Source organism: Marinobacter sp. tcs-11, assembly GCF_002049515.1.
Lineage (GTDB): Bacteria > Pseudomonadota > Gammaproteobacteria > Pseudomonadales > Oleiphilaceae > Marinobacter > Marinobacter nauticus.
On record NZ_LLYU01000007.1, the window covers coordinates 113,768 to 213,908 of the forward strand.

The window sequence follows — 100,141 nt, forward strand, 5'->3', positions numbered from 1 at the left end:
ACTTCACACAACGGATTGGACGGGGTTTCCAAAAACAGCATCCGGGTGGCGGGGCGAACCTCAGCCTTCCACTCATCGGTGTTCGTCAGGCTCACAAAGCTGGTTTCCACGCCAAACCGGGCCATGTACTTCTGAAACAGTACGTTGGTCGTCCCAAACACACCTCGGGAACAGATCACATGGTCGCCGGACTTCAGCAGAGACATGCAGGTGCTGAGAATGGCAGCCATACCTGAAGCAGTCGCAACACCACGCTCTCCCCCCTCCATGGCAGCAATTCTGGCTTCAAATGCCTGAACCGTCGGGTTGGTAAACCGGGAGTAGATATTACCGGGCTCTTCACCGCCAAAACGGGCAGCCGCCTGGGCCGCGCTACCATAGACGAAGCTGGAGGTCGGGAAGATTGCATCGCTGTGTTCGAGCTGCCCGGTACGAATCTGCCCTGCCCGCACGGCCAGGGTATCGACCGACATGCCTTCCAGGTCCGATTCGGGAATCCAAACGTGTTCTTCTCGGCCGAACGTCATGACAGTCTCCTGGCGTAATTGCGGGTGTCAGTCTTCATCATTGTGCAGGTCAATAATGGCGTTGTCGTCATTCGCGACCTGACTGGTTGAGCGCTTCTCATCCTTGCGAAGATCTTCCAGCCTGGTCAGGTAAGCTTCATCCACGTCGCCGGTAATGTAATCCCCGGTGAACACCGAGCATTCCCAACCGTCGATGTCTTCATTGACATCGTTGACACAGGAAATCAGGTCTTCCAGATCCTGATACACCAACCAGTCAGCTCCGATCAGATCACGTACTTCTTCTACAGTGCGGTCGTGGGCAATCAGCTCGCTGGCCGAGGGCATGTCGATGCCGTACACATTGGGATAGCGCACGGGGGGAGCCGCTGACGCAAAATAGACATTGCGCGCTCCGGCATCACGAGCCATTTGAACAATTTCCTTACAGGTAGTGCCCCGTACGATGGAATCGTCTACCAGCATGACGTTCTTGCCACGGAATTCCAGGTCAATCGGGTTGAGCTTCTGGCGTACCGATTTCTTACGCATTTTCTGGCCGGGCATGATAAAGGTACGGCCAATGTATCGATTCTTGATAAAGCCTTCGCGGTACTTCACGCCCAACTGATGGGCCATTTGCATGGCGGACGTACGACTGGTGTCCGGAATGGGAATGACCACGTCGATATCGTGGTCGGGTCGCTCGCGCAGGACCTTGTCTGCCAGCACCTCGCCCATCCGGAGCCGGGCCTTGTAACAGGAAACGCCGTCCATGATCGAGTCCGGACGGGCAAAATAGACATGCTCGAAAATACACGGATAGAGTTTGGGTGATTCGGCGCACTGTTCTGAATACAGGGTGCCATCGGTTTCAATATAGACGGCCTCGCCCGGAGCAATGTCACGAACGATGCTGAAACCGGCAGCATTAAGGGCGACGCTTTCCGACGCGATCATGTATTCATTCTGGCCCTCTTCATTTTCCCGGACACCGTAGCAGGCGGGCCTGATACCGTTCGGGTCCCGGAAACCGACGATGCCATAACCGGTGATCATGGCGATAACAGCATAGGCACCTTTGCAACGCTTGTGCACTGCGCGCACAGCGGAAAAGATCTCGTCCTTGGTGGGGTTCAGCTTACCCAGCTTCTGCAGTTCGTGGGCGAACACGTTCAGCAGAACTTCAGAATCCGAGTTGGTGTTGATGTGGCGCAGATCGGTTCGGAACAGATCGCTGCTCAGCTCATCGGCATTGGTCAGGTTGCCGTTGTGCGCCAGGGTAATGCCGTAGGGGCTGTTTACATAGAACGGCTGGGCCTCCGCTGAACTTGAGCTACCCGCCGTGGGATAACGCACATGCCCGATGCCCACGTTACCCACCAACCGGCGCATATGGCGAGTATGGAAAACATCCCGCACCAGTCCATTGTCTTTACGTAAAAAGAATCGGTTGTCCTGGAAGGTAACAATACCCGCCGCATCCTGGCCACGGTGCTGAAGAACAGTCAGTGCATCATAAAGAAGCTGATTGACGTTGGAAGTACTGACGATACCGACAATGCCGCACATGGCTGGATATATCTCCGAGTGTTAAAACTGAATGTTAACGGGATGCAGACGCGGGTTCCACGCCTTCAGGTTCTGCGGACGCCTCCGGGGCTGTCTGTGCGCCCTGCTCCGGACCGAGGAAGCGGGCAAATTCGTCGCCGAGCGTGCGCCTGGACCAATCCTCAACTACCGCAAGGCGTTCAATCATGACCGACGTTCTCCACCAGGTATCCTCGGCCAGCGGCGTGTAGCGCGTGAAGGCAATGGCGACAATCACAACCACAACCCCTCTGAGAAGACCAAACCCCATGCCGAGCACCCTGTCCGTTGCTGACAGGCCGGTCGCACGCACCAGGTGGCCGATCATATTGTTGATGATCGCGCCAACGATCAGGGTGCCAAAGAAAAGGATGGCAAACGCTGCAATCAACCGCACCAGCGGTGTTTCCACGGTGGACTCCAGAAGAGATTGCATCTGGGGGTGAAACGTCCGGGCGATGATAAATGCACCAACCCAGGTAACCAGCGACAGCGCTTCACGGACGAAGCCCCGCTTCAGACTGATAAGCGTGGAGACGGCAATGAGGGCAATGATGACCCAGTCTATCCAGATCAGCGCTTCCATGGAAAACCCGGTGGAGAAAACGAAAGGCGGATTCTAACAGGAAACCGGGTGACACCAAACTGCCGAAGCCAGATTAAATCCGGCAACGGCCAGTTATTTGTCGCCGGTGGTGACCAGGCTGTTCAAGCCGAAGGCTTTATCAAGGGCCGCCTTGGCTTTCTGGGCATCGTCTTTGTTGACGAACGGGCCGCTGAATACCCGGGTCAGGGTGCTATCGCCGCGATCAACCTGTTGCAGGTGGGCGCCGTACCCCATGTCGAGAACCTTGTCCCGCAAACGCCGGGCGTTGTCCTGGTTACCAAAACTGCCAAGCTGCACCACCCACGCACCTTCAAGTGAACCCGTAAACTCGGCCTTATCGCCAGGTTCTGCAGCGCCTGTGGAGGCAGCATCTTGTTTTTCGGCTGGCGCCGCAGGCTCCGGCTCAGCGGAGGATTCTGCCGGTACTGGTTCCACCTGTTGGGAATTTGGCTCCGGGGCGGGCTCCTCCTCGGCAACAGCGTTTTCCTCGATGATCCGAAAACCGGCCGCCGGCTCGTCGTTAACGGGCGGCGCGGAACTCCTGGGTGCCTCTGCGCCGACGGTCTTGTTATCCGGATACTGAGATTCAGGCATCTCAACTTCGGGGAACGGAGGTTCCTCGGGAATGGTGATGGGGGTTGACTGTCTTTGGGAATGGGGCTCGTCAAAAATCATCGGCACGAAAATAACCGCGAGTGAAACCAGCACCAGTGCGCCAATGATCCGCTGCTTCAGTCCATCCACCTGAGAGGGCTCCCGTTAACAACCTGTTTGATCACGATACTAACCGGCCACTCGCCAGAACTCAAAGCTTCCCAGGGGCCTATGGACAAACTTTAAGACGCTTCCGAAGCCGGCAGAAGCTCTTCCCTGGCCAGAGCAACCGTGAAGAACGAACCGAACACCACGACCCGATCACCGGACACTGCCTCGCCCATGGCCGCTGCGAGAGCCTCAGACACAGAATCAAAAACGCCGGGCGTTCCCCGAAATGGCACGCTTGCGATACGCTTCATCAGGCTGTCGGAATCAAGCCCTCTGGCAACATTCAGGCCCGCCAGGTACCACTGATCAACGACGGACGACATGGCACCGACCACACCCTCCACATCCTTGTCTCCCAACGCGCCGTACACAGCCAGGATACGCCCGTGGCCATCACCATCACATCGAAGGCTACGGAGGTTGTCAACGAGCCAGGCAGCAGCATGGGGGTTGTGACCAACGTCTATAATGACATCCGGATCGTGATGAATGGTTTCAAACCGGCCTGGAACCCGCACGCTATGTATCGCATGCTGAAGGCTTTCCAGTGAAAGCTCCGGTACGAGTTGCCGGGAGAGCACCGCCGCAGCCGCCACACTCTGGACAGGCAAGGGGCCGGCTGGCAACTCTATCTTCTCGTCGCCAATAGTGAGCACAACCTGTCCGGGAGCACCGGGCGCAAGCGTATAATCGCGGCCGGTGAGCTTCAGCGCCACCTTCTGCGCCGCGGCCTGTTGAAGGACCGAGGATGGAGGATTTGGATCCGCACAAACGGCGGGTATACCCGGCCTGAGGATCCCCGCTTTTTCAAAACCAATGACTTCCCGGTTATCCCCCAGAAAACCAATATGATCGATATCTACTGACGTGATCACCGCGTAGTCCGGGTCCAGCACGTTGACTGCATCCAGGCGACCTCCCAACCCGACTTCCAGCACCCAATTCTCAACGCCGGCGTCTGCAAATGCGACAAAAGCGGCCAGCGTTCCGAATTCAAAATAGGTCAGAGTCACCCCGCGGCGAGCCGCCTCCACCCGCTCGAAGGCGGTCACCAGGGCCGCATCGGAAATCTCCTGGCCACCAATCCGAACCCGCTCGTTATAGCGGAACAGATGGGGGGACATATAAGCCCCGGTGCTCCTGCCGGCTGCCAGCAAAATCGACTCAAGTGCCGTAACCGTGGTGCCTTTGCCATTGGTCCCTGCCACGGTAATGATGCGAGCCTGAGGCTTGCGCGGGAACAACCGCCGCAGAACCACCAGTACCCGGTCCAGGCCGAGATCTATTTCTGTGGGATGAATGGCTTCAAGCCAGTGCAGCCATTCTTGAACAGACGCCCCGAGGGCCGGAGGCCCAACGGGGGCTGAGGAGGATTCAGTGCCCTTCTGGTTCATCAACGTCCGGCTTTTCAGTAACTTCAAATTCGATGGGGGCTTCGGTGCCGGGCTTTTCCTGGGCAGTAAACTTGGCCAACAGATGGGCGATGCGCTCACGCATCTGATGACGATGCAGAATCATATCAATCGCACCATGTTCCAGCAGAAATTCGCTGCGCTGGAAACCTTCCGGCAGTTTCTCGCGCACGGTTTGCTCGATAACCCGTGGGCCCGCGAAACCGATCAGAGCGTAAGGTTCAGCAATATTGAGGTCACCCAGCATAGCGAGGCTGGCCGATACACCACCAAAGACCGGATCGGTCATCACTGAAATGTATGGTATGCCTTCCTGCTTGAGCTTCTCCAACACCGCCGCGGTCTTGGCCATCTGCATTAAAGACAGTATGGCTTCCTGCATGCGGGCACCGCCACTGGCGGAAAAGCAGACCAAGGGAATCCGGTGCTCAAGAGCCACATTCGCTGCCTGGACAAACTTCTCGCCAACCACCTGACCCATCGAACCGCCCAGGAAGTTGAACTCGAACGCGCAGGCAACCAAAGGGACACCCATGGTTGTGCCACGCATGGCAATCAGCGCATCTTTTTCGCCGGTCGCTTTCTGCGCCGCCGCGAGTCGGTCCTTGTAGCGCTTGCTGTCTTTGAACTTCAGCCGATCTGACGGTTCGAGGTGAGCTGCCAGCTCCTCACGCCCGTCTTTGTCCAGAAAGATATCCAGTCGACGACGTGCAGACACCCGCAGATGGTGATTACACTTGGGGCAAACGTCCAGGTTCTTCTCGAGCTCCGGCTTGTACAGGAATGCGCCGCATTTGGGGCATTTCTTCCATAACCCTTCCGGCACTCCGGTACGTTGCCGTGATTCCGAGCGAATCTTGCTCGGCATGATTTTGTCCAGCCAGTTACTCATGCTCTCGTCCTGTCCTTTGATGCCTGGATAATGCCCGCTCAGTGAGCGAGGCTGTCCAGCGCTTCGCGCATCGGGTGCAGCAGATCCGTCAGTGCGTTACGCAAAGCGTCAGGATCTGTCTGATGTCGGGCTATTGTATCGACCAGAACACTGCCAACAATTACACCATCGGATACTCTGCCTACTGCAGCGGCAGTTTCCGCATCCCTGATACCAAAGCCCACACCCACCGGTAACGCCGTGAGCTCGTGCACGTGGGCCACTTTCTTCGCGACTTCATCAACATCAATGGTTGCGGACCCGGTCACGCCCTTGATAGAAACATAGTACACATAGCCGGATGAGTGCTCACTGATCGCCTTGATCCGGTCATCCGTGGTTGTCGGCGCCAAAAGGAAAACCGGATCCAGATGGCGGTCGGCAAACAGCGGTGCTACCTGATCAGCCTCTTCGGGAGGCAGGTCAACCGTCAGAACGCCATCGACACCTGCGTCCGCTGCCACATCTGCAAACGCTTCATAGCCCATGGCCTCCATCGGGTTCAGATAACCCATCAGCACCACCGGGGTATCCGGATCGGTCTTGCGGAACTCCTTGACCATCGCCATCACCTGACGCAGCGACGTACCGTGCTTGAGCGCCCTTTCACAGGCCAGCTGAATCACCGGACCATCAGCCATCGGGTCCGAGAACGGCACGCCCAGCTCGATAATATCAGCACCGGCAGAGACCAGGGTATGCATCAGGCTGACCGTCTGATCCGGATGTGGATCGCCCGCTGTAATATAGGGAATCAGCGCCTTGCGGCCCTGCTCTTTCAATGCTTTCAATACGCCTTCAATTCGGCTCATGCCTGCTCCTGATACCTTCAGATCTCAATGCCATCAAGCTGGGCAATGGTGTGAATATCCTTGTCGCCGCGACCGGAGATGTTGATCACCAGCATTTGGTCCTTGTCCATGGTTGCGGCCAGCTTCACGCCATAAGCCACGGCGTGCGCGGTTTCCAGCGCCGGCATAATCCCTTCCACGCGTGTCAGTTTACGGAAGCCATCCAGGGCCTCGTCATCAGTCACTGACACATAATTGGCTCGACCAATGTCTTTCAACCAGGCATGTTCGGGCCCCACTCCGGGATAGTCCAGACCAGCACTAACGGAATGTGTTCCGGCGATCTGGCCATTCTCATCTTCCATCAGGTAGGTCCGGTTACCATGCAGCACTCCGGGGCGACCGGCACAAAGCGGCGCCGCATGTTGTCCGGTTTCAATCCCCAGACCACCGGCTTCAACACCATAAAGCTCCACGGACTCATCCGCCAGGAACGGATAGAACATACCAATGGCGTTAGAACCGCCACCGACGCAGGCCACCAGTGCGTCCGGCAGTTTACCCACTTTTTCCATGGCCTGTTTACGGATTTCTCGCCCAATCACCGACTGGAAATCACGCACCAGTAAAGGATAGGGATGCGGCCCTGCCACAGTGCCGATGATGTAGAAAGTATCATCCACATTCGCGACCCAGTCGCGCATGGCATCATTCATGGCATCCTTAAGGGTTTTCGTACCGCTCTGAACGGCATGGACGGTCGCGCCCAGCAGTTTCATGCGGTACACGTTCAGGGACTGACGCTTGACGTCTTCTGCCCCCATGAATACGTGACATTCAAGGCCCAGACGGGCACAAACCGTGGCGGTGGCTACACCATGTTGACCGGCGCCAGTTTCTGCAATGATGCGCTTCTTGCCCAGAAAACTGGCCAGCAGGGCCTGGCCAATGGTGTTATTCACCTTATGGGCACCGGTGTGGTTGAGGTCTTCGCGCTTGAGCCAGATTTGTGCGCCACCGGCTTCCCGAGTCAGGCGCTCTGCGAAATACAGCGGGCTGGGACGGCCAACATAATCGGCGAGGTCATTATCAAAAGTCGCCTGGAATTCCGGATCCTCCTTCAACCGAAGGTACTCCTTTTCCAGGGTCATCAGAGAATCCATCAGGGTTTCTGAAACAAACCGTCCACCAAAGGCACCGAAGTGACCTCTCGCATCAGGAAGCGCCTTCAACATTTCTTCAGTCAGTTTTACAGACACGGTGAACCTCTTTGAAAAATTGAGACAATTTGGTGGTGTCTTTCTTACCCTTGCTCTCTTCCACCCCACCGCTGACGTCAACAGCCCAGGGGCGTACCTGCTCAATCGCGCGGGCTACGTTATCAGATGACAACCCACCGGCCAATATCAGGGGCAAGGGCCTGCTTTCAGGAATCAGTGACCAGTTGAACGACTGGCCGGTACCGCCATAGCGGTTTGGATCCCAGGCGTCCACCAACAAACCGGAAGCCTGATGATAATCGGCAAACGCCTGTTCGATCTGTCCGGGCTCACGCACCCTGACGGCCTTGATCCAGCGTCGGCCAAAAGACTGGCAGAACTCCGGACTCTCATCGCCATGGAACTGCAGCAGATCCAGTGGCACAGCATCCAGAACTGCTTCGACATAATCCCGCTCAGGATTCACGAACAGTCCAGTAACCGCCACGAACGCAGGAACCTTGGCGGCCAGGATTCGGGCCTGCTCCAGATCGACCGCTCTAGGGCTCGGCGCATAAAACACCAGACCTATGGCATCGGCGCCACAGGCTACCCCGGCTTCCACATCCTGCGGGCGCGTCAGGCCACATATTTTTACGCGGGCTGTCATGCAGGAGCCTTTCCCTGTTTCGGGTGTATGTGAGTTGGTGTGATCGGCGCGTTGCTGGCCGGGTCAAACCAGGGAGTAACGAACGCCGGTCCACACAATGCCTTGGGAATCCCGAAGGACTCAGGATAACCGACATCCACCAGGTAGAGCCCGTAAGGAGGGGCGGTCACACCGGCAAGTTTGCGATCACGGCGTTCCAGAATATCACCAATCCAGCCTTCAGGCTGCTGACCATTACCAACCGCCATCAAGGCACCGGCAATATTGCGTACCATATGATGAAGAAAGGCGTTGGCCTGCACATCTATTACGATAAACTCTCCGCATCGGGTTACCGAAATCTGCTCCAGAAACCGAACCGGAGTCCGGGACTGGCAACCGGCAGCGCGAAATGAGGAGAAGTCATGCTCGCCGACCAGTGCCTGGGCTGCACAATGCATTCTTTCGGCATCCAACGGACGAAATGTCCAGGACACCTGTCCACGCTGGATCCCCGGGCGCACCGGATGATTGTAGATCACATACCGGTAACGTCGGTAAATCGCGGAAAACCTGGCGTGAAAATCGCCCTGACCGTTCCCTGCCCAGTGCACAGAAATGTCATCAGGTAATGCCGTGTTCATTCCCATGACCCAGGAACGAAGGTTTCGAACCGATGGCGTGTCAAAATGGGCTACCTGAAAACTGGCATGCACGCCGGCGTCGGTGCGGCCTGCACACACCAGGTCGACCGGATGGTCGGCAACGCGGGCCGCGGCCCGGGAAAGTTCTGCCTCCACCGAACGCACGCCACTCTTCTGCAATTGCCAGCCATGAAAGGCCTGACCGTCGTACTCAAAGATGATGGCAACCCGTCCATTACCAATGGCGTTATCTGTGGTGAGAGGCTGAGGCGTGAGGAACAAGTGCTGACCCGATTGCTGTCCACTGAAAAAGCAAAACGCCGGCTCAATGGCCGGCGCTTGCCGCGGTTAGTTGATTATAACGAATCAGGAGAGATTTTTAAGAAGCTCTTGTGCTTCTGCCTTCTGTTCTTCGTTACCCTCAAGAGCAACTTCCTCCAGAATATCCCTGGCACCGTCGCTGTCACCCATTTCGATGTAGGCCCGTGCCAGATCAAGTTTGGTGGCAGCTTCGTCAGTACCGGCGAGGAAGTCAAAGTCATCCTCGTCGTCCAGAGCGCTCTCATCAATATCCAATCCGCTATCACTACGAGTGGAGCTTTCGTCCAGAGAGTCTGACGCCACCGGCACGACTTCGTCCTCCAGCTCTTCAGGAGCCGGTTCGGCCTCAGCAACCTCTTCTGTCTGCTCCGCCAGCTCTTCCGGATTCTGCTGGTCAACGCCCGGCTCATCAGCCTCGGATTCGCTGAGTGCATCTTCCAGCCCAAGCTCATCTTCCAGGGATGGTTCGTCTTCCTGAGGACCAGCAGGTTCTCCGTTATCAGAGAACTCTTCCATCAGCGCGAGATCTTCATCAGATACATCCAGTTCCAGGTCATCCAGATCGGATTCTCCAAGCTCCAGTTCAGAAGGCTCATCGTCCTCGCCGGCAACCTTATCCAGCTCCGCATCAAGCTCGTCCAGGAAGGACTCGTCAAGCGAATCAGACTCCAGGTCCAGATCCGATACCTCGGTGTCTTCCTGCTTAACTGGCTCTTCTTCCGTCGGCTCAAGGTCGTCATCAAGATCGAAGCCCAGCTCAAGATCGTCTTCCTGATCCGAAACGGTACCAGACTGATCCGCCTCAACCGGCTCCGCTTCATCGGTTTCCAAGGAGGGCTCATCTGAACCGGCGAGTGCGTCGTCTTCAAAGGCCGACTCGAAATCCAGACTGAAGTCCTCTTCTTTGGATTCGGAAGTCCCGGTTGCCTCATCCAGACCGGAATCCAGATCAAGTGAAGCGTAATCAGTTTCGGTGGCGGACTCGTCTTCAGACTCCGGTTCTTCACCAATGCCGGACAGATCGTACTCAATCATGTCATCCCGGCCATCGGATTCTTTGCTGACATCGGACTCCAGCTCACCGAACTCGTTTTCATCAGCGGGCTCTGAAGTGGCTTCAAATTCGTCAGCTTTCAGCTCGTCAGAGATATCCCAGTCATCCGAAGCATGCTCGGTGGCCGGCTCTTGCTCTGGCTGACTGCCGAACGAATCCGAGCGCAGTTGGGATTCAAGGTCGTCGATGCTGGGCATCGCTTCAGCTTCAGCAAGGCGCTCCCGGAGGGATTCAGCTTCCTGGATAGCTGCCTCATCATCCAGCGCTTCAACTTCACGGTACTGCTTTTCAAACGCGTCGCGGTCCTGATTGTCCGCATACACAGACAACAGCTTCAGGCGCAGATCAGTACGGCTGGGCTCACGTGAAATGGCGTTCTCGAGCACCTGGGCTGCCTGATCGTGACGACCGTAAGCAACATAGGTTTCTGCTTCGGCAATGGCATCACCGGCTTCCGCTTCTGCCTCATCCTCATCTTCGAGACTGAGGTCGAACGAATCACCGCCTTCGCCTTCATCACTGTTCAACTGGTCGTAGAATTCTTTTTCGCGATTGGCATTGCGTCGTGCCACGAGCAACAACAACAGAAGCAGAAGGATAAGACCACCACCGAGGGCAATCTGATACATCGGATTGTTCAGAATACCGTCAATAATGTTACCCGGAAATGCCTTTTCAGGCGCCGTTACTGGTTGCAGCGGCTTTGGCTGCTGGGTCTGCGGGACGGCCGCGGGCTCGGATTCAGATGGAGATTCCTGCTCGGTAACGGCAGGCTGCTCTGCCACCACCTCATCAGCAGCACCCCCTTCGACATCACCACCAAACGGTTCTTCACCTGCAATATCGGCTTCGTCCGGGACCATGGCGCTATCTTCTTCCGCCATCGGTGTGTCGGCCGTTTCACCTTCAAGGACTTCATCGGCCTGACCACCACCGAACGGATCTTCACCGGTGCCGGCACCCAGATCACCTTCTACTGGTGTTGTCGCCGGTTCAACGTCAGACTCTGTCTCAGCAGTATCGGTCGGAGCTGGAGACTCTTCTTCCGACACCATACCCTGCATATCCGCAAGCTGGCTGTTCTTCAGTTCCAGCAACCGCTGCAGGGTCTCAACCTGGTCCTGTAGATCCTGGACACGGGTATTGAGTTCGTCATTTTCGCGTTTTGCGGCCTCCAGCTCTTCCATCGCAACTGCGGAACCGGCATCAACACCGCCCGGCAGATCGCCGTCACCACCGGCAGAACCACCGTCTTCGGTAGACCGGGATTCCGATTCATCGGCAACCAGCAGGCGCAACTCATCACCCGCTGCCGCCTGAGTAGCACCCTGTCCTGCCGCAGCCTGGGCGGTATCCGTTGCATCAACGGTTCTCGGAGACTGGAATTCCTGGTTCTGCTGTGCAACTACCCGATTGGCTTCAGCGCGGCTACGGCTCCGAATCTGATCCAGAGAGGGAATCCGCAACACCTCACCACGCTTCAGGCGGTTAATATTCCCGCCAATGAACGCGTTAGGATTCTGATCCTGAATCGCGAGCATAACCTGCTGCATGGAAACCGAACCATCCGGACGTACCTGCTGGGCAATGGTCCAGAGTGTGTCGGATGGCCCTGTCGGACCAAACGTATCTGCCTGATAGCCACGCGACACGGAGCCTTCTGCTGCCGCCTGGCGGCGGACAGATTCCTGGCTGCGCGCCGGCTGCTGTCTGGTGGCTGTCGTGGCCGGAGCACTGACTTGCTCCTCAATACCAGATTCCTCGGCGTAAACCGGAGGATCGACCAGCACGGCATATTCCCGCATCAGGCGACCATTGGGCCAGGTCAGCTCGAGGAGGAAATTCAGATACGGCTCGCGTACCGGCGCCCGGGAGGAAACATTGATGGCCAGATTGCCATCCGTCCCGGTAACCACTTCAAACCTTAATTGACTCAGAAACTGGTGGCGGTCCAGGCCGACGCGCTCATAGGCGGCCTCCGGTGCCACATTGACGAACACTTCACCGGGATCAACACCGCGACTCTGATTCAGTGATATTTCTGCATCCAGTGGCTCGTTCAGCCAGGACTGGAGCTCAATTTCTCCAAGTCCAAGCGCCTGAGCCATTCCAGAGCCGAGCCCTCCCGCCAGCGCCAGGGCAACCGCAAGCTTGCGTACCTTCATGCTTATTCCTTTCCAGTCTCCGTTATTCTTTACTGCCGTATCTCAACAGAATCGGACGAGGTTGGATGACTTTCGCCTTGTTATTTCTCGTTTTTATATCGCAATTATACCGTTCGGTTTGGCAAGTATTGTTGATAAAACCCGTTTTATCAATCAATCAGCTGCAATCCTTGCACCGTTTTTTTATCTATCGGGCGGAACTCCTTAGCGCCCTTGAAAATAACAGGGGCGGACGCTGAAATCAGCCTCCGCCCCTGACCGGCTTGCAAAAAACCGGACACAGTTGGCATTAATTACCGCTGTGTAACACTTTTTAACGTTCCTGAAGGATTCGCAGCATCCGACGCAGCGGTTCTGCAGCACCCCACAGCAACTGGTCACCCACCGTGAAAGCGGAAATGTATTCCGGCCCCATGGACAACTTGCGAATTCGACCAATCGGAATGCTCAGTGTGCCAGTGACCTTGGCCGGAGTGAGTTCCTGCATGGTGGCATCGCGATCGTTGGGAATAACTTTCACCCAGTCGTTGGCCTTGGCCAGAATGCCTTCAATTTCGGAAACTGACAGGTCTTTCTTCAGCTTGATGGTCAGCGCCTGACTATGGGAACGCATGGCGCCAATGCGCACGCAGATACCATCGATAGGGATCGGGTTGTCACTCCGACCAAGAATCTTGTTGGTCTCGACGCCCGCTTTCCACTCTTCCTTGCTCATGCCGTTATCGAGCTGCTTGTCGATAAACGGAATCAGACTGCCCGCCAGCGGCACACCGAAATGCTCAGTGGGGAAATCGCCGGAACGCATGGTATCAGTCACCTTGCGATCGATGTCGAGGATGGCGGAAGACGGGTCAGCCAGCTCAGATTTGACGCTCTCATTCAACGCGCCCATCTGGTTCAACAGCTCCCGCATATTCTGGGCACCAGAGCCGGACGCTGCCTGGTACGTCATCGGAGACACCCACTCGATCAGATCCTGCTCCAGCAGGCCGCCCAGGGCCAGCATCATCAGGCTCACGGTGCAGTTACCGCCGATATAATCCTTTACGCCCTTATCCAGGGCCGCATCGATCACGTTACGGTTAACCGGATCCAGCACGATCACAGAGTGATCGACCATACGCAGAGTGGATGCCGCATCAATCCAGTAACCGTCCCAGCCTGCATCACGCAGCTTCTGGTAAACCTCGGTGGTGTAATCGCCGCCCTGACAGGTAACGATCACATCCATCCCCTTGAGGATGTCGATATCGAACGCGTCCTGCAATGGAGGAACGCCGTCTTTGCCTACGTCCGGGGCCGGCTTCCCTGCCTGGGAAGTGGTGAAAAACACCGGATCGATGTCGGCAAAATCATTTTCTTCACGCATGCGCTGCATGAGGACCGAGCCCACCATGCCGCGCCAACCTACAAGTCCAACTCGCTTCATGTGCGACCTTTGAACCTCGTTTTATGCCCGCCCGCTACCGTTATCGCTGGCAGGGACAGGATGGATGATCCCGCAACGGCTGCATCCTGCCGTTGTCGGGTCTCGATTGAGCAAACCAGTGGTGCTTTAAAGCGCGTTCAGAACCGCCTCACCCATGTCGCGAGTGGATACCTTCTGACCGCCTTCCGACATAATGTCGGCGGTACGCAGCCCCTGGTCCAGCACCTTGCTGACCGCCGCCTCGATGGCCTGGGCGGCTTTTTCCTCATTCAGGCTGTAACGCAACATCATTGCAGCACTGAGGATGGTAGCCAGCGGGTTGGCAATGCCCTGCCCGGCAATATCCGGCGCCGAGCCGTGACACGGCTCATACATACCCTGCTTTTCGGAATTCAGTGACGCAGAGGGAAGCATGCCGATAGAACCGGTGAGCATTGCCGCTTCGTCAGAAAGAATATCACCAAACATGTTGCCAGTCACAATCACGTCGAACTGCTTGGGCGCACGGACCAACTGCATGGCTGCGTTATCCACGTACATATGGGAAAGCTCCACATCCGGATATTCCCGCTTCAGGTCTTCCATGATTTCCCGCCACAGCACGGTCACTTCCAGCACGTTGGCCTTGTCAACCGAGCACAGCTTCTTGCCTCGTTGCTGGGCCGCCTCGAAGGCAACCCGGCCAATACGCCGAATCTCGGACTCGGTGTACTGGTAGGTGTTGTAGCCCTGGCGCTCACCGCTTTCCAGCTCACGCACACCACGAGGCTGTCCAAAATAAATACCACCGGTGAGTTCGCGGACGATCAGAATGTCCAGCCCGGAAACCACCTCCGGCTTCAGGGACGAAGCAGACGCCAGCTGCGGATACAGAATGGCCGGACGCAGGTTGGCAAACAGCTCAAGGTTGGAACGCAGCCCCAACAGTCCCTTTTCCGGGCGCTTCGCCATCGGGAGGCTGTCCCACTTTGGCCCCCCTACAGCCCCCAGCAGAATCGCATCGGCCTTACGGGCCTTCTCCAGGGTTTCTTCAGGCAGCGGCGTATCAGTCTCATCAATCGCCGCACCGCCAACGAGGGCAGATTCAAAACTCAGCGCCAGCCCGAACTGGTCGTTCACCTTATGCAGAACCTTCTCCGCTTCTGCCACAATCTCCGGACCAATGCCGTCGCCCGGCAGGAGCAATACATTACGGGACATAATCCAATTCCTTGTTAATCAGTTTGCAGTATTAAACAACCAGGGAGCGGTCTTGCGCCGGGATTCTTCATAAGCGCGAATGGTATCCGCATCTTCCAGGGTCACGCCGATGTCGTCCAGACCGTTCAGCAAACAATGACGGCGGAAATCATCAACATCAAAACTGAACGACTCACCACCGGGTGTCGCCACCGTTTTAGCCTCGAGATCGACCGTCAGCTGATAGCCTTCATTCTCTTCGGTTTCCCGGAACAGCTTATCAACCACTTCTTCATTTAAAACAATAGGTAAAAGGCCATTCTTAAAGCAGTTATTGTAGAATATATCGGCAAAGCTCGGAGCAATAATCACCCGGAAACCGAAATCATCCAGCGCCCAGGGCGCGTGCTCACGGCTGGAACCGCAGCCAAAATTGGTCCGGGCCAGCAACACGCTGGCGTTCCTGTAACGCTCCTGGTTCAACACGAAATCCGGGTTCAGCGGACGGTTGGAACAATCCTGATCCGGCTTGCCTTCATCCAGATAACGCAGCTCATCGAACAGGTTCGGGCCAAAGCCCGTGCGCTTGATGGACTTCAAAAACTGCTTGGGAATAATCATGTCCGTGTCCACATTGGAACGGTCCATGGGGGCAACAATGCCCTGGTGTTGCGTAAATGCTCGCATGGTCTCTCTCCTGTGGCTCAGTTCATCAATTCACGGACATCAACGAAGTGACCAGTCACCGCTGCCGCGGCGGCCATGGCCGGGCTTACCAGGTGAGTACGCCCACCAAAGCCCTGACGACCTTCGAAGTTCCGGTTTGAGGTAGACGCACAATGCTCACCCTGCCCCAGCTTGTCGGCGTTCATGGCCAGACACATGGAACAACCCGGATCACGCCATTCCAGACCCGCCTCGATAAAGATTTTGTCGAGACCTTCCTGCTCCGCCTGGGTTTTGACCAGACCGGAACCCGGAACCACCATCGCCTGCTTGAGGCTGGCCGCGACCTTGCGACCCTTTACCACCGCCGCAGCTTCCCGCAGATCCTCAATTCGGCTGTTGGTGCAGGAACCGATAAACACGCGATCCAGCTTGATATCGGTAATCTTCTGATTCGGCTGAAGGCCCATGTACTTCAACGCGCGGACGATCCCCTCGCGCTTGATGGGATCCTCTTCCTTCGCAGGATCCGGCACCGCGCCCTCTACACCAACCACCATCTCCGGCGACGTGCCCCAGCTCACCTGAGGCTGAATGGCGGAGCCATCAAGCTCAACCACTTTGTCGAACACCGCATCATCGTCGCTGTGGAGCGTGCGCCAATATTCAACCGCCTTGTCCCAGGTCTCACCCCTGGGCGAAAACGGACGACCTTTGACATACTCGATGGTGGTGTCATCCACTGCCACCATACCCACCCGGGCACCGGCTTCGATGGACATATTACAAATGGTCATCCGGCCTTCCATGCTCAAACCACGGATCGCCTCGCCACCAAATTCAATGGCGTAACCGGTACCACCGGCGGTACCAATCTTGCCGATGATCGCCAGAACCACATCCTTGCCGGTAACACCCGCGCCCAGCTTGCCGTTCACCTTTACCAGCATGTTCTTCATCTTCTTCTGGACCAGGCACTGGGTCGCCAGAACATGCTCCACTTCAGACGTGCCGATACCATGAGCCAGACAGCCAAAAGCGCCGTGAGTAGAAGTATGAGAATCACCGCAGACAATGCTCATGCCCGGCAACGTCGCACCCTGCTCCGGCCCAATCACGTGCACGATACCCTGACGCTGATCCTTGATCTTGAACTCGAGAATCCCGAATTCGTCACAGTTCTTGTCCAGCGTCTCCACCTGAGTGCGGGACACCGGATCCACAATGCCGTCGATACCTTTGTCACGATCCGTGGTCGGAACGTTATGATCCGGAGTGGCAATATTGGCATCAATCCGCCAAGGCTTGCGGCCAGCCAGACGAAGGCCCTCAAAGGCCTGAGGTGATGTCACTTCGTGCAACAATTGACGATCAATGTAAATCAACGCGGAACCATCGTCCCGCTGCTTGACCAAATGGTCGTCCCACAATTTGTCGTATAAGGTCTTGCCCGCCATGATTCTCTCTCACTCTCTGGGGGTTTCTGTTTCTGCTTCGAATGATGACATCATACCCCTGCGCCACGAATAACCTCAATTCATGTTTTTTATGCTTTGCATTCCAAACAGGAATCAACAATAGTAGAGCCATACTTCGGCGCAGGTCACGAACGGGCGGGTAAGGCTTTTCAAAACACGCCTACAAGCACATCCCTGTGGGCTCGTTTCGGGCCGTCCTTGGCCCTCAACGGTTTTGAAAAGCCTTACCCGCCCGTTCGCTCCCCCAACATGAGTCGGGAAGTCCTGAAACCTGCACCCAAGTATGAGGAGCAGATTCAGGAACCCCCTCCCAAAAATGTCGGAGGCCATGGATGGCCGGAGAGAAGCGCACACGGACGTGCTTGTAGCGGTTTTTGGGAGGGGGTTCCTGAATCTGATCCCTGCACCAACGTGGAATCCACCCATCAATTGGAGCAGCAACTATGGACGCAAACTCCCTGAAAGCATTCCTGACAATCGTCGACCAGGGTTCCTTCTCAGAAGCCGCTGAAACCCTGCACCTGACACAGCCAGCCATCAGCAAACGCCTGGCCGCCCTGGAAACCCAACTGGACACCCGACTGATCGACCGCAGTAACCGGGAAATCCGCCTGACCGAAGCCGGCACAAGACTCCTCCCCCATGCCCGCAAAATCCTCGACGAAATCCACAACGCCCGCATGGCCCTCACCACCAGCGCCGACAGCATCGGAGGCGAACTCCACGCCATCGCCAGCCACCACATCGGCCTGCACCACCTGCCCAACTGGCTGCGCCGCTACCGCCGGGAATACCCTCAAGTAGATCTGCACCTGCAATTCATGGAATCCGATGCCGCCTACGACCAGATGAACAAACGCAACGCAGAACTGGCCTTTGTGACCCTCAGCGACAGCATGAATCCGGAGTTCTCCATCCTTGCCCAGTGGCCAGACCCAATGGCCTTCGTGGTTGGGAAAGAACACCCTCTCGCAACACTGGCGAGTCCTGAACTTTCTGACCTCGCGCCACACCCGGCGTTGCTACCGGACACCAGCACCGCCACCTACCGGGTGGTCAGCCGTCTGTTTCTGGAAGCCAACCTCACCCTGAGACCCCTGATGCCAACCAACTACCTGGAAACCATCAAAATGATGGTAAGCGTTGGCCTTGGGTGGAGCATTTTGCCGGTTAGCATGCTCGATAACAGCCTGAAAGTGCTTGAAGTGCCCCACCCTGTTACCCGGGTTCTGGGTGCCGTGGCGCTCTCCCGCCGACAACTGGGTAGTGCCGCGCAGGCATTGCTGCAGATAGTAGAAGAGGAAGAAACGCGACCAGAGTCCAGTCAATGATCGTGCTGGAGCTGAGGTGGCGGCTGCAAACCCCGCCAAGTTACGATAATCGCAAGGGCCATTGCGGCGGCACCACCCCAGAACGCCGCGGAGGTACTGAAACCATCCACCAGGAAACCTGATAACCATGCACCGAGCGCCCCGCCGGCGCCAAAGGTCAGGCCACTGTAAAGAGCCTGACCCTGGCCATGATGGTGCTTACCGAAGAAGCCCTGAATGTATTGGACGGATACTGCATGCAATGCGCCGTAAGAAGCCGCATGCAACAGTTGGGCAAAGATCAGCACCGGCAATACCGACGTAAGCTCGGCAATCAGGCCCCAGCGGATCATCGTCAGCACCAGCGCCCCCAGCACCACCTGCCGTACACTAAAACGCCGGGATAGCCTGTGCATAATCAGAAACAGGCCGATCTCCGCGATGACTCCGAGTGACCACAGTAACCCGATGGCCAGTTTGCCGTATCCATGTTGTTCCAGGTGGATACTGAAGAAGGTGTAGTAGGCACCATGTGATACCTGAAGCAGAAAATTCATCGCGAAAAAAGCGATCACAGCCGGATGGGTGACAATTGCTTTGAGGCTACCGACAGGTGCAGATTGCTGCTTGCGCTCGCCACGCTCGGAAGGCACCAGAAATGCCGAGACGGCAATCCCTGCAAATACCGGCAATAACAGCCACGGCAAGTACTGAATCTCCACCAGCTCCAGTAGCCCGCCGACCAGAGCCACTGCGCCGATAAATCCTACAGAGCCCCAAAGACGAACCTTGCCGTACTTGTCCCGATGCTTGCCGAGTACCCGCAGGGTAATGACTTCATACAGCGGCAAAATGGCGTTCCAGAAAAAGGTGAACACCAGCATGACCAGCAACAGACCGTAGAATCCGGGTTCCAGAAACACGCCGGCGAAAAACAGCGAGCCGAAAATAGCACCAAAACGCACCAGGCGGACCCGGTGGCCGGTCCGGTCACCGATGTACCCCCAAACACTGGGTGCCACGATCTTGGTTAGCTGGATGGTCGCCATCAATGTGGCGATCTGGAGATAGGAGTAGCCCTGCCCCTCAAGATAGAGGGACCAATAGGGCAAAAGCCCTCCAAGGAGGGCAAAAAACCAGAAATAGAGGTTCGACAGCCGCCAGTAGATGGTAGCGCCTCCCCTGGATCAGAGCTGGCCGAGGACAGGCGTGGTGACTTCTACATCGCCGTTCTGGCCGCGATGACGCAGGTAATGATCCATCAGGACGATCGCCATCATGGCTTCGGCGATGGGCGTCGCGCGGATACCGACACAGGGGTCGTGCCGACCAGTGGTGATCACCTCTACCTGGTTGCCGTCTACATCAATGCCCTTGCCGGGCAACCGCAAGCTTGATGTTGGCTTAAGGGCAATACTGGCAACAATCGGCTGGCCGGAGGAAATGCCGCCCAAAACACCACCGGCATTGTTGGAAAGGAAGCCTTCTGGCGTCATCTCATCCCGGTGCTCTGTCCCTTTCTGCTCGATGCAATCAAAACCGGCACCAATCTCCACACCCTTGACCGCGTTGATGCTCATCAGGGCGTGAGCAAGATCGGCATCCAGACGATCAAAAATCGGCTCACCAAGACCTGGAGGGACCCCCTCCGCAACCACATTGATGCGGGCGCCAATCGAATCCCCTTCTTTACGCAAAGCATCCATGTAGGCTTCCATCTCGGAGACCTTGTCTGCATCCGGACAAAAGAACGGATTCTGGTGAACCTGCTCCCAATCCAGCTTGTCTGCCTTGATCGGCCCTAACTGGGAAAGATAACCCCGCACTTTGATCCCGAGGCGCTGCTCAAGAAACTTCCGGGCGACGGCGCCGGCAGCAACCCGCATGGCGGTTTCCCTGGCGGAAGAGCGACCACCCCCACGATAATCCCGGGCACCGTACTTGTGGTGATAGGTGTAGTCTGCGTGAGCAGGACGGAACTGGGCAGCAATCTTGGAATAGTCCTTGGAACGCTGGTCGGTGTTTTCGATAATCAGACCAATCGGTGTGCCCGTGGTTTTGCCCTCAAACACACCAGACAGAATCCGAACCTCGTCCGCTTCACGACGCTGGGTCGTATGCCGGGAGGTACCGGGTTTGCGGCGATCCAGATCTCGCTGCATATCTTCTTCCGACAGCTCCAGGCCCGGAGGGCAACCGTCGATAATGCAGCCCAGGGCCGCGCCGTGACTCTCACCAAAGGTGGTGACGGTGAACAGCTTTCCGAATGTATTTCCCGACATAATTCAGCACTTTATACAGGTTTTGTAATTTGAAATCTTAGCTTCTTCGGGCCTGCCATTCACGCAGATCCCGGGCAGTGACCAGGAATACCCCATCACCACCGTTCTCGAATTCCAGCCAGGTTAACGGCAAATCCGGATAGGCATCATCCATGGCACCCCAGGAATTGCCAACCTCCACAATCAGGAGTCCGTCGTCGGTAAGGTAATCGGCAGCCTGGGCAACAATGCGGTGCGCAATGTCCAGCCCGTCGTCTCCGGCGGCCAGACCCAATTCGGGCTCATGGTGATACTCGGCCGGCATGTCTGCCAGATCTTCCGCATCGACATAAGGCGGATTACTGACGATCACGTCGTAGCGGCCTTCAATATTGTCGAAAACATCCGACTGAATCGCGCGCACGCGGCTCTCCAGTCCATGAAGTTCAATATTGGACTCTGCTACGGCTAGGGCATCCGCGGAAATATCAGACAGATCCACTTCCGCCTCATCAAAAACGGTCGCCGCGCCAATACCGATACAGCCGCTGCCGGTACACAAATCCAGAATTCGTTGAACCTGCGTTGAGCCCAACCAGGGCTGGAGGCCGTTCTCCAGCAGTTCGCCGATTGGTGAACGGGGGACCAGAACGCGCTCATCAACGTTGAACGGCATTCCCATAAACCAGGCTTCACCAAGCAGGTAAGCAATCGGAATACGCTCGTTGACCCGACGCTCCACCCGCTCGAGAATCAGTTCCCGCTCTGAACGTGTCAGTCGCGCATCCAGGAACAGATTGTTATTTTCCAGCGGCAGATGCAGGCTGCGCAATACCAGCTGAACGGCCTCATCCCAGACGTTATCAGTGCCATGGCCAAAGTAGATTGGCGAAGCCGCAAAACGGGAAACTGTGAACCGGAGCAGGTCACGGATGGAGTGCAGGTCGTCAACGGGACTGGTCAAAACTTAGCTTCCTGATCTGGCTAATGGTGCGCGGCATTATACGCGCATTGCGGCGCGGGCTGCAGCTCTTGTGGCTCAGAGAGCCAGTGGGCCGGAGCTGCTGCGGCTTTGTTCAAACCGGTCCAGAGCGGCCAACATCCGCTCCCGGCCCAGTTGTATCAGCTCCGGGGCCTTGTGATAGTCGTAGCTTCTGCAGGCATTCTTGGGAATGTTAACCAACAGATCCGGTGGGTAGCCGGCAATCTTGTACTGCACTAACGCGCTTTGCATGGTCTCGATGGTCAGGTTCATTACGTCGAATTTGCCAATGCCCAGCTTGTCCCAGTCAATGGTCTCGTGCTCGTCACGATGCCTGGACCGCCCCGATTCGTCTTCACGCTTTTTCTCGGGTGCTGTTTTCTTTGCCATTTCCCGGCTTATTTTCTGTTCCGGCGACTCGCCCCTTTCCGGTTTTCGGGAACCCAGCGTTTTCAGGGTATCCCAATCAAACCAGCGGGACGCCTTTTCGCGAATGGCATCGACCCATTCCTCCATATCGCTACTGGTTTCTTCCGGAGCAAACGCAGCGTCTGGAATGCGCCTTTGTTGATCATCCTCACCGCTCAGGTTAACGGCCATCACCAGATCTGCATGGGCTGAGATGGTGGGAATAATAGGCAATGGATTGAGCAGTGCGCCATCCACCAGTACCCGGCCGTTGAGCACCAGAGGCGTCACCACGCTGGGTATGGCAATGGAGGCGCGGATAGCCTGGTCCAGCGGGCCTTCCTGAAACCAGATTTCCTTGTGGGCCAGAAGATCTGTTGCTACGGCGGTGTAAGCAATGGGCAGATCCTCAATACGCGTATCGCCCAGAATATCCCGCACCACCGAAAAGACTTTCTCTCCACGAATAGCGCCGACGGAAGTGAAGGTCACATCCAGCAACCGCAAGACATCAAACTGGCCGAGCCCGGTCACCCAGTCCTTGTAGTCTTTCATCTTGCCGGCACCGTACATGCCACCGATCAGGGCGCCCATGGAGCAGCCGGAGATGGCAACAATCTCGTACCCCCGCTCCTGCAGGACTTCAATCGCGCCAATATGGGCGTACCCACGCGCCCCACCGCTCCCAAGGGTCAGCGCAACGGTTTTGCCCTTGCCCGGCAACGGCTCCATGCGTTCGGTGCTGGCCGGCGCTGATGCCGGAGAAATGCCAGAACTGCTCACCACCGACGTGACGCCGTCCTGTGCGGCTGCCGTGCTTCCGGAAGATTCCTTTTCCGGGTTGTCCTTATCTGCCATTTCCTTACCTCTTGATAACCAGCACTTCGACCCGGTTACCCTGCCGGGCCGGGTCATTCATCTGGACGGCCGGCCCAACCGGAACAATGCGTATCTGACTTCCCGATATCCCCGATTTACCCAGCAAGGCAGCCAGGCTTTCCGCCGCAGCGCGGGAACGTTCCAAAGCTGCCTCGAGCGACTCACTCTGTTCGAGATCGGTGAACGAGGCCAGCACCACTTCGGCATCATCGCGAGCCCAGTCATTCAGGGTTCGCCGATCATCCGCTGACCACTCAAAACGAAACGTCAATCCACCGGACCAGGGGATCACCAACGGCCCCTGAATCGGGCCAGCTCCAATGGTATATCCGGGAATGGCCGCACCGAAACCAACATTCAGATGCTCAACCCAGACATACTCCCTCAGGTTACCTCTTGTCACAGTGTAGACAAGGGTCAGCCATTGCTGTCCGTCCTCAGCCGTTGTCGCCGCAACCAGGTAATCCTGGGTGGCGTCCCGCCCCAGCAGTCGGGATTGCTGGAAAATCTGGTTGGCCCAGACATTACTGCGGCCACAGGCGATGCCTGCACACTCAAACAGAATCTTTGCACCACCGGCAGACAGCTGCTGGAAGTAATGGGCCCTCGCAGCCTGACGATTCGCATCCCTGGAGATTTCAAACAGCTGGCCCTGCCCCTGCACCGGCAGACGAGCCATGGTCTCGGAACGGATTTCATCGCGAATTTCCCGAACCGGGCTGAAGAGCACCAGATGGCCAGCAGACTGAATCTCGACGGTGGATTCAAGCGTTGACTGCGGGAACGGAGCTGGCGCTTCTTCCGGCCAGGCCGCCATTGCAGGATTGGTGAGACAAAACAACATGAGGCCGGCCAGCGCACCGACCGTCGAAGAAATACCACGATCAATCATGCAAGAAACCTGTTAATCGTTTCGGCAACGGGAGTGACCTCACCGTCAAGATGACAATGATGCCCACCGGGCACATCGACTGTTTCAAGGTTGGGAACCAGGTCGGCACGGCTGTCGAGCCCGCTGCGGGAAACCAGCAACCCTTCTTCTGCCCTTACGAATAAAGTGGGGGTCTGGATGGCAGACAAAGACGCCCTCACCTGTTCTTCGGTCATCATCAGCGGTGTCGGATGCCGTAATCTGGCATCCGTGCGCCATATGAACCCGCCAGCTTCCGTGCGCATGTTCCTGGGCACCAGCGTTCTTGCCGCCTCGGGACTGAGAGGGCTCAGCCCGCCCTCCCGGATTCGGGCCGCGCTCTGAACGTCCGGATAGACCGCCGGGGCAGCAGAACCGGCCCTGCGTTTCTGTAATGCCCGCCGCAACTGGGGGATCGTCTCACGGGCTGGCCGACTGAGAGCGCCCAGACTGTCAATCATCACCAATCTACGCACCCGTTCGGGGAATGCGGCGGCGTAGAGTGCGCAGACGATCCCGCCCAGAGAATGGCCCACCAGGTCCAGAGGATAACGCTCGCTTTCCGGAAAGTGCCGCTCCACCAGTTCGGAAAGGTCCCCAACGTAGTCCATTAACCAGTAGCTGTAACCCGGCGGCCGGTGGCCCGAGTGTCCGTGCCCGGCCATATCCACCGCATGTACCGTGGTGTTCTCGGCCAACAACGGCGCCAGTCGGGCAAAGGACATGGCGTTGTCGAGCCAGCCGTGCAGAAGGATAGCCGGTGGTCGAGAGCTTTCCTCGCTGGAGTTCGGCCAGGTCAGACCCGAAAGAGTTATGTTATCCAGGGGCCAGTGCATTTCATGGCAACCGGCCTGTGGTTCTGGAACGCTACCGGGTAACGAGGTCTCCGTCATTCGGTAGCGGCCTTACATGGTGTGAGTGGGACGATCGGAACTCAGCGAGCCGGCCAGGTAGGATTCAATCTTGGTGCGGGCAGTTTCGTCATCGCCATTGAACTGGACGCCGATGCCTGCGGCACGGTTTCCCTGAGCGCCCTTGGGGGTAATCCAGATGACCTTGCCAGCAACTGGAATTTTCTCCGGCTCATCCATCAGGTTAAGCAGCAGAAATACCTCATCGCCCAACTGATATTGCTTCTGAGTAGGAATAAACAGGCCTCCCTGACGGATATAGGGCATGTACGCCGCATAGAGAACCGCCTTGTCCTTGATCGTCAGGGTTAGAATACCGCTGCGTGCTCCGAATCCGGGCCCCATATCAAATACCTTTTACGCAAATTTACTGATATTTCGCAATGATAGCAGTTGAACCTGAACAACGCTCACGTTGTCTGCCGCTTCCGGGGCATCAACTCCCGCCAGGCCAGTAGAAGCTGGGTGGCTTCAAGCTCCGGGCTGGCATTATATACGCCCGCGCTCCGGCTTTCCCGAACCCGGTCCAGCAACTGATGAGCGCGCCACGGCGGGTTGGACCTGGCCAGATAGCCCAACATGTCTGCCGCCTCCGGGTCCTGAACCTCGCCCCCGGCACTGCACCGAGCCAGGTCGGCAGCCCAGCTTTCAAACAACCATAATGTATCGTCCAGCCCCAGCGTTTTGAAGCGGCGGGTGGCATCCCCCACCGTCATCTGGCCTTTCATGAACTGCCGAAATGCTTCAAAAGCTTCATCCCTCTGTGGAAGAAACTCACCGGTGGCATACTCCAGCGCCAGCCTGGGGGCGTTCCCCGCCAGCATCAGGCTTTTGGCCAGGGTTTCCGGCAACGGACGGGCTGATTCCTCTAATTCTCTTACCCGGGCAGCCAGCCATCGCCCGGCATCCTCGGTATCCGGTAACGGTATGGTCAGGGCCTGGCAGCGGGATCGTATGGTGGGGAGTACCGGCCGCCCGCTTTCCTGAAGCAGCAACAGGGTCACATCCGGCAAGGGCTCTTCCAGGGTTTTCAGCAGGGCATTGGCGGCGTTTATGTTGAGCTGATCCGCCCGGTCGACAATGGCCACCTTACGGTGCGCAACCTGGGGCGACGCCACGGCAAACGTCGAAAGCGCGCGAATCTGATCCACCTTTACCATCCGGGACTTCTCCGGCGCATACACACGGACATCAGGATGACTGTTCGCCGCAATCAACTGACACTGGCGGCACTGACCACAGGGTACCGGTGCTCCGATGTCGAGTCCGACCGGCTGGTCGCACAATAGCAACCCCGCAACGGCTTCTGCCCAAGCCCTTTTCCCGACACCACGCTCACCTACGACGAGCAGCGCGTGGGGCAACCGATCCTGGGCAAGGCGTTGCTGAACCGTGCTCCAGGCGCGGCCGAGCCAGGGCATGTCCTTCGCAATATCAGTCATGTCGGAGCGTCCGTGAAGCGGGTTCAGGTTTACGGCGCAACTGCCGTTTCATCGTTTTCAATAGCCGGGTAAGCCTGCGCGCTTCGTGCGCGGAAGCTTCCTGAGTTGAGACCGTATAGTAATGGCTGTTTACCGCCCGGGCAAAAAGACGGGCGGACGATTCAACTTCCGGGCGCGCCTCCGACAAGCGTTCTGCCAGTGTCGCCGGGGTTTCACCGGTACGGACTGGCACTCCCACCTGCTCACACAGCCGATGCCAGGCCACAACTACCCGGCCGAAAGCATCCTTGCGGGCGCCCCGGCGAACCGACAGAGCCGAGACAACACCTGCAATGAGCAGTGCAGCACCAACCACACCAGCCGTCAGGTAACCCAGCTCCTTGAGCCCGAAACCACCTGGCAACCGGGACATCAGATCCATCTGGCTCTGGCCCTGGTAACCCACCACCCAACGCTGCCAGTTATAATTGATGCGATCGAGCTGGAGCGACGCCCATTGCAGAACCGCGATATTGCCGTAGCGCTGGGGCGAGGTCAGATCATTTTCGAGGAAAGAGCCCTCATCGGCGACCGCATCCCGCAAGCCGGATTCGATCCGGCTTGGCGCAATGGCAGCTGTCGGATCCACCCTCACCCAGCCCTGACCTTCCAGCCAGACCTCCACCCAGGCGTGGGCATCGTACTGACGGACAATGAGGTAATCCCCACCAGCCCCGGCGTCGCCGCCCTGATAGCCGACCACAATTCGGGCCGGAATCCCGGCTGCCCTGAAAACAAAGGTCGCCGCACCGGCATAGTGAGCACAAAAGCCCCGTTTTTCATCGAACAGCAGCGCGTCAATACCGTCGTCCGGCATGGTGGGGGGGCGCAACGTATAAAAGTAGGCTTGCTCCCGAAAACGCCGGAGCAACGTGTTGACGACCTCGGAATGGGACAGGCCTGCAGACATTTCGCGCGCCAGCTCCCTGGCCCGGGGGTTGCCGGACGAAGGAAGCTGGAGATAGCGCCGCGCTTCTGCCGGGGAAAGGGCCTCAGCCGGCTCTGGCTCAGAGGAAACCTGGGCCAGACGATAACGCACCGGGCTGTCGGCCGGGCGCTGAAACCGGAACAAATCCTCCGGCGTGCTTACCACGTTGCCCGAGACCGCTACCGAATTTTCCAGAGAGAACGCCCAGCGCTCATCTGTCGGCTCCATCAGGATATCGTATTCATTACTTTGCAACGGCCCGACACCACCGTCGTTGTCTACCCTGGCTGGCCGCCGGAAACCGTCGGGGTCGCTCTGGCGCCAGGTTTCATCATCCAGATAGTCGAGAATCAGACCCCGCCAGTAACGCTCCCGATACGGTGGCGACTCGCCCCCGAAGGTTACCCGGAACGCCCTTTCACTACTCTGGGCCAGATTGGAAATGTCGCCTGGTCGCATGGTATCGGAAATCCCACTGCGGGCCTGGCCGGACACCAACGGAACACTCCAGAGCGGCGCCATGCGTGGGAAAAAGACAAACAGAAGGACAACCACTGGCAGCGTTTTCAGTAGCAGCAAACCCAGGCGCTTCCAGCCAGCCCTGAGACTACCGGGTAGATCCGGTGCATTGAGAATCTGGAGGCCCACCATCAGGCACCCAATGGCGGCGAACGTCAGCAATGCCCAGGCAATGTCCTGTTTGAACAGGAAGTTCACGGCCGCAAGGTAAACCTGAATAAAAAACAACACATAGAAATCCCTGGCGGACCGGGTTTCGAGCCATTTCAACCCAACGGCCAACACAAAGAACGAAGCGGCGGTATCCACGGTGAACCGCCCCTGCACTGTGGCCGCATAAACACTAATCAAAGTCACCATGATTCCTGTGCGGAGCAGTCGCCCTGGCAGTTTCACGCGGCCCTTTTGTGCCAACCAGCGCCAGCCCGCCAGCACAGCACAGGCCGCGATGAGCCACCAGGGCAGCCGATCCCATTGGGGAACCAGCAGCAGTGCAAAACTGGCAATCAACCACAAAAGCGCGTTACCGGGGATGGCTTCGATGGATGCCTGTTCTGCCGGTTTTGCGGAGAAAACTCTGGCTATGGTCGATCTCATCCAGACACTCCCGCTTTCGCATTTTCGGCCTGACGGGTACCAAAAGGCTGACCACCGGGATCCCTTGGCGGTTGCTCGCCCCACACCGCTAGCGCGCGCAGGCAACGCTCTCCATGCAGGGAGCCAGTGTCCGGCTCAATGGTATCGCCGGGCAAACTGAGACCGAACCTTGCGTTTTTCTGAACCCGGTCTGCCACCATCCAGGCCAGATAACTCAGCCGCAACTCGGTATCAACACCCGGAAAGGCATGAAAATCCAGCCAGTGCGGACTGCCCTGCTCGCCCTGCCAGTCGGCCACAATCATCTGGCCTGAGCGGGCAAAGCGTTTCCACATGACCCGCTGACTCATATCGCCTTCACGCCAGGGCCGAAGGTCGGCATTGTCCTGGCCGGCCACAGGCGCAGACGACGCGGCCTCGCTACCATCCTGCACGGTTCCGGCAGCATCGGGTGCCGCCAAAGGCCTGGGAAAGGCCACTCCGGCAGACGAAGGACGCAACCAGGACCAGGCCTTTAAAAGCCCGAACGGAAAACGGGTTTCGATACGGATCCGATCCGGACGAAGATAGCCGCGATGGGCAGACGGCACTGGCAGCAACACGTCCCGGGATTCACCCGCCGAAACATGCACGCTCTCAACCGATGAATCCTCAACCGACAGGCTCAGGCCAAGGCCTGGATCCTTACCTGCAGTCACCCGCAGTACAAACGGAATGTCGTCACCCGCCCGACCTTCACCGAGACGGACCAGGGCAACAGAAAGACCGGACAGATTTCTGTGGGTCTGGTGCATGGCTCCCACAAACAAGGCTCCGAGAATAAACGTAAGCAGATAGATAAGGCTGTTCTGGTAATTGATCCCGGTAATCAGCATGACCAACAGCAACAAGCCGTACACCACGCCGGCCGCGGTGGGCAGAATGAAGATGTTCTTCTGACTGAGGGTCTGGCTGTCTGCTCTCGGAATTCGGCGATTGATCCATCGTCGCCAACGGGCGTTTAAAGAATTTCGCATCATGCTCCTGCGACTGGGTTCAGGCCCAAAAGTTCAAGGAATGTGGTTGCAAGTAATCCGGACATAAAACCACAAAAATAATGGTTCCTTAACTATTTACCCTCGAGCACCGGATTCTGATCACACACCAGGCACTTTACGGTTGAAAAACTGTCGGACAAACCGAATACTCAAAAGTAATAGTATGAAGCGTATTGACTGAAGCAGTACACTCAGCAGCGCCTCTTTTGAACCGATTCAGCATGAGGCAATCCCAAATGCGTCGCAAACTGCTTGCAGCCGCAATCACGGCCACCACTCTCACACCGGCCTGGGCCGGCGTGCAAACCATGACCTCCGACGAGATGGTAGAAACCTACGTGGAGGATTCCGCCGTTATTGTTGTCCCGCGCCAACAACAGAAGTCAGAGGCGGATCGGGAAAAGATCATCCGCGCCCTCACCATCTCGCCGGGCGAGCCCGTTCTGAGCGAAGCTGAAGAGGAAGCGTATCGGGAAGCTCTTCAGCGTTATCTGGATGAGGGCAAGAAAGATGCGCTCTCCGATGCCGAAGAGGAGTTCCTGCGCAGAGCCCTGCTGCTTCCGGTCGACGAACTGGCCAGAGCACAGCCACCTGCGGACTTCACCCCGAGGACACTGCCCATTATCTTTGGTCAGCAACCGGAAATTCCGGACGAGCCCTTCACCCAGACGTTCCTGAATGATCAATTGGGCATTGGCTTCGATGGCCAGAATCTGAATTTCAGTATCGGTAATCCCCCGGGCATTGATCAGATCCAGATCCCCGAAGCGATCAACGAAGGCCCCATTACATTGACTCCACGCCCGGGCGGAGGGTTTGACCTTTCCATTCGGGTACCCGATCAATAATTACCCTACCCCTGAAACCAAAAGCGGCGACCAGAAAGGTCGCCGTTTTTTTGTCCGCTGATTCGGTCAGACAAAAAACGCCCCGCAGTGCGGGGCGCTATCACCACGTTAAGGTGTCAGGTCAACTTACTGGTGACCGTATACCTTCATAGTGGTGTTTTGTACCAGCAGGTTGTCTACACGGAAGGAACCGATGGACTCACCGCCGATCTCAACCGCGCCAACACCGATGTCAGCTGCAAACGTCGGGATGCTGATTTCCAGGGCGTCGCCACCGGTGGCAGCAGAGGTGCCCTTGCCTACAGTGATCTGCGCTTGAGCAAACAGAGCCGGCAAGCCGCCAGCTGGACCCTGCTCAAAGAACTGTGAACCGTAAACGGTCAGATCACGCACGTTAACACCCAGGAAGTCCACGTCCATATCCATATCAGTCACGTTGAAGCCAACGTTCATGATCAGGTTGTCAGTGGCGGTATCCACACGGATGTTCAGCAGGCCGAGGTTACCCTCGATACCGATGTTGCTGGCCAGCAAAGTGGAGTCACCGCTGCCGTCAGTGGCGTTCAGAGAGGCAGAACCAACAGCCATGGCAAAGTCAATCGGGTTGCCAGAGATGCTGTGAACATCAATGACCGCGTCACCGTCGGCTTCCACGTCGATGTCGATAACCAGGTCATCCAGCATGCCGGATACGCCAGTTACCGCGCCGTTGGCATCACGCTCAACGGAGCCGCCACCGATGGAGATGTCGTTAACTGCCAGGTAACCTTCGTCAGTGTAGCGGAACTCACCGATGGAAACTTCGGTTTCCAGTTCGATGGTCACACCGGCCTGACCGGTCACGTTACCCATGGTGGTGTCGTCAAGCGCTTTCAGATCAGCTTGAGCGGCAAAAGGAGCTGCAGCAACGGCCGTTGCCAGTGCGATTTTTTTCAGGCCTTTCATAACGTTCTCCTAATTGGAACAGTTTGTTGTTATTTCCATCTCATGCAGACTGTTTGGTGTACTTTTGTATCTGCACGGCTACAGAGTACTGCAGAGGTAACTGAATGTTCCGTGACCACCTTCACGTAATCGATACTTGGATTGTCGGACACGAAAGTATTACTCAGCAGGCTCCCCGTCGACCTTGATGTTGAAAATTCTGTTCTCCATTTCCACAACCACCTGCTCGCCAAAAAACGCTTTACCTTCATCAATGGTGAAAGGCACCAGTTGGGCCAGCGTGGGCCCGAAAATATGCTCCATCTCGACCACCAGTACCCGGTCCGCCTCCGACTCTTTATTGGGATTGGCCGTTGTGTAGAACACTGCCGTCGCGCCGATCTTGCCTTTCTTTACCAGTGCAACGAGCGAACGCCGGAGTACCTCAAGGGCAACATCCGCCGGCATTTCCTCAATCTGCTTGATGCGAATGGTTTTGGTCTTGTCTCCCGTGTCGGTTACCACGGCGAACGGCTTTACCCCGCCAGTCACCACGATCCGGTTTTCAAGGTCATCGACCCCCTTCTGGTACATCCGCTCAAACTGCTCCTGAATCATCTCCTTGATTTCAGTTTCAGACGGCTGCTGGGCATTGGCGTATCCGGGTGCCATGAGCAGGGGAACCAGAAACATCAGGAAGGTCATCAAACGGGATTTTAACTGTGTCATACCTACTCCACTTTCCTCAAAAAGCTCGCGCAACAGGAGCGCACGGCTTTTACATTGTTTTATGCTGGGGGTGCCCTGCTATCTCGGTTAGAATAGCCACCGGCTTTTTCTCCCCGTCCGAACAGGACGCTATTTCATTAGATCAGTGCCGCCGCAAACGCTACAACGCTGTTTTTGTGGCCTGTTTATCATTTCAGCAAGATTCCGGAGGACCCTTGGGCCGGGCAACAACACGGGAACTTACCCGGGCGACCTACCACCAGCTTATGATGCATGCCTGCCGGGCGTCTGATTTCGCCTTTCTGGGTAGCGCAGGCTATGGCTCCGGTCGCGGCACCTTATGTGGTTTCTCGGCCATGGCCGTATGCTCGCAGGAACTGCCTGGTGCCAGTTCGGCCGCCGTTGATACCGCCAGTCTCGCCCGGGAAATGGAAGAGCTTGCCGCACCATTTCAGGTAGAGCGCGGTACCGACCCGTATCATCTCACTGGCGGCTGGATTGGCTATCTGGGGTACGAACTGGGCTACGCCCGGGAACGGCGGCTGGCGCAATTGCACGAGGCCTCCACCGTTCCGTTAATGCACGCCGGGCTCTATCTCTGGACCGCAAGTTTTGAGCGGAATAGCGGTCGCTACTGGCTCTGGATTCACCCGGCATGCCCTGCTTCGATTCAGGATCAGATTGAACAATGGCTGTCGGCCCCGGCAAACCGCCAGATGCGCTGGCACATGAAAGCCCCGTTTGCTCCAGTACAAACGCCAGAAGAATTCAAATCGGGTGTCGAAGCCGTCAAGCGCTACATAGAAGCTGGCGATTGTTATCAGGCCAACCTATCCCAGGCATTCTCTGGCAAATTCTGCGGCTATCCATGGCTCGCCTTCGAGAAGCTCACGGAAGCCAATCCGACGCCCTACAGCGCCTTCCTGAGAGTCGGAGACGACTCGATTCTTTCCATATCGCCAGAGCGGTTTCTGAAAATAGATCAGGGTGTAGTCGAGACCAGCCCCATCAAAGGTACACGCCCCCGGGGCTCCTCGCCGGAATCCGATATCAAATTGGCAAATGAACTTCAGGCATCCGAGAAAGACCGCGCCGAGAACCTGATGATTGTGGACCTGTTGCGGAATGATCTCAGCCTCCATGCTGAGGCCGGAAGCGTGCAGGTTGAGCAGCTGTTTGCCCTTGAATCCTACGCCAATGTCCACCACCTGGTCAGCCATATCAAGGCCAGTTTAAAACCGGGAATCAGCCCACTTCAGGCGTTGTTAGATGCCTTTCCTGGCGGCTCCATCACCGGCGCTCCGAAAATTCGGGCGATGGAAATTATTCGCGAACTGGAACCTCACTGGCGAGGGCCCTATTGTGGTTCTGTCTTCTATTACGGACTTGATGGCCGGCTGGACAGCAACATCGCAATACGAACCCTGCTGTGCGAGTCCAGCGGTACGATTCGTTGTTGGGGGGGCGGAGGCATTGTGGCGGATTCTGACCCGGAGGCCGAGTATCAGGAAACACTCACCAAGGTCAAACCACTGATGGACTTTCTGGAAAAGCTGAAGCTCTGATCTGCACCACAGCCGCACAGCCGCGGCACAGATCAGCGATTCGAAGGATCAGGCGCTGTGAATCGCGCTCGCCTTCAAAAATTCCTGTTTCAGATCGTCAAAATTGTGCACCGCCGGGAACTGCGGGAACTCATCAATAACGTTCTGGGGCGCGTGGAACAGAATGCCCGCCTCTGCCTGGCCGAGCATGGTGGTATCGTTGTAGGAGTCACCAGCGGCAATTACCCGGTAGTTCAACAACTGGAATGCACGCACAGACTGGCGTTTCGGATCCCGCTGACGCAGCAGGTAATTGGTGATCTGACCACTCTCCGCCACTTCCAGTTTGTGGCACAACAACGCCGGATAGCCGAGCTTCTTCATCAGCGGCATGGCGAACTCATAAAAGGTATCCGACAGAATCACCACCTGGAAACGCTCACGCAGCCAGTCGAGGAATTCCCGGGCGCCCGGCAGCGGGTCCAGAGTACCGATGACTTCCTGGATTTCCGGCAGCCCATAGCCGTGCTGGTCCAGAATACGCAGGCGCTGCTTCATCAAGACATCGTAATCAGGGATATCCCGGGTGGTTGCCTTGAGTTCTTCAATGCCGGTTTTTTCTGCAAAGGCGATCCAGATTTCCGGGATGAGTACGCCCTCAAGGTCAAGACATGCGAGTTCCACAACGGTCTCCTGAACGATAAATAAAAAGATGAGGCACCTGCGCCCCGGTTGGTGGGCGTATGATATGAAAAAGCGCGGCCAAATGCATCGTGTATCCGGTGTTGCCCATCTTTGATGGCATAAAGATATAGATCCTCATTCCTTCAGGGCATTAAAGGTTTACTGCTAAGCTAGCCACACAAGTTATTGGTACAGACTGGATGATTATGACTGATATCGACTCTCTCAGGGCCGAACTGGATGGTCAAAGCCCTAGGGCGATCCTGAAAGCCGCCCTCGCCCACTATGGCAACATTGCCATTTCGTTCAGTGGCGCCGAGGACGTCGTGCTGATCGAAATGGCTCACAAACTGACCGACAATCTCAGGGTGTTTACCCTGGATACCGGCCGACTGCACCCGGAAACCTACGAGTTTGTCGATCGGGTGCGAAAACACTACGGCATCGATATTGAAGTCCTGTTCCCGGATGCCAAAGAAGTTCAGGACATGGTCAATCGTAAAGGCCTGTTCAGTTTTTACGAAGAGGGTCATTCGGAATGCTGTGGTATCCGCAAGGTTAACCCGCTGCGCCGCAAGCTTGCCACGCTGGATGCCTGGGTTACAGGCCAGCGTCGGGACCAGAGCCCCGGTACCCGGAATGAAGTGCCGGTGGTCCAGCTGGACACCGCCTTCTCAACTGATGCAAAGCCACTGATAAAATTTAACCCGCTGGCAAACTGGAGTTCCAAAGAAGTCTGGGATTACATCCGCATGTCTGAGGCGCCCTATAACCGTCTACACGAGCAGGGCTTCGTCAGTATTGGTTGCCAGCCTTGCACCCGTCCGGTGCTCCCTGGCCAGCACGAGCGCGAAGGACGCTGGTGGTGGGAAGAAGCCACACACAAGGAATGTGGTCTGCATGCCGGCAACCTGATCGGCAAGTCTGGCTGAACCGCCCGAAGCTGTGCCCACAAAAAAGCCCGCGTCGCCTTAACGGCCCGCGGGCTTTTCATTGGCCCCAACCTCAGTAGGTAGGCAGCTCGATATCCTTGAACAGTTCCTGAATCTCGGAACGGCTGCCCTGGTGAGCCACGGCTTCATCCACCTTTTGCTTGGTGAGATGGGGCGCGAACCGCTCCATGAAGTCATACATATAGCCCCGCAGGAAGGTGCCTTTGCGGAAGCCAATACGGGTGACCGAGGGCCTGAAAAGCTTGCTGGCGTCCAGCGCCACGAGATCGGTATCCACCTTGGGATCGAACGCCATACTGGCAATAATGCCGACCCCCAGCCCCAATCGCACGTAAGTCTTAATGACATCGGCATCAGCTGCAGTGAACACCACTTTCGGGGTCAGCCCCCGTGACTGGAATGCCTCATCCAGCTTGGACCGACCGGTGAACCCGAATACGTAGGTAACCAGCGAGTACTCCGCCAGTTCTTCCAGAGTGAGTTCCTGGCCCTTGGCCAGAGGATGATCCTTGGGAACGATCACGCAGCGATTCCACTTATAGCAGGGCATCATGATCAGGTCGTTGAACAGGTCCATGCCTTCAGTGGCAATGGCAAAATCCACCGCACCGTTGGCGGCCATCTCTGAGATCTGCATCGGCGTGCCCTGATGCATATGCAGGGACACATCCGGGTATTCCTCGATAAAGCCCCGGATCACCGGCGGCAGCGCATAACGCGCCTGGGTGTGGGTGGTCGCGATGCTCAGGTCGCCTTTACGCTGGTTACTGAACTCCTGGGCGATTTTCTTGATGCCTTCGACCCGACGCAGGATCTCCCCTGCCTCCCGGATGATGATCTCGCCGCCGGGAGTAATGCGGGTCAGGTGCTTGCCGCTTCGAGCAAACACCTCAAGCCCCAGCTCGTCTTCGAGCAAACGAATCTGTTTGGAGATGCCCGGTTGTGAAGTGAACAGGCTCTGGGCGGTGGCGGACACATTCAGGTCGTGGTGCGCAACTTCCCAGATATAACGCAGCTGTTGTAATTTCATTAATTCTGTCGCTCCCTGGATTTCCGGCCCTGAGTCAGTGCCTCAGGCTCAACTCGAGAACCCTGGTGGATTCATAACCGAATAATACGCATAAAGGATCAATTTTTCATTCTTTTTTGATATACAAGACAATCTGTATTCAGTGTAGACCAAATCTCTGGTTCCGCTGGCCCGACAATACCTTGCGTCAACACAGCCCTTGACTTGTGTGTGACAAAGCACACAATCGCTAATCAAACATGCCCAGATCCCGGGAAGCCATGCTGCTGACAACCAAATTCCTCCGGCCAACACCCGATTCCAGAGCCGTTCAACGTCAACGGCTGGATACCCTGCTGCAACCGGAATCCGGCAAACGACTGAATCTGGTTATTGCTCCGGCGGGTTATGGCAAGACCACACTGGTCAGCCAGTGGTGCGCCGGCAACAGCATGCCCACCGCCTGGCTCTCACTGGACGAGCAGGACGACAAGCCAAGGCAGTTCTGGCAGTACGTGATTGGCGCCTTCGAGCATGCCGGCATGATCGGACTGGAGGACTGCAAGAAACTGTTGGCCAGGCAGGACGACGACGAACTCACACCCGCCATCACCGGCCTTTTGAATGTTCTCGCGGCAGATGGCAATGCCTGGTCTCTGGTGGTGGATGACTACCACGTTATCAGTAACGACACCCTTCATCGCCAACTCGCGTGGTTTCTGGACTATCTGCCACCCGGTATCCTGGTGACCCTGGCGTCACGAACTGAGCCACCGCTGCCACTGGCCCGCTGGCGAGTCCGCCGCCAGGTCCAGGACATCCACCCCGGTCTGCTGGCGTTTTCCGAAGAGGAATGTCAGGAATTCTTCCGCAGTACGATGGCCATGGAGCTGTCCGAGGACGACATTCGGTCGATATGCCGTAAAACCGAAGGCTGGGTCGCCGCCATGCAGCTTTCAGCATTGGCCGGAAAGAAAGAAGCCGTCGTGCCCGGCCAGGCCATGGGCTCACCGGACAGCCGACTGATTTCCGATTATGTCCTTACAGAAGTGCTTGAGCAGCTTTCCGAAGATCTGACGGACTTCCTGCTGGAAACGGCTTGTTGTCCGCGCTTATGCGCCCCTTTGTGCAATGCCGTCAGGCAACGCCAGGACAGTCAGGAAAAGCTGTCCAGCCTATTGTCCCAGAATCTCTTTCTCATCCCGCTGGACAACAGCAACGAGTGGTTCCGTTACCACGACCTGTTTCGGGAGGCCCTGTTACAGCGAATCCAGAGTGCCGACCCGTCCCGGGCCTCCGAACTTCAGTCCCGTGCCATTGACTGGCTACTGCGCCATGGCCATGTGCAGGAAGGGATTGCCCAGATAGTCCGGCGCAACGATACCGACCATCTGGCGGCGGTTCTCGCGGAACACGGCAACAATCTGATTCATGGCGGCTATCACCTTCCGGTACTGGAATGGCTGGATGCGATCCCTGCCCACAAGATTCAGGACAGCCCGCAACTGCAGATGCTCAGAATCTGGGGCCTGTTTTTCGCAAACCGGGTTGAAAGCCTGGACCCGCTTCTGCTGGAAGTTGAGGACCTGCTGGACCGCCGTGTTGCCGATTCACACCCGGACGCGGAAGGCGCCCTGGCGTTGCACAGCGAGATTTCGCTGGTGAGATCCTACCTGGCCCGCACCCGCAACGATGAGAAAAACGCCTCGGATCTTACCCGACAGGTACTCAAGGACATTGATCAGATCAGCATTCCCCTGAAGTCCGTCACTTATTACGGGTTGGGCCTGGATTATTTCGGCAAGGGCGAACTCAATGATGCCGAGGAGGCTCTGGAGTCTGCCGTTCATTATGGCCAGGTAGAACGCAAAGCCAGTACGGTTCTGTCATCCGGCGGTCTGCTCGCCTGGATTCAATACCACCGTGGCGATACCGATCTTGCTCTTGAGACGACTGGGCGAGTACGACAATGGGTAGACGAACACTATTCCGACCCCAGCCAGCCGAGATTGATCTCCTGCTGGCAAAACAGTGCATTGACAGAAATCTATCGCGAGCGAAACCAGATCAGCACCGCCGACGGATACCTGGCCCCCCTGCTCGATCATGTACGAAAGGGTACCGAACCGGGCCAGCATGTGGTGATCCAGTACGTACGGGGACACCTCGCCTTTACCCGGGGTGACCTGGAAACGGCGGTTGAGGCACTGGAAGATGCCGTGACAACCGGCCGGCGCCGGAGGGAACACATTGTATTCGAGCCCCCGGCCGCTTCCGCGTTGCTGGCAAGGTGCTACCTGAGTTCCGGCCATGCCGAAAAAGCGCGCGCCTGTTTGCAGCCCACCCTGGATCAACCAGCCACCAACCCGCTAAACCGGGAGCAGAACCAGATTGCCCTGGCCCGGGTACAGAATGCACTGGGCGAATATCAGCAGGCTCAGGACACCCTGTCCGCCCTGATACCAGCCGCAGAACGCAACGCGCACAATCGACACCTGGTAGAGATTTTACTGGTGTACGCCGAGGCGCTGGCCCACGAGGGCCGCAATGACGAGTCCGATGCCATGCTGGAGAAAGCACTGGACCGGGCCGAAAACGCAGGCTTTCTGCGCCTGTTTGCGGAAGAGAGCACTGCACTACGGGACATGCTACTGGATTTTCCCAGACTACGAACCCCGGGGCGGTGGAACCGGGAACTGCTCGGGATGCTCAGGGATCTGGCCGCCGGACAGCCTGGCCAGGCGTCTTTTAATGGCTCCCAGGAAGCCAATCACCCCATCGATACTGCCCGCCCGGGGGGCGAGACTGTAAATGTCCTGACAGAACCGTTGAGCCAGCGTGAGCAGGAAGTTCTCGTGCTGATCCACCAGGGGCTTGCCAACAAAGAAATTGCTGAGCGCATGTCCGTTGCCCCGGCTACCGTGAAAGCGCACATCAGGAACCTGTACGGCAAGCTCGGCGTGAGCCGGCGCACCGAGGCGCTGGCGAAAGCAAGGGAGGTGGGGTTGCTGGAGGACGTCGCAAAAACGTGATGAGCATCACATTTGACACCAATTAAGCCTGGTCACTACGCCCTTTGGACGATCCGTTTACGCCCCTTTAAGCCCTATCATTTAACCATGGTGAGGTTAACGCCTTACCTCGAAATCTGAAATTCAGGCCTTCAGACTTCTTGTTCCGCGTTGTTTCGACGCCCGGGTTCGTTAAGAACCCCTTCCATGAGAGCCACCCCTTGCGGGCTGGCTCTTTTTTTATGGGTCAATTTACAGGCATGAGAGAAATCTAGTGTTCAATGATGCGGCGAAACGGCGGGAGTGCATCCAATAGCAACTGCCCGTAGCGTCGAGCCACAATCCTGCGGTCCAGAATGGTCACCCGCCCCGTGTCCTGTTCCGTTCGCAGCAGGCGGCCAACGGCCTGCACCAGTTTGACAGAAGCGTCCGGCACCGTGATTTCCATAAAGGGATTGCCTCCACGTTGGGTCACCCACTCGGCCAGACTGGCTTCAATGGGGTCATCCGGTACCGAAAAGGGCAATCGGGTGATCACCACGTGGTGCAGATAGCGCCCCGGCAGGTCAATGCCCTCTGCAAAACTGGCCACACCAAACAGTACACTGGGCTTACCTTCGTCAACCCGGCTGCAATGCAGCCTGAGCACCTCATTCTTGGCCATATCGTCCTGGGTCAGGATCAGTTCCGGGTACTCAGGCGCCAGCGCATCACGAACCTGCTGCATCTGACGGCGCGACGTAAACAGCACCAGTGTCGCCTTTTCTCCGGCCCAGAGCTCCGGTAAACGCTTGACCAAGGCATCGGCGAAACCATCGTCGGTAGGCATCGCGACCATGGCCGGCACTTCCACCGTCGCCATTTCGGCGTACCGGAAAGAACTGGGCACTACCAGATAACGGCTGGCCTCAGGCAATCCGGCTCGTGAACGAAGGCGATCAAAGCGCCCGAGCGCCGTCAGCGTGGCGCTGGTGAGCACCGCTCCGTAAGCTCTCGACCACAATCTCGAATAAAGCAGGTTATCGGCCAGTACCGGCGAGCTGAACAATGTAATGTCTTCAGCATGGTCCCAGCGCTGGCGCACTGCCCACCTTGCCGCCGGTGGGCCTTTACGGGCAGGAGCTTCGACCACCGGCTCCTCTTCATCACTGACGATGGCGACACCTTCGCTCCAGGCAATCCACAACCGCAGCTGATCTTCCGCCCTCGCATGAAAGGAACCTACTACCGGATACCAGGAATCTGCTGTGTCCCGGTCCAGCTCCGGATCCTTGCGCTCATCGAATGCGCTCTGGAGTTCATCGACCAATGTTCCGAGGTGCCGACACAACCCTGCCGTGGCGATTCGTGTTTCCCCAGCCAGTTCGGCCAGCTTCTCGGGCAAGGCACCATCCGGATACCGCCACTGGGCACTGCGGCGCTCTTCGTTGAATTCCCAGCCGGTATTCTGCTCAACCTCTTCGTACACGCGAGTGAGAGCCAGGTCCAGGTCCCGGCCCGCGGTACTGATCTTTTCAACCGCTTTGGCGGCCTGGGAGCCCGCTGGAAGCCAGGGCTGCATCTTGACCAGCGCCTGGGAAAGCTGTTTCAGCCATTGCCGGGTGGAGTTCAACGGCACCGACGCGGCGAAATGGTTCAGGGCCTTGTCGGGCAGGTGATGGGCTTCATCGAAGATGAACAGCGCGTTCTCCGGCTCCGGAAGAATGGCGCCACCGCCCAGGGCCAGATCCGCCAGCACCAGGTCGTGATTGGCCACCACCACATCGGCATCGTCCAGATCCTTGCGGGCATCAAAGAACGCACAACTGTCAAAGTAGGCGCAGTGCCGGTTGGTGCACTGGCGATGATCAGTCGTCACCTGACGCCAGATTTCATCGGGAATCTGTTCCGGCCAGTGATCCCGGTCGCCGTCCCAGTCCCGGGAACCATAACTGGCAAGCATGTTTTCAAAGGTGGCCCGGCTACGGGCTTCGTCGTCTACCGGCTGATCCAACAGGAACAACGGCATGGTATCGCTGTCACCATGGCCCTCATCGTGCAGCCTCGCTTCCAGTCGCGACATACACAGGTAACGACCACGGCCTTTGGCAAGAGTCCAGCTGAAATCCAGCTTGCTGTGTTTACGCAGGTCCGGCAGATCTTTCAGAACGATTTGATCCTGAAGCGCCACCGTGGCGGTGGAAATCACCAGAGTCTTGCCAAGGGCTTTCGCCACCGGAATGGCGGCGATGAGGTAGGCCAGCGTTTTACCTGTCCCGGTACCAGCCTCCACCACGCAGGTAGCCGGCGGGGAAGTGCGCTGGCCATCGTTGTCGGTGATTTCCCCCATGTACCGGGCAATCTCCGCAATCATCAAGCGCTGGCCATAACGGGCACGGATATCCTTGCCCGCCAGCACATCCCGATAGGCTTGCTGAATTTGCTGTTTAACGTCCTCTGTCAGCGCCATTATCTCGGGCTCACCCAGTCACGCACAGTACCGACACGGAAAAACTGACCGTTCTTGCTGAGCACTACGCCGTCTTCGGTAATACGTTCTACCAGCAGCGACCCAAAACCGTCTCCCGGCTTCAGGTAATGGCCATTGATCATGACACGACTGGCGGAGGGGTCAGATGCAAATATGTGACTGTTAAAGGTCAAATCAGGGACACTCTTCTGAAAAGAAAGGGGTAGTTCCACAAGGTGAGGCACCCTGCCCTGCGGCACCCGTTCCGTCAAGGCAGATTGTGGCGACGACTCACTTTCGGACCGATTCGGAACAATGACGACAGGTTCGTCCCAGGATTGCTGGTTGACGCCGGGCTCATCTGACATGGCATCATCATCTGCCTCAGTGACCACGCCTGTACCTGTTGCCTGAGACAGGTCCTGCCCTCCGGATACCCGGACCGGATCCGCTATTTCAGTCTCTGCAAGCGGCTCAGGCTCAGGCTGAGCCGCCGGCACATCGGGTACCGGTTCGGACTGTTCCTGGGCTACAGCAGGAGCCTCCTTCACCGTCACGATCTTCGCGTTTCGCTCCGGCCAGAACAACCAGGCAAGCACACCCGCGTTCACTAACAAGGCCAGTGCAACCCACACCACGGCCGATACCGGCTTACGTTTGGGGCGGTATACCATCTGTACCGGTTGCCCGAGATCAGGCGCTCTGCCCTGTCGGCGCTCCGCTTCGGATTTTCGGAGCGCATCGAGAATATACGACATACGCTACCCGCTCCTGACCATCACCGACGAAACCAGACGAGGAATATTCTCGGCCAGATCGTTGTTCATCTGGATAATGGTCATGGCGCCTGCAATACCATCCACAGTGAGCCCGCGTTTTTCCTGATACCAGCGCACCTGGTCCGTCATCTCCATACGCTTGACCCGGGCCGCCTCCTGCCCACTGCTGCTCAGACGCTCTGCAAGTTCCATCATCCGGGCACCGATCCATAACTGCTGGCCGGAGTCATCGCCGTAGAAACCATCGCCGGTCATGAACTCAGGAATTCGCCAAAGTACCCTGAAATCACCGTACCAGTATTCCTCAATCTCACGAAACGGCACTTGTTGGCTGCCCACCGGCGTCGCAATCATGGCCAGCTCACCATCCAGCTGTTCCACAACTACCTGACGGGTACGACCACGCTCATCCCTTAACTGAAGGATGGCCGGCCGATTGATAAACTCCAGACTTCTGCGACTGCCCTGGCGTTCAAGGCAGGCCAGCCCTACCGTAGCGGCGTAATCACAGGCGATCGGGTTGGCCGACGGTTCATAATTCTTGCCCCACAGACCAAACAAGGCGCCGAAGGCCTCAGCCAACGACTGGGTGTGCTGGTTAAACACGAACCCCGGCGCTGTTGGCTCCGGCGCCACGATTACCGGCTGGTCAGAATCTGATACCGTTTTCGGCTCAGGCTCTGCCTCCCGTTCAATCACACCTTCAACGGACCGTTCGGCCTTGGGCTCGGCGAGTGCCGGGGTCGGTGAGCCAGGAAATTCAAGCAGCCACAAGGTGCCAATGATGGCCAGTATGACCGAGGCGACAACCAACCATACATGACTGCCCCGGCTTCGGAACGTCCCGCCGGCCGGGGCTATCGCCAGCCCGCCATTGACCTCTTTTGCGGCTTTGCGAATGTGGGTGACGGAGATCAGATGATCTCCCTCCGCATAGGCTCCGAGCAGTGCCCGGTCGCTGATCAGATTGATAAGCCGGGGTACGCCCTGGCTTTCCCGATACAATCTACGGACCGCCCCGGGGGTAAATATATCGCCCCGCATACCGGCAACATTGAGCCGGTACTGCAGATAGGCAGGGAGTTCCTGCCGGTCTATTGCATCCAGGTGGTAGCGTGCCGTGACCCTTTGATTAAGCTGGCGAAGTTCCGGCAGAGCCAGAATCTCCTGCAATTCCGGCTGGCCAAGCAGAACAATCTGCAGCAGTTTCTTTTCCGAGGTTTCCAGGTTGGTCAGCAGGCGCAGCTGTTCGAGCACCTCAGCAGAGAGGTTCTGGGCCTCGTCAATAATCAACACCTTGTGCCGGCCCGCAGCGTGGGCTTTCAACAAATCCTGGTTGATGCTGTCGACAAGGGTTTTGATACTGGCATCAGGTTGGTGCGCTATTTCCAGTTCATCACAAACGGACGACAACAGTTCCCTGGCGGACAGGCGTGGATTCAGGACCAACGCAATATCCACATGTGCCGGCGCGTTTTCTATGAAACAGCGACAAACCGTGGTTTTACCGGTGCCCACCTCGCCAGTGATCACAATGAAACCGCCCTGCCCCTGCACACCGTACATCAGGTGCGCCAGTGCTTCCTTGTGGCGATCGCTGAGGTAGAGATATCGGGGGTCGGGAGCGATTGAAAATGGCGGCTCACGAAAGCCGAAGAAATCGTAGTACATGGTTCCTCAGGGCCTGGCCGGGGTATCACCGCTTACCAGTTTGAGTTCCGCTGCGCGCCGGTTTTGCTGTTTCAGGCGGCGAACGCAACGCTCCAGGGTTTTCGAGATCCGTGCGTGGGAGCGGATCATGGATATCTTGGGCCAGGTCGCCCGCTCACCTTCCAGAATCATCTCACGAACATACTCAGGGTTCGGGTTGGCAAGCATACGCCGAAAATGCCGCAGGGAATAGTTTGGTGCGATGGTCACATCGCCGGAGTATCGCTGGGCCATAATGGTATACATCTGGCCGGATAGCTGCCGCAGGATCTCTGGCCGAACACGCTTTCGCAGGTAATCGAATACGCCTTGCCCGTGGAACTGTATCTCGGATTTCAGCAAGTGGGACGGCAGATTGGTCAGAGACAGTTTTTCATCCTGGCCACGATCAGTCAGAAACGGCACCACGTGAGGGTTGGTCTGGCTGACAATGGTGAAATTTACATCATAAAGGTGCATCAGTCGTTCAATAGGCAGATCGCTCACAACAGAGCCGTCCACAAACTTGAGCCGCGGCATGTAGGGCAGCGAATTACCGTTAAGATCTTTTTTCATCAGCGTTACTGGCGGGAAAATACCCGGTACAGCGGCACTGGCCAGGGCGGCACTCCACACCAACAGGTACGGTGAGGTGTAACCGCACAGCAAGCGGGCTTTCTGATGCGCCTGCACCGGAGACACACTGATATTAATACTGCGCCCGGTGCGCTGGTAGGCTTCCTCAAAGGTATAGTCGCCAATATTCTCCCGCAGGCATCGGCGCAATGTGTCCTGGTCCATCAGACCGGTTCCGCGCATGGCGCTTAACAACCCCCGCCATTTCCATGCTTTCAGGTTATGGCTTTCAGGCACCAGCATTTCAGGAATTTCAGCATCGGTATGAACCCCCAGAATGCCGGCGATAATGGCGCCGATGCTGGAGCCGGCAATCACCTGCGGCAAAAGGCCTTTCTCCCAGAGCGCCTTGATAACCCCAAAATGGAACATGCCCAGGCTGGCGCCCCCACTCAACAGCAAGGTGGGCCGCCCGTAGCTCGTCAGGGTGTCGCGGAAAAACTGCAGTTTGTCATACACCGGGAAGCCAGGAACCGGGTGGTCACACAGGTAATCCAGCGACTCACAGACCTGAGTGATGTATTCTTCAATCAGGTGTTTGGTACCGACGCGGGAGCGGGTGTACAGCGCCGGATTCCCCATGTTGCCAAGGTCGTGATGCAACCCTTCCCTGAGCGCGCGCTTCAGGCGCTCGAAATCATTCTGTTGGCGATACTGCTTGAGATTGGACAGGCGATCATAGATCAGCTCGTAATGGTAAAGATCGGAGGCAAAATCCTCTTTCCATTCAGCATTGCCCTCAAGAAAATCCAGCTCCAGTGCGGCCGCTTTCCACTGTTCATAATTCGTGGCCTGCGCCAGCATTTGTCGGAAACGGGTTATTCTCGGGTCCTTGATCACCTGTCGCCTCCCGGCTTGTACACTCAGAAATCGTCGAGCATCAGATCGTCATCATCACTCGCGAAAGGATCTTCGGTGATCTTACCATCGTTAATCAGGAATTCACGACGCTGCAGGAAGGCATTGCGCATAAACGTGTACCGATCCCCGGAAATGAAATTCTCCGCCGGGATCAGATCTGCCCGCTTGTCCACAATCTGGAGCATTCGCAGGTAATACCATTCGGGGTTCTCGACCGAGTCCCACGCCGAAGGCAGCATGAATCCGTCCGCCGCCATACCCGTGAAATACCGGGGCGTGGACGGCCCTAGCAACGGCAGCATCAGGTAAGGACCGGAATCCACGCCCCAGGTTGCCAGGGTCTGGCCGAAATCCTCCGGCCGCTCGGGCAGCTCGAAGGCGTTGGCAACATCAAAGAAACCACCAAGACCGAAAACCGTGTTGTAAGTAAAACGGCCAACCGCCACAACCGCAGACTCACCCTTCAGCTGCAGAAGGCTGTTGGTGAAGTTACGGATTTCGGTCAGATTATTGAAAAAATTGGTAATCCCCCGGTCCACCAGATCTGGAGTGACAGTGCGATAGCCCTTGGCTACCGGCCGGAGAAACCACCGGTCAATAGCATCATTAAAGGCGAAGACCTTTCGGTTCCAGTTTTCATAGGGATCGCCGGTTTCAACCGGCATAGTCTGTTCACCCGGGGGCTCCTGGAGATTCTGGGCCGTGGCCGGATTAAAGACCGCCAGGGCCGGGAAAACTGCGATGACCATCCAGGATGACCAGCGCCGGGACTTACGCTCTTTCATGTCGCTCTCTTGGGTTGTTTAACCTGTTCAGTTTCGTCAACAATACCGGCGCTTTATTATTATTTTTCAACCTTCCGGAGGAAATCCGATGTCAGTACCGGGAAATCCCGTCAGCTCCCTCACCATGGCACTGCGATGGGGTGATATGGATGCATACGGCCACGCCAATAACACAGTTTACTTTCGTTTCTTTGAAGAAGCCCGGATTGTCTGGCTTGCCTCACTGGAACTCGGTGGTGCCGAAGATGCCACCGGGCCGGTCATTATAAAGACCAGCGCCACATTCCTGAAGGAGCTGACTCACCCCGCCAATGTGGTGGTGGAAACTTACGCGGACAAAGCCGGAAATACCAGCCTGGACACTTACCACTTGTTGAAAGACAAGGATACCGGAGATATCTACGCGGAAGGCTATGCGAAAATCGTCTGGACGGACCGGGCGACACGCAAATCCACCCCGCTGCCAGACACCTTGCGGGCGCTGGCAGCGAGATAAACAGGCTCAGCGGTGGCGAACCACGACGCTGCCAATGGAATAGCCGGCGCCGAATGAGCAGATCACGCCCAGATCGCCGGCTTTCAGATCGTCCTTGTATTTGTGGAACGCGATTATGGAACCAGCGGAACTGGTGTTAGCGTATTCGTCCAGAATCACCGGAGCCTCTTCCACACTGGCATCGCGACCCAGAACCTTACGCGCAATTAACTGGTTCATGTTCAGGTTGGCCTGATGCAGCCACATCCGGGTGAGATTATCCGGGCTGAGGGAAAGGGATGCCAGGTGGCCCTGAATGGTCTCGGCCACCAGGGGCGAGACTTCCTTGAACACCTTCCGCCCTTGCTGGATAAACAGTTTGTCCGCCTTGCCAATGCCGGATTCATCGGCACGATTGAGGAAGCCGAAGTTATTCCGGATGTTGTTGGAAAACTTGGTTTTCAGACGAGTACCCAGAATTTCAAAACCCTGGCCGGCTTTAGTGTCTTCCTCACGCTCAACCAGTATCGCCGTGCAGGCATCACCGAAGATAAAGTGGCTGTCCCGATCCCTGAAATTCAAGTGGCCGGAGCAGATTTCCGGGCTGACCACCAGCACCGAACGTGCTGCACCATTTTCGACCGAGTTGACTGCCGCCTGCAGGCCGAAAGTGGCAGAACTGCACGCCACGTTCATGTCATAGGCAAAGCCTTCAATACCCAGGGCTTCCTGCACTTCAATGGCGATGGCCGGATACGGCCTTTGCAGGTTGGAACAGGCAACAATGACGGCATCGACATCGGCCGCCGTTTTACCCGCCTGGGCCAGGGCTTCCTTGCTCGCGGCCACCGCCATATCGCACTGTACCGACGGTTCATCGTTGCTGCGCTCCGGAATGTAGGGGGTCATCCGGTGGGGATCAAGAATACCATCCCGATCAATAACATGCCGGCGCTTGATACCGGAGGCTTTTTCAATAAAGGCAGAAGACGAGGGTTGCAGGGCAGCGACCTCACCACGGGCAATTTCGTCGGCATGCTCGTTGTTGAACAGCTCCACGTACTGATTGAACGCTTCAACCAGTTCATCATTCTCGATAATGGCGGGCGGCGTATACAGGCCGGTTCCGCTGATGACGGCTTTAATCACAATAACCCCACGTCACAATTATAAAAACGGTTTCTGACATCACGATGTCAGAAATACTAACACAGTCCGGCAGAATTGCCCGTGGGACTATCGTCCAGTGGCCCCGTTATAGTGCATCCGAAAACGTTATATACGGGTCTTTTCCCATTGTTTATCCAGCCGCTTCGCCGAAACCGTCATTACCGTGCCCAGTTGTTGGGCAAAAAACGACACCCGGAACTCCTCCATCATCCAGCGGTAGTTTTCCAGCTCCAGGTCTCGCACGCCCTGGCGCTTCTGTTGCTCCAGTTTCGCGGCATACCGCGCCCATAATGGCTCAATTGTGTGAAGAAATTCCCGCTCACGCCCCATTTCCCGCGCCATTTTTTCCAACCGGATGTCCGCCGCTTCAAAGTAGGTGCCGAACCGTTCCAGCCACTGAGCCGGGGTATTGACCAGGAATCCCGGGTACACCAGATGTTGCAACTGGAATTTGAGGTCGGCCATGCTTGCCGCCAGCGCCAGATTGATCTTGCCCTTGAGCTGTTTCGCGACTTTCTGGTAGCCGTTCATAGCCTGAAACAGACGCTCGTCAGCAGCTTCCAGAGCAGGAATGAAGTCCCCCCGGTGGCGGTCGAACAGCTCTGCGAACGCCTGTTCGGTTCTGGGCAGTTGGTCCGCCAGAAAATGCTGCATAACCGTCGACAACACCAGATCATCCAGCAGTCCCTTTGCCTGGCCGATCGGTGCAAACATCAACGCAGACTGCTTGAACCGAGGCAGCTTTCGTTCAAGATCCGCCAGGGTATTGCCGAACCGGTTCACAATCAGCCGCGCAACGCCGCGACGATGGGTATCCTCTGCGGTGAGCTTGTCCAGACAACGAGAAGCCCGCACCTTATTACCCAGATCTTCCAGAGCCGGGTAAACCGTGACCTGCATACCGCCTTTTTCTGTTTGAACCTGCTCCGGGAAGGTGCCGAATTGCCAGTCGGTGTATTCACCCGCCTGTTTTTTCCCGGGTTCATCTCTCGTCGCCGAGGCCAGCGCTTCTTCGGCCCGGCCCTCCAGTCTGGCCTGGAGCTCATCGGTGTCTCGGCTTTCGGCGATGACCTTGCCTTTATCGCCGGTCACCCTCAGGTTCATCCTCAGGTGGCGGGGCAGCTCCTCCTCCGGCCAGGCATCCGGATCAATCTGGACCCCGGTCATTCGTCGCAGCTGTTCACCCAGTTTGATCGCCAGAGGCTCGTTGCCTGGCTGCAGGTTGGCCAGAGCCGCGTCGACAAAGTCCGGTACCGGCACAAAATTCCGGCGCAACGCTTTCGGCAGCCCCTTGACCAGGGCAATGCATTTTTCCCGAAGCAGCCCCGGCACCAGCCACTCCAGACGCCGGGCGGGGATCTGTCGCAAAGCCATCAAGGGCACGTTGAGGGTGACACCGTCGCGCTCACTGGTGGGTTCAAATTCATAACTCAGAGGGTATTTCACCCCTTCCCATTCCAGGTAGTCGGGGTACTGCTGGGCCGAGGTCTCATCCAGAGGCCTTTGTAGAACGTCGGTCTCTGTCAGCTCCAGCTTCTTCAATTCTTCGGCAGATAATCCTTTCCACCAGGATTCAAAATGTCGGCCACTAACGATATCCGATGGCAGTCTCTGGTCGTAGAAAGCCACCAAAACTTCATCATCCACCAAAAGATCCCGCCGCCGGGTCTTCTTCTCCAGATTCTCGACCGTATCCAGCATTTCGCGGTTACGGGCAATAAACGGCGCCCTCGACTGATAATCCCCCTCAACCAGGGCACGGCGAATAAACAGATTCCGGCACTCGGCGGGGTCTACCTTAGCGTAAGGAATGCGGCGCTTGGGCACCACATCCAGGCCATACAGTGTGACCTTCTCATACCCCATCACCTGCGCACGCTTCTGCTCCCAGTGGGGCTCAAAAAAGTGGTGCTTTACCACGTGGCCGGCCAGCGGCTCCACCCATTCGGGCTGAATGGCCGCCACCATTCGGGCAAACACCTTGCTGGTTTCGACGATCTCGGCCGCCACAATCCACTTGGGTGCCGTCTTGCCGACTTTGGAACCCGGGAAAATCATTACCTTGCGGTTTCGGGTGGCCAGATACTCCCGCTTTTCCACTTTCACCGCCACCTGGCCAAGCAAGCCGGCCAGAATGGCTTTATGCACTGCGTCGTAGTTGGCCGGCTGGCTATTCAATGTCAGCTTCTGCTCCCGGCAGATCAGAGTGAGCTGGCGGTGTATGTCCCGCCACTCACGCATTCGCATCCAGCTCAGGAAGGTTTTCTGGCACAGTTTTTTGAGCTGGTTCTGGGACAATTCCTGGCGCTGCTCTTCGAACCAGTTCCAGATATTCAGCAGGGTGGCGAAATCCGATTCCTTGTCGTTGAACGGTGCGTGAGCCTGGTCGGCCGCCTGCTGCTTGTCCTGTGGGCGTTCCCTGGGGTCCTGAACGCTTAGGCCGGCAATCACAATCAACACTTCCGCCAGACTGCCCTGCTCTGCTGAGGTCACCAGCATCCGGGCTAACCGGGGATCCAGCGGCAATCGGGCCATGGTGCGCCCAAGCCTGGTGACACGCCGTTTGTCATCGACGGCGCTAAGCTCTTCCAGCAGCTTGTAACCATCGTTGACCTGACGACGATCCGGCGCCTCAAGAAACGGAAAATGCCGGATCTCACCCAGTCCGGATGTCGCCATTTGCAGGATAACGGAGGCCAGGTTGGTTCTCAGGATTTCGGGATCGGTGTATTCCGGGCGGTTCAAAAAGTCCGTTTCGTCGTACAGACGGAAACAGATACCCGGCGCCACACGGCCACACCGGCCTGCCCGCTGGTTGGCACTGGCCTGGGAAATCGGTTCAATTGGCAGCCGCTGTATTTTCGAGCGCACACTGTACCGGCTGATGCGCGCAACGCCAGTATCAATCACGTAGCGAATACCGGGCACGGTCAGCGAAGTCTCAGCCACGTTGGTGGACAACACAATCCGCCGTCCCTTGTGACCCTGAAACACCCGGTTCTGTTCCTGGTTGCTCAGGCGGGAATACAACGGCAACACTTCGGTATGACGCAGGTCGGCGTGGCGCAGCACCTTGCTCAGGGCCCGGATCTCGCGCTCGCCTGGCAGAAAAACCAGTACATCGCCCGGAGGCTGCTTTTCCTGGCGTTCATGCTGTTCAATCTCGTCCAATGCCGAGAGAACACCATCGGTCCAGCCCTGATCCCTGTCGTCCTCGTCCCCAACCAGGGGGCGATATCGAATATCTACCGGAAAGGTACGACCGCTGACTTCAATCACCGGCGCTTCGTTGAAAAACTCGCTGAAGCGCTCCACCTCGATCGTGGCCGAGGTGATGATGACTTTCAGATCCGGGCGCTTCGGCAACAGTTGCTTGAGATAGCCGAGCAGAAAATCAATATTCAGGCTGCGCTCGTGGGCCTCATCGATAATCAGCGTGTCATAGCGATCCAGAAAACGGTCATGCTGCACTTCTGCCAGCAGGATGCCGTCGGTCATTACCTTGACCCGGGACGATTCCGAGGTGTTGTCGGTAAACCGCACCTGGTACCCGACCTGCTGCCCTACCGTCTCACCCAGTTCTTCGGCAATCCGGCTGGAAACACTGCGCGCGGCGATACGCCGGGGCTGGGTATGACCAATAAGCCCTCGGATGCCCCGCCCCAGGTTCAGGCAAATCTTCGGAATCTGAGTGGTTTTACCGGATCCGGTCTCACCAGCAATGATCACCACCTGATGGTTGTTGATGGCATCACTGATGTCCTCGACGCGATCGCTGACCGGCAACCCGGCGGGAAAGGTCGCCGGCTTGTGCAATGCCTGACGCTTACGCACCTTGTCGAGCCCCTGATCCAGCCATTGCGCCATCTTTTCCAGGTCCTTGTTACCAGGGTTACCCTTGCAACGGCTTACACGACGAATGATGCGGGCGGCCTCCTGCTGGTTACAGGCGTCCAGCTGGCTCATCATCGCTTTGACAGCGGCCCGGGAATCAACGGGAGTTTCGGAACGAGTGTTGTCAGTCATTAACAGCTGCAGGCTCATCAATGGGTAGGTGGAACGTCAGGGCGAAACAGTCTAACGAAAACCGGAGCCAAGAAACACAAAGACCCCGCCGAAGCAGGGTCTTTGGTTGTTATGCGGGCCTCGCCTGTTACTTGGCGTTGGCCTCGTCCCGCAGCTCACGGCGCAGGATCTTGCCCACGTTGCTCTTTGGCAGTTCATCACGGAACTCAAAGTGCTTGGGTACCTTGTAGGCGGTCAGACGCTCCCGACAGAACTCCTTGAGTTCGTTGGCGGTTACACCTTCTTTGGTGGGCACGACATAAACCTTCACCGCTTCGCCGCTCTTGGCATCGGGGATCCCCACGGCGGCACACTCCACGACTTTCGGGTGTGTGGTTACAACATCTTCGATTTCGTTCGGGAACACGTTGAAACCGGACACGATGATCATGTCCTTTTTACGATCCACAATGCGGATATAGCCGTCTTCCTGGATCAGGGCCACATCGCCGGTTTTCAGGAAACCGTCATCGGTGAACGACTTCTGGGTATCATCGGGACGCTGCCAGTAACCTCGCATCACCTGCGGGCCTTTCACGCACAGTTCGCCCGGCTCGCCGACCGGTGTTTCGTTGCCGTCATCGTCAATGGTTTTAACCACAGTGGACGGAATCGGTAGACCGATGGTGCCGATCTGGATGGCGCTGCGGGGATTGAAGGTAACCACCGGAGAAGTCTCGGTCATGCCGTAGCCTTCGCTGATTTCGCAACCCGTTACACGCTGCCACATTTTCGCGGTATCACTGGTCAGAGCCATACCACCAGAGGCAGTCAGCTTGAGGCCAGAGAAGTCCAGATCCTGGAAGTCCTCGTTGTTGCACAGGGCCACAAACAAGGTATTCAGGCCAATAAAGGCAGAGAACTTCTGCTTCTGCAGCTCTTTAACAAAGCCGGGGATATCACGCGGGTTCGGAATCAGAACGTTATGGGCACCTGCTTCCAGCATAATGCCGCAGTTCAGGGTGAAGGAGTAAATGTGGTACAGCGGCAGCGGTGCAATCACCACTTCCTTGCCCTCTTCCACCTGATCTTCCAGCATTGGCCGGACTTGTGTCAGGTTGGCCACCAGGTTGGCGTGAGTCAGCATGGCACCCTTGGCAACACCAGTGGTGCCGCCGGTGTACTGCAGCACGGCCAGGTCATCCAGCTTGATGTCGACCGGGGTAAACTTTTCGCGGGCACCGGCACTGAGTACCGCCGGCAGCTTATGAGCACCCGGAATGTTGAACGCCGGAACCATCTTCTTGAGGTGCTTCACCGCGGCATTCATCAGGGTACGCTTGATGGGGGAATGCATATCGGCAATCTCGGTCACGATCACGTGCTCGATGCCGGTATGAGGCAACACCTTCTCCGCGTTGTCGGCCATATTGGCCAGAACAACTAGAGCCTTTGCGCCAGAATCGTTAAACTGGTGCTCCATCTCGCGAGTGGTGTACAGGGGGTTGGTGTTCACCACAATCAGACCAGCGCGCATGGCTCCGAACACAACCACCGGATACTGGGTAACGTTCGGCATCTGCACCGCAATGCGGTCGCCCGGTTTCAGGTCAGTTTTGTTCTGCAGCCAGGCCGCGAAGTTGCGGCTCTGAGTATCAAGATCCCGATAAGTCAGGGTAACGCCAACTGCTGTAAACGCAGGCTTGTCTGCAAACTTCTGTACCGCCTGCTCAAAAACATCCACCATGTTCTTGTATTTATTGAGATCGATTTCCCGGGGGATGCCAGCTGGGTATTTGTCTTGATAGAACTGCTCAAAATCCATCACCATCTCCTGTCTGATTGGCGCTGAGGGGTACTACCGGATGGGTTCAGAAGCCCCCTGATTGTAATGTTTTGCCAAGACCGATCGCTCGGGAAAATCAACCCGACGAAAGTATCAGCCTCAAAAAAGTGGGGAGAGAATAGCAGTTTTGTTAACGATGAGGTAGTTTTCAGATCAGCAAACGGTACAACCGTACTCGAACAATGAATCACCGGAGCCTGTGATGAGCGACACCCTGGATACGCTGGAAAACATTACCTACGACGAACTGAACGAAGGCGATTCAGCCACCTTCACACGCACCCTCACCGAAGATGAGCTGGTGCTCTTTGCTGCGGTATCCGGGGACGTAAACCCGGTGCACCTGGATTCGGAGTTTGCCGCAGAATCCATGTTCCGGGAGCGCATCGCTCATGGTATGTGGAGTGGCTCACTGATTTCTGCCGCCCTGGCCACGGTCATGCCCGGCCCCGGCACCATCTACCTGGAACAGAGCCTGTCGTTCAAACGACCGGTCAAGCTGGACGACACACTGACCGTCACCTTGTCGGTGCTTAGCAAGGAACCTAAAAACCGTGTCTCTTTTGGCTGCGATGTGCGCAATCAGAACGGTGATCAGGTGGTTACCGGCGAGGCCAAGGTGATTGCCCCCACCGAAAAGATTTCGTTGCAAAAACCCCGCTTGCCGAAAATCACCATCGAAAGCTGAGTTTCGGCTGGCATTACCCCGGAAGGAAATCGATGGGGAATCGAACCTTCCGGGTCTCCACATTGGCGGCACCAAAATTGAACATCTGTACGCGCAATGCAATGCGCTTTTCCAGCATCGGGTGATCCAGTTCAGAGCCGACCACGTCGCAGGCCGAGACACTGCCGTCCGGCTCAATCACCAGTTCCAGGGTAACCTTACCCTCAAGGGTTGGATCCTGCCTTAACTCCCGCTGGTACAGGGAATAGAGCACACTCTTCTGCGCATCAAACACCTGCCGGATATTGCTCATGGCACGCTCACCCACTGACGGCCGGGCGGGTTCCGGCTGGCTTGCCACCTGAGGCGCGGTTTCCCGGGGAGCGGCTACGTCACTGGTTTCATGCTTAGCCAGTTCGACTTCCCGAACTGGCCCTTCGCGGGTTTCAACACCGCCGCTGCCTTGCAGTACCGAATCATTCGGCGTTTCCGGTGCCAGGCCAACCGCCTGACTGTTACTGACATTCGCGACACGCTGCACCTCAGGTGCCGGAGTATCCACAGACGTCAGAGCGCTGAGCCGGTCTTTCATGGCAAACAGCCCAGAACGTGAGGCGGTTTCCCGAGCCTGCTCGGTCGTCTGCGGCGCTGGCTTCGGCTCCGATTTCGCCACCGTCGGTTCAGGAGGAATCTGTTGCGGCTCCTCAAGCTGCTTCGGTTCCGGCTCCGGCTCTGGCTCTGGCTCTGGCTCTGGCTCTGGCTCAGGTTTGGGCTGTTCAGGCTCTGGTTCAACAACCGGCTCTGGTGACTCAACTGGTTTCGGTGGCTGTACCAGCTTCGCCAGCCTGGGCGGCAACTGCTCAGCCTGTTCACGTTCGGGTTCCGGTACCTGCAAGCCCGGGATAATGAGAGCGGGAATCAGAAACAGCGCCAGCATCAGCCCGGTTATCAGACCGAAGCGGCCCGACTCTGCTCTGTCCCGGGACCAGGGCAGCCGGGACGGTTGCGGCAGTTCCCTGCGATCAGCCATTACGAACCTCCGACTCCACCGCCAGCCGCACCTGCCGGAACTGCTCATCGACACAGGTCTGCATGATCTTTCTCAGCAACCGATAATCGGTATCTTTGGCTGCCATGATTGTGACTTCGAGACCGTTCTCGGGCACCTCAGCCCAGCGGTTCCGTCGGTACGCCAGCTCTTCGGACAAGCCGGCAATACGGGTATCCGTGGCTTCGATGCCGTCCAGGCGCGCCACTTCCCGGCCCTGAACCAGAATCGACTGGCCGACCACCTGTACGGTCAGGTTTTCCACGGCTTCCTGTTTCGCGGTCGAACTGGGCAACGGAACATCCGCGGTGTTCTGCATCACTTTCACATCCGAGGAATTCACCATCAGGAAGAACACCAGGATGGTAAAGATATCCATCAGCGACACCAGATTCAGGCCACCGGCCTTGTGCATCCGCCCATAGTGTCGCTGGCGCAGCCGGGCTCGTCTCGACAACTTCACGCGCCTTCTCCTTTGCCTTCCACCGGTCGCGCGGCCAGATTGCGATCCTCACCGGCATCCATCAGAGACACATCCGGAAAGAGTTCTGCTTCCACGACGCTCGCAGCAACGACCGCCTGGTAAGAGCGCACGGTATCCATAACCGACACCAGAGTCTGGTAGTCCACATCTGGTCCGACTTCCAGTATCACGTCTGTCTTGTCGGGCATTTGGGACTTGATCTGCTGCAACAGTTCACTCAGTCGTGAATAGTCCTGGCCCTGCCCGCTAACCGGCATCACATCGATCAGGCCGCGGTCACTATCCGCTACCTCGATACCCTCCGGTAGCACCGTGACCACCAGCCGGAACGATTCGGCATCCGGCGCCTGGCCGGCTTCCATGCCCGGAAAGTTCAGCTCGATCATCCGGATCTGGCTGAACACCATGCCCAGCAGCAACACCGGTACCAGCACAATCATCAAATTGAGAAAGGCGGTAATGTCGAGGTCTGCCGAGGCCGTCAGCCTGCGATGTCGACGTCTCATGTTCGGCTACTCCTGATCAGATCCTGGAATGCCGGCACAATCAGGCGGCCGCCGCCGGTCGGTTTACGGGCTCAGACACCATATTAAGGAGCTTGACCCCCGCCATTTCAAAACTGTCGACAATCTCGTTGGTGCGGGTCTGCAGTACCGCGTGGAACAGCAGCAGCGGAATGGCCGACATCAGGCCAAAGGCGGTGGTATTCATGGCCACAGAAATGCTTTCCGATAACAGCGATGCCTTCTGCGCCGGGTCTGCGGCAGCGACAGCGGTGAAAGCCGCAATCAAACCAATGATGGTGCCAAGCAAGCCCAGCAGCGTGGCAATGTTGGCCAGGGTGGCGAGGTACTGTGTGCGCTTTTCCAACCGGGGCAACACTTCCATCAGGCCCTCTTCCATGGCGTATTCGATGTCTTCACGCCGGCTGTTATTGATCAACCGGGCAATGCCGGCGCCAAGCACCGAGGCAATTGCGCTGTTTGAGCTGGACGCCGCCTTCATGGCGCGCTGGTAATCGCGTTTTTGCAGGGCGGGCAGAATGCCGCGCTCAAACGCCATCCGGTTTCGACGGCGAACCGCCCCGAGGTACAGGAAACGTTCCAGAGTGATCGCCAACCCCAGCGCAAGTACGATGGCAATCGGGTACATGAAGGGACCACCCTCCTGGAAAAAGCGGATAACGGTATCAAGCATGGTGTAGTTCTCCATCTACTGCGACGTTACGGTTGCGATTCGGCTGTTGCGGCGCCCTGCCCTGCAGACAGCGTTGATTTCAGCACGAGGGGATTCAGGGTTTCGCGGAACTGGCGGTGATTCTCCAGAACCGGTTGAGGCACCGGACGCAAGAGTTCCGGTGCCTGTTGATTGAGCTCGGTTCTCGGGCGCCGGGGCAGGCTCGGCGTTTGCCAGGGCAATATATACAGGATTCTTGGATCGTCTTCGCCGGTGCCGGCAGAGAGCCCTTGCACCCGCAGAACGTTCTGTTGGCTGTGGCCCACGGTACTGGTGCCTTCTGCGGAATAGCCGGTGACCGGGCAAAGCACCAGAACAGACAGCAGGAAACCGCAGCAAGTTAACCTGGGCAGCATCATTCCAGCCTCCGTTCGAGATCTGCGATCCAGCCGGCAACCTGCGAGCCTTCCTCCCCGGCCAGGGTCTGGTATTGCTGGTAATGTTCCAGCGCCTTGTCGAGATCCAGCAGGTAGAGCTCTGATATCACCGCCAGGTTGTAATGCAGTTCCGCAACCTTCGGCGTCACGTTCAGTCCCGTTTCCAGCATTGTGGCGGCTTCTTCGAAGCGCTCCTGCTCTTTCAGGAGCAGTGCCAGATTGTTGCGAACCGTCACGTTGGCAGGATCAGCCGCAACCGCCTGGTGCCAGGCCTCCAGTGCCATCTTATGGTCACCGGCTTCGTAAGCCTGCCGGCCCTGGCGCTCCCACTCTTTTGACTGCTCTGGCTGATACACCGGCGCTACCTTTTCAGGTGCTGGCGCTTTGGAAGCGCAGCCAGCCAGCCCCGCTATAACTAGCAGAAGCAAAAACCGGAAAACCTGCGATGTCCCTTTTAACCTCATCACGATCCTCCCTGATTGGTATCCGTCGTCCAACTCATCCAGCGAAGCTGTCGCTCGTAGCGCCCCGGGTGCATGATTGCCAGGGCCTCCAGACTGCGCTGAATCCACTCATCGAAACCCTCTGCGGGAATACGTTCGTGATTGCGGGCGTGCAGCGCCATTGCCTCTTCCTCAAGTGGAAACGCTTCCTCTTCCAGAAGCATCTGATACTGCATCGCTTCCATTTCGTTCAGCTCTGCGGGTATTTCAGAGGACATGAGGTCAGACGCCAGTGTTCGATAGAGTTCTGCACGGCGATATAGAACCTCCGAACGAACCCCCTCGCCGGCAAAGGACTCCGCCTCCTGCAGGTACACTTGAGCCTGCTGCATGGCGGCCTGTTTTCGTGCAAGTGACTTCTCCAGCGGGTGAGCCAGAGCAATACCCGCAAAACGCTCTGCCGTCTTTGCACCAAAGAACAGTGCCGCATCCGCAGCCCATTGCAGGGTATCGTCGGAATGCCACCGACTGGCTCTTTCCTGAGCCAGTAGTTGTTCCCGCACAGCAACCGCCGAGTCTCCCGATTCGATCAAGCGCTGTCGCATGGTCTGCTGTCGAACGTGTTCGTCGGCGGAATCGGGCGTTGGTGCAACGGCCAGCCAGTTTTTGTAGAGCTGGTTTCTGGAGGCGATGTCACCTTCTGCGTGGAAGATGGCCGCCGCACGCAGCCTGGTCGGCCACGGGTCCGCGAGCGTCTCTGAGCGACTCAGCAGCTCCTCCGCGGCTTTTAATCCCTGGTCAGATTCCTGATAGGCAAGAACCAGCTTTTCACTGGTTTCAGGTGTCAGGTCGTGATTCGGGTAATCCATCCGGAAGCGTTGGAGTTCGTTGATGGCAGACAGCCAGTCGGATGCCCGAAGCAAGGTATTCGCGGCATCGTAGCGGGCCCTGATCGCAATTTCAGAGCCCGGCATCACGCCCTCAACCCGCTGAAAGTGCGCCACGGCGAGGGTTGCGTCGCCGGCACGAGCAGCCTTTTCGCCCTGCTGATAAACGGCGGTCGCGAGTTGCTCCAGGAGATTACGCTTCTGGCTTTCGGCATCAGGGCTGGCTTCGTCAGCCAATAACAACGCCTGACGCCAGGCACGTTCAGCTAACCCAAACTCGTTGTTTTTCTGGCGGATGCGCGCTGTCACCAGCCACGCCGCGTAGCGCTCGGCAACGCCCGCCCGGTCCCAGGTCAGTGTAGAACTGGCGTATTGCAGGGCACGCTCGAATTCGCCCGTGTCGTACCAACGGTTGGCAAGGTCGGCACGGAGCCCCGACAGACGTTCATCCGGACCGAACGCCTCTGCATATCGCTGCTCTTCGTTGCTCAGGACGAGCAGCGTCGCGGTTCTACTCTCCCCCGATGCCTGCTCAAGGTCCTCCCGAACAATCCGGATAGCGGCCCAGGCCGAATCCCGGGAATCCCCGTGGCGATGGTCGTAGGCTGCGGCCCGGAAATTCCTGACGGCTTCAGCCCGATCGCCAGCCAGTAACCGGGCATCGCCTGCGAGATGGAGCAGTTCCCCGGCTTGATCCGAGCGAGGTGCAAGCCGCTCGTAATAATGGGCGGCTTTGGCCCAGGCTTCACTGGCGGTAGCCGTTTGGTTCCGGCTACTGAGGTCTGTACCGGTGGCGTAGTAGTGATCAGCGAGGAAGCGGGTGTATTGCGCCCAAAGCCCCTTCTGCTCAGGAGTCATCGTCTGGAATCGGGCCTCTGCCCCCAAACGCTGGACGTAATCATCCCGCGCCGCCAGAGCTTTTGGGGTATTACCGGCCAGTTGCCAGTAGGACACACTCTGGGCCAGGAAATCCGGGCTCGCTGTGTGGCCCGGAAACTCGGACACAAAAGCGTTGTTGACTGACACCGCCCGTTCATAACGACGTTCCACCGCATGCAGATCCGCAAGCCGGTCGTATAACAGATGCGGCCATGCTGATGACTCACGACCATCCAGCCAGCCGACAAGGGTCCGGGCATCACTCTGGCGGGACGCCATCAAAGCCAGCACCCGGAAGGTGTCCTCCAGCATATCCATGGACTGCGCCGGCGGGTTGGCCAGCGTGGATTGGTCTGGCAATTGCTGATCCAGTACCGCCATGAACGTATCTGCCGCGCGGGTCCAGGCGGGCTCACCCTGTTTAAACTGACTCCAGCCGAGCATGTAGCGGGCTTTGGCGGCGAGCTCCTGATGGCTGTCATGCTCCAGCAACTGCCGGTAACCGGCCTCAGCCTCTGCGTAACGGCCGGCGGAGAAGGCCGCTTCCGCTATGCGAAAACGGGCCTCAGGTACCAGTTCCGAGTTCGGGTAAAGCCCAACAAGCTGTTTCAGTCTTGCGATGGACTGCTCCGGTTGCCCGGTCAGCGCGTGGGCCTTGGCCATCTGGTACAGCAACTCGTCGAGACGCCCGGAAAAGGACCCTTTGGCCAGAATGCTTTCGTAGCTCTCGAGCACTTCCTCATAGATGGCCGCTTCCCGCTCTTCGGAGAACCCGACGTCCTCTCCCGACCTATCACGGATGTTGTTGAGCCGGTTCAGGGCGTCTATCCGCACTTCAGGCTCATCCGAGGACTCAAACAACTTCTGATAACGGCGGGCCACTTCCCGAGGCGATATCGCCGGCAGGGGCCGGCTCTCAAACTTGAGAAACACCGGGCGCATATCCCCCAGGGTTTCACCATCCCGCCCCAACTCCACTCGGAACGATTCCTGCGCAGAAACCGGCGCATGGGCCAATGCCATAACCATTACAAGTGGTGCCGCAAAGGATTTCGGAGCAAAAGGCAGATTCACTGTGCGCCCTCCCCGAGATTTTCCAGAGCCAGATACTCATAGAGGTGTGCGATTTGCTGCTCGGTCTTGTCCAGCGCGTGAGTCATACGCCGGGTCTGTGTTTCGACAAACGCAAGTGCCAGTGCATCCAGTTCCCGTGCGGCCCGCGCCCGGAGACTGAGGGTCTCCCGACGTAAACCGTTGGTCGCGTCTCTCATTGCACGAGCTTCTTCCAGAACCGTTTCCAGTCGCTCAGGCCTATGGACGACCTGCTGATTCAACGCGCTCATGCGGCGGCCGGCTGCTGCCAGAGACTGTTTGAGCTGGCGCAGTTCTGCAGCCTGGGCAGGCGTCGCCGCCTGCTCCACCAACCGATCCAACCTCGTTTCCAGCTCCCTCTGCTGTTGCTCAACAGCCGCGGTTTGTGACGCCGGAGCCCTTGAATCGGCTGATCTCACAAAGCCCTCAAGCGCCTGGATGAAAACTTGCAGGTTGTACTTGCTCGCATCCAGTGTTGCGACCATCTCATCGAGGCGCGCCACCCTCCGCACCGCCGTCTGGGCTCCCGGTTCTTCCATAAAGCGGAGAAGGTATGCCATTCGTGGTTGCGTCAACGTTCGGCTATCAGCCAGAAACCATTGAATGTCATCACTCCGGGCATCCTGAACCAGGGTTTTGTAGGCACCGTCTGCCTTGATCCTCTCGGACAGCTTGCCCAGGGTTACCCGCTCTCCCTCATACGCAGCATTGGCGGCGAGCCAGGATTCTCCCGCCTGGCCCGGATACCCGGAAAGATCGTAACCACGGCCCATGCCAATCCAGGCATCTGAAACGCCGGGGAATGCCAGCGGAAACTTTTTGGCCCGGTGCCAGCTCTGCATGGCAGCCCGGTGATTACCTTTGCGCGACAGCGCAAGCCCGTGAAGGTAGAGGGCCTGAGGTGTGTAATAACTTTCCAGAGAGACCTTCTCCAGAAAATCGATCGCTTTGTCGTAATCGTCGCTACCCAGCGCCAGATATCCGGCCCGGAGATTGAGTTGATCGAGCAGTGCCTGGCTCCGATTCGAGTCGGCGTCTTTGGCAGCCATGGCCATGGCAACCCGGAGTGAAACCAGAGCCCGTGACGAATCGAGATCATCACGGGCGAAATCCGCCGCCAGGTTCATGTAGCCCACGGCCGCCCAGTAGCCGTCCTCCATTCGCGCAAGGTACTGACCGGCCGCGTCGGACTTCCCCTGCATTCTGGCCAGCTCCGCCAGGCCAAGAAGCGCTTTTTGCACCACTTCGCCATAGCCGGCTCGGCGCGCCTGCTGGTACCAGTTCTCCGCACCAGTGAGATCGCCATCTTCCTGTGCCATTTCAGCCAGAGCCAATGCCGCGTCGCCACGGTGAGAAGCACCGTTAAATACCCCCTCAAACCCTGCCCTGGCCTTGTCATCCTGCCCAGAGGCCAGCAACAGTCTGGCCTGGAGATAATCGGCCGATTCACCTTCAAGCTTCGCTGCCAACCCGGAAACCGTTGCAGCTTCACCGGTATCCAGAGCAAAGCGAACCACACCGGTTGCCAACGGGTTGTCCATGGCGTTTGCCACCGGAGCTGCCACACCTGCAAGCATCGCAGCCACGACGCCGAGGCTGTTTCGGAAAAGCAGAGACATGCGCCCATTCATGGCCGGTTATTTCCACTCAACAAATGAAACTTCCGGTTCATAGTCCGGAGCCTTGGCGTTCAGCTTCATCTGCAGGCGCAGAGTGCCAGGCTGCTTCCGGAAGTCGTGGACAATCTCCCGGCGCACGAAACGATTGTTGGCCGCCCGGGCGTTGATCACCGCCTTGAGACTGTGCTTTCCGTCCGCCAGATTGCCAATAAACAGTTGATGCACGCCGCCCTGGCCCAGCGAGTTCCGCTCGTTTTCCGTGTACAGATGAGCGGTAACCGGCTGTTCATTGACGAACAGTTCTACCGAATCCAGCTCCAGGGCCTGTCTGTTCGCCAAAGACAGAAAAACCGCCACCCGGGTATTCACCGGGTGCAGCAGTTTCTGCTCAAGAGCATGAACACTTGCAGTATGCCGGGTAATGTCAGCGTTCAGACGCTCGATCTGCTCATCGAGCGACGATGAATGGGAGGTTGCCGCCATGGCGGCCATGATCATTCCGGATATACACAGCCCCCTGATCCCTGGGGCAATCCGGCACTTTTGTGGTTTTTGTCTGCCGAACATCACTTTCCTGCCTTGCCGGGCCGTGCTGGTGCGCGGCTCAGGTAACATTTCGAAATAAAGAGTAACACCCGCTAACAACCAAGAACGGTATCCATTTCACCAAATGAGCATTTGGCTGGGTATCGGCAACGAAAAAGTGTCGACTAATTTGACAGGAATAAAGGAAACGGAGACTGATCACAACGGACCAACCGGCCCTGTGACGATGCAAGCCATTGATATTAATGCGGTATGCAGGGGCATGGCCCCGGATTTGCTCTACCAGAGTTGGCGGGAGCGCCTTTCAGGCAACCCCCGCTTGAATATGCCGAGCTTTGCCGATGCCCTCAACCGCATCGGCTTTTTTTTATTTACTCAACTGCCTCATGGCCGATTCAAGCCCCTCAATGGTCAGAGGGTACATATGATTATTGACCAATTGCTGGGTAATGCCCAGTGAACCACCCGAACCCCAGTAGCTTTCCGGTAACGGGTTGAGCCACACCACCTTCCGGAAATGCTCGGTCACACGCTGGAACCAGGTGGCACCGGCCTCCTCATTCCAGTGCTCGATAGAGCCACCGGGGTGCGTGATCTCATAGGGTGCCATGGTGGCATCCCCCACAAAGATCACCTTATAGTCCGGCGTATATTTGTGCAGGATATCCCAGGTGCTGAGCGTCTCGTTCATGCGCCGGATATTGTTCTTCCATACGCTTTCATAGATGAAATTGTGGAAGTAGAAATACTCCATGTGCTTGAACTCGAGACGTGCTGCCGAGAACAGCTCTTCACACACCCGAACGTGCGGGTCCATGGAACCGCCCACATCAAAGAAAATCAGCACCTTCACGGCATTGTGCCGCTCGGGAACCATTTTCAGGTCCAGATACCCGGCATTGCGGGCCGTTGAGCGGATGGTATCGTCCATGTCGAGCTGGTCTGCGGCGCCCTGTCGGGCAAATTTACGCAGCCGGCGCAAGGCCACCTTGATGTTGCGGATGCCAAGGGTGATGCTGTCGTCCAGATCACGGAATTCACGCTTTTCCCAGACTTTGACCGCCCGGCCGTGGCGACCTTTGTTCTGGCCGATGCGGAAGCCTTCCGGGTTATAACCGTTGGCACCAAACGGTGAGGTTCCGCCGGTACCAATCCATTTGTTACCACCGGCGTGACGTTCCTTCTGCTCTTCCATGCGTTTCTTGAAGGTTTCGATCAACTCTTCCAGCCCGCCGAGAGACTCAATCTTGGCTTTCTCTTCGTCGGTCAGGTGTTTCTCGAATTCGGCACGCAGCCAATCGTCGGGAATCAGCGCCTCGAGCAGATCATCGAGATTCTCGATGCCTTCGAAATAGGCCTGGAAGGCGCGATCGAACTTGTCAAAGTGCCGTTCATCCTTAACCAGGCACACCCTCGCCAGGTAATAGAACTCCTCCATGTCTGCGAACGCCAGACGCTGCTGAATGGCCTCCAGCAGATCCAGGAATTCCCGCAGACTGGCCGGCACCTTGGCCCGCCGTACTTCGAGGAAAAAATCAATCAACATAAAGCAGAGCTCTTGTCGGTGATCAGTTTCGGCGACGCGCCATGAAAGCCAGCTTCTGCAGCAGATGAACGTCCTGCTCGTTCTTCACCAGAGCACCATAGAGCGGTGGCAGGGCCGAGCTGGAATCTTTTTCCTGCAGAGCCTTGGCAGAGAGCTCATCCGCCATCAGCAACTTGAGCCAGTCGATCAGCTCGGATGTCGACGGTTTTTTCTTGAGCCCCGGCACCTTGCGAACGTCGAAGAATACTTCCAGCGCATCCCGCACCAGCTGCTGCTGGATTCCCGGGAAGTGGACATCCACGATGTTTTTCATGGTGTCGTGATCCGGGAAGCTGATGTAGTGGAAGAAGCAACGGCGCAGGAAGGCATCCGGCAGCTCTTTCTCGTTGTTACTGGTGATCACCACAATCGGGCGCTTCTTCGCTTTTACGAACTCCTGGGTTTCGTAAACAAAGAACTCCATTCGGTCCAGTTCCAGCAGCAGATCGTTCGGGAACTCGATATCCGCCTTGTCGATTTCGTCGATCAGCAGCACCACCTGCTCGTCCGCCTCAAAGGCTTCCCAGAGCTTACCCTTCACAATGTAGTTGCGAATGTCTTTGACCTTCTCGTCCCCGAGTTGGGAATCCCGAAGGCGGGACACCGCATCATATTCGTACAGGCCTTGCTGGGCCTTGGTGGTCGACTTGATGTGCCAGGGAATCAGAGTCATTCCCAGCGCCGCGGCCATTTCCTCCGCCAGCAGGGTTTTACCGGTGCCGGGTTCACCCTTGATCAACAACGGACGCTGCAGCGCGATGGCCGCATTGACTGCCATTTGCAGGTCATCGGTGGCTACGTATTTATCGGTGCCGGTAAACTTCATGTGTCTGATTCCTGTTGGTTACTTTTTCGGATTCTCTTTCTTGTCCACCGGTTTGGGTTTTTCGCCCTCCGGAGACTCTTCATCATAATCGGGCAAATCGTCGAATTCGGAGAGGTCGAAGTCTTCCAGACCAAACTCGTCCTCATCAATGTCGAACTCGGATTCACTGATCTCATCGGCTTCCGACGGATCTGGCTCCGCCTCGGCGCCAACCGTATCGTCTGCCACGGGAATTTCGTCCTCTTCCGGCTCCAGTTCAGCCGATGGCAGCTCTTCCGTTACTTCGGGTACGGCCTCATCCGGAACCTCGTCCGGTTCGCTGTCAGCTTGCGAGAGTTCCGGAATGTCTTCAGGTTCCGGCTCTTCGGCAGACGCCAGCTCTGGTTCTGTTTCCGGGGCAGGTTCAGCGTCCGGTTCCACCGACTCTGCCGCTACCGGAGGTTCTGGCTCCACCACCGGTGGTTCTTCCGATTCTTCAGCCAGGTCCTCCAGGGTTTCACGCTCGGCCGCTGCCGCCTGCTCCTGTTCTGCCCTGGCCTTTTTCTGGCGCCATGCAAACAAACCAAGCCCCACGATAGCAACCAGCAAGGCTGCGCCTGCACCCCAGGCCCAAACCGGAATACCCAGAAGCGTCCCCTTCTCCGGCTCCTGTTCAGCAATCGGCTGTTCGATCGGCGCTTCAGGCTCTGGCTCGACGACCTGCGCTGGTTCTGGTTCCGGCTCAGTTTCCTGCATCGGCGCTTCTACGGGCGGCTCGGCTTCCACTGGCGGCTCCGGTTCCGAAGACTCCGTTCCGCCGTCGAAATCCGGCAGCGACTCCACCTGTTCAGACAGGTCGGGCACCATGGGTTCGGTTACCACCTCCAGCGGTGGCTCTTCCCCGGGCACCGTGAACGTCGTCATCGCACTGAATTTGCGGGAGAAAGTTCCTGCATCCGCAACGACATCGATCTGATATCGCCCAGGCGCGGGCAATCTGGGTACCGTGTCCCGGTAAACGCCGTCTTCCGGCGGCGTATCGGGAGACAATACCTTGGTACCTTTCCGGCCGTCACTGGCGGTTATCGACAGGCTAACGTCCATCACCGAGAGAAAATCAGACCCGGTAATCTTTTCGGCTTCTTCATAAAAGGCCACTTCAATGGCCAGAGGCTGCTCTTCGGTAAACTCGGCGGGAATCGGATTGACGGCCATGCGCAGATCACTGACCACCGTCACGCGGCTCCCCTGGCCGAGGTCGCCAATGATACGCCAGCGGCCCGGGACCGGTTCAGTAACGGTGATCAGATCGTAGCCCGGCTCAGATGCCCAACGAACATTTTCCGGAGCGTTCTCCCGGGTGAAAGGCTCACCACCTGGCTGTGCAAGCGCCAACGGCTCTTCGCCAGAAGCATCCTGACCGGAGAAGATCAGTGCCGTAAACTCACTGATGCCCTCATCGACGGCAAAGCCATCGCCTTCAATGGGCACCTGTTCTTGCGGCACTGCGGTGTTCAGAGCATTGGCAAAGGCCAGGTTCAAGGCCTCGGCGGATTGCGCCAGCTGGAAGCTGCCACCGGTTTCGCGGGCCAGGTTACGCAGAAACCGGACATCCGCCTTCTCAGACAGACCAACCGTGTGGATCGTGGCGCCCTTGTTTTTCAGCGCTGGCAACAAGGAATCGAGAATGCGTTTTTCCTCGGCCTGACTGGCGTCTTCGCCACCAGGCACGTCGACCTTGCCATCGCTGAGGACAATAAGATGGGTGTTCTCGAGGGTACCGCCAGACAGCCAGTCGTTGGCGGCCTTTTCCATTGCCAAACCCAGGTTCGTGTGCAGCGCCACCGAATTGATCTGCTCGGAACGCTCAACAGCAATATCGCGCCAGGCCTGGTCAACCATACCGTAGGGCACCAGCATGTTGACGTACTGCCCGAAAGTCCAGAGACCGGCACTGGCCCCTTCTGGCAGGGTCCGGGCCAGCAGCCGGACCGCTGGGCGGCGGAGATTCTGTGGATCGGTTTCCTTCATGGAGCCGGAAATATCCACCACAATACGCACGTCTGCATTGCCGGGCAGAGACAGTGCCGGGTCCTGCGCAAATACTTGCCAAGAAAACAGCAGCAGAACTGCAGCCACCCAAATGCGTTTAAACCCCTTCATTGAACTGCGCCCTTATCTTTTGTTGTTCTGAGAAACCGTTTACTTGCGTACCAGCCGATACCGAACCAGATCAAGTATCCAGACAAGCAGCATGACGATCGCCGCGATGCTGAAGTTGAACAGTGCGCGCCCGGCGGCATCGGTGTCACCCAGAATCAGCTCATAGCCGGCAAACAGCCAGCCCGGTATCCACCAGCCGGCGACGTCTGGCGATTCAACGGGGGTCAATACCAGCACCACAAGCGCCGACAACAGCAGTGTTCGCAGACCGTAAAAAGGCAAAACCCGGAACAGTGATTTCATCATGTAGAAAAACACGACGAAAGCGACTGCATAGGCCGCCCAGAAAACTCCATAAGCCAGTGACGCGTCCGTATCCATCATTACAGAATCCAGTGAATGATATGTTCTTCCCAATCCTCTTCCGGCACAGAATCCTCCGACACCACGTTACCCCGCACCGAAACACGGGCTTGATGAACGGTTTCAGGATCTCCGCTACGAAGCGGGTGCCAGTCCGGCAGAGGCCTTCCCTCGGCGAGGGTTCGGTACGCACAGGTGTACGGCAACCAGTGGTAGCTGAGAACCGTATCGGCGGTCAGTACCGTGCACCCCGGTACCTTTTTCAATCGTTGCTCATAGACCGTACAGCCACAGGTATCCAGGTCCATGTAACGGCATACAAGGTCGGTGTAATACACCTCCCCCGTGTCCTCATCCTCCAGCTTCTGCAAACAGCACTTACCGCAGCCATCACACAGGGATTCCCATTCCGGCTGCGTCATCTCTGCCAGTCGTTTGCGCTGCCAGAAGGGAATCTGTGCAATCATTTCCGGTGCTGCTCGATCTTGCGCTTGAAGTCGACGATGTAGGTGTCCTGCTCTTCCGGCATCTGCAGGAAAAAGTCCTTTTCCTCAATTGCCGCCAACACTTCCTTTCCGGTTGTGCGCGCGAGCTTCTTGTCTGGCGTCAACAGCAGATCCATCGAGTGGATGGGCGAGCCAAAGATACCTCTCAGCGCCTCCGGTAAATCGTCCCACTTTTGCCCTCGGCGGACAAAGAGATAGGTGTCGCCTTTCTTGCTGCTGCGAAACACCGATACAAATTCCCGTTCAGTCATTGGTTGAGCAGTTCCTCAATATCTTGCTTTACCGGCGCGATAATTTCCTCGCGCCATCCCTCAAAAAACATCTGGCCCGCCAGGGTGCTATCCTGGATCAGTTTCTCAATACGCTTACGTGGCGCCAATATTTCCATTGGAATATCAAAGCGTTCAGCTGCATTGCTAAAGTAACGCTTAACCTTCTTGTAAAGCGCTTGCTGATCCCGGCTCAGCGGTCTGGGGATGAGCTCAAGCCCGGAATTATCGGTAGCACGGGCGGCCTGCACAAGCTCAACCAACTGCTCGCCATAACGTTTAACGAACCCCCCGGGTACGCCCTGAACATCCCTGATCACCGCAGCAGATGATGGCAAACGCTCAGCAATGGCAATCAGCAAGCCATCGTTCAGGACCCTGTTGCGTGGTCGGTCCTGGCGTCGACACTCATGCTCGCGCCAGGCGACCAGTGCCCGGAGAACCGCTTGCTGTTCCCGGTTCAGGGTCCAGCCACCCCGGAGTTTCAGGTAATGCTGCTCCGGGTCTTCCTGGGTAGCGGCCTCGTTGGCAAATCGCCGGGACTCATCCGCCAGGGCGTGTTCCAGGCTACGCTGCCTGAGGTTGGCCAACACCCATCCGTAAAGTGGCTCAAGAAAACGGATGTCGTCCAGAGCGTAGCGTTCCTGGGCCGGCGTCAGTGGCCGTGACACCCAGTCCGAACGGGTGGCGGATTTATCGAGTGCTTCACCGAACAGCGTCTCAACCAGGCGGGCGTAACCTACAGAGAATCCGGCACCGGCCAATGCGGCACCGATCTGCAAATCCAGCACCCCGGCTGGCTCCACATTCAGCCAGTGGCGGAATAACTCCAGATCCTCACTCATGGCATACAGCAGTTTTGGCCGGCTTTCATCGGCCAGCATCGCCCGGAACGATTCCGAAGCCTCAGCCACCTCCGGATCCACCAGCCAGAACTGTCCGCCAGCGCCCAACTGCACCAGGCCAGGAATCGGATAGAAGGTGGACACCCGCTCGAACTCAGTGTCCAGAGCGACCGGCATGCCAGGTTCAAGGCTGTCGAGCCACTGATCCAGCTGCTCGGGTGTCTCCAGCCAGCGAACGGTATCCGGGGCCGGGGGAATGGTTACGGCCGGGTCGGTTTGGGTCATAAACAGAACCTGGGAACTTATTCAGACAGGGGTTTGCGACCCCGGAATGCATGGGTGAGTGTAAAGCCGTCAACATAGCCCAGCTCACCGCCAACCGGAATGCCATGGGCCAGGCGTGTGATCAGGATATTCTGGCCATCAAGGCGATCAGCAATGTAGTGGGCGGTCGCTTCACCTTCGACCGTGGGGTTGGTAGCCAGGATCAATTCGGTTACGCCTTCACGCCGCACCCGATCAAGCAGACGCTCAATCCCGATCTCCTCCGGGCCCACGCCATCGATGGGCGACAGGTGCCCCATCAATACGAAGTAACTGCCTTTGTAATCGCCGGCCTGCTCAATGGCGAGCAGATCTGAAGGGCTTTCAACAACACACAGGGTGCCATTGCGGCGCTCGGGTTTCTCGCAAATCTGGCAAATTTCGGTATCCGAAAAATTCTGGCAGCTGTTGCAACGGCGCACGCCGTCCATCGCGTGATTCAGCGCCGCCGCCAGCCGTGTTCCGCCAGAGCGGCCTCGCTCCAGCAGGTGAAAGGCCATGCGTTGGGCCGTTTTCTGGCCAACACCCGGCAGGCATCGCAGGGACTCCACCAATTCATCAACCAGGGGGCTGAATGCCATGACTACTCCTTAGAAAATCGATGGCAGGCCGGCTCAGAACGGCATCTTGAAACCGGGCGGCATCCCCATGCCAGACATCATGCCGGACATTTTGTCTTTCTGGTTTGCTTCTACCCGGCGAACCGCATCGTTCACGGCGGCAGCCAGCAGGTCTTCCAGAATTTCCTTGTCTTCAGACAGCAGAGACGGATCGATATCCACCTTGCGGACATCGTGCCGGCCGTTCATGGTGACTTTCACCAACCCTGCGCCGGATTCACCGGTGACTTCAGCTTTGGCGATCTCTTCCTGAGCCTTCTGCATCTGCTCCTGCATCTGCTGGGCCTTTTTCATCAGGTCGCCCATATTATTCATCATCTGCTTATCTCCTGGCTGTTTCTGCGGGGCGGATACTTTCTTCGACGACCCGCCCTTCAAATCGTTCCACAATACTCTTGACCAGAGGATCCTGCCGGATGGACTCTTCCGCGGCTTTCTGGCGCGCAGCTCGCTGGCGCTCCTCAAAGGCGGCGGGCGTATGCAACCCCGGCACACCCTGCTCTATCTTCAACTGTGTGGCGTCGCCGAAGCGTGATCTCAAGGCCGCCAGTATTTTTTCTTCGTGGCGAGCATTGAGCAGCCGCGCATGCCCCTCATCCAGAGTCAGCACAACCGCCTGCCCTTCCATTCTCATGGACGAATAGCTGGCCAGGTTTCCAGGCATGCCGGTAATACCCAGCGAGCGGAAATCACGTTCCCAGACAAACCCGTCGGAGGTAACCGGTTGCTCGGGCTCGGCAGGGGCTGGCTCAGGCTCGTTCACCAGGGCCTGGTCAGCATTTTGCTCTGACTGCACCGGATCAGGGGCCAAAACTGGTTCCGGCGCTGACTCTGGCTCGGATATCGCGTTTGCGTCCGGCTCAATACTGGAATCCGATTGCGGGACCGGCTCTTGCCATTCCGGTGATTCGGCCTGAACGCCGTAGTCCTCTGGCTCCCAGGGTGGCGGGTCATCCACCATGGGTGGCTGTGGCTCGGGTTCAGCTACCGGCTCCGGACTGGGAACCGGCTGAGGCGCGGGCTCGGGTTGCGGTGCCGCGGCGACAGCCTGGGTGGGCGTGGTTTGCGAAACCGGGCCAGGCTCAGGTTCTGACTCCGCCGGGCCACTGTTGCTGTTGCCAGAAGCCAGCGCCGGAGGTTCCCGGCGATCGGCACCCGGTCGAAACGCCAGCATGCGCAGCAAGGTCATTTCAAAGCCCATACGGGCATCCGGCGTTACCGACAGATCTTTCCGGCCAATCAACGCGGTCTGGTAAAACAACTGGGCATCTTCGGCACTGAGACGACGGGCCAGTTCCTGTACCTGGGCAGCATCGCCCATGGCGTTGTCGGCACTGCCCGGCACCACCTGCTCCATGGTGACGCGATGAAACAGGGACAGCATATCGGACAGGATGACGCCGTAATCCGGCGCAAAATCCGAGATCCGGTTAATTTCAGACAGCAGGCCGGGGCCATCACGCTCAACCAATGCGTTAACAATGCGCTGGATATCGCGCTGATCGATGGTGCCCAGCATATTGCTGACATCACTGGCAGCCAGGTTCTCGTTGCCGAATGCAATCGCCTGGTCGGTCAGGCTGAGGGCATCCCTCATACTGCCATCGGCCGCCCTCGCCAACAGCCACAGAGCCGGGTCTTCAAACGGGATCTGTTCTTCGGTCAGAACATGCTTCAGGTGGCCAACAATGTGCTCCGGCGTCATCCGCTTGAGATTGAACTGCAAACACCGGGAAAGCACCGTCACCGGCAGCTTCTGGGGATCAGTGGTGGCCAACAGGAACTTGACGTGTTCAGGAGGCTCTTCCAGGGTTTTCAGAAAGGCGTTGAAGGACTGGTTGGTGAGCATGTGCACCTCATCGATGAGGTACACCTTGTAGCGGCCGCGCGTGGGGGCGTACTGCACGTTGTCGGTCAGTTCCCGCATGTCATCTACACCGGTGCGGGAGGCAGCATCGATTTCGATCAGATCAACAAAACGGTTCTCCAGGATCTCCTTGCAGCTGTCGCATTCACCGCAGGGATTCGGCGTTATGCCGGTCTCACAGTTCAGACAGCGGGCCAGCAGGCGGCCAATGGTGGTTTTGCCCACGCCCCGGGTGCCGGTAAACAGATAGGCATGGTGCAGGCGCTGGTGTTCCAGGGCGTGAATAAGCGCCTGTAACACATGTTCCTGCCCCACCATGTCTTCAAAGGTACGGGGGCGCCATTTCCGGGCTAAAACCTGATAGCTCATGATCCATCAACTGCTCTGAAAAATGGGAACAACTCTAGCATGGACAGGCAATGAGAAGAAGCATGCGCTTGCGCAACAAACGGGAGAGGAAACAGGCAAAACAAGAGGCTGGATATGGGGGTGACCCCACCAGCGATCCCCCGGCACACACATCCACCGCTTCGGCTGCTCCCTTCCGGGCCTGACCGGGTTCACGGTTTCATGTTGCGGAGGCACCAATGGGGCCACCATAACGGCGTTTCGGGGCATTTCCCTCGAAAGCGGCGCGCATATTAACAGAAGGGTATAAGGACTACAACGGCAAAGGGACTTCGTCCTGCCGGAACCAACAGGCAATGCTGTACCGGGTGCGATTGGCGGGCAATACCTCGTGGGGCACATCCTCACTCAGAAACAGAGCCGCACGCCCTGCTTCCGGCCGCACCAGACCAACCATCTGATCTTCGTTGTCGGGGCTGAACACCCGCAACTCTCCCCCGTCTTGCAGCTGCCATCCTTCATTCAGATACAGCACCAGGCTGACCACACGGGATGCCCTGCCCCGGAAACTGTCCAGGTGGCGCTTGTAGAAATCGCCAGGCTGGTAGGTGGCATAATGCGCTTCATAGCGCTTCAGCCCAAGAAACAGGCGCTGGTTCAGACCAACCCGCAGGGCATCAAAGAACCGGAACAGCTCCGACTGGGCGGCGGTATAGCCATCAAGCCAGGCGATTTTATCCCGGCGGACGCTGCGATCACGGGTCAGATCGGCACCGCGCCCAATCCCTGCTCTCCCCATGGCTTCGGTACGGTCCAGTATCTCTACCTCGTTACGAAGCGCAGCGATCAGGCCAACGGGCAAATGACCGAGCAGATCCAGCTCAATCCAGGCTTTCTCGCTCAGGCTATCGGCGAGTTCATCCAACCAGCCATCGGAGACCAACAAAGAATCACAGCGGCCAGCTGCCCCGATAATGTCTCCAGCCACCTTGTCCAACTGGCCCGCGGACTGCTCGAGAAGCGGCTCCGGCATCGGCAAGACCGACGCTACCGGATTTTCTGATTCCATGTTCAGACCCTCACAATTTTGACGTATTGTATTCAGAAACTCGCCGCGCGCACGGTTTTAAATTACTCTGAAGCTACGGAGTTTTACCTAAAGGAAGCCGTTTCTGAATATGTCGGACAGCAGTAGCAAGCCGCCAGCAACCGGAGGCCCGGGCAACTGGTCATTTACCCGCTGGAGTACCATCGGGCAACTGGAGGCACTTGAAGTTCATCACCCATTGTTCCAGGCCACGTTGTTTCTACAGGGGGCACACCTCACCCATTTCGCGCCAAAGGATGAACGCAACTGGCTCTGGCTCAGTGAACTCGCCCGTTTTCAACCTGGCCGAGCAATTCGCGGTGGCATTCCCGTGTGCTGGCCCTGGTTTGGAGACCCACTCCGGAACCCGCCGGAAATCCGCAAGCGCATAGCGTCATCCTCAGCCCATGGCTTTGCCCGCACCGCTTTATGGCGGCTGGAAGATGTTCGGGAAAGCGCCCACGAGGTAGAAGTCAGCCTGTCCCTCAGCGCCAACGACGATTTCCAGGAACACTGGGACGGCCACGCCCTGGCCCTGATCACCTTCAGTTTTTCCATTCGCGGTTGCCAGATCGCACTGACAACCACCAATCTTTCGAAAGCGCCGCTGGCGTTCAGCCAGGCCCTTCACACTTACCTGCCCACTGACGACATTCAGCGAACCCGCGTGCTGGGCCTGGGAAACAGCCAGTACATCGACACGCTGAAAGACTGGGACTACGTCTCACAGGAAGGGCCAGTGTATTTCGAAGGTGAAGTGGACCGGATATACGAAACCGGCGAAGCACTGACCGTAGTAACACCTTCCGGCAAGCGAAAGCTTACGTCTGTGGGTAGCGATTCAACCGTGGTCTGGAATCCTGGCCCGGGAAAAGCGCAGCGCCTTTCAGATTTTCCGGACTCTGCCTGGCAGAAAATGCTGTGCGTCGAAACAGCCAATGCAGCATCGGATTATCGGGTATTAAATGAAGGCCAGAGCCACACAATGGGCGTATTCATCGGCCGCGCCTGAGCGGCAACTTCTTTGACACAGGGAGCGGGCATGGGCCTGGCATCGTATCTGAGATCGAAACTGATACCAGCGGAACTGGACGAACAGGTAAACCGCATTCGCAAACCCATCGGCACACTGGGCTACGATCCCTGGGGTTATAACAACGAAGCGGTGAAATACGGCTTTTCCGTTGCCCGGCAAATCTACGAGAAATACTTTCGGGTCAGCGCCTCCGGCGTTGACAACGTGCCGGCAGAGGGCCCGGTGCTGATTATTGCGAACCACTCCGGCCAGTTACCCATCGACGGCCTGCTCATTGGTTACGCCCTCGCCTCACGGGAAAAAAATCCTCGAATTCCCCGCGCCATGATCGAGCGTTTCTTTCCGACGGTGCCGTGGCTTGGCAACCTCCTGAACGAAATCGGCGCCGTGCTCGGAGACCCGGTTAACTGCGCGAAGATGCTCGCCAACAACGAAGCAGTGATTGTGTTTCCGGAAGGCGTGAGAGGCTCCGGCAAGCTCTACCGGGACAGGTATCAACTGAAACGTTTCGGCAACGGTTTTATGCATCTGGCCATGAAGTACAAGGCGCCCATTGTGCCTGTGGGCGTAGTGGGCTGCGAAGAGACCATCCCGGCCATTGCCAACATCAAGCCACTGGCCAATGCCCTGGGCGTACCCTACGTTCCTGTCGCCCTGCCCGTGGTGCTCCCCGCCAAGGTACACCTGAATTTCGGGGAACCCATGTATTTTGATGATACCGAAATCCCTGAAGAACAGGTCACCGAACGGGTAGAGGCTGTGAAAGCCGAGATCAGCCGCCTGATTGACAAGGGACTGAGCGAAAGGAAAAGGCTGTTCTGATGAGCAAGCACCAAAGACCCCGCATTCTGATCACTGGTGCTGCCGGTGCGCTGGCCCAGCAAGTGATCCGCCGCCTGCGAGAAAGCTGTGATCTGGTGGCCGTCGATTTCCGGGAACAGGTTTACCTGGGAGACGACATCCCCAGCTACTGCATCGACTTTAACAAGCGGGTCTTCGAAGACCTGTTCCGACGCTACGAGTTTGATGGCGTGATTCATCTCGGCCGCATCCTCTCCAGCCAACTGACCCGCATGCGCCGCTATAATGCCAATGTGCTGGGCACCCAGAAGCTACTGGACCTCTCCCATAAATACGGCATACGCCGGGTGATTGTGCTCTCCACCTACCACGTCTATGGTGCCGTGGCCTATAACCCGGCGCTGATTGACGAGTCCGCCCCCCTCAAAAGCGCGGGCCTGAGCGCGGACCTGGTGGATTCAGTGGAGCTTGAGAACCTCGCCAACATCTATCTTTGGCGCTACCCGGAACTCAACATAACTATTCTTCGGCCCTGCAACATCGTGGGCCCCGGTGTTCGCAATACCATGAGCACCCTGCTCAGTAGTGAGCGGGCACCCGTATTGGCTGGCTTTTCGCCGATGATGCAGTTCATCCATATCGACGATATGGCAGACGCCATTGTCGCCGCCTGGGCAAAGCCCGTAAAAGGCGTGTTCAATGTCGCGCCGCAAGACTGGGTCGCCTACCAGCACGCCCTGAAGCTCTGCGGTTGCAAAACCATACCCATTCCCTCCATTCCACCGAGCGTGCCGAAGGCCATTGCCCGGGTTCTGAACCTGCGCAGCTTCCCTCCCTACCTTATGGCATTCTTCAAATATCCGGTGGTGATTGACGGTCGCGCCTTCGCCCGGGAATTCGGTTTTGAGCCCAAACGGCCATTGAAAGAGATTTTCCGGTATTATCGCGATAACAAAAAACCGGTGTGAAACTCATCGGTAATTTGAGTATTCAAATAGACGAACGGCCCTTTTCGGCGCTACCCTGTACATATTAAATACAGTACCCGGGCACCGGCAGGCCCGGGATTCCCGGTGTTCAAGGAAAGAGCTAATGTTCAGGGATCTCAGCGTGATCAGTCACGGCGCGGCAGCCGCTGTCTTTGCGGTTCTGGCCGTTCTTGTGGCAACCCGTTATCTTCGCCGCGACATTGATCGTGCTCTGTTCCTTGCCGCCATTGTTACCGCCCTGTGGGCCTCCGTCCTGGTTACCCAAAGCCTCTGGGGATCGCCCGGATTCTTCACCCGCTACCTCCTGGAACTGCTCAGAGACACAGCCTGGTTACTCCTGCTGTTCGCCATGCTTCGCGACGGCTTTCGCCAAGGCCGGTTCACCAGTCAAATAAAGAAGGTATTGGGTGCCGCGACGGCGATACTGATTATCACCTTACTGGCCCTTGGTACACTGGAGTTCGCCCTCCACATCGATCTGGTCAGCGGTAAGACCAAGGTGATTGGCCAGATCGCCCTGTCACTCCTGGGCCTGTCGCTGGTCGAGCAGATCTGGCGAAACTCTACTGTTTTCGGCCGCTCCAGCATGAAGTACCTGTGCATTGGCGTTGCCACCATCTTCGCCTTTGATTTCTTCATGTATGCTGATGCTCTGCTGTTCGGGCAAGTCGCGGATTCGTTCTGGAATGCGCGCGGTTTTGTGAACGCCGCACTCATGCCCCTTTTTGCAATTAACGTGGTTAACACACGCAAACAACCCGTGGACTTCCAGCTGTCCCGTTCGGCCGTATTTCACGCTGGCACACTCATCTTCGCGGGCGGATACCTGTTACTGCTGGCCATCGGCGGTTACTACGTGCGGGCTCTCGGTGGTGAGTGGGGCGAAGCCCTTCAGGTTCTTTTCATCACCGTTTCCCTGGCATTTCTGGTGACACTTCTGCTGTCGAGGCGTATTCGCGGCCGCCTGATGGTCTTCATCAGCCAGAACTTCTTCGACTACAAGTACGACTATCGCGATGAATGGCTCAAGCTCACCAAGGAACTTGCCAACCTGAGCAACGAACCACCCCTGCCCGAGCGAGTAGTGCGCATTCTGGCCGGACTGGTGGAAAGCAATGCCGGCGCGCTCTGGATAAAGGGCGAGCAAAAAGATTTCCACCTGAAAGCCAGCGTGAACATCGCCACACCCAAGGACACCATCATTGACGAAGACTCGGACATGGTGAAGTTCTTTAAAGATCGTGAATGGATCATTGATCTGAGTGAATACCGGGAAGACCCGGTGAGCTACAACCTGCTGGAAATACCGGACTCCATCACCAAGACCCCGGAAGCCTGGCTGGTCATCCCGCTGTATCTTGATAACGAACTCTACGGCATTGCCATGGTCGGCGCGCCTTACGCCAGGGTGGAGCTTAACTGGGAGAACTTCGACCTGATCAAGGTGGTGGCCCGCCAGACCTGTAATCTCATCGCCCAGAACGATGCCCAGAACCGGCTCTCACGGGCCATGCAGTTTGAAGCCGTCAGCAAGGCCAGCGCGTTCATGGTGCATGACCTGAAAACACTGATCGCCCAGTTGTCCCTGCTGGTCAAGAATGCGCCCAAACATCGCAACAACCCAGCCTTTATCGACGACATGATTGCCACCACCGATCATGCGGTCCGTAAAATGTCGAACCTCGTGGATCATATCCGCAAACCATCCTCCGGGGCGGACGAGCAACGTGCTCCCATAGACCTGACCCAACTGGTCCGCGAGCTGATTGAAGACAACAGCCGCCGCAGCCCGGCACCGATGCTACTGGGTGCTCCACCCGCCATCCAGGTATGCGCCGACAAAGAACAGCTGCGCAGCGTGCTGGGCCACCTGATTCGCAACGCCCAGGACGCCACGGCTCCAACCGGGGAAATCACACTGAACCTGAAAACGGCCAAAGGCAGCGTGGTGCTGTTTATCCAGGATACCGGCAGCGGCATGACGGAAGAGTTTATCCGCACCCGGCTTTTCAAACCCTTCGAAAGCACCAAAGGGCTTACCGGTATGGGGATTGGAGCCTATCAGGCCCGGGAATACATACAGGAACTGGGCGGTTCGATTGACGTAACCAGCGAGCCCGGCCTGGGCTCCTGCTTTTCGGTACGTATTCCGCTGGCCAATGCAGCAACCGGCGAATCAGCCGGGAACAAGCCGGAACCGACAGATTCCGGCTTGCAGGAAGGCAGGCAAGCCGTCAATTAACCGACGGAGAAGACTATTTTATTAAGCGAGCATTGCAAAGTGTCAATGTTCAGTTAAGAATCAGAGTCATGGAATCGCGTTCGCCTCATGGGCGTCTATCCGATATGAACACGGAACAAAGGACTGGTTGTTGTTGTGAAGCAGTTATTGATAGTCGAGGATGATCCTGGCCTCCAGAGCCAGATGCGATGGTGCTTCAGTGAAGACATTGAAGTCTCGGTGGCCGCTGACCGGGAGGCAGCGCTAACGGCACTTCGGCGTCTCGAGCCTGAAGTGGTGACGCTGGATCTTGGCTTGCCACCCGACCCCGGCGGCGCCACTGAGGGTTTCGCCCTGCTGGAAGATATCCTTCGCCTGGCGCCCATGACCAAAGTGATCGTGGTGACTGGGCGGGAAGACAAGGAAAACGCCGTCAAGGCCATAGGCATGGGAGCCTGCGACTTCTACCAGAAGCCGCTGGATGCCGACATCCTCACCTTTGTGGTAAATCGGGCATTCCGCCTCGCGGAACTGGAAAAAGAAAACCGCGAACTGTCCTCGCAAGGCAATGGCACCAACATCAAAGGCATTGTTGCCGCCAGCCCCGAAATGCTGGTGATTTGCCGCACGGTTGAAAAGGTTGCGCCTACCGATGTCACCACCCTGATTACCGGCGAAACCGGTACCGGCAAGGAACTCCTGGCCCGGGCCCTGCACGACCTGAGCCATCGCGCCGACAAACCCTTTGCGGCCATCAACTGCGCCGCCATTCCGGAAAACCTGCTGGAGAGCGAACTGTTCGGGTTCGAGAAAGGCTCCTTTACCGGCGCGACCCAATCCAAGAAAGGCAAGATTGAGAGCGCCAACGGCGGCACCCTGTTTCTCGACGAGATTGGCGATATGCCGATGGCACTGCAGGCCAAACTGCTTCGCTTCCTGCAGGAACGAGTGGTCGACCGGGTAGGTTCGGTAAAACCGATTCCCGTTGATGTCCGGGTGGTGTGCGCCACCCACCGGAATGTTCAGGACCTGATTGCCCAGGGCGATTTCCGGGAAGACCTGTATTACCGGATCAGTGAAATCACACTGGATGTGCCTGCCCTGCGTGAACGGGATGGCGACCCACTGGTGATTGCACAATCCCTCCTGAAAACCCTGGGGAAACAAATGGACCGCCCTAACCTCACGTTCTCGGACGATGCGGTTCAGGCCATCAATGCCTACAGCTGGCCAGGCAATGTGCGTGAAATGATCAACAAGGTGAAGCGGGCGATCATCATGGCCGATGGCAAGCGCATCACCGCCGAGGACCTGGTTCTGCCGCTCGAAGGCTGCGACACCGACTTTCAGCTCAACCTGCGCCAGGTACGTGAAGCGGCAGAACGAAAGGCGATTATTCAGGCCCTCACCACCAGTAATTTCAACATGGCTCAGGCATCGCGCCTTCTGGGCGTTACCCGCCCGACGCTATACAACCTGACCGACAAGTACCGGATTGAGACCAACACCGCCCCGAACGAGGCCTGAGACACCCAATGCTGGAACAGAACAAGACCCGACGAAGGAAGGACCAGGGCATGAAGATAAGAACTATTGCGCGTGCATCACTGCTATCCGCTGCCATCGCTTTGGCCGTGACGGGGTGCAACAGCGAACCGGACATGTCTCAGGAAGACATTCAGTACATCAGCCATGTAGACCAGGCACGGTTTTTCCAGCGCCAGGGTGAGCTGAAAGCAAGCACCATCGAGGCCAGAAGCGCCATCGATCTCCAGCCGAATCGCACCGCCCCCTACTTTGTCATCATCCACAACCTGCTTACTGCCGGTGATGCGGCGAACGCTGAACGGCAACTGGACAAACTCCTTGAAAAAACCAACATCGAGGATCTGGGCCAATCGGAACGCAACCAGGCTGCGTTGATCCGGGCTGAAGCCCGTATTCTCCAGGGTAAACACCAGGAAGCCCTGGAATCTCTGGACCAGATTTCATCGCCCTCTCCGGATCAACAGTTGCAGGCAGACAACCTGAAAGGTCGCGCCTGGTTGACCAGCGGCGACTTTGACAAAGCCGAAGAGGCCTACCAGAGCGCGTTCGACAAACACAGCAATAACGTTGTTGCCATGGTCGGCCTGTCCCGGGTTGCCACGGCCAAGGGCGACTTCGACACTGCAAAGGAACGCCTTGAGAAAGCCGTAAAGATTGACGCTGAACACGGAGACGTCTGGCTCTGGAAAGCGCAATTCGCCCATGCCCAGCAACAATGGGCCGAAGCTGAGCAGGCGTACATACGCGCACTGGAAACCATTGGCCAGTTCGACGTTATGACCTTCCGTAAATACCAGACCATTTCGGCCCTGATCACCGTTCTGCGTGAGCAGGGCAAATCGGCGGAGGCATTTGTCTATGAGGAAATCCTTGCCAAGTCCGGTCCGGGTACGATCAAAAGCAACCTGGAAGCCGCGGCCTCAGCCTATAATGATGGCGACCTGAATACCGCCGCCAGGTATCTGCAGGAAGTCCTTAACCAGGTTCCCAACCATCAACAAAGCGCATTGATGCTGGGCGTAATACGTTATCGGCAAGGCCGCCCAGAGGAGGCGGAGAAACTGCTTGCTCCGCTGGCCGATATGGAAAACGCCGATGAAGTACGCAAACTCCTGGCCGCCACCCGCATATCCATGCGCGACCCGGCTGGCGCAAAATCACTGCTGGAAGACCTGGAGGGCAGCGACGCCGATCCACAAACACTTGCACTGGTAGGCATTGCAAGCCTGGCTTCTGGCGATGACCAGAGTGGCCGCCAGCTCCTGGAGAAGTCGCTGGAACTGGCACCGGAGAACCACAACCTGCGTTTGCGCTATGCGGCTTATCTCACTCAAACCCGAGATTTCGCCAATGCCATCAAACAGGCCAGTCAGATTCCGTCGGATGCCACGGAGGCCCTGCAGGCCACAATCCTGACATCCCAGGCCCAGGCGTTGTCTGGCAATTCGCAGGCGGCAACAGACACCCTGGACACCTGGCTTAAAGCCAATCCGGACAGCATGGCTGCCCTGATTGCCCGCGGAAACCTGGCCAGCAGCCTGAACAACACCCAACAGGCGGCCAGCTACTTTGAGCGGGCGCACAAGCAACACCCGGAAGAAGCAGCTCCTCTGGTAGCTCTGGGCAACCTTGCCCGCGAACAGCAGAACACGGAGCAGGCGATTGCCTGGTACCGCCAGGCGGTCGAAACCAACCCGAACAACCTGCCCGCCATTCAGGCCCTTGCCGGTGTGATGAAGCGCGATCAACTGACCAGGCTGATGCAGGAAATCAGCACGCAACATCCTGAGGCAAACGGACCGCGGCTGATCCTTCTGGAATCCGCGCTGATCAACAACGATACGTTGCGAGCCGATGAACTGACCGCCCGGTTGATGGAAAGAGAGCGCGAAGACCAGCCCTCACCGTCTGAACCGCTGGTCGCTGCGGTGTATGAAGGCATTGCCACTCAAATGGCACAGCGCGACAACAGCGAGCGCGCTCTGGAGATCCTGAGCCGCGGACGAGCGCTCTTCCCAGAGAACGAGGCCATCGCCCTAAAAGTGGCTGCCATCGAATTCAGCAATGGCAACGCAACCGCCGCGCGAAGTGCGCTGCAGGATGCCAAGCAGCATCATCCGGACTCCCCCGCGCCCTACCAGGTAGAAGCCAGCTATTACGAAAACCAGGGCGAACATCAGCAAGCTGCTGAGCTTTATCAACTGGCGCTGGCCAAGCGACAAACGGCGGAACTGGCCATCGCCCATGCTCGCGCACTCTCTAACGCCGGCCGATCTCAGAATTCGATAGAAGCACTGCAGGAAGCCAACAAACAATTCCCGAACAATTCGTCAATTCTGCTTACACTGGCGCTTCAAACCCAGCAAGCAGGCCAGACGGATGCGGCCATTGAGCACTACCAGCAGGTTCTGCAACTGGCCCCGGACAACGCCCTGGCGCTGAATAATCTCGCCTGGCTGTATTACGAGGCCGGCAACAGCGAAGCGGCATCACTGGCCAAACGCGCCTACGAACTAGTGCCCCAAAATGCTGCGATTGCAGATACCTACGGCTGGATCCTGTTCGAGGCTGGTGAACACGAGCAAAGCCTGGCTGTACTGGAAAGAGCCCATTCCCTGGCACCGGATTCCCAGGAAATTGCCATGCATCTGGCCGAAGCTTATCGAGCCACCGGCCGCACGGATGCGGCCCAGCAGATCATGGACAAGTTCAGCACAGGCAACAACGGCTAATCATTACTCGCGCTATAACCAAAGAGAGGACATAACGAAACGTTCCTAGCCGCCGGTGGCAGCCCTGACACACTGCAACAATACTTTACATATTGTTTCCAATAGCAAGGAAGGTGGGTTATGGCTGCTATCAAAGTGTTGAGCGTAGGCACCGTGGTGGTTCTGCTCAGCGGCTGTCAGAACTGGCAGTTCAGGGATATTGAGGATTTGCCACCGACAGCCGCGATACCAGAGACGAGCGAACCGGGAAAGGTCGATGTCTGGTATTTTGACGGTATCTCCGGGAACTACGTTCAGGGCATGCTGGACGCAGAGAAATATCCGGATTCGCCCGATGAAATCACTGAACTCACCCAACTACGCCAAGCCACCAGCCGAGCCAATAATTACGGCACACTGATCCGGGGCTTTATCGAGCCCCCCGAAACGGGCGAATACACCTTTTACATCAGTGGCGACGATCAGACACAACTGTGGTTATCTGATTCCCAGAACCCGGACGGTGCGGTTCAGATCGCCTCCACCATGTCCACGCCCCTCGATAATTTCACCCGCTATGCCTCACAAACCTCCGGCGTACAATATCTGGAGGCCGGCAAAAAATATTACTTTGAATTCAGACACAAGGAAGGTGGATGGGACGACCACTTTACCGTTGCCTGGTCCGGCCCCGGCATCTCTCAGCAAGTGATCAGCGGCAGCGCGCTATACAGCTACGCCCAGAAAGCCCCTGACTCGGCCCCCGAGATGACATCCGAAGATGCCTACCATCTGGGCTACCGAATCGGCTACTTTGACGCTGAACAGGGCCTCTCATTCAACAGCCAGTACCCCCCACTTGATGCGGACAGTGATGATCTGTACGACAACTGGGAGATTGTGTACGGGCTGGATCCATCCAATGCCGCCGATGCAAAATCCGATACCGACAATGATCTGCTTACCGCCATGGATGAGTTCTGGGCCAGGACCAATCCCGGCACCGAAGATACTGATAACGACGGGATTCCGGATGGGTACGAATACGCCTATGGCACGGACCCCACCAACCCGGGCGACGCCAATACCGATCTTGACGGTGATGGCTATACCATCCTGCAAGAGTATCAGGCCGGCACCAATCCCACCGATGCCAGCGACTTCCCTGCCCCCCAGGAAGTGTACGCAACCGGATTCGTCGGCCAGTACTTCACAGGCACCGAGTTTGACAGCTTCGTTTACAGTCAGCGGGATGCGACCGTCGACTTCAACTGGAATAGTGGAAGCCCGGCAGCGGAGCTTCCAAAGGACCGGTTCAGCGTGCGTTGGCAGGGATGGTTCACACCCCCCCACAATGAAGGAACCCGGGACTACACCTTCACCACCACCACGGATGATGGTGTTCGGCTTTTCCTCAACGGGTCTACCGTCATTGATCAGTGGAAGAACCAATCCCCCACCAGCTACAACGCCACCGCGAGTCTCGAAGCAGGGACCCCCGTTGCCATCACCATGGAGTACTTTGAGTTCGGCTGGGGTGCCACCGCACAACTGGTGATTACCGACGCCGCCACTGGAGATGCCATATCCACGACCAACACCGTCCAGCATCTGGCATTGGACAGCGAGTTCGCCGAAAGCACCTTGAACGACGGCATCGACGATCTTTACAAACTTCGCTACGGACTCCCCCTGATGCAACCATCAGCGAGCCGGGTGCTTAACGATAGCGGCGTGACGGTTCTTGAGGCTTATCAATCGGGCCTGCACCCGTACACGCTCGAAACCGTATCGGAGCCAGAATCACCGGTCACCAGCCAGCCCGGCGGTACCGGCGATGCCAGCGGCAGTGTGACACTGTCGTGGACGCCTCCGGGCACCAGGGTAGATGGCAGCAGCATTTCTCTCAGCGAAATTGACCGTTACCGGATCAACTACGGACAGGATGCTGCAAACCTGACTCAAACTCTGGAGGTGCCGGCAGGCACAACCTCAACCACGGTTACCGGCCTGGCGCCAGGCACCTGGTACTTTACGATTCAGGTAATTGATATCAATGGATTGAGTAGTGAACCGTCGGACCCGGTGGAGCATCAGGTTAACTGAGACCAAAGTGTTGATGTCGAGTTATTTTACAGCAAAGTCAAGAAGGCAAAAGATAATTCATTATTTTCAATGAGTTAAATGTTGGCACGAAGCCTGCATGCCTATAATTGACGTAACGCAAAGACCACTCACTGGAGGAGTGACTCAAATGAAAAAATTGACTCAAGGCTTGGCAATGGCTGCAGCCGTCGGTTTTGCCGGAGTGGCTCAGGCTGCTTACATTGATGCCGTCGCAAACGGCAATGCACCTGGCGCCGTTCCTGAGCAAAGCGTTCCTGGAGATAACGATTACGCTACGCGAAATGCTGGTACCTGGACTGCCGATGCGCCGTTGTACAGTGTTGGCGATTCCGTGCTGTTCGGCCACAACTTGAAGTCCACCAGTTCAGATCCGTTCAAGCTGACCTTTACCTATCTGGGTAAAGAAGCGAGCGACAACAACCAGTTTTACTGGGGTAACACCTTGGTTTTTGACCAAACTAACAGTCCAAACGACACCTTCAGTACCGTTTTCTACGGTGGCCTGGACAAACTGCTGACATTCAGTTTCAAAAACGGAAACAATGTTGAAGTGCTTAACGACGGAACCAACGGTAGCCAATTAAATATTCCGGGCGAACCCAAATCATCAGTCAACTTCAACCTTTTCCAAGTCCCCAATGAGCAGGATTACTTCCTGATCAGCTTTGATGACGGCTGGACTGGCGACGACAACCACGACGACATGGTCATCGCTGTTCGCGCCACCAAAGTACCTGAGCCCGGCACCCTGGCGCTATTGGGCCTTGGCCTCGCAGGTATTGCAGTGCGCATGAAAGGCCGTAAAAAAGCCTGACATCGAGTTCTATGCTACGCTTTAAAAGCCCTGCACTTGCAGGGCTTTTTCATTTCAGGTCAGGTTCATGGATGTACTGATTGTTTATGCCAATAGCGGCAGGGGGCTCCAGAAAGATGCCAGGATACTGGAAGCAGCCCTGCAACGGCTTGGGCACCAGACCAGGCAGGTTCAACTGCCCCCTACTCCCGTATGGCGTTCCCGCCTTTCAGCCTATCGTTTCAAAGCATTAGAACGACTTTGCCCCAGATTTCTCAGCAAACTCTTCTATCGAACTCAAGTTGCTTTACTCCGGCTGCTCCATACGGGTCAACGGGCAGATCTCGTCATTCACCTCGAAAATATCTGGATATCTCAATTGGCTGCTGGCCGGCACCACTGGCTCATCCCTAACCAGGAATGGTTCATTGAATCGAGAGGTCCCTACCTCAGCTTTACCAACCGTATACTCTGCAAAACACAGCACGCGGTATCGATTTTTTCCGCCTTACATGCAGACACCCAATACCTCGGTTTTACCGGCGGTGAAGTTAGCGCTCAAAACGGTTCAGAAAGGAAAGACTACGGTTTGGCTTTGCATGTAGCTGGCAACAGTCAGTTCAAGGGCACGCAACGTGTTATGGCATGTTGGCAGAGGCACCCTGAATGGCCAGAACTGGTCGTCGTCTCCCAGCATCTGGACACCACCCCCGCCGCCAATATCAGGGTAGAGAAAAATCTCACGAACAATGAACTAAACACACTCTGGGCCCAGGCCGGTTTCGCGGTACTACCTTCTGAGGTGGAGGGTTATGGCCAGGTACTGGCAGAGGCCATGGCTTACGGATGTATTACAATAACAACTGATGCACCGCCCATGAACGAGCTGGTTGGGAAGGACAGAGGCTTTCTGGCACACGTGGAAAGAAAGCTGACGTTTCGACTGGGCACCCGTTACCTTGTCTCAGAGCAAGCTCTGGAGCAGAGTATTCAAGCTGCGATAGACCAGCCACCGGCCACGCTGGCCCACATGTCCCGGCTGGCAATCGAATGGTATTCAACCAATCACGAACAGTTTCTTTCCCGATTAGAGAGCCAGCTCAACGATCTGGTCGCACCACCTCTTGATCAATCTGCTCAAGAATCACCGGAAAGGTAGACTCGATAAACTCAGCAAGCGTTGCAGCCACCTCACAGCCATCGCACGCCACTGCAGAGATGAGTAAAGAGGCATCATCACGGCCACTGAAGAACCCGCCCACCTGAGCAAGCTTCGCGCGCCACTGATCGGTTTCCCACTGCCCCTGAACAAAGTAGCTATACCCCAGATGCACACGTTGTCCCGAAACACGATGTTTCAGGGTGACTCCCTGCACCGGGATATTCAGGCTGTTTTCAACATCAAAGAAGCCTTCCGGAATCCAGAAATCACGGTCATAAAGGCGGTTACTGTACTGGATGAGTTCCGCACGATGCCTTTGATAGTCATAGGTAAACGCGCCCAGATAGTAGGTTGTGCCCAAACCTTGCCCTGCGCGGGCCTGCAAACGGTCAAACAGGGTCTGCGCATACACTCTGTCTGGATTGAGAACGTTGGGGCGCCACCCCTCCAGTGCAGATCCGAAGACCGGGGAATACCTTTCACTTAAATCAATGGCGTACCCTTCGGGTTCAGAAGCAATGTTGCCTCGCTTGTCCGGCAAAGCAACCCAGGTAACCAGCCCCAACAGCGCGACAACCGTTACAGCAACGGTAGCTTTACCTGCGGGTTTGGCGTGATCTTGCTTCTCGTCATTATCCTGGCTGGCAACAACCTGGTCGTCCCGCTTCTCAAGCTGACGAGCCAGAAAATAGAGGGGAACAAGCGTGCCCGCAAACACCCACCAGCCAAAGTTTTCATGATCCTCAATCAGGCTGGACTGCATGTTTGTTTCATACCCCATGTAGATGATGACGAACACCCGGATCCAGTTAGCAAGTAGGGCGAACGCCACCCCCAAACAGAATAACGTGACGCGGGATCGTAACCTCGACAGGTATAACTCGCCATAAATCAGAACCAGCGCCTGTCCCACCAGCAGATACCGTAGTCCAGAGCATCCATGAGCAACCTCAAAGGTTCCGACACCGATGAGGTAAACGAAAACGCCCTCCACCTCAAAATCAATATCGAAAAAACCCAACAGGACCTTATTAACGGCAACGGTAATTACCTGTAGCGTCCAGGCCAGGAAATCCCACACAGGAATGGTCAGAAACAGCAAACCCAGCGGCACAATGAACCAGCGAGCCTGGCGCCACCCCATCAGCGTCGCGCAGGCAGCAAACAAAAGAGGCACCAACGCCAATTGCTGAAGCGCCTGAAGACGAATCAACCCGCCGACCCAATAGGCAAGCAGACAGGCTATCAAAGGAAGAACCCAAACCGGGGCGAAGCCCGGGGCCACCGGATTGGTCTTCGCCTTTCGCCAGATCAGATACAGCGACACGCCGGCTAACAAAAGACCATGGGAGTATGATTCGTCCCACTTTAACCATCGCGTCACGATTCCCTCCAGAGTAGGAAAAGTAACGAACGCCAGCACACATAAGACAAGCAGGAACGGCCACAGACGACTCATCAGACTGATAGACGGCATCCTTTCCATATTCATGACAACACCCGCTCAGAGACGAAAGAAACGATTAATTGAGGACACTAAACGGGGAGGCATGCAACCCCTTGCCCCATAAGCCATTTTAAGAATGGGAGAACGAACATACTCAACGGTGGTAAACAACACCTGCTCCCCTCTGAAGTGCTGTTTGTAGAACGTATTTTTCCCGGACCCGGCCAGCAAGTCGTAACTGACAATGCTCGAATCCTGAAAGGATCGCTCAATGGCATATCCCAAATGGAGCGTGCCCAAGGACAATTTGTTGTGGAAATCCTGCATGAACCCCGCCTGCAGGTTGTATACCCGATTCCCGGCGCGGACATCATAAAGTACAGACACAATCTGATTGTCGGCTCTCAGTACCGACATTCTCGCGGATTGGCTTCCGGAGAGCCGGTTCAGAAGTGCCTCATGGAAGCGAACAGCATTATCGTCAAAGCAGGGCTTTCCCCAACGCTCGCAATGAAAACGATTGAGTAATGCCAGAAACGTCTCCGGGGTCTGCCATTCCTCGAAGGAACCATTCAAGGTACCTTCAAACAACTCTCGCCGATTATAGGCTTTCAGACGAGTATTCTTTCCAAGCCTTGATAACCAGTCCGTAAACTGCCCCTGAGTTGGAATCACCACACCTTCCGACTCGCTCCGAACTACCCGGGAGAGAGCCAGCGTTTGGCTCAGGCCAGATTCGATCATACTCATTGATCTCGCGGAGGCATCCGCAATGATCATCTCATCCCACCGAACCTCGGCGAGATAACTCCCGAGCGCCTGCAGGATGGCCTGTTGCTCACGCCGATCCGCAATGACACCCACATATTCCGTACGCACCGTAGGCCCCAGCTTCCAGGCATTACCTACCACATGCAGCCTTCGAACTTTCCAGCCCAGCGGCGTGCTGACGGCACTCAGGTAAAGCGGAGCCAGGCCAACCAGCGTATCGCCCGGGGCGTATACGCCCAGCAGCAACAGATCGAGATTCAGTCTATCGCCCCAGGTTTCCCACCAGGACGCCTGCCAGGCCCAGCTCATGAACAGCGGGTCGGCATTACTCTGCTCCAGCAGATGATCCCAGCTTTCCTGCAACCCGAAAAACTCTTTCTCAGACAAGCGACGAACGGTATATGTCACATTCGCCTCCCTCGTCTGGAAGTTAGCAGCATTTTTACAGCGAACCGCCAGGGGCCCATCCAGAACGGGTCCTTCGACAATGACCGAAGCAAAGAACGAATGGCCTGGCGACGCTGACCAGACGAGTACTCATATCGCCCTTTCCGAATAAAAAAATAACTTAACCCCCGGCGGGCCTCACCCCGGGTAACCGCTGAAGGAAAGGCTTTCAGAAAACTCTGGACCAGCTGTTCGTTCGCTCGAAACCGGCTCTCTTTGTCAGAGGAAATCTGGTTTTCCATAACCCGGTAATACCCAAGCACCACTGGAACATATAGAAACTGATAGCGGGTAGAAAAACGCAACCAGAGCCCGTAGTCCTCCGCCAACCGATCGGCGCTGTCAAAGCCCCCCATCTCGTCAAAGCAGCGCTTGCGGGTCATAGTTGTGTTCATGCTCACAAAATTATCCCGGAGCAACTGCGGCGTGATACGGCCGGAATAACGAGCCATACGATTCACACCATGTTCGTGCCCTTCCCCGTCTATGGCTATGAAATCACCATAGACGATATCCGCCTCCGGATGTTCCTCAAAGGCCTTCAGACTGGTTTCCAGCTTTGTACTCACCCAGGCATTATCAGAGTCGAGAAAGCAGATAAACTGGCCACGCGCCTCGGCAATTCCGCGATTCCGGGCCACACTCTGCCCCTGGTTCTCCTGCTTAAGATATCGAATGCGGGAGTCCGCCAGATACCGTTCCATCAGCTCGGCGGTGCCGTCCGTGGAACCATCGTCAATAACGATCAATTCGAAATCAGGAACCGATTGAGACAGAACGCTCTCAACCGCAAACGGCAGGTAGTCCGCCCGGTTAAATGTTGGCGTGATGACCGACACCAGAGGATTAGAAGACATGACTGCTTACTTCCCTGTCTTATTCATCATTGTTTTTATTTCAGTGCCACCGCAAGCAGCGCTCGCCAGACGTTGGTTTCTGCCGGCGCATACTTCAGCGCTTTCATGATTTCTTTAACGCCCGCAAACTTTTTACCCACGGCGCCCAGGTAACGCCCCTTCCTGATGTAGAAATGGGCAAATCCCTTATCGAATTCACTCGCACTGAGGGCCTCAGGATACTCTCGGCGAAAGTCGCGAATGATGGCTTCATTGACCCGGAACCGCTGTGTTTTATCCGACGAAATCTGATCTTCCATCACTCGATACCAGGCCCAGTATTCCGGCTCATAGCGAAACTGATACCGGGCGGAAAACCGTAGCCACAAATCATAGTCGTCAGCCACACGTCGTTTTCCGCTCATGCCGCCCATCTCATCAAAGCAGCGGCGCCTTGCCATTGTGGTGTTCATGGCAACACAGTTGTCCCGAATCATCCTCGCGGCAATGCGTCCCGAATAACGCGACATATTCTTGCGGCTGATCTCAGCACCCTGTTCGTTGATAATCACATTATCGCCATATAGCACATCCACTTCCGGATGCTGTTCAAAAACCCTGACTTGTTTCTCCAGCTTATCAAGCGGCCAATAGTTATCCGAATCCAGGAAGCATATGAAGTCGCCGGACGCCTCCGCCAGAGCCACATTTCGGGCCACACTCTGCCCCTGGTTATCCTGCTGGAACAGACGGACGCGTTCATCCTGCAGGTAGGGTTCAAGCAGTTCCACCGTGTTATCCGTTGAACCGTCATCGACGATCAGAAATTCAAAGTTTCCGTACGTCTGCCCCATCACACTCTCAACCGCCTGGAGAATAAACTCCGCACGGTTATAGGTAGGAGTGATAATAGTGATCAAAGGGTCTTTAGCCGACATCCGTCATCGTCCTTGTTAATACGTTCTTCATTCCACGCTTCCCGGGCAGACTGCAGCAGTTCGCCATCAGAATCCCCCCCCATAATGAACCAGCCGCTGGTGCAATCTCCGTTTGACGAAACTCGCTTTGGTGATTCCCACACAAAAAATCGGGGTTGCTCACGGCCTTGATAGAACCCGTGCGCTTTCATGACCTGCTTCAGCTCCAAATCGGACGTCATGGCAGAATAAGAGGCTGCATTCGGCCATTGCCGCAGCATTGCCTCTACAACCGCCGACTTCAGCGCTGCTGAAGCTGCTGGCCCGATGTAATCGACCAGCCGAACCTGTCGGTCATCCGCACGGACAACCCCCAGAGCTTTGAGGGAATCATTCTCGTCCCGTACTTCCAGAAATGAATACTGTGCAAACGGATGCCGCTGATAGCGCCAGTCAAGGTAAGCCCAGTCTCTCACAACAACCTTGTCGTAGCCTTGCGCAACTGCCGCCCACAACTCATCAATCTGTTCTCTGGGTGGCAATTGCTGCAGGAGAGACGCCCGCATGTGTCGGCTCTGCACTGGGCGATTAACCAGTCGAGTGCAAAATTGCAGAAGCATCAAAGCCCAGTCACGAGCGCTACGAGGCTGACGGATTTTACGAAGAAAATGCACCTGGTCGCTGGCACGCCAACCCATCCGCTGCAATACAATGGCGGCGACCGGGCTGATGCCAAACGACATAAGAATAGGAGAGCGTTGTGCCAACTCTACTTTGATCAGCCGGCCTACGCCCTTTCCTCGCTGGCGCTCAGACACCTTGAAGTCGCAGCTCCACATGGCCTGTGTTGGCCGGCCATTCCATAGAATACTTACCGGCACCACCCCGTTGAAGCCGACAACCGAACCGTTCTCCTCCGCCACCACCGGAGCAAAGCCACGATCACGCGCACCAGGATTCTCCTGGAACTGATAACTCCAGATATCACGTTTGAACGCCACATCAGCAAACAGGTTCAGCACCTGCTCCCGATGGCGTTGATCATCATAGGGTTTGATTTCAGCCACCCGTGCGCTCCAGCCATGCCAGAAACATCAGAATGCCCCATAGCTCTGCAGAGTAATCCTCCCGCCCTTTGAGGTGCTCCTGCCAATAGGCATTCACAACTGAGCGGTCCAGATAGTCCTGCTTGTCAAAGACAGACGGTTGCAGCAGCGCCTCCGCCCAAGGGCGCAGTGGGCCCCGTAACCATTGCCCCACGGGCACCGCAAACCCCTGCTTGGGCCTGTCCACCAAGGCCTTTGGCACGTGGCGGTACAAAACGCTACGCAGCACCTGCTTGCCAACACCGCCATTAAGGTTATAGCTCAACGGTAACGACAGCGCGAAGGAAACCACCTTCGGGTCTAACATCGGTATCCTGGTTTCAAGGCTACAGGCCATCGCTGCCCGGTCGACCTTCACCAGAATGTCATCGGGCAGATACCAATTCAGATCTCGCCACATCAACGCTTTCAAGCCGTCGAGGGGAACACCGCGCGGGATTGCCTGGGTCAGACCATATGTGGGTTCCTGAACGCCCCTCCGAAAACACTCGGGCTCATTCCAGAAAGAGACAGACTGCCGATAGAAATCTGACAGATCCGCGGTCGAGGCCAGCGCACGCTCCGCTTTGAGGCGATGACGAATTGCCAGCGTCGACCGACCTCGCTGGGAAGGCACCAGAGCCCGGATCGCCTGAGCCGCCGCCGCCTCTGGTAAGCGGGATAACCAGCGCCGGGCGACACCAGCCGGCTTGCTTCGGCTCCGCCAACGGTTATAAACCGAGGGATACCGAGTGTAGCCACAGAACAACTCATCTCCGCCATCACCTGACAATGCAACCGTGACATGCTTCCGTGTCATCTGGCTGACAAGAAAAGTAGGCAACTGCGAGGAATCCGCGAAAGGCTCGTCGTATAGATCTGGCAACCGCGGCACGAGGTTAAGCGCATCCTCGGGAGTTACGTACAACTCCGTGTGTTCGGTTCCCAGATGACGGGCAACCTCTGCAGCATGCTCTGCCTCATTGAAGCCCGGCTCATCAAAGCCAATACTGAACGTTCTCACGTTCTGGCTTGCACGGGCTTGCATAAGTGCAACCACGGTGGAAGAGTCGATACCGCCGGAGAGAAAAGCACCTAAAGGAACGTCCGATACCATCTGGTCTTCGATCACGTTCCCGAGTAAAGCCTCCAACTGGTCACTGGCAGCCTCAAAGCTTTCCGGCGCCCGGCTCTCTGTAAAGCAATCCTCAAGGCACCAGTAGCGTTGCGGTTCCGGTAACATACCCGGTGAGGATCCATCAAGAGGAAAACGAACCAGCGAGGCAGGCGGTAGTTTTAAAATCCCTTTGTGAATACTGATCGGTGCTGGTATCACGTTGTGCCGGAGCAACAGCGCCAGCGCCCCAGGCTCTACACCGCCTTGCCATGCAGGATGTACCCGAAGCGCCTTTAGCTCCGAACCAAACAACAGAGTGTTGCCTTGCCATCCATAATACAGTGGCTTTTCACCCATTCGGTCTCGGGCCAGAATCAGATCCCGGCTTTTCAGATCCACCAGCGCAAAAGCAAACATTCCCGAAAACTTCGGCAGACTCTCTTCCAACCCCCAACGCTCAATTGCGTGGAGCATCACTTCCGTGTCTGAGTGGCCCCGAAAGGTGCATCCCTCCTTTTCAAGCTCTGCTCGCAGCTGCCGAAAGTTATAGATTTCCCCATTGAAGGCAATAACAAAGCGCCCGCTCGCTGACGCCATCGGCTGCGCACCCGCCGGTGACAGATCCTGAATGGCCAGCCGCCTGTGCACCAGACCAACACCAAGCTCGGCCCTCACCCAAACTCCGGCGTCGTCTGGGCCCCGGTGAATGATAGCCTCACCCATACGTTCCAGCGTCGTTTCGGGCCCTCGACCCACATCCCTGTTTACGAATCCTGCAAAACCGCACATGGATTAGTTCCTTCCTGCAATGCGAGTCAATCGAGCGCTTACGTAGTCTCGCTCTTCCCGATTCAACACCAGCAACCAGAAGGCCGCTAACCAACCCACACTTCCCAATATAGCGCCTAGCAAAATATGACCATACGAGTCGTACACCAGATATTCGCCAAGTCCCAGGATAATCAAAGCCATCAAACCGGCCGGTACAAACGCCGGCAGCACAGACGCCCGGAGATATTGCCTAACCGGCAAACCCAGGTGCCGACAGGTGTACCGAAGATACAGCGGCACAAAAATCAGCCCCGGGACGACGGAGGCAAAGGCAACTCCCTCAAGTCCAAATGGATGGACCAGCACAAGGCTTAGCCCGATATTAAGCAATGCTGCCAATGGCGTAAGGCGAGCGAAAATTCCATGCTTATTAATAGCCGTGAGGTAACGGCTGGCAAAAGGATTTATGAACGGCAATATCGTAAAAAAGACCAGAAACAGGATAAGCCACTTGGCCTTTTCACCAAATTCAGGGCCCAACCAGATCGAGATAAATGGCGCACCAAGCAATAAAGCGCCGGTCCCCATAGCAAATAGAATGCTGACAACGTACCGGGAAGAGATGAGAAAAACCGTTCGAATGGTCTCGTTTTCTGCCTTTGCACTCAAGCCACTGAACAGAGGCATGAAGGCATGAGTTAGAGTCCATCCAAGGCCACGTATGTGCTGAGTCAAATTGGCTGGAATGCTGTAAAAAGGCACCATAGCAGGCCCCATTATCAGCCCGATAACCAAGACATCCGTGGCGTTCTCCACTCGGGTGGCAATTCCCTGAATGAACGACTTGAACCCGAACACAATCAGTTCTCGCAACCGGCTCAACGAGAATGTCCCCATCTGAGCTCGAATAGCCCCATAAGCCGGTCGTGAAAGTATCCACATAAATAAAACGTATTTAATCGTCAAACCAATCGCATTAATGGTCGCGAGAAGCACCAGTCCATTTTCCGGAGTTATAAAATAGTATAAAAGAACAGAACCAAAAACGGAGTTTATAATAGTTATATTGTTCTTTAGGTAATATTTCTGAAACCCTTCCAGATAGCTTTCAGCAACATAACCAGGAAATGAGATCAACAAATAGGCTCCAATAATAACAAGGAACAGCGTGTATTTTTGGTGTGGCTCATCGTTTGGGGCTATACCGCCTGAAAACCAGACGCCCCAGCAGAAAAAGAATACAAATAATAGAACTCCCACAAGCGCCATGAATACAAGAGCCGACATATAAACCGACTGGAGTGCCGTCTCATCTTCCTCTGCAAGATGCCTGGCAGCGAATCGGCTAATTGCGGGACGAAGCCCCAGGTCCAGGATGCCCATATAGCCAATTACGGCACCAATCATCTCCCAAAGCCCGTAGTCGTATTTCCCCAGGTTATGAACGAAAACCGGTGTCATCACGAACGTGATAATCAGCTTTACAAACATTACAAGAACGTTCGATCCGGTATTAACAAGCAGGGTACGAATCATTGATCTACGACCCTACCAATTGATCATAAAGGGCACGCAGTTCTTGGGCTGGTCTAGCTATGCCAAATCGTCTCACTGCGATGGACTGGTAGTCGGCAAACTCTTGCTTGCTGCTCTGTTCAGCCTCCTTCCTAATAAGATCTGCCAACTTCGCATGATCTCCCGGCAGGAATGTCCTGGTAGGACTCCCTGCGACTACCTCGCGCAACCCAATGCAGTCAGAGGATAGAAGCGGAATACCGGCAGACAGGACCTCCATCGCCAATAACCCACAGGCCTCCCAGCGAGACGGCATCACGACCATATCTACCGCCTTAATCATGGAAGGCATATTGTCAGTACCGGGCATTTGGATGAACTGTTCCGAAAGCCCTTTTTCTTCTATGTATTGATAGTCTTCACGTATGTACCCGCCCCAACCAAAAGTAACAACCTTCAGTAAAGGCATGAACTCCGCCGACTTGAGCTCGGCAATTGCATCTACCAATGTACGGAAGCCCTTTTGCCCCATAAATCGACCAAAGAAGCCGACAAGACGCGTATCCTCCCCCTCCCCCAACTGCGCTCTAAGATCCGAAGAGGGCTCGTTGGCGAAATAATCGGTATCCACGCCGTGTAAGATTGGATAAAGCTGCTTAGCGGGCACATTCGGGAAGAATGTCCGAAAGTTTTCTGTAGCATCCTCCGTAACGGTATGGATTGCATCAATTCTCTGGAACAATCGAGCCATGACAAACTTCTTTGCTGAGCCCACGCCCCCGCCGAACTGCGAATCCAAAAACACGTCATGAGCTGTCATCAAATGTCTTCGCTTTAGCCCTGTCCTGGAAACTTCTGTAAGCAACCCTGCTCCGAAACCATGGGAGTGAACTAAATCAGAAGACGTTTTTTTAAGGAGCGCTCTCAACTCTCTAACGAAAGATAATGGTTCTTCAGGCGACTCAATCAACCTGATCCTATTTTTGCCCAAGGACTTATCTAAATAATCGGACAAACCATGATCCGGTGCAAACAAGGTAAACAGACAGTCCTTATAACAATCTTGTCCATATATATACCTGAAAAAGGTTTTTATACCTCCACCAGGCTGCAAAGCAGTCATCAAAACTTCCATATTTAAACCTTTATCAGAAAATTAATAACTTCTATCTCTGATTTTATTTGCCAACCTGAACTTAGAATCATAATGGCAAGAATCGACCGAAGAACTATCATAAGATTTACCAGAAATATTCTTCAACGCCAAATTAGAAAATGCTATAACCAGACCGGCAAACAAATACCAATAGTATTGAGACAAGCCCCAATAATTAATACTATAAACCGCATACATCCAAAATAACGCTATTAGCGCCTTATTTAATCGCGCATAAAAATCAAGACTATTCAAATTAAGCTTTGAGAAACTGGATCTCACAAAAAAAAGCTTTTTTATGATTTTAAAAAGAAAGGCCATGAAAATCAGAAATCCGACCACCCCTAGCTCTATGAGCACTTCTGCATAAAGGTTATGGCTAGCCTGACGAGCGCCCAACTTATGAACTTTCGCCTCAGGTGTTGTGCCCAGACCGTGCCCAAAGACAGGTCTAGTCATTCCCAACTTGAACTCATTAACCATACCTCTAATCCGACCTTCTGCTGACGCACCACCCTCGGCATCCCGATCAATCAGTGATAAGTATCGCTCCTTTTGAACAGGCGTCATTACTGAAAAAGCAAGAATCGCTGCCAAGACCCCGACGGCTATTAATCGAAATTTCTTTTTTGACTCCTTGAAAACAAAGAAAGCAACTACAAGAAGCGCGATAAATCCACCACGGGACATTGTCAATATCAGGGCGTAAAGCAGCATCGGCATTAACAACAAATAGAGTGATTTTGATTTCCAGCCGAGCGGCCAAAGCAAGTAGTGAAGAAATGGGACGGCAGTTGCTATAACAAAACCCAATTCATTAGGATTAATGACATCAGCCGGCGCGCCTGCGAGTCTATTTGCGAACTCTTTGGAACTCAAATAGGTAGAGCTACCCCAGTAACCGCTTGTAATATTGAGATATAGAGGTTCCAGGACCCTAAAAATCTGACACCCAACAAAAACGATTAAAAAAACCCTAAGACGTCTTTCCGTATCAACAAACAACGCAACAAAAAAAAGAAAAACTGAGGCCTTCAGAAAGGTATCGAGATTTACCTTAACAACACTTCCGGGCCATTCTACAAACGGAATTGAAAATATTATGTAGGAAACTAAAACAAAAAAGGCCTTAAAAATGGGATCGCCAATCCTATCTTTAAATTTATCTTTTTGAAAAAACAGAAAAACCAATAGCACCAAAACCGCAATTAATGTCGGCCGAATAACCGCATAGGCAGGAAAACGCGCAGAGAACCTAATAAAAAAATCAATGACAAAATAAATAAAAAAATAGAAGGTAAAGTCACTGACCAATGACTTTGAGAATTTATCCGAAAGGAGCCTTGTAGAACTGTTAATCCTTGAGGTCATGAGAGGAGCTCATTATAAAAATCCAGGTGCTCTTCCACCATCACTCTTTTGCTAAATCGAGCCCCGGATGATACCAAAGCTGCTGCGCCAATCTTATGCCTCAAGTTTTCATCAAGAACTAGCTTCATAAGACTATCGGCCAACTCGTTGGTGTCTCCGCAATTATATAGATATCCGGAAACACCATGCTCTACTGCCTCAGGGTTCCCACCGACTGAACTACAAACCACTGGTAAACCTGAACGCATGTACTCAACAATAGAATTGGAAAAGCCCTCGGACTCAGAACAGAGTATTCCTATGTCGAAAGCCGGTAGGCAATCAGCAACATCTGAACGACGCCCCAAAAAATGGACCCGCTCTCGCACACCCAAAGCTTCAGCCTGTTGGCTCAACTCATTATGGTCGCCATCGCCTATCACAACCAAATGAAGATTGCCTCCTTTCTGGACTACCACCGCCAGAGAAACTAGCGCATCAGAGATTCGCTTCAGTGGACGAATATTCGCTACGATGACACCAAAAACAGCATCAGGATATTGATTACGCAAGAAAAGGACTTCATCAGGAATCGACGCGTCTCCAACCCTTTCCTCATAGCCATTATAAATCACATCTATTCCGTCTTTAGGAATTCTTTCATTTCTGGACACCACATCCTTCACGGCTTGGCTGTTCGCAATTACCGACGATACGGCACGCCGAGAACACCGTAACAGGAAAAGGTATTTTTTCGTGTACCAATAGCCCATATCCCTACGCGATATAACCGTATGAACACCAAACGGTCTAAATACAATCGGGCACATGATAGACGGATCAATAAAAAACGCATGAACGATTTTTCCACCGCTTTTCCGAAACCGCTTTGCTTCTTTCCAGAGCGCTAACCAAGCCGCGGGATTAGTGAGGCCCGAGCGTCCCAAAACCGTGTAGCTACAGGGAAACCCGTTTTCTTTCAGGTAGGCGGACTCCTGAAAGACTAAAAGGTGAGGAGAAAACCTTTTTCTATCAATCCCTTCAACCAACTGATAGAGCTGCCCCTCGGTGCCGGCGTGTGGATTCTTAAAACTGTCGATGACGTACAGAATAGGTACGGGCATATCCTTTGACCCTATGAAAACTGTTCTTAGGGAGGGTCTGATTAACGCCTGATTTATCGCTGAATCGCTTTTCAACTCGAAAAAAAGCCATTCAAGCGCGATTTTGGCGTTATCACCCTCTGTTTTGTTCGATTTTTGCCTATTTCCCGCC

At 56.3% G+C, this 100,141-nt stretch carries 83 protein-coding genes and 1 other RNA gene (1 of these 84 only partly in view); 16 read left to right on the forward strand and 68 right to left on the reverse strand.

All coding sequences use genetic code 11. The features are described from left to right. The 15 genes from ARC85_RS10000 to leuC form a co-directional block, all read right to left on the reverse strand. On the reverse strand, positions 1-527 hold the start of the coding sequence (locus ARC85_RS10000; RefSeq protein ID WP_113880123.1) for an O-succinylhomoserine sulfhydrylase. 697 nt of this gene lie to the left of the window's left edge; the window shows 527 of its 1,224 coding nt (coding positions 1-527); it begins with the start codon at positions 525-527; its stop codon lies beyond the left edge, outside the window. A 27-nt stretch (positions 528-554) separates the two neighbouring features. Continuing rightward, on the reverse strand, positions 555-2,078 hold the full coding sequence (purF, locus tag ARC85_RS10005; RefSeq protein WP_113880124.1) for an amidophosphoribosyltransferase: 1,524 nt from the start codon (positions 2,076-2,078) through the stop codon (positions 555-557). A 34-nt stretch (positions 2,079-2,112) separates the two neighbouring features. Continuing rightward, complete coding sequence (locus tag ARC85_RS10010; protein WP_014421384.1) at positions 2,113-2,682, reverse strand: CvpA family protein; 570 nt, start codon at positions 2,680-2,682, stop codon at positions 2,113-2,115. Positions 2,683-2,775: 93 nt separating this feature from the next. Then, positions 2,776-3,447, reverse strand: coding sequence for an SPOR domain-containing protein (locus ARC85_RS10015; protein WP_014421383.1), 672 nt, complete (start codon positions 3,445-3,447; stop codon positions 2,776-2,778). Between the two features lie 92 nt (positions 3,448-3,539). Beyond that, positions 3,540-4,862 (reverse strand): bifunctional tetrahydrofolate synthase/dihydrofolate synthase, encoded by a 1,323-nt coding sequence (gene folC, locus ARC85_RS10020; RefSeq protein WP_114434045.1) that lies wholly within the window; start codon positions 4,860-4,862, stop codon positions 3,540-3,542. Then, positions 4,843-5,772: an acetyl-CoA carboxylase, carboxyltransferase subunit beta gene (gene accD / locus ARC85_RS10025; protein WP_014421381.1), complete on the reverse strand. Its 930-nt coding sequence runs from the start codon at positions 5,770-5,772 to the stop codon at positions 4,843-4,845. Before accD ends, folC begins: the two co-directional genes overlap by 20 nt. Before the next feature lie 38 nt (positions 5,773-5,810). Further along, positions 5,811-6,623 carry a tryptophan synthase subunit alpha gene (gene trpA, locus ARC85_RS10030; RefSeq protein ID WP_113880126.1) on the reverse strand — a complete coding sequence of 271 codons (813 nt, stop codon included), beginning with the start codon at positions 6,621-6,623 and terminating at the stop codon, positions 5,811-5,813. A 17-nt stretch (positions 6,624-6,640) separates the two neighbouring features. Then, entirely contained in the window at positions 6,641-7,849 is a 1,209-nt protein-coding gene (trpB, locus tag ARC85_RS10035) for a tryptophan synthase subunit beta (protein ID WP_197536003.1), read from the reverse strand. Continuing rightward, complete coding sequence (locus ARC85_RS10040; protein WP_113880127.1) at positions 7,842-8,471, reverse strand: phosphoribosylanthranilate isomerase; 630 nt, start codon at positions 8,469-8,471, stop codon at positions 7,842-7,844. Before ARC85_RS10040 ends, trpB begins: the two co-directional genes overlap by 8 nt. Continuing rightward, the gene (truA, locus tag ARC85_RS10045; RefSeq protein ID WP_113880128.1) at positions 8,468-9,376 is read right to left on the reverse strand and encodes a tRNA pseudouridine(38-40) synthase TruA; all 909 of its coding nucleotides are present in this window, start codon (positions 9,374-9,376) and stop codon (positions 8,468-8,470) included. The genes ARC85_RS10040 and truA overlap by 4 nt, the downstream gene beginning before the upstream one ends. Before the next feature lie 84 nt (positions 9,377-9,460). Then, on the reverse strand, positions 9,461-12,634 hold the full coding sequence (locus ARC85_RS10050) for a FimV/HubP family polar landmark protein (protein WP_113880129.1): 3,174 nt from the start codon (positions 12,632-12,634) through the stop codon (positions 9,461-9,463). A 313-nt stretch (positions 12,635-12,947) separates the two neighbouring features. Next, positions 12,948-14,063: an aspartate-semialdehyde dehydrogenase gene (asd, locus tag ARC85_RS10055; RefSeq protein WP_114434042.1), complete on the reverse strand. Its 1,116-nt coding sequence runs from the start codon at positions 14,061-14,063 to the stop codon at positions 12,948-12,950. Positions 14,064-14,189: 126 nt separating this feature from the next. Further along, a complete protein-coding gene (leuB, locus tag ARC85_RS10060; protein ID WP_114434041.1) occupies positions 14,190-15,263 on the reverse strand; it encodes a 3-isopropylmalate dehydrogenase in 1,074 nt (357 codons plus the stop codon). An 18-nt stretch (positions 15,264-15,281) separates the two neighbouring features. Then, on the reverse strand, positions 15,282-15,929 hold the full coding sequence (leuD, locus tag ARC85_RS10065; protein WP_114434040.1) for a 3-isopropylmalate dehydratase small subunit: 648 nt from the start codon (positions 15,927-15,929) through the stop codon (positions 15,282-15,284). A 17-nt stretch (positions 15,930-15,946) separates the two neighbouring features. Beyond that, on the reverse strand, positions 15,947-17,365 hold the full coding sequence (leuC, locus tag ARC85_RS10070; protein WP_014421371.1) for a 3-isopropylmalate dehydratase large subunit: 1,419 nt from the start codon (positions 17,363-17,365) through the stop codon (positions 15,947-15,949). 464 nt (positions 17,366-17,829) lie between these two features. Between leuC and ARC85_RS10075 the strand changes: the two genes are divergently transcribed. Then, on the forward strand, positions 17,830-18,717 hold the full coding sequence (locus tag ARC85_RS10075) for a LysR family transcriptional regulator (protein ID WP_286714769.1): 888 nt from the start codon (positions 17,830-17,832) through the stop codon (positions 18,715-18,717). On the opposite strand, the gene ARC85_RS10080 is transcribed toward ARC85_RS10075, so the two are convergent. The 10 genes from ARC85_RS10080 to ARC85_RS10125 form a co-directional block, all read right to left on the reverse strand. Next, positions 18,711-19,865: an MFS transporter gene (locus tag ARC85_RS10080; protein ID WP_286714815.1), complete on the reverse strand. Its 1,155-nt coding sequence runs from the start codon at positions 19,863-19,865 to the stop codon at positions 18,711-18,713. The two genes, ARC85_RS10075 and ARC85_RS10080, sit on opposite strands and share 7 nt — an antisense overlap. 18 nt (positions 19,866-19,883) lie before the next feature. Continuing rightward, a complete protein-coding gene (gene aroC / locus ARC85_RS10085; RefSeq protein ID WP_113880133.1) occupies positions 19,884-20,978 on the reverse strand; it encodes a chorismate synthase in 1,095 nt (364 codons plus the stop codon). A gap of 37 nt (positions 20,979-21,015) precedes the next feature. Beyond that, positions 21,016-21,921, reverse strand: coding sequence for a 50S ribosomal protein L3 N(5)-glutamine methyltransferase (gene prmB, locus ARC85_RS10090; protein WP_113880134.1), 906 nt, complete (start codon positions 21,919-21,921; stop codon positions 21,016-21,018). Between the two features lie 75 nt (positions 21,922-21,996). After that, on the reverse strand, positions 21,997-23,205 hold the full coding sequence (locus tag ARC85_RS10095) for a patatin-like phospholipase family protein (protein WP_113880135.1): 1,209 nt from the start codon (positions 23,203-23,205) through the stop codon (positions 21,997-21,999). 4 nt (positions 23,206-23,209) lie between these two features. After that, the gene (locus tag ARC85_RS10100; protein ID WP_113880136.1) at positions 23,210-24,118 is read right to left on the reverse strand and encodes a DUF4892 domain-containing protein; all 909 of its coding nucleotides are present in this window, start codon (positions 24,116-24,118) and stop codon (positions 23,210-23,212) included. Beyond that, positions 24,115-25,029 (reverse strand): alpha/beta fold hydrolase, encoded by a 915-nt coding sequence (locus ARC85_RS10105; protein ID WP_113880137.1) that lies wholly within the window; start codon positions 25,027-25,029, stop codon positions 24,115-24,117. Before ARC85_RS10105 ends, ARC85_RS10100 begins: the two co-directional genes overlap by 4 nt. Before the next feature lie 12 nt (positions 25,030-25,041). Next, positions 25,042-25,392, reverse strand: coding sequence for a PilZ domain-containing protein (locus tag ARC85_RS10110; RefSeq protein WP_008171779.1), 351 nt, complete (start codon positions 25,390-25,392; stop codon positions 25,042-25,044). Between the two features lie 65 nt (positions 25,393-25,457). Beyond that, entirely contained in the window at positions 25,458-26,489 is a 1,032-nt protein-coding gene (gene holB, locus ARC85_RS10115) for a DNA polymerase III subunit delta' (protein WP_113880138.1), read from the reverse strand. Further along, positions 26,482-28,572, reverse strand: a complete 2,091-nt coding sequence (locus tag ARC85_RS10120) for a transglutaminase TgpA family protein (RefSeq protein ID WP_113880139.1) — start codon at positions 28,570-28,572, stop codon at positions 26,482-26,484. Before ARC85_RS10120 ends, holB begins: the two co-directional genes overlap by 8 nt. Beyond that, entirely contained in the window at positions 28,569-29,591 is a 1,023-nt protein-coding gene (locus tag ARC85_RS10125; protein ID WP_153739928.1) for a DUF58 domain-containing protein, read from the reverse strand. The genes ARC85_RS10120 and ARC85_RS10125 overlap by 4 nt, the downstream gene beginning before the upstream one ends. 254 nt (positions 29,592-29,845) lie before the next feature. Here ARC85_RS10125 and ARC85_RS10130 point away from each other — a divergent pair, with 254 nt between their 5' ends. Next, entirely contained in the window at positions 29,846-30,457 is a 612-nt protein-coding gene (locus ARC85_RS10130) for a hypothetical protein (RefSeq protein ID WP_278350646.1), read from the forward strand. Between the two features lie 126 nt (positions 30,458-30,583). On the opposite strand, the gene ARC85_RS10135 is transcribed toward ARC85_RS10130, so the two are convergent. Next, positions 30,584-31,402: a DUF6160 family protein gene (locus ARC85_RS10135; RefSeq protein ID WP_114434031.1), complete on the reverse strand. Its 819-nt coding sequence runs from the start codon at positions 31,400-31,402 to the stop codon at positions 30,584-30,586. Between the two features lie 159 nt (positions 31,403-31,561). Then, a complete protein-coding gene (locus ARC85_RS10140; RefSeq protein ID WP_114434030.1) occupies positions 31,562-32,110 on the reverse strand; it encodes a hypothetical protein in 549 nt (182 codons plus the stop codon). Between the two features lie 215 nt (positions 32,111-32,325). Between ARC85_RS10140 and pabB the strand changes: the two genes are divergently transcribed. Continuing rightward, positions 32,326-33,675 (forward strand): aminodeoxychorismate synthase component I, encoded by a 1,350-nt coding sequence (gene pabB, locus ARC85_RS10145; RefSeq protein ID WP_286714771.1) that lies wholly within the window; start codon positions 32,326-32,328, stop codon positions 33,673-33,675. A 48-nt stretch (positions 33,676-33,723) separates the two neighbouring features. Here pabB and thrH read toward each other — a convergent pair whose 3' ends face one another. Beyond that, positions 33,724-34,338 (reverse strand): bifunctional phosphoserine phosphatase/homoserine phosphotransferase ThrH, encoded by a 615-nt coding sequence (thrH, locus tag ARC85_RS10150; RefSeq protein WP_011785066.1) that lies wholly within the window; start codon positions 34,336-34,338, stop codon positions 33,724-33,726. 206 nt (positions 34,339-34,544) lie between these two features. Here thrH and ARC85_RS10155 point away from each other — a divergent pair, with 206 nt between their 5' ends. Then, positions 34,545-35,270: a phosphoadenylyl-sulfate reductase gene (locus ARC85_RS10155; RefSeq protein ID WP_081496559.1), complete on the forward strand. Its 726-nt coding sequence runs from the start codon at positions 34,545-34,547 to the stop codon at positions 35,268-35,270. Positions 35,271-35,343: 73 nt separating this feature from the next. On the opposite strand, the gene cysB is transcribed toward ARC85_RS10155, so the two are convergent. Then, positions 35,344-36,321, reverse strand: a complete 978-nt coding sequence (gene cysB / locus ARC85_RS10160) for an HTH-type transcriptional regulator CysB (RefSeq protein WP_011785068.1) — start codon at positions 36,319-36,321, stop codon at positions 35,344-35,346. A 260-nt stretch (positions 36,322-36,581) separates the two neighbouring features. Between cysB and ARC85_RS10165 the strand changes: the two genes are divergently transcribed. Then, positions 36,582-39,332: a winged helix-turn-helix domain-containing protein gene (locus ARC85_RS10165; RefSeq protein ID WP_286714816.1), complete on the forward strand. Its 2,751-nt coding sequence runs from the start codon at positions 36,582-36,584 to the stop codon at positions 39,330-39,332. Positions 39,333-39,582: 250 nt separating this feature from the next. On the opposite strand, the gene dinG is transcribed toward ARC85_RS10165, so the two are convergent. From dinG to ARC85_RS10190, 5 genes are read right to left on the reverse strand one after another with little or no spacing between them, the layout of a single operon-like run. Continuing rightward, positions 39,583-41,760, reverse strand: a complete 2,178-nt coding sequence (dinG, locus tag ARC85_RS10170) for an ATP-dependent DNA helicase DinG (RefSeq protein WP_153739934.1) — start codon at positions 41,758-41,760, stop codon at positions 39,583-39,585. Next, positions 41,760-42,518 (reverse strand): general secretion pathway protein GspB, encoded by a 759-nt coding sequence (locus ARC85_RS10175; protein WP_153739935.1) that lies wholly within the window; start codon positions 42,516-42,518, stop codon positions 41,760-41,762. The genes dinG and ARC85_RS10175 overlap by 1 nt, the downstream gene beginning before the upstream one ends. A gap of 3 nt (positions 42,519-42,521) precedes the next feature. Next, complete coding sequence (locus tag ARC85_RS10180; protein WP_286714773.1) at positions 42,522-44,210, reverse strand: ExeA family protein; 1,689 nt, start codon at positions 44,208-44,210, stop codon at positions 42,522-42,524. A 6-nt stretch (positions 44,211-44,216) separates the two neighbouring features. After that, positions 44,217-45,704 carry a DUF3336 domain-containing protein gene (locus ARC85_RS10185; protein ID WP_153739937.1) on the reverse strand — a complete coding sequence of 496 codons (1,488 nt, stop codon included), beginning with the start codon at positions 45,702-45,704 and terminating at the stop codon, positions 44,217-44,219. Positions 45,705-45,727: 23 nt separating this feature from the next. Next, positions 45,728-46,510: an MlaA family lipoprotein gene (locus ARC85_RS10190; RefSeq protein ID WP_022991148.1), complete on the reverse strand. Its 783-nt coding sequence runs from the start codon at positions 46,508-46,510 to the stop codon at positions 45,728-45,730. An 88-nt stretch (positions 46,511-46,598) separates the two neighbouring features. On the opposite strand from ARC85_RS10190, the gene ARC85_RS10195 reads away from it, so the two are divergent. Further along, positions 46,599-47,006, forward strand: coding sequence for an acyl-CoA thioesterase (locus ARC85_RS10195; protein ID WP_014421347.1), 408 nt, complete (start codon positions 46,599-46,601; stop codon positions 47,004-47,006). Positions 47,007-47,012: 6 nt separating this feature from the next. On the opposite strand, the gene ARC85_RS10200 is transcribed toward ARC85_RS10195, so the two are convergent. The 3 genes from ARC85_RS10200 to ARC85_RS10210 all read right to left on the reverse strand — a co-directional run bounded on the left by ARC85_RS10200 (position 47,013) and on the right by ARC85_RS10210 (position 53,985). After that, positions 47,013-48,134, reverse strand: a complete 1,122-nt coding sequence (locus tag ARC85_RS10200) for a beta-ketoacyl-ACP synthase III (RefSeq protein WP_014421346.1) — start codon at positions 48,132-48,134, stop codon at positions 47,013-47,015. 126 nt (positions 48,135-48,260) lie between these two features. Continuing rightward, positions 48,261-52,181, reverse strand: a complete 3,921-nt coding sequence (gene hrpA / locus ARC85_RS10205) for an ATP-dependent RNA helicase HrpA (protein WP_031210533.1) — start codon at positions 52,179-52,181, stop codon at positions 48,261-48,263. A 127-nt stretch (positions 52,182-52,308) separates the two neighbouring features. After that, positions 52,309-53,985 (reverse strand): long-chain fatty acid--CoA ligase, encoded by a 1,677-nt coding sequence (locus tag ARC85_RS10210; protein WP_014421344.1) that lies wholly within the window; start codon positions 53,983-53,985, stop codon positions 52,309-52,311. A gap of 223 nt (positions 53,986-54,208) precedes the next feature. Between ARC85_RS10210 and ARC85_RS10215 the strand changes: the two genes are divergently transcribed. Beyond that, positions 54,209-54,694, forward strand: coding sequence for a MaoC/PaaZ C-terminal domain-containing protein (locus ARC85_RS10215; RefSeq protein WP_023010346.1), 486 nt, complete (start codon positions 54,209-54,211; stop codon positions 54,692-54,694). 13 nt (positions 54,695-54,707) lie between these two features. Here ARC85_RS10215 and ARC85_RS10220 read toward each other — a convergent pair whose 3' ends face one another. The 21 genes from ARC85_RS10220 to ARC85_RS10320 all read right to left on the reverse strand — a co-directional run bounded on the left by ARC85_RS10220 (position 54,708) and on the right by ARC85_RS10320 (position 74,048). After that, positions 54,708-55,703 (reverse strand): AgmX/PglI C-terminal domain-containing protein, encoded by a 996-nt coding sequence (locus ARC85_RS10220; RefSeq protein WP_286714784.1) that lies wholly within the window; start codon positions 55,701-55,703, stop codon positions 54,708-54,710. Beyond that, positions 55,696-56,184: an ExbD/TolR family protein gene (locus ARC85_RS10225; RefSeq protein WP_022991142.1), complete on the reverse strand. Its 489-nt coding sequence runs from the start codon at positions 56,182-56,184 to the stop codon at positions 55,696-55,698. Before ARC85_RS10225 ends, ARC85_RS10220 begins: the two co-directional genes overlap by 8 nt. After that, a complete protein-coding gene (locus ARC85_RS10230) occupies positions 56,181-56,711 on the reverse strand; it encodes an ExbD/TolR family protein (protein ID WP_286714785.1) in 531 nt (176 codons plus the stop codon). Before ARC85_RS10230 ends, ARC85_RS10225 begins: the two co-directional genes overlap by 4 nt. Positions 56,712-56,751: 40 nt before the next feature. Then, positions 56,752-57,402 (reverse strand): MotA/TolQ/ExbB proton channel family protein, encoded by a 651-nt coding sequence (locus ARC85_RS10235; RefSeq protein WP_286714786.1) that lies wholly within the window; start codon positions 57,400-57,402, stop codon positions 56,752-56,754. A gap of 26 nt (positions 57,403-57,428) precedes the next feature. Then, on the reverse strand, positions 57,429-57,800 hold the full coding sequence (locus ARC85_RS10240) for a hypothetical protein (protein ID WP_286714788.1): 372 nt from the start codon (positions 57,798-57,800) through the stop codon (positions 57,429-57,431). Then, positions 57,797-58,246, reverse strand: a complete 450-nt coding sequence (locus ARC85_RS10245; protein ID WP_286714789.1) for a tetratricopeptide repeat protein — start codon at positions 58,244-58,246, stop codon at positions 57,797-57,799. Before ARC85_RS10245 ends, ARC85_RS10240 begins: the two co-directional genes overlap by 4 nt. Positions 58,247-58,281: 35 nt before the next feature. Then, the gene (locus ARC85_RS10250) at positions 58,282-61,101 is read right to left on the reverse strand and encodes a tetratricopeptide repeat protein (RefSeq protein ID WP_286714791.1); all 2,820 of its coding nucleotides are present in this window, start codon (positions 61,099-61,101) and stop codon (positions 58,282-58,284) included. Further along, the gene (locus ARC85_RS10255) at positions 61,098-62,738 is read right to left on the reverse strand and encodes a tetratricopeptide repeat protein (RefSeq protein WP_286714792.1); all 1,641 of its coding nucleotides are present in this window, start codon (positions 62,736-62,738) and stop codon (positions 61,098-61,100) included. The genes ARC85_RS10250 and ARC85_RS10255 overlap by 4 nt, the downstream gene beginning before the upstream one ends. Positions 62,739-62,756: 18 nt before the next feature. Next, positions 62,757-63,230 (reverse strand): AraC family transcriptional regulator, encoded by a 474-nt coding sequence (locus tag ARC85_RS10260; protein ID WP_286714793.1) that lies wholly within the window; start codon positions 63,228-63,230, stop codon positions 62,757-62,759. 421 nt (positions 63,231-63,651) lie between these two features. Then, positions 63,652-64,830 carry a vWA domain-containing protein gene (locus tag ARC85_RS10265; RefSeq protein ID WP_011785089.1) on the reverse strand — a complete coding sequence of 393 codons (1,179 nt, stop codon included), beginning with the start codon at positions 64,828-64,830 and terminating at the stop codon, positions 63,652-63,654. 22 nt (positions 64,831-64,852) lie between these two features. Then, positions 64,853-65,695, reverse strand: a complete 843-nt coding sequence (locus ARC85_RS10270; RefSeq protein WP_286714794.1) for an AAA family ATPase — start codon at positions 65,693-65,695, stop codon at positions 64,853-64,855. Positions 65,696-65,713: 18 nt separating this feature from the next. Further along, positions 65,714-67,837, reverse strand: a complete 2,124-nt coding sequence (locus tag ARC85_RS10275) for a vWA domain-containing protein (RefSeq protein ID WP_286714795.1) — start codon at positions 67,835-67,837, stop codon at positions 65,714-65,716. Between the two features lie 39 nt (positions 67,838-67,876). Beyond that, a complete protein-coding gene (locus ARC85_RS10280) occupies positions 67,877-68,221 on the reverse strand; it encodes a hypothetical protein (protein ID WP_286714796.1) in 345 nt (114 codons plus the stop codon). After that, positions 68,221-68,667 (reverse strand): YcgN family cysteine cluster protein, encoded by a 447-nt coding sequence (locus ARC85_RS10285; RefSeq protein WP_286714797.1) that lies wholly within the window; start codon positions 68,665-68,667, stop codon positions 68,221-68,223. The genes ARC85_RS10280 and ARC85_RS10285 overlap by 1 nt, the downstream gene beginning before the upstream one ends. After that, positions 68,664-68,957 carry a YcgL domain-containing protein gene (locus ARC85_RS10290; protein WP_011785094.1) on the reverse strand — a complete coding sequence of 98 codons (294 nt, stop codon included), beginning with the start codon at positions 68,955-68,957 and terminating at the stop codon, positions 68,664-68,666. The genes ARC85_RS10285 and ARC85_RS10290 overlap by 4 nt, the downstream gene beginning before the upstream one ends. After that, the gene (locus ARC85_RS10295) at positions 68,954-70,105 is read right to left on the reverse strand and encodes a ribonuclease D (RefSeq protein WP_286714798.1); all 1,152 of its coding nucleotides are present in this window, start codon (positions 70,103-70,105) and stop codon (positions 68,954-68,956) included. Before ARC85_RS10295 ends, ARC85_RS10290 begins: the two co-directional genes overlap by 4 nt. A 17-nt stretch (positions 70,106-70,122) precedes the next feature. Beyond that, positions 70,123-70,725, reverse strand: a complete 603-nt coding sequence (recR, locus tag ARC85_RS10300) for a recombination mediator RecR (protein WP_286714799.1) — start codon at positions 70,723-70,725, stop codon at positions 70,123-70,125. 33 nt (positions 70,726-70,758) lie between these two features. Beyond that, positions 70,759-71,082 (reverse strand): YbaB/EbfC family nucleoid-associated protein, encoded by a 324-nt coding sequence (locus ARC85_RS10305; RefSeq protein WP_011785097.1) that lies wholly within the window; start codon positions 71,080-71,082, stop codon positions 70,759-70,761. Positions 71,083-71,086: 4 nt separating this feature from the next. After that, complete coding sequence (gene dnaX, locus ARC85_RS10310; RefSeq protein ID WP_286714800.1) at positions 71,087-73,000, reverse strand: DNA polymerase III subunit gamma/tau; 1,914 nt, start codon at positions 72,998-73,000, stop codon at positions 71,087-71,089. A 124-nt stretch (positions 73,001-73,124) separates the two neighbouring features. Further along, positions 73,125-73,221, reverse strand: an RNA gene (gene ffs / locus ARC85_RS10315) — signal recognition particle sRNA small type. Positions 73,222-73,292: 71 nt separating this feature from the next. After that, positions 73,293-74,048, reverse strand: a complete 756-nt coding sequence (locus tag ARC85_RS10320; RefSeq protein ID WP_023010073.1) for a 2OG-Fe(II) oxygenase — start codon at positions 74,046-74,048, stop codon at positions 73,293-73,295. Between the two features lie 109 nt (positions 74,049-74,157). Here ARC85_RS10320 and ARC85_RS10325 point away from each other — a divergent pair, with 109 nt between their 5' ends. The 9 genes from ARC85_RS10325 to ARC85_RS10365 all read left to right on the forward strand — a co-directional run bounded on the left by ARC85_RS10325 (position 74,158) and on the right by ARC85_RS10365 (position 87,451). Continuing rightward, positions 74,158-75,078, forward strand: a complete 921-nt coding sequence (locus ARC85_RS10325; protein ID WP_206851888.1) for a D-hexose-6-phosphate mutarotase — start codon at positions 74,158-74,160, stop codon at positions 75,076-75,078. Positions 75,079-75,108: 30 nt separating this feature from the next. Next, on the forward strand, positions 75,109-75,924 hold the full coding sequence (locus ARC85_RS10330) for a lysophospholipid acyltransferase family protein (protein WP_022991126.1): 816 nt from the start codon (positions 75,109-75,111) through the stop codon (positions 75,922-75,924). Further along, positions 75,924-76,871 (forward strand): SDR family oxidoreductase, encoded by a 948-nt coding sequence (locus ARC85_RS10335; RefSeq protein ID WP_011785102.1) that lies wholly within the window; start codon positions 75,924-75,926, stop codon positions 76,869-76,871. Before ARC85_RS10330 ends, ARC85_RS10335 begins: the two co-directional genes overlap by 1 nt. A gap of 124 nt (positions 76,872-76,995) precedes the next feature. Further along, positions 76,996-79,134, forward strand: a complete 2,139-nt coding sequence (gene prsK / locus ARC85_RS10340; protein WP_273030571.1) for an XrtA/PEP-CTERM system histidine kinase PrsK — start codon at positions 76,996-76,998, stop codon at positions 79,132-79,134. A 135-nt stretch (positions 79,135-79,269) separates the two neighbouring features. Continuing rightward, positions 79,270-80,640, forward strand: coding sequence for a PEP-CTERM-box response regulator transcription factor (gene prsR / locus ARC85_RS10345; RefSeq protein ID WP_014421323.1), 1,371 nt, complete (start codon positions 79,270-79,272; stop codon positions 80,638-80,640). A gap of 50 nt (positions 80,641-80,690) precedes the next feature. Next, positions 80,691-83,393, forward strand: coding sequence for a tetratricopeptide repeat protein (locus ARC85_RS10350; protein WP_286714801.1), 2,703 nt, complete (start codon positions 80,691-80,693; stop codon positions 83,391-83,393). 120 nt (positions 83,394-83,513) lie between these two features. Beyond that, positions 83,514-85,478: a PA14 domain-containing protein gene (locus ARC85_RS10355; RefSeq protein WP_286714802.1), complete on the forward strand. Its 1,965-nt coding sequence runs from the start codon at positions 83,514-83,516 to the stop codon at positions 85,476-85,478. A 148-nt stretch (positions 85,479-85,626) separates the two neighbouring features. Then, complete coding sequence (locus ARC85_RS10360) at positions 85,627-86,313, forward strand: PEP-CTERM sorting domain-containing protein (protein ID WP_226596285.1); 687 nt, start codon at positions 85,627-85,629, stop codon at positions 86,311-86,313. Positions 86,314-86,380: 67 nt separating this feature from the next. Continuing rightward, positions 86,381-87,451, forward strand: coding sequence for a glycosyltransferase (locus tag ARC85_RS10365; RefSeq protein ID WP_286714803.1), 1,071 nt, complete (start codon positions 86,381-86,383; stop codon positions 87,449-87,451). Here the strand turns inward: ARC85_RS10365 and xrt are convergent. From xrt to ARC85_RS10415, 10 genes are all read right to left on the reverse strand, one after another. Further along, the gene (gene xrt / locus ARC85_RS10370) at positions 87,393-88,946 is read right to left on the reverse strand and encodes an exosortase (RefSeq protein ID WP_286714804.1); all 1,554 of its coding nucleotides are present in this window, start codon (positions 88,944-88,946) and stop codon (positions 87,393-87,395) included. The genes ARC85_RS10365 and xrt overlap by 59 nt on opposite strands. Before the next feature lie 12 nt (positions 88,947-88,958). Next, positions 88,959-90,080 carry a GNAT family N-acetyltransferase gene (locus tag ARC85_RS10375; protein ID WP_222533773.1) on the reverse strand — a complete coding sequence of 374 codons (1,122 nt, stop codon included), beginning with the start codon at positions 90,078-90,080 and terminating at the stop codon, positions 88,959-88,961. Next, entirely contained in the window at positions 90,077-90,976 is a 900-nt protein-coding gene (locus ARC85_RS10380; RefSeq protein ID WP_286714805.1) for a glycosyltransferase family 2 protein, read from the reverse strand. Before ARC85_RS10380 ends, ARC85_RS10375 begins: the two co-directional genes overlap by 4 nt. Before the next feature lie 35 nt (positions 90,977-91,011). Continuing rightward, positions 91,012-91,893, reverse strand: a complete 882-nt coding sequence (locus ARC85_RS10385; protein WP_286714806.1) for a glycosyltransferase family 2 protein — start codon at positions 91,891-91,893, stop codon at positions 91,012-91,014. Beyond that, positions 91,872-92,939 carry a GNAT family N-acetyltransferase gene (locus ARC85_RS10390; RefSeq protein ID WP_286714807.1) on the reverse strand — a complete coding sequence of 356 codons (1,068 nt, stop codon included), beginning with the start codon at positions 92,937-92,939 and terminating at the stop codon, positions 91,872-91,874. The genes ARC85_RS10385 and ARC85_RS10390 overlap by 22 nt, the downstream gene beginning before the upstream one ends. Further along, on the reverse strand, positions 92,932-94,863 hold the full coding sequence (asnB, locus tag ARC85_RS10395) for an asparagine synthase (glutamine-hydrolyzing) (protein ID WP_286714808.1): 1,932 nt from the start codon (positions 94,861-94,863) through the stop codon (positions 92,932-92,934). The genes ARC85_RS10390 and asnB overlap by 8 nt, the downstream gene beginning before the upstream one ends. Before the next feature lie 3 nt (positions 94,864-94,866). After that, complete coding sequence (locus ARC85_RS10400; protein ID WP_286714809.1) at positions 94,867-96,381, reverse strand: oligosaccharide flippase family protein; 1,515 nt, start codon at positions 96,379-96,381, stop codon at positions 94,867-94,869. A 4-nt stretch (positions 96,382-96,385) separates the two neighbouring features. Continuing rightward, complete coding sequence (locus ARC85_RS10405) at positions 96,386-97,495, reverse strand: glycosyltransferase family 4 protein (RefSeq protein WP_286714810.1); 1,110 nt, start codon at positions 97,493-97,495, stop codon at positions 96,386-96,388. Between the two features lie 21 nt (positions 97,496-97,516). Continuing rightward, on the reverse strand, positions 97,517-98,887 hold the full coding sequence (locus ARC85_RS10410; RefSeq protein ID WP_286714812.1) for an O-antigen ligase family protein: 1,371 nt from the start codon (positions 98,885-98,887) through the stop codon (positions 97,517-97,519). Beyond that, the coding region (locus ARC85_RS10415; protein WP_286714814.1) for a glycosyltransferase at positions 98,884-100,141 on the reverse strand (1,258 nt) is incomplete at its 5' end. The genes ARC85_RS10410 and ARC85_RS10415, both read right to left, overlap by 4 nt.

Coding starts and splice junctions, on each gene's coding strand:
- purF (WP_113880124.1), bottom strand. CDS start 2,078: ATGTGCGGCATTGTCGGTATCGTCAGTACTTCCAACGTCAATCAGCTT.
- ARC85_RS10010 (WP_014421384.1), bottom strand. CDS start 2,682: ATGGAAGCGCTGATCTGGATAGACTGGGTCATCATTGCCCTCATTGCC.
- folC (WP_114434045.1), bottom strand. CDS start 4,862: ATGAACCAGAAGGGCACTGAATCCTCCTCAGCCCCCGTTGGGCCTCCG.
- accD (WP_014421381.1), bottom strand. CDS start 5,772: ATGAGTAACTGGCTGGACAAAATCATGCCGAGCAAGATTCGCTCGGAA.
- trpA (WP_113880126.1), bottom strand. CDS start 6,623: ATGAGCCGAATTGAAGGCGTATTGAAAGCATTGAAAGAGCAGGGCCGC.
- ARC85_RS10040 (WP_113880127.1), bottom strand. CDS start 8,471: ATGACAGCCCGCGTAAAAATATGTGGCCTGACGCGCCCGCAGGATGTG.
- ARC85_RS10050 (WP_113880129.1), bottom strand. CDS start 12,634: ATGAAGGTACGCAAGCTTGCGGTTGCCCTGGCGCTGGCGGGAGGGCTC.
- asd (WP_114434042.1), bottom strand. CDS start 14,063: ATGAAGCGAGTTGGACTTGTAGGTTGGCGCGGCATGGTGGGCTCGGTC.
- leuB (WP_114434041.1), bottom strand. CDS start 15,263: ATGTCCCGTAATGTATTGCTCCTGCCGGGCGACGGCATTGGTCCGGAG.
- leuD (WP_114434040.1), bottom strand. CDS start 15,929: ATGCGAGCATTTACGCAACACCAGGGCATTGTTGCCCCCATGGACCGT.
- leuC (WP_014421371.1), bottom strand. CDS start 17,365: ATGGCGGGCAAGACCTTATACGACAAATTGTGGGACGACCATTTGGTC.
- ARC85_RS10075 (WP_286714769.1), top strand. CDS start 17,830: ATGGACGCAAACTCCCTGAAAGCATTCCTGACAATCGTCGACCAGGGT.
- aroC (WP_113880133.1), bottom strand. CDS start 20,978: ATGTCGGGAAATACATTCGGAAAGCTGTTCACCGTCACCACCTTTGGT.
- ARC85_RS10095 (WP_113880135.1), bottom strand. CDS start 23,205: ATGGCAGATAAGGACAACCCGGAAAAGGAATCTTCCGGAAGCACGGCA.
- ARC85_RS10100 (WP_113880136.1), bottom strand. CDS start 24,118: ATGATTGATCGTGGTATTTCTTCGACGGTCGGTGCGCTGGCCGGCCTC.
- ARC85_RS10105 (WP_113880137.1), bottom strand. CDS start 25,029: ATGACGGAGACCTCGTTACCCGGTAGCGTTCCAGAACCACAGGCCGGT.
- ARC85_RS10110 (WP_008171779.1), bottom strand. CDS start 25,392: ATGGGGCCCGGATTCGGAGCACGCAGCGGTATTCTAACCCTGACGATC.
- holB (WP_113880138.1), bottom strand. CDS start 26,489: ATGACTGATATTGCGAAGGACATGCCCTGGCTCGGCCGCGCCTGGAGC.
- ARC85_RS10120 (WP_113880139.1), bottom strand. CDS start 28,572: ATGAGATCGACCATAGCCAGAGTTTTCTCCGCAAAACCGGCAGAACAG.
- ARC85_RS10125 (WP_153739928.1), bottom strand. CDS start 29,591: ATGATGCGAAATTCTTTAAACGCCCGTTGGCGACGATGGATCAATCGC.
- ARC85_RS10130 (WP_278350646.1), top strand. CDS start 29,846: ATGCGTCGCAAACTGCTTGCAGCCGCAATCACGGCCACCACTCTCACA.
- ARC85_RS10135 (WP_114434031.1), bottom strand. CDS start 31,402: ATGAAAGGCCTGAAAAAAATCGCACTGGCAACGGCCGTTGCTGCAGCT.
- ARC85_RS10140 (WP_114434030.1), bottom strand. CDS start 32,110: ATGACACAGTTAAAATCCCGTTTGATGACCTTCCTGATGTTTCTGGTT.
- ARC85_RS10155 (WP_081496559.1), top strand. CDS start 34,545: ATGACTGATATCGACTCTCTCAGGGCCGAACTGGATGGTCAAAGCCCT.
- cysB (WP_011785068.1), bottom strand. CDS start 36,321: ATGAAATTACAACAGCTGCGTTATATCTGGGAAGTTGCGCACCACGAC.
- ARC85_RS10165 (WP_286714816.1), top strand. CDS start 36,582: ATGCTGCTGACAACCAAATTCCTCCGGCCAACACCCGATTCCAGAGCC.
- dinG (WP_153739934.1), bottom strand. CDS start 41,760: ATGGCGCTGACAGAGGACGTTAAACAGCAAATTCAGCAAGCCTATCGG.
- ARC85_RS10175 (WP_153739935.1), bottom strand. CDS start 42,518: ATGTCGTATATTCTCGATGCGCTCCGAAAATCCGAAGCGGAGCGCCGA.
- ARC85_RS10180 (WP_286714773.1), bottom strand. CDS start 44,210: ATGTACTACGATTTCTTCGGCTTTCGTGAGCCGCCATTTTCAATCGCT.
- ARC85_RS10190 (WP_022991148.1), bottom strand. CDS start 46,510: ATGAAAGAGCGTAAGTCCCGGCGCTGGTCATCCTGGATGGTCATCGCA.
- ARC85_RS10195 (WP_014421347.1), top strand. CDS start 46,599: ATGTCAGTACCGGGAAATCCCGTCAGCTCCCTCACCATGGCACTGCGA.
- hrpA (WP_031210533.1), bottom strand. CDS start 52,181: ATGACTGACAACACTCGTTCCGAAACTCCCGTTGATTCCCGGGCCGCT.
- ARC85_RS10210 (WP_014421344.1), bottom strand. CDS start 53,985: ATGGATTTTGAGCAGTTCTATCAAGACAAATACCCAGCTGGCATCCCC.
- ARC85_RS10215 (WP_023010346.1), top strand. CDS start 54,209: ATGAGCGACACCCTGGATACGCTGGAAAACATTACCTACGACGAACTG.
- ARC85_RS10220 (WP_286714784.1), bottom strand. CDS start 55,703: ATGGCTGATCGCAGGGAACTGCCGCAACCGTCCCGGCTGCCCTGGTCC.
- ARC85_RS10230 (WP_286714785.1), bottom strand. CDS start 56,711: ATGAGACGTCGACATCGCAGGCTGACGGCCTCGGCAGACCTCGACATT.
- ARC85_RS10235 (WP_286714786.1), bottom strand. CDS start 57,402: ATGCTTGATACCGTTATCCGCTTTTTCCAGGAGGGTGGTCCCTTCATG.
- ARC85_RS10240 (WP_286714788.1), bottom strand. CDS start 57,800: ATGATGCTGCCCAGGTTAACTTGCTGCGGTTTCCTGCTGTCTGTTCTG.
- ARC85_RS10255 (WP_286714792.1), bottom strand. CDS start 62,738: ATGTCTCTGCTTTTCCGAAACAGCCTCGGCGTCGTGGCTGCGATGCTT.
- ARC85_RS10260 (WP_286714793.1), bottom strand. CDS start 63,230: ATGGCCGCCATGGCGGCAACCTCCCATTCATCGTCGCTCGATGAGCAG.
- ARC85_RS10265 (WP_011785089.1), bottom strand. CDS start 64,830: ATGTTGATTGATTTTTTCCTCGAAGTACGGCGGGCCAAGGTGCCGGCC.
- ARC85_RS10270 (WP_286714794.1), bottom strand. CDS start 65,695: ATGAAGTTTACCGGCACCGATAAATACGTAGCCACCGATGACCTGCAA.
- ARC85_RS10275 (WP_286714795.1), bottom strand. CDS start 67,837: ATGAAGGGGTTTAAACGCATTTGGGTGGCTGCAGTTCTGCTGCTGTTT.
- ARC85_RS10280 (WP_286714796.1), bottom strand. CDS start 68,221: ATGATGGATACGGACGCGTCACTGGCTTATGGAGTTTTCTGGGCGGCC.
- ARC85_RS10285 (WP_286714797.1), bottom strand. CDS start 68,667: ATGATTGCACAGATTCCCTTCTGGCAGCGCAAACGACTGGCAGAGATG.
- ARC85_RS10290 (WP_011785094.1), bottom strand. CDS start 68,957: ATGACTGAACGGGAATTTGTATCGGTGTTTCGCAGCAGCAAGAAAGGC.
- ARC85_RS10295 (WP_286714798.1), bottom strand. CDS start 70,105: ATGACCCAAACCGACCCGGCCGTAACCATTCCCCCGGCCCCGGATACC.
- recR (WP_286714799.1), bottom strand. CDS start 70,725: ATGGCATTCAGCCCCCTGGTTGATGAATTGGTGGAGTCCCTGCGATGC.
- ARC85_RS10305 (WP_011785097.1), bottom strand. CDS start 71,082: ATGATGAATAATATGGGCGACCTGATGAAAAAGGCCCAGCAGATGCAG.
- dnaX (WP_286714800.1), bottom strand. CDS start 73,000: ATGAGCTATCAGGTTTTAGCCCGGAAATGGCGCCCCCGTACCTTTGAA.
- ARC85_RS10320 (WP_023010073.1), bottom strand. CDS start 74,048: ATGGAATCAGAAAATCCGGTAGCGTCGGTCTTGCCGATGCCGGAGCCG.
- ARC85_RS10325 (WP_206851888.1), top strand. CDS start 74,158: ATGTCGGACAGCAGTAGCAAGCCGCCAGCAACCGGAGGCCCGGGCAAC.
- ARC85_RS10330 (WP_022991126.1), top strand. CDS start 75,109: ATGGGCCTGGCATCGTATCTGAGATCGAAACTGATACCAGCGGAACTG.
- ARC85_RS10335 (WP_011785102.1), top strand. CDS start 75,924: ATGAGCAAGCACCAAAGACCCCGCATTCTGATCACTGGTGCTGCCGGT.
- prsK (WP_273030571.1), top strand. CDS start 76,996: ATGTTCAGGGATCTCAGCGTGATCAGTCACGGCGCGGCAGCCGCTGTC.
- ARC85_RS10350 (WP_286714801.1), top strand. CDS start 80,691: ATGAAGATAAGAACTATTGCGCGTGCATCACTGCTATCCGCTGCCATC.
- ARC85_RS10355 (WP_286714802.1), top strand. CDS start 83,514: ATGGCTGCTATCAAAGTGTTGAGCGTAGGCACCGTGGTGGTTCTGCTC.
- ARC85_RS10360 (WP_226596285.1), top strand. CDS start 85,627: ATGAAAAAATTGACTCAAGGCTTGGCAATGGCTGCAGCCGTCGGTTTT.
- ARC85_RS10365 (WP_286714803.1), top strand. CDS start 86,381: ATGGATGTACTGATTGTTTATGCCAATAGCGGCAGGGGGCTCCAGAAA.
- xrt (WP_286714804.1), bottom strand. CDS start 88,946: ATGAATATGGAAAGGATGCCGTCTATCAGTCTGATGAGTCGTCTGTGG.
- ARC85_RS10380 (WP_286714805.1), bottom strand. CDS start 90,976: ATGTCTTCTAATCCTCTGGTGTCGGTCATCACGCCAACATTTAACCGG.
- ARC85_RS10385 (WP_286714806.1), bottom strand. CDS start 91,893: ATGTCGGCTAAAGACCCTTTGATCACTATTATCACTCCTACCTATAAC.
- asnB (WP_286714808.1), bottom strand. CDS start 94,863: ATGTGCGGTTTTGCAGGATTCGTAAACAGGGATGTGGGTCGAGGGCCC.
- ARC85_RS10400 (WP_286714809.1), bottom strand. CDS start 96,381: ATGATTCGTACCCTGCTTGTTAATACCGGATCGAACGTTCTTGTAATG.
- ARC85_RS10405 (WP_286714810.1), bottom strand. CDS start 97,495: ATGGAAGTTTTGATGACTGCTTTGCAGCCTGGTGGAGGTATAAAAACC.
- ARC85_RS10410 (WP_286714812.1), bottom strand. CDS start 98,887: ATGACCTCAAGGATTAACAGTTCTACAAGGCTCCTTTCGGATAAATTC.